Consider the following 111,313-nt stretch of genomic DNA (forward strand, 5'->3'; position numbering starts at 1 on the left):
CGATGTCGTCGCCCGCAACCGCTCCACCGGCCCCGAACAAGCTCAAGCGCATCGTCGCCGCGTCCCTCATCGGCACCACCATCGAGTGGTACGACTTCTTCCTCTACGGCTCCGCCGCCGCGCTTGTCTTCAACAAGCTGTTCTTTCCGGAATCCGACCCGCTGGTCGGCACGCTGCTGTCGTTTCTGACGTACGCCGTCGGGTTCGCCGCGCGGCCGCTGGGCGCGCTGGTGTTCGGGCACTACGGGGACCGGCTCGGGCGCAAGAAGCTGCTGGTGCTGAGCCTGCTGATGATGGGCGGGGCGACGTTCGCCATCGGGCTGCTGCCCACGCACGCCGCCATCGGCAGTGCCGCGCCGGTGCTGCTCACCGTGCTGCGGCTGGTCCAGGGCTTCGCACTGGGCGGCGAGTGGGGCGGCGCCGTGCTGCTGGTGTCCGAGCACGGCGACGCGCGGAGCCGGGGGTTCTGGGCCTCGTGGCCGCAGACCGGCGCACCGGCGGGGCAGTTGCTGGCGACCGCTGTGCTGTCGGTGCTGACCGCCGTGCTGTCGGACTCGGCGTTCATCGCATGGGGCTGGCGGATCCCGTTCCTGCTGTCCGGGGCGCTGGTGATCGTCGGATTGTGGATTCGTCTCTCTGTCGATGAATCGCCGGTGTTCAAGCAGGCACTGCAGCGGGCCGGGGCCCGTAAGGCGGAGGCCGGCGCCGAGCGGATGCCGGTCGTGGCGGTCCTGCGCCACCATTGGCGCGACGTGCTGGTCGCGATGGGTGCGCGCATGGCGGAGAACATCAGCTACTACATGATCACCGCGTTCATCCTCGTGTACGCCACCACCTCGGCCGGGGTGTCGAAGCAGACCGCGCTCAACGCGGTGCTCATCGCCTCGGCGATCCACTTCGCTGTCATCCCGGCGTGGGGTGCGCTGTCCGACCGGCTCGGGCGGCGTCCGGTGTATCTGATCGGTGCGGTCGGGGTGGGGGCCTGGATGTTCCCGTTCTTCGCCCTCATCGACACCGGCGGATTCGCCAACCTGCTGCTGGCGGTGACCGTGGGTCTGGTGCTCCACGGAGCGATGTACGCCCCGCAGGCCGCGTTCTTCTCCGAGATGTTCGCGACCCGGATGCGCTACTCCGGTGCCTCCATCGGCGCCCAGTTCGCCTCGGTCGCGGCGGGTGCGCCCGCGCCGCTGATCGCCACGGCGCTGCTGTCGCACTACGGCAGCTCCACCCCGATCGCGCTGTACGTCATCGCGGCGAGTCTGCTGACGGTCGTCGCCGTGGCGGCCGCCAAGGAGACCCGCCACCGGGACCTCGCGGACGTGACCCCCTCCGGCGGGGAGGAAGGGGCCGCCGAGGCCCCGGCCAAGCAGGACGCGCGCACCGCCTGATCCCGGTCCGCCACCGCCCCGGCCCCCGTACGCACCCGCGTACGGGGGTCAGGTCTGCGCGGGGGGCCCTGTGGTCCCCGACAGGCGGTGCAGGCGCAGGGCGAGCTGGATCTCCAGGGCCCGGGCCGGGCTCTGCCAGTCGTCGCCCAGGAGGCGGCCGACGCGCTCCAGCCGCTGGGCGACCGTGTTGACGTGGACGTGGAGCTCGTCCTTGGTGCGGGCCGGGCTCATCCCGCAGGCGAAATAGGCGTCGAGGGTGCGCAGCAGCTCGGTACCGCGCCGTTCGTCGTAGGCGACGACCTGGCCGATGGTGCGGTCGACGAAGCCGGCGATGTCCCGCTCCCCCGCGAGCAGCAGGCCCAGGAAGCCGAAGTCCTCGGCGGCGGAGCCGTCACCGGCGCGGCCGAGGAGACGGAGGGCGTCGAGGCAGCGGCAGGCTTCCGCGTAGGCCTCCGCCACGGTGTCGGGGCGGGCCGTGAGCCGCTCGACGGGCGCGGACGCGCCCACGGTGACCGGCTCGCGGACGGCCGTTCCCAGCTGGCGGGCGGTGCGGCGGGCCAGGTCGGTGGCGGTGTCCCCGGGGGCGACGGGCAGCAGCAGGACGGTGCCGCCGTCGCGTGCGGCGGCGAGGCCCTGCCGGGTCGCCGCCAGGTGTGAGGCGGCGGCCCACAGCCGTCTGCGGGCGTCGGCCTCCTGGTCGGCGTCGGCGGTGCCGCGCTCCAGACGGGCGGCGAGCACCACGTGGGTGACGTCGAGGTCGGCGTGCAGCCGGACGGCGCGCTCGCGCAGCAGGCGCGGATCGCGGTCACGGGCGTCGAGCAGGTCGTCGAGCAGTTCGCCGCGGACGCGCTGTTCGGCCTCGGCGGCGGAGCGGCGGGCGAGCAGCAGCAGCGAGGTCACCATGGCCGCGCGCTCCAGGGTGCGCTGGTCGACGGGGTCGAGGTCCGGCTGGCCGCGCAGGACGAGCGCGCCAAGGAGTTCGTCCCCGGCGGTCACGGCGGCGATCCAGTCCTCGCGGTGCCGTACCGCGTGGCCCTCCTCCCGCGAGGACTCCAGGGCACGGGCCGGCGCCGCGGCGGCCTCGGTGAACTCGACCGTGCCGTCCAGGACCTGGGAGACGGCGGCGGCCACGTCGTGCACCCCGCCGCCGCGCAGGACCAGCTCGGCCAGCCGGTCGTGGACGTCCGAGGCGCGTTCGATGACCGCGCTGCGGTCCTTGATGATCTCGTTGGCACGCTCCAGGCCGGCCAGGGCCGAACGGGTCTCCGCCAGCAGGTTGGCGGTGTCGATGGCGGCCGCGGCGAGGGCGGCGAAGGAACCGAGCAGGGCGATCTGCTCCCGTTCGAAGACCCTGGCCCGCCGGTCCGCGGCGAACAGGACACCGATGACGTGGTGCCCGAGCATCAGGGGCACCCCGAGGATGGCGACGAGGCCCTCGTCCCGTACGCCGGTGTCGATGGTGTGGGTGTGCTGGAAGCGGTCGTCGCGGAAATAGTCGTCCGTGACGTAGGGACGGGCGGTCTGGGCGACCAGGCCGCCCAGGCCTTCGCCCATGCCGAGGCGCAGCTGCTGGAAGCGGGCGGCGACCGAACCCTCGGTGACCCGCATATAGGTGTCGCCCCTGGCCGGGTCGTTCAGGCTGAGGTAGGCGACGTCGGTGCCGAGCAGTGAGCGGGCTCGCTGCACGATCGCCTGGAGCACGGCGTCCAGGTCGCGCAGTCCGGCGAGATCGTGGGCGGTCTCGAACAGCGCCGACAGCTCGGCCTCCCGGCGCCGCCGCCCCTCCAGTTCGGACCGGACGCGCAGGGCGAGCAGCTTGGCCTGTTCGAGGTCGGCGATGTGCCCGGCCGGCAGTCCCTCGGCGCGGGCGAGCAGGACGGGCTGCTCGTAGGCCTCGGCGGGGGCGCCGCGGGCCAGCAGCTCGAGGAACGGCGCCTCGGCGCCGCCGGAGGCGGGACGGGCCTCGGGGCGGGCCCGGCCCGGCGCTTCGGCAGCGGGGGCGGAACGCTCGGCGGACTGCACGTGATCGCGGGACATGCTCACAGGATTCCTCATCCCGCGGCCGCCCCGTCAGGCCTGTGGAAAACTCTGCCGGCCGACGGTCGGCCGCTTGCGGCCGATGCCTCAGTGCGCGGTCCAGCCGCCGTCCAGGACCAGTGAGGTGCCGGTCACGAAGGCCGCCCGCGGGCCGCACAGATAGGCCACGGCCTCGGCGACGTCCTCCGGTTCGATGAGCCGCTTGACCGCGCTGTCCTGCAGCAGCACCTCGGAGAGCACGCGTTCCTCGGTGATGCCGTGCGCGCGGGCCTGGTCGGCGATCTGCCGCTCGACGAGCGGGGTGCGCACATAGGCGGGGTTCACACAGTTGGAGGTGACGCCGTGGGGCGCGCCCTCGAGGGCGGTGGTCTTGGACAGGCCCTCCAGCCCGTGTTTGGCGGCCACATATGCGGACTTGTAGGCGGAGGCGCGCAGACCGTGCACCGAGGACACGTTGACGATGCGACCCCAGCCCTGCCCGTACATATGGGGCAGGGCGCCCCGGATGAGTCGGAAGGGTGCCTCCAGCATCACGGTGAGCACGGTGTGGAAGACGTCGGGCGGGAACTCCTCGATGGGGCGGACCAGCTGCAGCCCGGCGTTGTTGACCAGCACGTCGGTGCCGGCGCCGGCAAGCTCGGCGGCGTCCAGATCGGTCAGGTCCAGCACGTGCGGCTCGACGGTGCCTTTGAGGTCCCGGGCCGTCTCGGCGAGCGCCTCCAGGCCCGTGGCGTCCCGGTCGACGGCTCTGACCTTGGCCCCGGCGGCCGCGAGCCGCAGTGCGCAGGCGCGGCCGATGCCGCCGGCGGCACCGGTGACGAGAGCGGTACGGCCGCCGAGGTCGAGGGAGGTGGCGTGGGGGGCCGGAAGGGCGCGGGGCACGGTCATGGATCGACCCTAGGCAGGACCCCTGCGGCGACCCATGTGGTCAGGCCCTACAGTTCAGCCGCTTCCAGTGGGGTCGAACCATGTGGGTGCGTCCGACAGCGCCTGCTTGATCCGGAAGCGCGCGAAGTCGTTGAGCTCCGGCAGCGCGTCCACGGCGAACCAGCCGACGTCCAGCGACTCGTCGTCGTTGACCCGCGCCTCGCCCCCGACGGCACGGCAGCGGAAGGTGATGTCCATGTACTGGCAGATGTCCCCGTTGCCGTACGTCACGGGTTCCAGCGCCTGCACCAGCACGACCCGTTCGACGGCACAGCGCACCGCGGTCTCCTCCTCGACCTCCCGCACCGCACAGGCCGCAGGCTGCTCCCCCGGGTCGGGGATGCCACCGATCACCGACCACTTGCGGGTATCCGACCGCCGGTTCAGCAGCACCCGGCCCTCGTCGTCGAAGACGAGCGCGGTGACCCCGGGCAGCCACAGCAGCTGATGACCGGCGCAGGCTCGCAGCGTGCGGATGAAGTCAGGAGTAGCCATGGAACGACCCTAACCGGCGCCGCACCACGCTCCCCCGCACGTCGGAGGGCGGGAGGCCTACGCGTCGCCGGCACGTCGTGCGCGTGCCCCCGCGACGGCGGCCCAGCCCAGGCCGCCCGCGGCGACGAGGACCAGGGCGATCTCCGGGAGCACGCCGAGCCGAGTGGCGGGCGTCTGGGAGGAGCGCAGCGGCACCTCCTGCACCAGCGAGCCGGGGACGAACATGCCGGTCCGCTGCGTGATCTCCCCGTCGGGCATGATGATCGCGCTGACCCCGCTGGTCACCGGCACGGTGACGGCACGGCTGTGCTCCACGGCGCGGACCCGGGACATGGCGAGCTGCTGGTAGGTCATCTCGCTGCGGCCGAAGGTGGCGTTGTTGCTGGGTACCGAGATCAGCTCGGCGCCGGCCGTGACCGTGTCGCGCACCGCCCAGTCGAAGGCGGCCTCGTAGCAGGTCACCAGGCCGATCCCGGCACCGTTCATGCGGAACACGCCGGGCTCGCCGCCCCGGCTGAAGTCCTGGCGGACCATCGCGGTCCAGTTCTCGTTGATCGCGCCCACCAACGAGCGCAGCGGAAGGTACTCGCCGAAGGGCTGGACCTGCCGTTTGTCGTAGGTGTCGACGGGGCCCTTCACCGGGTCCCAGAGGATCTGCTCGTTGAGCAGTTTCCCGTCCCTGGCGACCACGCCGCCGACCGAGATCGGCGCGTCGATGGCCTTGGCCGCCTTGTCGATGACGGCGCGCGCGTCCGGGTTGACGAAGGGGTCGATGTCGGAGGAGTTCTCGGGCCAGAGCACGATGTCCGGCTGCTCGGCCTTCCCGGCGGCCACCCGCGCCGCCAGACGCTCCGTCTCGCGCGCGTGGTGGTCGAGGACGGCACGCCGCTGGGAGTTGAAGTCGAGACCCAGGCGGGGCACGTTGCCCTGGATCGCGGCGACGGTCACGGTGCCGTTCTCGGCCTTGTCGCCGACCAGAGGCCGGGCCGCGAGTGCCGCGACCATCGGTACGGCGACGCTCAGGACGCCCACGACGGCCGCCGCCCGGCGCAGGTTTCCGCTGCGGCGCGCCTGCACGGTGAGCCGGACGACCTCGTAGAGGCCGAAGCCGCACAGCACGACGGCGAAGCCGAGCACCGGGGTGCCGCCGAGCGCGGCGAGCGGCAGGAAGACCCCGTCCGCCTGACCGAACGCGATCTTGCCCCAGGGGAAGCCGCTGAACGGTACGCGCGCGCGTGCCGCCTCGCCGGCGATCCACAGGGCCGCCGCCCACACCGGCCACCCGGGCAGCTTCGACACCACGGTGACACCGGCCCCGACCAGCGCGACGAAGACCGCCTCGATCACCACCAGGGCGATCCACGGGCCGGCGCCCACCTCCACACCGGTCCACACCAGCAGCGGCAGCAGGAAGCCGAGACCGAAGAGGTAGCCGAGACCGAGTCCCGCCTTCCAGCTCCGGCCGCGCAGCACCCAGCCGAGGACGGCGAAGGCGGGCACGGCCAGCCACCACAGGGTGCGCGGCGGGAAGCTGACGTAGAGGAGCAGGCCCGAGAGCGCGGCTGCGGCGGCCGGGAGGAGGCGCAGGAGCCGGCTGCCCCGCGCGGTGGGCGCGGTCTGCGGCGGCATCCGGTCCGACTCGCCGACGGAGGTTGCGGTGACGGTCACTCCGGGAGTCTACGGCGCGTGACCTGGCGGCCGACAGCACGGGCGTGCGGACCGGAGGGCGGCCGGAGGGTGCCGCACCCCCTCTTCCGGCTCTTCCTGGCGGGTGAGGAGCCGTATCGTTTCCGCGCGACTTGTCCTGCACATCCCCAAACCGGCCACCAGCGGTTACGGTGTGCCGGTGCCCCGGTCGTGCGGCGCGTCGTGTGCCGGCGCCCGGGGTCGTCACAGGTCGGGGGCGACGCGGGTGCGGGGTGCGGGGTGGGTTCCACAGGGATGGCTTCCGCCGGTCCGGATGCGGACGGCGAAAGACGGACGGGTCCGGACGCGGCGGCTGTCGCGGTGCTGGGTGCCTGTGCGGCCTGGTCTCTGATCACGGCGGCGGCCCAGGGCGGCCGCCCGGAGGGCATGCTGCTCGCGGTCCTCGCCGTGGCCGCGGGCTATGCGGCGGGCCGGATCGGCGGGGCGCTGTTGCCGGTGGCCGCGCCCTGCGCCGCGGCCCTGGCCGGCATTGGATTGATGGTGACGGTCCCGCATCTCGCACCAGGCCCGCAGATCGCGGGGCCGCTTGGGCACGTGGGTGCGACGACGGCCGTGGTGACCTTGTCGGTGGGCGCCGCGTGCTGTGCGGCCTGCGCGGCCGCCACGCCGGCGGCCCGGTTGGCGCTGCGCCTGCTGGCGGCGGGCGTCGTGGTGACCGCGGCCGTGCTGGGATCGGCCGCCGGGTGCGTCGCGGGCTCGGTGGTGCTGCTGTGTTCCCTCGCCGTGGGCCGCGTACGGCGCCGCGTTCCCGTACTCGCCGCGCTGGGTACCGCAGCCGCAGGGGCCGCGGGGCTCGCCTGGGCGATGGCCTGGAACGCCGTGCCGGAGGGCCTCGCTGCGTCGCTGGAGGGCCGGCTGACCGCGCACCGCGTGGGGCTGTGGCGGGACGCGCTCGGCATGGTCCGGGAGCACGCGGCCCTGGGCGTGGGGCCGGGGCGCTTCGGGGAGCTCAGCGCGACCTCGGTGCAGTCTCCGGCGTCCGACGGCAAACCCCACTCCGCGCCGCTCCAGCTGGCGGCTGAGCAGGGTGTGGTCGGGGTGGCTCTGCTGGCGCTGGCCTTCGGCTGGCTGCTCTACGCCCTGTGGCGCAGCCCGCGTGCCACGCCGGTGGTCCTGACCGCGGGCACGGCTCTGACAGGTCTCGCCGCGATCGCCTCGGTGGGCAACGCCCTCAGCTTCACCGCGGTGTCCGTGGGCGGCGGCCTGCTCGCGGGCCTGGCAACATCCCGCCCCTTCCCCGACCACCCGACCCGCGGCACACACCCGAACAAGGACAGCCCAGTCTCGTGACACGCGTAGCCGCGCGGAGCACGTTGGCCGGGCGTCTTGCCCGTCCACCGGACCGGCGCCGGTCACGGACGACCGCCGCAGCCGTCACCGCGCGGAAGCAGAACGGCCCGCGCTCTCACGCTGCCCGGAGCGGTGAGTCACCGCGGCAGTAGCAGGTTAAGCGTTCCCCGCCGTGCGGAGACGTGAGACACCGAGGCTTCCAGGCAGCTAGCACCCGGTACAGCCGGGGCCGCGCTGAGCGGCCCGTCCCATTGGCGTCGGCCACCTGCCAAAGCCGCATCCGCGCGGTGATCGGTCCGCCCTGCGAGCCTCGCGCGCCACCGGGGCGGGGAGCGCCGGCTGTTCCACCGCGGCCCAGGAAGGGGGCACCGCGTGGGCTGCGGGTCAGTGCTTCGTGCCCGGTGTGCGGGGGCGGAGGCGGTCGCGGATGACGGTGACCGCCGCTTCCGCGTCGTCCACGGTGACCGTGAAGGTGTGGCCGTCCCAGAGCCGCAGGACGACGCCCTCACCGCGGCGTACGACGACCGCCGTGCCCTTCTCGGGCCGCCAGCGGTAACCCCAGCCGCCCCAGTGACGGGGCGTGACATGCGGAGCGAAGTCCGCGCCGGCGACGTGCGACAGGGGGATACGGCGGCGCGGCACACCGATGTGCCCGCAGCGCACCTCGAGATGGTCCTCGTCGACCCGCAGCGCCACATGGACGAAGGCGAGCGTGCCGAACAGGACGAGCAGACCGGCGGCGATGCAGCCGACGACGGCCATGGCCAGCGGCGCGACACCGCTCGTCCACGCGGAGTCGACGGCCAGCACGATGCCGAGCGCCATGCAGGCGGCACCGGTCAGCGCCAGCAGCCACTGGAAGCGATTGGTGGCGCGGCCGGTCCAGACCCCGGTGTAGGGGCGGTGCTCGCCCTGGCGGTGGTCCTTCATGGATTCGAGGTTACTCAGGATTCGCTCGGCTGGTACCGCGTGGCACTGCGTTACTGGGCCGTCCGGGCGGGAGCGAGGGGCTGGAGCAGCCTGCCCTCGGCGTAGGTGAGGGCGGGCCCGGGAAGCGCACCGGCCTCGCGTCCGCTCAGCAGCACCGTCAGCGTGCCGCTCGCCGGCGCCGCGGGGGCGGCCTGTTCACCGAGGCGGCGCAGCGCCTGGGCGGCCACCGCCCCGGCGGACCCGTACAGGGCGAGCGGAGGGTGGCCGGGGCGTTGCACGGCGGCCCGGATGCGCTCGGCGACCAGTTCGTAATGGGTGCAGCCCAGGACGACGGTCGTTACGTCGTCCGGGGTGAATGCGGCCGCCGCCGCGACCGCGGCGTCGATCGCCGTCTCGTCGGCTCGCTCCACGGACTCGGCGAGCCCCGGGCACGGCACCTCGGTGACCTTCACACCGTCGGCGAAGTTCTCGATCAGGTCGCGCTGGTAGGTGCTGCCTGTCGTGGCGGGCGTGGCCCAGATGGCGAGCGGTCCACCGCCGGCCGCGGCCGGTTTGATCGCCGGGACGGTGCCGATGACCGGCAGTGCGGGCTCGAGACGGGCGCGCAGCGCGGTGAGGGCGTGCACCGTGGCCGTGTTGCAGCCCACGATCAGCGCGTCGGGACGGTGCGCGGCCGCCGCCTCGGCGACGGCGAGGGCGCGCTCGGTGAGGTCCTCGGGGGTCCTCGGTCCCCAGGGCATGCCGTCGGGGTCGAGGGAGAGCACCAGGTCGGCGTCGGGGCGGAGACGCCGTACCGCGGCCGTGGCCGCCAGCAGTCCGATTCCGGAGTCCATGAGCGCGATCTTCACCCGGTCACGATAATCGATGAGCCGCTTGGGGGCCGTGCCGTGGGGCACACTGCGCACGTGAGCGCCATTGTGTGGAGTGCCGCCGGATCACTGGCCGCCTGGCTGTGGCTGCTGCTCTGCCAGGGATGGTTCTGGCGTACGGACGTCCGGCTTCCGCCGCTGCGGGACCCGGAGACGTGGCCGAGCGTGTGCGTCGTCGTCCCCGCGCGTGACGAGGCGGCGGTGCTGCCCGCGAGCCTGCCCTCGGTGCTGGCCCAGGACTATCCGGGGCGGGCCGAGGTCTTCCTCGTCGACGACGGCAGCACGGACGGCACCGGAGAGCTCGCGCGGGAACTCGCGCGGCGGCACGGCGGGCTGCCGCTCACGGTGGGTTCCCCCGGGGAGCCGCCCGCCGGCTGGACCGGGAAGCTGTGGGCGGTGCGGCACGGCATCGCCCTGGCGCGTGCGCGTGACCCGGAGTACCTGCTGCTGACGGACGCCGATATCGCGCACGCCCCGGACAGTTTGCGCCGGCTGGTGGCGGCCGCCGGTGCGGGCGGGTTCGACGTGGTGTCGCAGATGGCGCGGTTGCGGGTGGACAGCCGCTGGGAGCGGCTGGTCGTACCGGCCTTCGTCTACTTCTTCGCGCAGCTGTACCCGTTCCGCAGGATCGGGAGGGCGGGGGCCCGGACGGCCGCCGCGGCCGGCGGCTGTGTGCTGCTGCGCACCGAGGCCGCCGCGCGGGCGCGGATCCCGGACGCCATCCGGCACGCCGTCATCGACGACGTGGCGCTCGCCCGCGCGGTGAAGGGCAGCGGCGGACGGATCTGGCTGGGGCTCGCGGACGGGGTGGACAGCGTGCGTCCGTATCCCCGGCTGCACGATCTGTGGCGGATGGTGTCGCGCAGCGCCTACGCACAACTGCGGCACAGCCCGGCGCTGCTGGCCGGTACGGTCGCCGGGCTGATGCTGGTGTACCTGGTGCCGCCGCTGGCGGTGCTGGCGGGCGCGGTGACGGGTAGCGCGGTCGCCGCGCTGCTGGGTGCGGCGGCCTGGCTCGTGATGTCGGGGACGTACGTTCCCATGCTGCGGTACTGCCGGCTGCCGCTGTGGCCGGCTCTTCTGCTGCCGTTCACCGCGTCGCTGTATCTCCTCATGACGGTGGACTCGGCGGTGCAGCACTACCGGGGGCGCGGTGCGGCCTGGAAGGGCCGCACCTACGCCCGGCCTGATGCCGTGCCGGACGAGAGCTGACGGGCCATCACTTGCGGCCCGGGGTCCAGTTCATGCCCCATCCGTAGGCGTGGTCCACGGTGCGCTGCGGGCTCACTCCCCGCTCGGGGACCAGATAGCGGGCCTCGCGCTGGACGACGAGTTCACCGCCGCCGGTGTTGGTGATCAGGGCGAGCGCGCAGACGGTCGAAGGGACGGTGCACTCGTCGAGGGAGAAGTCGATGGCCGCGCCGTGCTGCGGCTGGAGGGTGACCGTGGCGTGCAGGTCGGCGAAGGAGCGGGCGCCCTCGTAGATGGTGACGAAGACGAGGATGCGCCGGAGCAGGTGCTTGTGGTCGAGGTTGACGGTGAGGTTCTCCCCTCTCGCCACGGCGCCGGTGCGGTCGTCGCCGTCCAGGTGGATGAACGGGGGTCGGTGCAGGGCGCCGAAGGCGTTGCCGAGCGCCTGGACGACGCCCTTCCTGCCGTCGGTGAGCTCGTACAGCGCGCACAGGTCGAGGTCGAGGTCGGAGTGCATGGCGACCGGGCGGCCCAGCTTTGCGGCCCATCGCGAGAACTGTTTGCGCACCTGCCAGTTGAGGTTCACGTGCAGGGCGCCCGATGTGCCGCCCTGCTTGGTGAGGGAGACGGAGGGGGCCGACTTGGTGAGCGTCACCTTCGTCAGCCGGACCGGCGGTGGCGGGGCGGCCGGCGGCGCCGCCGGGGGCAGTGGCGCGGTCACGGGGGCCGTGACGGGCGGCGCCGCGGCGGCCGGGGGTGGCGGGGCCGCGTGCTGCGGTTCGTCCACGGTGATGCCGTAGTCGGTGGCGAGGCCTTCGAGCCCGCTGCTGTAGCCCTGGCCGACGGCACGGAACTTCCAGGCACCCTGGCGCCGGTAGAACTCGCCCAGTACGAACGCCGTCTCCGTGGTTGCGCCCGCGCTGTCGAAACGCGCCGCCACGGTGCCGTTGGCGGAGTCCTTGACCTCGATGGACAGATCCGGCACCTGCCCGAAGGAGCCCCCGTCGCAGGAGGCGGCCAGGATCACGGTCTCGATGCCGGGCTCCATGCGCGTGAGGTCGACGAGCAGGGTGTCGGTGACCCGGCCGCCGGCGTCCCGCTTGCCCTCGTGCCGGACGGCGCCGGAGGAGTGGGCGGGCTGGTTGTAGAAGACGAAGTCGCTGTCGGAGCGGACCTTGCCGCCGGCCAGCAGGAGGGCCGAGGCGTCCGCGTCGGGTACGCCGGGGCCGGAGCGCCAGCCCACGTCCACCCGCAGTGCCGTCGTCGGCACCGGTGTGTTCGATCCTTTCGGCATTGACATGTCCGCCCCCATCACGGGTCGCCCGCGCCGGTCAGGTCCCGGCATCCGTCGGTCTTCGTCCGCACAACCTATTCCCCCGCGCGGGGAACGCCCACGGAAACGGACACGGGAAGGGACACGGGAACGGGGCCAACCGCCGGTAACCGCCCCGGAACTCGGCCTTTACACGAAACACACTCAGCAGATTGCCCGTTTTCCCCAAGTTCGCTCGCATTAGGGATCCCCGGTCACGGGGGGCGCAGAAAACAACCCTCTTATCGGTCTCCCCAAAAGCACATCGTGGGCTTAACTTATGTCCCATGACCTCCCCCCGCTCCACTTATGGCGGCGGCTACTACTCCGCCTCCTTCCCGGACACTCCGATCTACGACTCGCTCGTGGCCGAGCGGGGCACCCCGCAGATCGCCCCGATCCGGGTCCCCGCCGCGTACGAGGCGCCGGTCAGTCATCTGCCCGCGCTTCCCTCGGCGTTGCCCGCCCTTCCGGCGGCTCCGTCCCAGCCCGCCTACGGCTATCCGCAGGCGCAGCAGCCCGCTCCGCTCCAGCAGGCACACACCGCGTACATCCCGCAGCAGGCCACCGCGCCGCGCGGCTACCCCGGCCCGCAGCCGCAGCCGCCGCGTCCGGTTCCGCCCGCCGGCTACGAGGCGATGCGTCCCGCGGCTCCCCGGCCGGCCCCCGCGCCGTACCAGGACCCGTACAACAACCAGCAGTACCGCGGGTACTGAATCCGCCCGGGACCGTCGGTGCCGGGTGGCACGATGAGCCCATGGGGAACGCACGTCTGCACTCGATCCACATCCATCCGGTCAAGGCCTTCCGGAGCCTGCCCCTCCGGAAGGTCGTCGTGGAGCCCTGGGGTCCGGCCGGGGACCGGCGCTGGATGCTGGTCGACGACAGGGGAAAGGTCGTCACACAACGGCGACATCCGCGCCTGGCCCTGGCCGCCGCCGAGTTGCTGCCCGGCGGCGGCGTCCGGCTGTCCGCGCCCGGACGGGAGCCGGTGACGGTGGGCGTTCCGGCGCCCGGCTGCACGGTTCATGTTGAGCTCTTCGGCACCAAGGTGGAGGCGGTCCCGGCCGGGGACGACGCCGTGCACGCCTGGTGCAGCGCACTCCTCGGCACCGCGGTACGCCTGGTGCACCTGGACGACCCGGCCACCCGGCGGCCGGTGGATCCCCGGTTCGCGCTGCCCGGCGAGACGGTGTCCTTCGCCGACGGATATCCGCTGCTGCTGACCACGACCGCCTCCCTCGACGGCCTCAACTCCCTGATCGCCGGGGGACGCCACGCGGCCGAGGGCCCGCTGCCGATGAACCGCTTCCGGCCGAACGTGGTGGTGGAGGGCACCGCGCCCTGGCAGGAGGAGAAGTGGACGCGCGTCACCATCGGTGAGGTGGTCTTCCGCGTCGCCAAGCCCAGCGCCCGCTGCGTGGTGACCACAACCGACCAGAAGACGGGCCGGCGCGGGAAGGAGCCGCTGCACGCGCTGGCCGCCCGTCGGCAGCCCGGCGGCGAACTCCTCTTCGGACAGAACTTGGTGCCCCTCTCCCCCGGCACCATCAGGGTCGGCGATCCCGTCGAGGCCGCGTAGGGATCCCGGGCGGGAGCGGGAACCGGTCCCCGGCTTCGTCCGTTGGCCTTTCATGAGAGCTCCATGAGAGAGACCGGCGAGGGGGTGCGGCGGTGCGGGCGATCAGCGGACTCTGGCGCTGGCGGCACAACCCGCTGTGCCGGCGCACCGACCTGGCCGAGTCGTGGACGGCGCTCGCGGCGCTGCTGCTCATGGCCCTCGCCGCCCCGCTGATCGGCCGGCTCGTCGGCGGCGCCGCGCAGGACGCCCTCCAGCAGTCCGTCCGCGCACAGCACAAGGCCCGGCACGTGGTGACGGCCACGGTGGTGCGCGCGCTCGACCCGTCCCCGCCGGACGCCGACCCGGAGTTGCCCGGAGGCGGGGAGCCGTACAGCCGCGTCGTGGCCCACTGGACCGCGCAGGACGGCACCGCGCGGAACGGAACCGTGACGGCCCGTCTCAAGGACCCGCGGCCGGGCGACCGCTTCCGAATATGGACCGACCGTCAGGGACGGACCGTCGCCCGCCCGCTGGACACCGCGACCGCGACGACGCACGCCGTGCTCGCCGGCATCGGCGCCGCCCTGGTGGCCGCGGGCCTGATTGAGGGCGGCAGACGGCTGATCGTCCGGCAGATGGTGCGTGGCCGGTACGCCCGCCTGGACAAGGCGTGGGAGAGGGCGGGACCGGACTGGGGCAGGACCGGAGCCGACAGCTGAACGGCGTTCCCACTCTGGTCAACCCGGTGCCCGCGCGCACGCTACGGTGGTCCGGCCGAACCGATCGGCGCAGCACGGGCGGGAACGAGCCATCAGTACAACGAGGTGGGGGCACAGCTACGCCATGGCACAGGGCACGGTCCAGGTGACGCACACCGGCACATCGAGGTGGCGCCGCCGCACGGGTGAGTACGCATCGCTCGCCGCCGCCCTGGAGGCCGCGGCCGAAGGCGACGTCCTCACCGTCGCCCCCGGCACCTACCGGGAGAACCTCGTCGTCCAGCGGGCGGTGACCCTGCGCGGCCCGGAGGGCTCCCCCGGCTCGGTGCGGATCGCGCCCGCCGACGGCGTTCCGCTGACCGTGCGCGCCTCGGCGGTGGTGCACGACCTGCATGTCGAGGGCCAGGATGCAACCGCCCCCGCCGTGCTGGTCGAGGAAGGCACCCCGGAGCTGCGCGACGTCCGGGTGGTCACCCGGTCCGCAGCGGGCATCGAGGTGCGCGGCGCCGCCCGGCCCACGGTGCGCCGGTGCACGGTCGACAACCCGGCGGGCGTCGGCATCGCCGTACTGGACGGCGGGGGCGGCGTGTTCGAAGACTGCGAGGTGGTCGCCGCGGGGCAGGCGGGCGTCGCGGTACGCGGCGGCGCCCACCCCCGGTTCGAACGCTGCCGGGTGCACCACGCAGCGGGCTCGGGACTGACCGCGACCGGGGAGAACTCCGCCCTGGAGGCGGTGGTTTGCGAGGTCTACGAGGTGCGCGGCAGCGGCGTCCAGGTGACCGGCCGCGCCACCGCGCACCTGACCGACTGCGATGTGCACCGTACGACGGGGGACGGCGTCACGCTCGACACGGACGCGGTGCTGACCCTGGCCGACTGCCGGATCCACGACATCCCGGAGAACGCGGTCGACCTGCGGTCCCGCTCGGTGCTCACCCTGACCCGCACCAGCGTGCGGCACTTCGGCCGCAACGGGCTGTCGGTGTGGGACCCGGGAACGCGCGTCGACGCCAACCAGTGCGAGATCTTCGACAGCACGGGCGACTACCCGGCGGTGTGGGTGAGCGACGGCGCCACCGCCGTACTGGACTCCTGCCGGGTGCACGACGTGCCCGACGCGCTGTTCGTCCTCGACCGGGGCTCCCGCGCGGACGTCGTCGACAGTGATCTGTCGCAGGTGCGCAACACGGCCGTGTCGGTGAGCGACGGCGCCACCGCGCAGCTCGACGACTGCCGGATCCGCGAGGCGGCGACCGGCGCCTGGTTCCGCGACCACGGCAGCGGCGGCACCCTCGACAACTGCACCCTGGACGGCACACAGACCGGCGTGATCGTCACCAAGGGCGCCGACCCGACCGTCGAGCGCTGCACGATCGACTCCCCCGCCGAAGCAGGCGTCTACGTGTCGGCCGGTGGCCGCGGCACCTTCGTGAACTGCCGGGTCACGGGCAGCGGCGGCTACGGCTTCCATGTGATCGACGGCAGCCGCACGACGCTGCGGAAGTGCCGTACGGAGCGCTGCGCGCGCGGCGGTTACGAGTTCGCCGAGGGCGCGGACCCCGGGTCCGGTGCGGGCGGTCCCGTCGTCGAGGACTGCACGAGCGACGAGAGCGGGAGCCTGCGGGCACCCGCGGCACCGGAGCCCGCCGTGCAGACGACGGGCCACTCCACCGGGCTGCTGGGCACGGTGCCCGCCGCCCGGACGGCCGAGCCGGCACCGCCCGCGCCGACGCCCGCCCCCGGGCCGGAGCGGGAGACCCGCACCTCGAAGGCCGTGCTCGGCGAACTCGACGCGCTGGTGGGCCTGGAGAGCGTCAAGCGGGAGGTGCGCGCCCTCACCGACATGATCGAGGTGGGCCGGCGCCGGCAGCAGGCGGGGCTGAAGGCGGCGTCGGTCAAGCGGCACCTGGTGTTCACCGGCTCCCCCGGCACCGGCAAGACCACCGTCGCCCGCCTGTACGGCGAGATCCTCGCCTCGCTCGGGGTGCTGGAGCAGGGGCATCTGGTCGAGGTGTCCCGGGTCGACCTGGTCGGCGAACACATCGGCTCCACGGCGATCCGCACCCAGGAGGCGTTCGAGAAGGCGCGCGGCGGTGTGCTGTTCATCGACGAGGCGTACGCGCTCTCCCCGGAGGACGCAGGGCGGGACTTCGGCAAGGAGGCCATCGACACCCTGGTGAAGCTGATGGAGGACCAGCGGGACGCGGTGGTGGTCATCGTGGCCGGCTACACGGCCGAGATGGAGCGGTTCCTGTCGGTGAACCCGGGCGTCGCGTCGCGCTTCTCGCGGACGATCACCTTCGGCGACTACGGCCCCGACGAGCTGCTGCGGATCGTGCAGCAGCAGGCCGAGGAGCACGAGTACCGGCTGGCGCCGGGCGCCGGTGAGGCCCTGCTGACCTACTTCACCGACATCCCCAAGGGGCCCGCGTTCGGCAACGGGCGCACCGCGCGGCAGACCTTCGAGGCGATGGTCGAGCGGCATGCGAGCCGTGTCGCCCAGCTCGAGGAGCCGACCACCGACGACCTGACCCTGCTCTACGCCGAGGACCTGCCCGCGCTGTCCTGAGCACGGTCGCTCACCGCGAGGGGCCGCCGGACCCCCCGGTGTTCCGGGGAGTCGGCACCTCGGGCCGCAGCCGGGCGAGCAGCGCTCCTCCGCGAACGCCGGATCGGCCTGGTAGTCGGAGTGTCCGAGGATCGGCGCGGGCAGCGGATGGGTTTCGTGCGGCGCCCAGCGCGGTCGCTCACCGCGAGGAGCCGCCCGGCCCCCCGGTGTTCCGGGGAGCCGGCACCTCCGGCCGCAGCCGGGCAAGCAGCCGACGGCGCTCCTCCGCGAACGCCGGGTCGGCCTGGTAGTCGGAGTGTCCGAGGATCGGCGCGGGCAGCGGATGGGCCTCGGTGCGGCCGTAGGCCAGGGGGTCCTGGAGCGCGGGGCGGTCCACGTCGGGGCCGGAGTCGCCGGGCAGCCGCATCGGACCGCCGATGGGGTCGGTGCGCCGGTGGAGGTTGCGCCAGCAGTCGACCTCCTGGTGCAGGAAGCCCAGGGCGTCCGGCCCGAAGTGGGCCGGGAACCAGCGGCCGTACAGCCGCTCCAGCGGGGAGCCGTAGGTCAGCAGGGCGACGCGCCTGCGGGTGGACGGCGTGAGCTGCCAGGCCGCCGCGGCGGCGAGGACACTGCCCTGGGAGTGGCCCGAGATGACCAGCCGGCCGCCGGTGGACCGGGTCCAGGTGGCGATCCGCCAGGTCAGGTCGGGCACCGCGCGCTCGGCGTAGCAGGGCGGCGCGAAGGGGTGCGCGGCCCGCGGCCAGAAGGTGCCGACGTCCCACAGGATGCCGATGGTGCGCCGCGCGGAGGCGTCCTTGTAGGCGCGACGGCCGCAGGCGACGAGGAGTAGGAAGCCGAGCCCGATCAGCCAGGAGCCCAGCGCCTGCGCGGTCTCGGCCGCACCGTGGACGACGGCGTACGACCCCTGTGCCGCCTCTCCCGGCGTCTTGTCGGTGAGGAGGGCGCCGGCCAGGGCGGCGGCTCCCAGCAGCAGGGTCGCGGCGGATGTGACGGCGAGGATGCGCGGGCCGCGGTCGGTGAGGGCGGCCATGGCGCGCACGGAGGCGATACGGCGGGTGCGGCCGGGATCGCCCGTCTCGCCGGGGTACTCGCGTTCCACGGCCGCGCACTCCGCGCGCGCGAGCTGCCAGGCGCGCCGGGCGAGCCAGCCGCAGAGCCCCAGCAGCAGGACGAGCAGCGGCGGGATCGCGGACGCCTGCCAGGTGAGCAGCACCGGCGGGCCGGGCATCGAATGGCCGGTGCCGTCCAGCCAGTCGGACACCCGCTGGGACACGCCGCCGGACATGACCCCGCCGAGCGCGCAGGCGAGCATGGCGACCGCCGGTCCGGCCAGGCCCCGCATCGCGGCGCGCCGGTCGGGGAGGGTGCGGTGCAGAATGTGGGCGACCCCGGCCAGGACGATCACCAGCAGGCCCTGGGCCAGGGCGAGGGCGCCGAAGGTGGCGTCGCCCGGCAGCCGGCCCGCCGACTCCCATCCGGGGCGCTCCCACCCGGCGTACACCATGGTGAGCGCGAGCAGGAGGAGGCCGGTGAGGGGCAGCCACCGCACCAGGCGCCGGTCGAGGCCGCTGTCCAGCCGGCGTTCGCTGCGGCCCCGGCGGCAGACCACCCACACCACGACGCCCGCCCCGACGGCCAGGACCGCCTCCAGGAGCAGGCCGAGGACGTTCAGTACGGCCGGGCCGCCCGGCTCACGGTCGTACCGGGCGGCGGCGGAACCGACGGCGGCGGCGACGGTGAGCAGTCCGGCGGTGGTGTGCGCGGCGCGCAGCCGGGCGACCAGGCGCCGGCCGTACCAGAAGCCGGGTCGGCTCAGCGCGGTGGGGCCGGCGTCCTCCTCGGGCTCGGGGTCGTGGGCCATCGGCTGCTGGGACTCGTACGCGCTCCATGTGCGCAGGGACAGGAACCACAGGAGTCCGGTGAGGGCTGCGGGCACCAGCGCGGCGAGGGCGAGCCGGCGGCCCGGCGGGCTCCACCAGCCGCCGTCGGAGAGCTCCGGCGAGAGGAAGCCCAGCCAGGAGTGCCCTTCGGCGCAGGCGTGGGTGCCCGCGCACTGCCATGCGGCCAGGTCGAGGGCGACCTCGCAGGCGGCCGCCACGAGCAGCACCGTCAGGCTCAGTCCGGCCAGCCGCACCAGCAGCCCGTACAGCCGGACCGTGCGCCTGCGGCCCCGGGCGGTGGGGCGCATCCAGTGGGCGAGGTTGACCACCATGAAGGGGAGCAGCAGCAACCACAACGCGCGCGTGCCGTTCCCGGAGGTGAGGTTGCACCAGACGTAGGCCTCGGGGAGGGGTCCCTGGCGACGGCCGGCGGGCCGGTGTTCCGCGTCGGCGTCGTCGGCGCGGCGGAACACGGCGGCGATGTCGTCACCGGTGATCCGGACCGTGCGCGGATCGTCGAGCATCTTCTCGGGAGTGGTGCCGCCCACCCCGTGCACCAGGAGTTCCAGGGCGGTTCCGGATTCCCCGGGCCGGGTGCCCGGGTCGTCGGACCGCTCGGACCGCTGGTCCGGTCTGTGTCCCTGCGCGCTTTCCACCGATTCAGCACTTCCCCCGTGACGCCCCGTCGGTTCCGCCGTCACAGGATCTCCCGCGCCGGGACGGCTCGCACCTCTCGTCACCGAATCTCCCCGATCTGTGCGACGGGCAAGCACCCTTCCTGTATCTGTGGCATGTGCGCGGCGAGCCACCCGTGGCGCCGTCCGGGACACGGCATGCAAGGATGGGACGTCCGCGCACCGGTACCGGGAGGGGATCCGCTCGTCGCGGCGGGTGCGCGAGGCGTGTCGGACGGCTGTGCGGCGAAAGGACCGGAGCGTACGTGAGCGAGAATCAGAACCTGCTCGCGGAGCAGCGACGCACCCTGATCCTCGACGAGGTCCGGCGCCGGGGCGGCGTCCGGGTCAACGAGCTGACCCGCAAGCTCGGCGTGTCGGACATGACGGTCCGCCGCGACCTCGACGCGCTGGCCCGGCAGGGCGTGCTGGAGAAGGTGCACGGCGGCGCGGTGCCGGTGGTCGAGGCGAGCACGCACGAACCCGGGTTCGAGGCCAAGTCCGGCCTGGAGCTGAGCGCCAAGGAGGACATCGCGCGGGCGGCGGCCGAGCTGGTCCCCCCGGGTGCGGCGATCGCACTGTCCGGCGGTACGACGACGTTCGCGCTGGCGCATCGGCTGGTGGACGTCTCCGATCTGACGGTGGTCACCAACTCGGTGCGGGTGGCCGACGTCTTCCACGCGGCGCAGCGCACCGCCGGGCCCCGGCAGGGCGCGGCAACGGTCGTGCTGACGGGCGGTGTGCGCACCCCGTCCGACTCGCTGGTGGGACCCGTGGCCGACCAGGCGATCGCGGCGCTCCACTTCGATCTGCTGTTCCTCGGGGTGCACGGGATATCGCTCGAGGCGGGCCTGTCGACGCCGAATCTCGCGGAGGCCGAGACCAACCGGCGGCTGGTGCAGTCGGCCCGTCGTGTGGTGGTGGTCGCCGACCACACCAAGTGGGGGACGGTGGGGCTGAGTTCGTTCGCCTCCCTGGACCAGGTCGACACCCTGGTGACGGACTCCGGGCTGCCCGCGGAGGCACGCGCGGACGTGTCGGAGCATCTGCGGCACCTGGTGGTGGCGGGCGAGCCCGAGTTCTCCGCGGAGGCCGCCGAGGTGTGACGGCACCGCGGCGCAACCGTCTCGAACGCCGCCCGCTCATCCGGAAGCCGGCATCCGTCAAGGGGGATACGTCCATGGCCCACCGTCTGCGCCCCGTGGGGGTCGAGTTCGCCGGGACCGCGCCGGTGCGTCTGGTCTTCGGCCGGGAGATGTCCGCCGCGCCGGAGGCGGTCTTCCGCGCGCTGGCCGAGGACGTGACCGGCTGGCCCCGGTGGTTCGGATCGGTCACGCTGGCCCGTCCCCTCGACGGGGGCGCGGGGCGGGAGATCCGCCTGAGGGGCGGAGCCCGGTTCCGCGAGACCGTCCTCGTGGCGCAGGCGCCCGAGGTGTACGCCTACCGCGTCGACGTGACCAACGTGCCCGGTGTCCGTGCCATGGCCGAGGAGTGGCGGCTCGCCCCGGCCGGGGCGGGGACGCGTGTGCGGTGGACGATGGCGGCCGACGGCACGGCGCCGTTCCGGTTGGCGCTCAGGGCCGCCCGGCCGGGGCTGGGGCAGGCCTTCCGCTCCGCGGTGACCTCACTGGACGGCCGGCTCGCGGGATAGTTCCCCGCCGGGCCAGACGCCGGTCCGCAGCAGGGACTCGATCGCAGCCGTGTAGGGGGCGATGTCCAGGCCCTGCCCGGCCAGCCAGGCGTCCGAGTAGTACTTGTCCAGGTACCGGTCCCCCGGATCGCACAGCAGCGTCACCACGCTCCCGCGCCGTCCCTCAGCGACCATCTCCGCGACGAGCTTCAGGGCGCTCCACAGCCCGGTGCCGGTGGAGCCGCCCGCCTTGCGGCCGATGACCCCTTCCAGGGCGCGCACGGCGGCGACGCCGGCCGCGTCGGGCACCTTCATCATCCGGTCGATCGCGCCGGGCACGAAGCTCGGCTCCATCCGGGGCCGTCCGATGCCCTCGATGCGGGAGGCGCTGTCACAGGCGACGTTCCGATTGCCGGTGGTCCAGCCCTGGAAGAAGCACGAGTTCTCCGGGTCGGCGACACAGATGCGGGTGTCGTACTGCATGTAGCGGACGTAGCGTGCCAGGGTCGCCGAGGTGCCCCCGGTGCCGGCGGTGGCGACGATCCACGCCGGTTCCGGGAACCGTTCCGACCGCAGCTGGCGGAAGATCGATTCGGCGATGTTGTTGTTGCCCCGCCAGTCCGTTGCACGTTCGGCGTAGGTGAACTGGTCCATGTAGTGGCCGCCGGTCTCCGCCGCGAGGGCGGCGGAGGCCTCGTACATCGTGCGGGGATCGTCCACGAAGTGGCACTGCCCGCCGTGGAATTCGATCAGGCGGCACTTCTCGGCGCTCGTCGTGCGCGGCATGACCGCGATGAAGGGCACGCCGATCAGCTTCGCGAAGTACGCCTCGGACACGGCCGTCGAGCCGCTGGACGCCTCGATCACGGGGCGGCCCGGACGGATCCAGCCATTGCACAGCCCGTACAGGAAGAGTGAACGGGCCAGCCGGTGCTTGAGGCTGCCGGTCGGGTGGGTGGACTCGTCCTTCAGATAGAGGTCGATGCCCCACCGCTCGGGCAGCGGAAAGAGCAGCAGATGGGTGTCGGCCGAGCGGTTGGCGTCGGCCTGGACCCGGCGCACGGCCTCTTTCAGCCAGCCCCGGTAGGCCGGGTCGCTGTGATCGACGTCGAGGGTGGCGCCGGTCAGGGTTTGTTGGGGAGTGCTCACGACAGGGCTCCTTACGCTGAGCGCCGACGGCGTCCGCGCGGCCGGTATCCCGATCATAAGCATCACGCGCACCACCTCTCACCTGCATAAACAGTCCTTTGGGCAGCTGAAAGACAGCCCTGGGGACGGGGCGCGGGGCGCAGGGGCGCATTCGCCCGAGTGCTTCCCGCGCCCCGGGGAAGGGGGCGCATGTACTGGTGCCGGGCGGCGGGTGGGGGCAGACTGCACCGGCGGGAGCAAGGGCACACTGGATCTGGCAGGAGCCGGCCCGCGGAGCACGGTCCGGCACACCGACGCACACGAGGGGGCGGGTGGCATGGCGGAGCCGGAGTTCACGGCCACGGGCGTGCGGATCGGCAAACGGCTGCGGTCCCTCACCCGGGCCGGTCAGGTCCGGATCAGCGAGGGCCGGCTGGAGTTGCTCACCAGCTACGGCAGCGAGATAGACAGCGCACCGGTGCAGGCGGTGCGCGCGACCCGGCCGTGGTTCGCGCCCGACGACCGGGCGTTGGCGGATCTCAACGGCAACCGGTATCTGCTCACCCTCGGCGACCACGATCCCGCTCCGGGAGAAACCGGGCCGCCGGCCGCCAGCCGTTTCATCGAAGCCGTCCGCCGGGCTTCGGGGCGCGGCGCCTGAGATGTCCGCGAGTTGCGCCGCCTTATCCGCTGCGTCACCCTGGTCTCACGTCACTCTGGGTTTACCGGCGATAACGCTGCGAACCAGCCCGCCGGCCACGACAGCAGGCGGCCGCGTCACGCAGGCGACCTGCTGGATCCGAACTCCGTGTTCTTCCGGACCTCACGTCGGGGAGTCGCAGCCGTGATCAGTCACCCAAGCAGGCACTGCACGGTGGAGCTCCAAGCCCTGCCGTCGCGGATCGGCCAGGTCCGCAGAATCGTATCTGCGCAGTTGCGCTACTGGCATATGGATGCGCTGATAGACCGAGCCTCGCTCGGTGTGACAGAGCTGTTGTCCAACGTCCACCGGCATGCCCAGCCCGACAAGACGTGCACCGTCGAGATGGAGCTGCTGATCGACCGGCTCAAGGTCTCGGTGTACGACCATGATCCGCGCCTTCCTGTCATGGCGAACGCCGGGCCGCTCGCCACGTGTGGGCGGGGGCTGGCGATGGTGGCCGCGATGAGCGAGAGCTGGGGTGCGGTGCCGGACGGGGAGTGCGGCAAGGTCGTGTGGTTCACGCTGCCGGCACCGGGTGAGACGGTGCCGGTGGCGTGGGGGCGGCGGCCCCGGCTCACTGCCGTGGAGCCGGCGGATCCACGGTTCACGGAGGTCGCGCTCGTGGAGCACGGGTTGGACAGCCGCGAACCGGAACGCGCGCCGGCGCGGTTGACTGTGCCGGGCTGAGCAACTCGGTTGCGTGTGGGCGGTGTCGGCGCCGGCGAGTTGCTCCGCGTTGGTGTCGGGCAGGGGTGTTCGCGCTCCCGGCGCGGGCGGGGTGCTCCGCGTTGGTGTCGGGCGGGGGTGTTCGCGCAGCCCGGCACTGGCGGGGTGCCGTCGCGCCCACCCGTGCCGCCCCAGCGGCACGACTGCCCGCGGATCGCAGCAATCGGCAGCGCGAGTGCCTGCGGAGGGCGGCGACCGGCAGCGCGGCCGTGCGTGGATCGCCGCAATCGGTCGCGGAGGGCGGCGACGTGGTCAGCGTGGGGTGTTCTTGGTGGGGTGGCCGAACTGTTCGTCCAGGACGGACAGGCGGCGCCAGTACTCGTCCTCGTCGATCTCACCGGAGGCGAAACGGTGGCCGAGCACGGTGATCGGAGAGTTGTCCTCCACCGTCGGCCGGCCCGGGCCGGGACCGCGGCTGCTGCGCCACACCGTGCGGCGCAGCAGCGCGATGCCGCCGCCGATGACCAGGGCCCAGAACACCGGGAAGAGCAGGATCCACGGGCCGGGGCCGCCGTCGCCGAAGTGCGCCAGGGTCTGCATGACCGTTCAACTCCTCAGGGCGATGTCTCGTCGTTCCTTGTGCGACACCTCCAGAGTCGTCCCGCGAGGGGGGCGCGGTCGTCGTACGGCCGGCGGCGTTGTGCGTACTTCCCGGGGAGTACCGAGGTCAGCCGGCCTGGGTGCTGTCTTTCATCGCGCCCCAGCCGTGCCAGCGTTCGACCTCGACCCAGCCGCTGACCCTGGCACGCTCGCGGTCCGGGTAGGGATGGCCTCTGTAGTGCCGGGCCAGCCGGTCGATGTCGGTGAGGTCCTTGTCGTCGTACAGTTCGGCGATCCGCCCGATCAGGGTGACATGGGTGTACCAGTTGTCAGCGTCCAGCACCGTGAGGGTGACACGGGGATCGCGGCGGACGTGCTTGAGGCGTACCCGCCCCTCGTCGAAGTTGACCAGTGCGCGGCCGTTCTCCCAGAGGTACCAGGTGGGGGCGGAGACGGGCGCGCCGTCGGAGCGCAGCGTGGCCATGACGCAGGGGTTGGGCCTGCGCAGCAGGGCCTCGGCCTCGGGCGGGAGTGGGGGCTTGGACACCAGGGGCTCCTCGGTGTGGTCGATGTGGGGGGTGCTCAGGCAGCGGGTCCGTTGTCGAAACTGGCGTAGTAGGCCGCGGCCATGTCCTCCTCGCCGTGGCCCCAGGCGGCGGCCCGCTCCAGTCGTTCGGCGCTGGCGGCGGCGACGTCCAGGCGGACGCCGTGCTGTTCGCCGGCCCGCACGATCAGTCTGGCGTCCTTGGCCGCGGTCGTCACGGCGAACTGGGCCGGACTGAGCCGCCCCTCGAGGATCAGTCCGGCCTTGGCGCGCAGATATCCCATGTCGAGCGGGCCGCCGGCGATGAGGTCGAAGAAGCCGTCCGGCTCGACGTCCAGGGCCTTGGCCAGGGCGAGGGTCTCCCCGACGGCGGCGGTGGCCGCGACGACCCAGCTGTTGGCGACCAGTTTCAGGCGGGTCGCGCCGGCCGCCGCTGCGTCCTCGCCGGTCCACACCGTGCGGGCGCCCACGGCGTCGAAGACGGGGGTCACCCTCTCCCGGCCCTCGACGGGGCCGGCGGCGAGCACGGTCAGCAGGCCGGCCTCGGCGGGCTGGCGGGTGCCCAGGACCGGGGCGTCGTAGAAGAGCAGGCCGTGCTCACCGGCGAAGCCGGCCAGTTCGGGGACGTCCTCGATCCCCACGGTGGTGGACTGCGCCCAGACGGTTCCGGGCCGCAGGGCGGGGGCGGCCCGGCGCATCGTCTCCAGGGTGGCCGGTCCGTCGTACAGCATGGTCAGTACGACGTCGGCGGACTCGACCGCCTCGGCGGGGGTGCCGGCGATGTGGGCGCCTTCGGCGGCGAGCGGTTCGGCCTTGGCCCGGGTGCGGTTCCAGGCCCGGACGGTGTGACCGGCGCGGGCGAGGTTGCGGGCCATCGCCGCGCCCATGATGCCGGTGCCCAGGACGCTCACGGTGAGCTGGTGGGTCATGAAGTCCGCTTTCTGTGCGTCGGAGATTCGCGCTGTTACGTCAGTGCCCCCAGAGGATCGTCCAGTACCGGCTGCCAGGCGAGTTCCGCCGCGCCGACCAGGCTGTTGTGGTCCAGGGTGCAGGGGAGGATGGGCACACCGCCGCTGCGGCCCCACAGGCTGCGGTCGGCGACGACGGCGCGGAGCCGGTCGGCGTCCGCCTCCAGCAGGGTGCGGTGCAGTCCGCCGAGGATGATCCGGTCGGGGTTGAGGATGTTGACCAGTCCGGCCAGGCCCAAGCCCAGGCGGTCGATGAGGGACTCGGTCGCGGTGCGCACGTCCGGGTCGTGGTACTGCCCGCGGATCAGGTCGTCCGCCTGCTTCAGCAGGGACATCTCGGGGCCCGGTGCCCGCCCCGCCGCGGTCAGGAACGCCAGCGGGTCCGCCTCGACGTCGAGACAGCCCCGGCTGCCGCAGTGGCACGGGCGGCCCTCGGGGTTGACGCCGAGATGGCCCACCTCCAGCGCCAGTCCCGAGCTGCCGGAGTGCAGCCGGCCGTCGAGGACCAGCGCCCCGCCGACACCGCGGTGGCCGGTGGCCACGCACAGCAGGTCGCGGGAGCCGCGCCCGGCGCCGTGCCGGTGTTCGGCAAGGGCGGCGAGGTTGACGTCGTTGGCCGCGAAGGCGGGCACGTCCAGACCGGCCGCGCGCACCTGGTCGGCGAAGATCTCCCGCACCGGGGCGCCCGCGGGCCAGGCCAGGTGCAGGGGGTTGAGGGCGAGCCCTTCCGGTTCGGCCACCGCCGAGGGCACTGCGAGCCCGGCGCCCACGCACCGCCGCCCGGTCTCCCGCAGCAGGTCGGCGCCCGTCGCGACGACGGAACCGAGGACCTTCGCCGGGTCGGGGTCGACGACCTCGCAGCCCGGCGCCGTGGCGACGATGCGGCCGCCGAGCCCGACGAGGGCCGCGCGGAAACCGTCGGCGTGCACCTGTGCGGCGAGCGCCACGGGTCCGTCCTCGGCGACGGAGAGCCGGTGCGACGGGCGTCCCTGGGAACCGGCCGCCGCACCGGGCCGGGCGTCGACCCTGATCAGCCCGAGCGCCTCCAGCTCGGCGGCGACCGCCCCGGCCGTCGCCCGGGTCACGCCCAGCTCGGCGGTGAGCACCGCGCGGGTGGGCGCGCGTCCGGTGTGCACGAGCTCCAGCGCGGGTCCGAGCGCGCCGCGCCCGCGGTCCAGCCGCGTCCTCGAGGTGGTCCCTTCCCCCGTCGGCCGGGGGCCCGCCTTCCCGCTCATGAACGCGAGTCTCCCATGATCCGCGGACGGCGCGGACTACAGACCGCTGACCCGCAGCGTGATGTTCAGCCGCCCGGACAGCCCCAACTCCGGGGGCCCGCTGCCCCCGTGCACCCGGGGAACGCCGTGGTACGCGAGCCGGGACGGCCCGCCGAAGACGAACAGGTCGCCGCTGCGCAGCTCCACGTCCGTCCAGGGACGGGTTCGGGTCGCCGGGTTGCCGAAGCGGAAGACGCAGGTGTCACCAAGGCTGAGCGACACCACGGGCGCCTCCGAGCGCTCGTCGCTGTCGCGGTGCATGCCCATGCGGGCGTCTGCGTCGTAGAAGTTGACCAGGGCGATGTCGTACGCGGTGTCCCGCGCGGTCTCCGCGCCCAGCGCGTCGGTCACCGCGCGGCGGCCCAGTGCGCCGAGCCATGCGGGGAAGGGCTTCACCGGCGCCCCGTCGCCGTCGACGACGGTGCGGGCATAGCCGTACGGATACCAGTGCCGGCCGAGGCACACCTGCCGGGCGGTCATGGTGCCGCCTCCCGGAGTGCGCACGGTGCGCAGCCCGGCGGGCGGCCGGGCCCACCCTCTGCACGACTCCAGCAGCTCCCGCTGCTCCCGCGCGCCGAGCCAGTCCGGCACATGCACCGCGCCCGGCGCGATCTCGGTCCGCCCCCTGGGGAACAGCTCGGCGTCCATGCCTCCCATCCTCCCCTCCCTCCCCGACGGGTGCCGCGCCGGTGCTCGGATAGCCTGGTCGGACGATGAACGACCGTATGACGACGCCGTGGGGCGACCGGGTGCTGGCCCGCTTCCCCGAGGATCCGCGGGACAGGCTGCGTGCCTGGGACGCGTCCGATGAGTATCTCCTCAGGCATCTCGCCGACCGGCAGATCCCGCCGTCCGGGACGGTCGTGGTCGTCGGCGACCGCTGGGGCGCGCTGGTCACGGCGCTGGCGGAGCACCGGCCGACGCAGATCACCGATTCCTGGCTCGGGCAGCAGGCGACCCGCGCCAACCTGGCCCGCAACGCGGCGGAGCCCGGCAGCGTGCGGCTGCTCACCACGCAGGATCCCCCGCCGGAGCGGATCGACGTCCTGCTCGTCCGGGTGCCGAAAAGCCTGGCGCTGCTGGAGGACCAGCTGCTGCGGCTGGCACCCGCGGTGCACGAGGGCACGGTCGTCGTGGGCACCGGCATGGTGAAGGAGATCCACACCTCGACGCTGAACCTGTTCGAGCGGATCCTCGGCCCCACCAGGACCTCGCTCGCCGAGAAGAAGGCGCGGCTGATCCTCTGCACACCTGATCCCGCCGCGGACCGCCCCGCCAACCCCTGGCCGTACCGCTACACGCTCCCCGACGGCATCGGCCCGGTTTCGGGACGGACGGTCGTCAACCACGCCGGGGTGTTCTGCGCGGACCGCCTCGACATCGGCACCCGCTTCTTTCTGCGGCACCTGCCGGCCGGCCGGAACGGCGGCCGGGTAGTGGACCTGGGCTGCGGAAACGGTGTCGTCGGTACGGCGATGGCGCTGGCCGATCCGCGGGCGGAGGTGCTGTTCGTGGACGAGTCCTTCCAGGCGGTGGCGTCGGCGGAGGCCACGTACAAGGCGAACGACGTCCCCGGGCACGCCGAGTTCCGGGTCGGCGACGGCCTGGCGGGCGTACCGGCGGGCAGCGTCGACCTGGTGCTCAACAATCCGCCGTTCCACTCCCACCAGGCCACCACCGACGCCACGGCCTGGCGCATGTTCACGGGCGCCCGCCGCGCCCTGCGCCCGGGTGGCGAGCTGTGGGTGATCGGGAACCGGCATCTGGGGTATCACGTGAAGTTGCGGCGGCTGTTCGGCAACTGCGACGTGGTGGCGAGCGACCCGAAGTTCGTGGTGCTGAGGGCCGTCAAACGCTGACGCCCCGGCGGGTGTTCAGGGGGCGGCGAGTGCGCCGATGACCGCCGCCACCGTCCGGGCCATCGCCTCCCGCCCCACCGTGAGGTAGCTGCGGGAGTCGACCGCCTCGGGGTGGGCGGTGAGGAACTCCCTGATCGCGCCGGTCATGGCGATGTTCAGGGCGGTTCCCACGTTGACCTTGGCGATGCCGCCCGTGACGGCCGCGGCGAGTTCGCCGTCGGGGAGTCCGGAGGAGCCGTGCAGGACGAGGGGCACGTCCAGGGCGGCGGACAGCCGCTTGAGGAGGACGTGGTCGAGGGTGGCGCTGCGGGTGGTCATGGCGTGTGTGGTGCCGATGGCGACGGCCAGCGCGTCCACGCCGGATTCGGCCACGAAGGCGCGGGCCTGGTCGGGGTCGGTGCGGGCCCCGGGGGCGTGGGCGTCCAGCGCGGGCCGGCCGGACTTGCCGCCGATCTCGCCCAGTTCGGCCTCGACCCACAGCCCTTGGGCGTGCGCCCAGTCCGCGGCCGCCCGGGTCGCGGCGAGGTTGTCGGCGTACGGCAGCCACGAGGCGTCGTACATCACGGAGCTGAATCCGGCGTCCGGGGCCTGGCGCAGCAGGGCGTTGCTGCGGACGTGGTCGAGGTGCAGCGCGACGGGGACGGCGGCGCGCTCGGCGGCGGCGACCGCGGCCCGGGCGAGCGGCAGCAGCCGGCCGTGGCGGAACGTGACGGCGTTCTCGCTGACCTGGAGGACGACGGGGGCGTCCACCGACTCGGCACCGGCGATGACGGCCTCGACGTGTTCGAGGGTGATGATGTTGAACGCGGCGACAGCTGAGCGGTTCGCGGTCGCACGGCCGACGAGTTCGCCGGTGGTGGAGAGCGGCACGGTCGTTCCTTTCCGGCGGGTCAAGGGGCGAGGACGACCGAGCGGGTGAGATGGCGGGGCCGGTCCGGGTCCAGGCCGCGGGCGGCCGCGACGGCGACCGCGAGCCGCTGGGCGCGGACGAGTTCGGCGAGCGGGTCGAGGGTGCCCTCGATCCACAGCCCGCCGGTGTCACCGACCTGCGCGGCCAGCCCCTCGGGCGTGTCGCCGAACATCCAGGTCGCGGTGCCGGTGGTGGTGATGCTGATGGGGCCGTGCCGGTACTCCATCGCCGGGTAGGCCTCCGTCCAGGCGAGTGCGGCCTCGCGCATTTTCAGCGCGGCCTCGTTGGCCAGGCCCACGGTCCAGCCGCGGCCCAGGAAGGTGAACTGGGCGCAGTCCACGAGCCCTTCGGGCAGCGGCGTGCCGAGCGCCGTACGCCCGTCCTCGACGGCCCGTTCACCGTGCAGGCCCAGGTGGGCGCGGAGCAGGGTCAGGGCCGTGGTGGCGAACCGGGTCTGCACGACGGAGCGTTCGTCCGCGTAGTCGAGGACGACGGTCTCCTCGGCGAGCGACATCACGGGGGTGGCCGGGTCGGCGGTGAGCGCGGTGGTGTGCGTGCGCCCCTTCAACCGGCCGAGCAGGTCGAGGACTTCGGTCGTGGTGCCGGAGCGGGTGAGGGCGACGACACGGTCGTAGGCGCGGTGGTACGGGAACTCCGATGCCGCGAACGCGTCGGTCTCGCCCTGCCCCGCGCCCTCGCGCAGGGCCGCGACGGCCTGCGCCATGAAGTACGACGTGCCGCAGCCGACCACCGCGACCCGTTCACCCGGCGCCGGAAGCACGGGCGTATGCGCGGGGGCCTGCTCGGCCGCGCGCCGCCAGCACTCGGGCTGGCTGTTCAGTTCGTCTTCGACATGCGTCATGCCGCCCCCCTGATACTGGATGATTGTTCCTGCAAGGTAGTGCGCTTTTCCGAGCAGAATCAAGCATCATGCGCTCAGTTGGGTGCGTTAGGGTCGCCGGAAAAGGCGAGAACGGCCGGGAACGGGAGGGCGGATGTCGCGGGACGCCCGCTGGAAGACGCTGCTGGAGCTGCTCGTCGAGCGCGGCCGGCTGGACGTCGAGGAGGCGGCCGGGGAGCTGGCGGTGTCGGCCGCGACGATCCGTCGCGACTTCGACCAGCTGGCCGAGCAGCAGATGCTGGTGCGCACCCGGGGCGGCGCGGTGGTGCACGGGGTGTCGTACGAGCTGCCGCTGCGCTACAAGTCGGCGCGGCACGCTTCGGAGAAGCAGCGCATCGCCAAGGCGGTGGCGGAGCTTGTCGCACCGGGCGAGGCGGTGGGCCTGACCGGGGGGACGACCACCACGGAGGTGGCGCGGGCGCTCGCCGTACGCGGTGATCTCGCCACCGGGTCGCCCGCGCTGACGGTGGTGACGAACGCGCTGAACATCGCCAACGAACTCGCCGTGCGCCCCCAGTTCAAGATCGTGCTGACGGGCGGGGTGGCCCGGGCCCAGTCCTACGAACTGGTCGGACCGCTCGCGGACGGTGTCCTGAGCCAGATCACCCTCGACGTGGCGGTGCTCGGTGTCGTCGCCTTCGACGCCGCGCACGGGGCCGCGGCCAACGACGAGGCAGAGGCCGCGATCAACCGGCTGCTGTGCGAGCGGGCCGAGCGGGTGATCGTGGCCGCCGACTCCAGCAAGCTGGGCCGCCGGGCGTTCGCCCGGATCTGCGCGGCCGAGTCGGTGGACACGCTGGTCACGGACTCGGCGGCGGACCCGGAGACCGTGCGCCGCTTCGAGGAGGCGGGGCTGCGGGTCACGCTGGCCTGAACGGCTTCGAACCGGACCCGACGACGGTTCCGCCTCTCGATGCACCGGACGGGCCTACGCTGGACGAAGTGGTGCACACGTGACGAAGTGCGCCGCCTGGGAGGCTGCGATGACCGGGACGGCCAAGGAACGGGAGACGTCCGGGAGGCCGCGGTACGTACCCATCGCCGATCACGGGCTGATCGGCGATCTACGCAGCGCGGCGCTGGTGGGGACCGACGGCACCATCGACTGGTACTGCTGCCCGTCCTTCGATTCGCCGAGCGTGTTCGCCGCGCTGCTGGACGCCGAACGGGGCGGCTCCTTCCAGCTGGCGGCGGCCGTGCCGGCCCGCACCAAACAGTTCTACTTCCCCGACACCAACGTGCTGATCACGCGGTTCTTCACCGAGGACGGGATCGGCGAGGTGCAGGACTTCATTCCCATCGACGGCGTGTCCGCCGAGCAGCGTCCGCAACGGCTGATCCGGCGGGTGCTCTGCGTACGCGGGTCCGTGCCGTTCCGGACGCGGGTGGCACCGCGCTTCGGCTACGGCGCCCTGCCGCACACCGTGCGGCTGACCGGCGACAGCGCGATCTTTGCCTCCCCTGATCTGTGCCTCGCACTGACCGCGACCGTCCCGCTGGAGACCGACGGCGGGGACGTACGGGCCGATTTCAAGCTGGCCGAGGGCGAGACCGCGGTGCTCGCTCTGGACCCGTGCGCCGAAGACATGTCGGCGTACCGGTGCGAGTGCGGGGAGGCCGAGAGGGAGTTCAACGCGACGGTGGCGTACTGGAGGCGCTGGCTGTCGTCCTCGCGCTACAAGGGGCGGTGGCGGGAGATGGTGCACCGCTCGGCCCTCACCCTGAAGCTGCTCACCCACGCGCCGACGGGCGCGATCGTGGCCGCGCCGACGACCAGTCTGCCCGAGGAGATCGGCGGAGAACGCAACTGGGACTACCGGTATGTGTGGGTGCGCGACGCCGCGTTCTGCGTCTACGCGCTGCTGCGTCTGGGGTTCAGCGAGGAGGCCAAGGGTTTCATGGGGTTCGTCTCCCGGCACATCAGCCCGGGGGACTGCAAGGCCTCCGGCCCGCTGCAGATCATGTACGGCGTCGACGGCCGCACCGATCTGTCCGAGAGGGAACTGGTTCATCTCGAGGGGCACCAGGGCTCTGCGCCGGTGCGGGTCGGCAACGCGGCGGCCGAGCAGTTGCAGCTCGACATCTACGGGGCGCTGATCGACTCCATCTACCTGTACGACAAGTGGGCCGAGCCCGTCTCCAGCGAGCAGTGGGACCATGTGACAGCGCTGGTGGACTGGGTGTGTGAGAACTGGGACCAGCCCGACGAAGGCATCTGGGAGACGCGTGGGGGGCGGAAGAAGTTCCTGTACTCGCATCTGATGTGCTGGGTGGCGATCGAGCGGGCCATCCGGATGGCGCACCGGCGGGGCCTGCCCGCCGATCTCCCCCGCTGGCGGGCCACCCGGGACACCATCTACCGGCGGATCATGCACCGTGGCTGGTCCGAGTCGCGGCAGGCGTTCGTGCAGCACGAGGACGGGGACGTACTGGACGCGTCGGTCCTGATGATGCCGCTGGCGATGCTCATTGCGCCGACCGATCCCAAGTGGCTGTCCACGCTCGACTCCCTCACCTCGGAGCTGGTGTCGGACTCCTTGGTCTACCGCTATGACCCCAACACCAGTCCTGACGGTGTGCGCGGCGACGAGGGCACGTTCTCCATCTGCTCCTTCTGGTACGTCGAGGCGCTGACGCGGGCCGGCCGGCTCGACGAAGCCCGCCTCGCCTTCGAGAAGATGCTCACCTACGCCAACCATGTCGGCCTCTACGCCGAGGAGATCAGCCACACCGGGGAGCAACAGGGCAATTTCCCTCAGGCGTTCACGCATCTCTCCCTGATCAGCGCCGCGTTCAACCTGGACCGCGCCCTGGGCTGAGACTCAGTGTCCGTGACCGTCGTCGGAGTGCTCCGGCGTGCCGCTCGGCGTCGACTGCTCCGATGTGCCGCTCGGTGTCGACTGCTCCCCCGCCTCGACCGTGAACGCCGCGGTGCGGACGACTCCGTCGTGCTTGAAGTCCAGGAACAGCCGGTACCTGCCGGTGCTGGGCGCGGTGGCCGTGAAGGAGATCTCCGGGCCGGGCTCGGTGGTGCCGTCGCCGGGTTCGCCATGGGGGTGGACGTGCAGGTAGGCGAGGTCTCCGGAACGCAGGGCGACCAGGTGGCCGTAGGCGCCGAGGTAGGGCTGGAGGTCGGTGACCGGCTTGCCGTCACGCGAGACGCTCAGGCTCAGTTCGCTCTCCCGGCCGGGCTGCAGGGACCCGGTCAGTTCGACGTCGTAGCCGTCCACATGGGCGGTGACGGCGGCCGGCGGGAGCTCCTGCGGCCGGTAGGAGCCTGATGCGGCGAGGTCCGCGCCGAGTGTGAGGTTCTCCGCGCCCTTGCGCGCCGGGGTGAAGTCGGCGAAGACCCGGTAGCCGCCGGCCCGGGGGAGGTCGACGGGGATGCTCCAGGTGCCGTCGGCCGCCCGCGTGGGGTGGAGGTGGCGGTAGGTGAGCAGATCACGTGAGGCGACGATCAGATGGAGTTCCTTGTCGTGCTCGCGGCGGTACTCGGTCACGGCCCGACCGCGGTCGTCCCGGACGGTGAAGCGCAGGTCGGCGCGGTGCCCGGCGGCGACGCGCGGCGTCTCCAGGTCGAGGGTGTAACCCCCCTCGGAGATCTGCAGCCCGCCGGCCGCGTGTCCCCCGCCGGCCGCGTGCGCCCCCGCCGCAGGCGGTTCATGCCGCTTCTCATGCTTCGGCGCGGGCTCGGCGACGACCGGGTCGAGCGCTTCGCCGACGCCGTACGCCGTTCCGAACGTGGCGGCCAGGGCGGCGGCGAACGCGGTGATCTTCAGTCCGGTCTTCATGACCGTCTCTCCTCGGAAAAAGGGCCGACGACTCCCTTCGGAGCCGATCCATACAGCTCACCATACCCCCAGGGGGTACCAAGTCAAGCCAGCCACCCGCTTGTCCGAAATACCGTCCCGGGGTATACATGTGGAGCGCGCACCGCATACCCCCGCCCCGTATCTGCGACAGGAGCCCAGCATGACCGTCCCGACAGTCGGCACCGCCGAGGTGGAGCTTGCGATCGGCGGGATGACGTGCGCGTCGTGCGCCGCCCGGATCGAGAAGAAGCTCAACCGGATGGAGGGGGTCACCGCCACCGTCAACTACGCCACCGAGAAGGCACGGGTCAGCTACGGCGGTGAGGTGACCGTCGGCGACCTGATCAGCACGGTGGAGGCCACCGGGTACACGGCCCAGGAACCGGCACCGGCTGAGCCGGGACCGGCCGAGCCGGCCCAGGAACCCGACGAGCTCCGCCCCCTCAGGCAGCGCCTGATCACGGCCGTGGTACTGGCGGTACCGGTCGTGGCGATGGCGATGGTCCCGGCGCTGCAGTTCGAGTACTGGCAGTGGCTCTCCCTGACGCTCGCCGCCCCCGTGGTGACCTACTCCGCCTGGCCGTTCCACAAGGCGGCGTTCACCAACGCGCGGCACGGCGCGGCCACCATGGACACGCTGATCTCAGTGGGTACGTCGGCCGCGTTCCTGTGGTCCTTGTGGGCCCTCTTCCTCGGCACCGCCGGCACTCCCGGTATGACCCACCCCTTCGAGCTGACCATCGCCCGCGCCGACGGCTCCGGGAACATCTATCTGGAGGCCGCCGCGGGAGTGACCGCCTTCATCCTCGCCGGCCGCTACTTCGAGGCACGCGCGAAGCGGAAGGCGGGAGCTGCCCTGCGGGCACTGCTGGAGCTGGGTGCGAAGGACGTCACCGTGCTGCCCGCCGACGGACCCGAGAAGACGATTCCCATCACCGAACTGAAGGCGGGCGACCGCTTCCTGGTGCGCCCCGGCGAGAAGATCGCAACGGACGGAACCGTCGTCGAGGGCTCCTCCGCGGTGGACGCCTCGATGCTGACCGGTGAGTCGGTGCCTGTGGAGGTGGCCGTCGGAGACCCGGTCACCGGAGCCACCGTCAATGTGGGCGGGCGTCTGGTCGTGACGGCCACCCGGGTCGGCGCGGACACCCAACTGGCCCGTATGGCCAAGCTGGTGGAGGACGCACAGAACGGAAAGGCCGCCGCCCAGCGCCTCGCCGACCGCATCTCCGCCGTCTTCGTGCCCGTCGTCATCGCCCTGGCCCTGGGCACCCTGGGCTTCTGGCTCGGCAACGGCGCCGGCCTGACGGCCGCGTTCACCGCCGCCGTGGCGGTCCTGATCATCGCCTGCCCCTGCGCCCTCGGCCTGGCCACCCCCACCGCGCTCATGGTCGGCACCGGACGCGGCGCCCAGCTCGGCATCCTCATCAAGGGCCCGGAGGTCCTGGAGTCCACCCGCCGCGTCGACACGGTGGTCCTCGACAAGACCGGCACGGTGACCACGGGCCGGATGACCTTGCTCGCCGTGCACACCACCGCGGACGAGGCCGAAGTGCTTCGCCTCGCGGGCGCGTTGGAACACGCCTCCGAGCACCCGATCGCACGCGCGGTGGCCGACGGCGCACGGGAGAAGCTGGGCGGGCTGCTGACGCCGGAGGACTTCGCGAACGTCCCCGGGCTGGGTGTCCAGGGCGTCGTCGACGGCCACGCTGTCCTGGTCGGCCGGGCCGGACTGCTGCGGGAGTGGGCCCTGGAAATCCCCGAGGACCTGGCCCGGGCCAGGGAGCGGGCCGAGGAGGCGGGACACACCGCCGTCCTGGTCGGCTGGGACGGGGAGGCGCGCGCGGTGCTGGAGATCGCGGACGCCGTGAAGGAGACCAGCGCCGAGGCCATCAGCAGGCTGCGCGGGCTCGGACTGCGCCCGGTCCTGCTGACCGGGGACAACGAGGCGGTGGCCCGCTCGGTCGCCCGCGAGGTCGGTATCGCGCCGGAGGACGTCATCGCCGAGGTGCTGCCGCAGGACAAGGTGGACGTCGTCAAGCGGCTGCAGTCCGAGGGCCGTTCGGTCGCGATGGTCGGCGACGGGGTCAACGACGCGGCGGCGCTGGCGCAGGCGGACCTGGGCCTGGCCATGGGCACCGGCACGGACGCGGCGATCGAGGCCGGTGACCTGACCCTGGTCCGAGGGGACCTGCGCGCGGCGTCCGACGCCATCCGGCTCGCCCGCCGCACGCTCGGCACCATCCGGTCCAACCTGTTCTGGGCGTTCGCCTACAACGTGGCGGCCCTGCCGCTCGCGGCGGCCGGACTGCTGAACCCCATGATCGCGGGCGCCGCCATGGCGTTCTCCTCGGTCTTCGTGGTCGGCAACTCCCTGCGGCTGCGCACGTTCCGGGCGGCCTGACGCCGGGGTGGGCGGGCCCGCCGGATGGATCATGCGTACCGTGGGCACTTGGTGGTTCCCGCCCCACGGTGCGGGTACGCCACTCGACGATGCCACCGCGGGAGAGACAGATGAGCGAGCCGCCCACCCCCGACCAGGACGTCACCCGTCCGCTCACCAGGCCCGTACCGCCCGCCGACGGACTGCGCAGGGTGGCCTCCGCGGTGCTCAGCGACCTCAGGGCGGTGGACGGTGCCCTGTACGCCGCGGTCGCCGCCACTCCGACGCCGACCCTGGACCGGGCACTGCGCCGCCTCTCCCACGCGGCCGACCACTCCAAGATCTCCTTCGCCATCGCCGGAGCGCTCGCCCTGGCCGGCTCACGGCCGCGCAGGGCGGCGCTCGCCGGGGTCGGCGCGATCGCCGTGGCATCGGCGTCGGCGAACCTGCTGGGCAAACGCCTGGTGCGCAGGAGCCGGCCGGACCGGGAGGCGGCGCGGGTGACCGTGGACCGGCATGTACCGATGCCGACGTCGGCGTCGTTCCCTTCCGGGCATACGGCGTCGGCGGTCGCGTTCGCCACGGCGGTGGGGACGGTGCTGCCCGCGGCGTCGGTGCCGCTGGGGGCGCTGGCGGGAGCGGTCGGATACTCGCGTATCCATACGGGGGTGCACTACCCGGGTGATGTGGCCGCCGGTGCGGTACTGGGCATCGCCAGTGCGGCGACAGCGCTGGCCGTGGCGTCGGCCCGCCTGCCCGCGTCGTACGCGCGGGGGGCGCGGCGGGGGTAAGGAGGTCACCCCAGCCCCGCGCTACACCCGCGCCTGCCCCCCGGACCGCAACCCTCCACCCCGCCCGCCCCCGGCCGCCCCCAGGAACCGGTACCGCCGCTCCGGCCGCCCCGTGGCGCCGTACCGCAGCGACACCTCCACGCTGCCCAGGGTGTGGAAGTACTCCAGGTACCGCCGGGCACTGACCCGCGAAACCCCCGTCAGACCGGCGCACTCGGTCGCCGACAGACTGCCGTCCGCCTCCCGCAGGGTCCGTTCGATCAGCCCCGCGGTCTCCGCGCTCATCCCCTTGGGCAGCACCGGCGACGCGGGCACCGCCGCCCCCGCCAGCACCCGGTCGACGTCCGCCTGCCCACGGACCACCGTGTCGAGCATCCGCCCCCGCTGAACGGCGTACCGCTCGAGCCGCCCCCGCAGGTCCTCGAACTCGAACGGTTTGAGCAGATAGTCGACGACCCCCTGCCGTACCGCGCCGCGCACCGCGTCCGCCTCCCGGGCGGCGCTGATCACCATCACGTCGCAGTCGTGCCCGGCGGTGCGCAGCCGGGGAATGACATCGAGCCCGAACAGATCGGGCAGATAAAGATCGAGCAGCACCAGGTCGGGCCGGAGCCGGTCCACGGCCGCGATGGCTTCCTCACCGCTGCCGGCAACGCCCACAACCCGGAACACGTCGAGACGTTCGACGTAGGCGCGATGCACCCGGGCCACCCGGAAGTCGTCGTCGACCACCAGTACACCGATGGCGTCGACGGCCGCGGGCCCAGGCCCGCCCTGCGCGCTGCTCATCGCTTCCACTCCTCCCTGCCCGACCAACCGCATACCGCGCCGCGCACCGCACCGCCGCAAGCCCCCGGAGCCGCCCATCATGGCCCCCACCTGCGGCAGGGAAAAGAGACCTGCACCACCGACCCACCCGCGCTGACGCAATGACCACAACCTCCATTGGTTCCGCAAGCAGGACAGCCCGCCCGCACGCGGGCACCATGTGGCCCGCGTCAAACTCCCCCCACAGGGCCTGGCGTGATTCCAGACGACCGACCGACAGGTGGTGGCACTCGTGCGCCTGCGCACACCCCTCGCCCTGCTCGGGGCCGCCGTGCTCGTGCTCGTGGGCCCGCCGCTGCTCACGACCGGCAGCGGCTCCGAGAGCGGCACACAGATCCCGGGCCTGCGTTTCATGGTTCCCAACACGCCCGGCGGCGGCTACGACATCACGGCCCGGACTGCCGCGAAGAACGCCGAGGACGCCGGGCTCACCCACTCCGTCGAGGTGTTCAACCTGCCCGGGGCCGGCGGCACGGTGGGCCTGAGCCGGCTGGTGAGCGAGCACGGCAACGGCAAGCTCGCCATGTCCATGGGCCTGGGCGTGGTCGGCGCCGTCCGCTCCAACGACGCCCCGAAGACCCTCGGCGACACCACCCCGATCGCCCGGCTCACCGAGGAGCAGGATGTCGTGGTGGTCGGCAAGGACTCCCCGTACAAGACGATCGACGACCTCATCGGCGCCTGGAAGGAGAACCCCGGCAAGCTCCCGGTCGGCGGCGGCTCCTCCCCCGGCGGGCCCGACCACCTCGCGCCGATGCTGATGGCGCGGGCCGCCGGAATCCCGCCGAAGGAGGTCAACTACATCCCCTTCGACGGCGGCGGCGAACTGCTCGCCTCGATCCTCGGCAACAAGGTCGCCTTCGGTGTGTCCGGCGTCGGCGAGTACCTCGACCAGATCAAGTCCGGTGAGCTGCGGCTGCTCGCGGTCACCGGCCCGAAGCGGGTCGCGGGCCTCGACGCGCCCACACTCCGGGAGGCCGGTTACGACGTGAACTTCACCAACTGGCGCGGGGTCGTCGCCCCGCCCGGGCTGAGCGACGCCGAGCGCGACAAGCTCGTACGTCTGCTGGAGGAGCTGCACGACTCGAAGGAATGGCGGGAGTCGATGAAGCGCAACGGCTGGGACGACGCGTTCCTGACCGGCGAGAAGTTCGGGGCGTTCCTGGACGCCGAGGACGAGCGCGTGGTCTCGGTACTGAAGGAGCTGGGACTGTGACGACATCGACGACGCACAAGAACAGCCCGGACAGCACCCCGCCCCCCGCCACCGAACGGCGCTCCTGGCTCCGCGACCGCTCCGAACTCGGCGTCTGCGTCCTGCTGTTGGCGCTGGGCGTGCTCGTCCTGACCGACGCGCTCACCATGGACGTCGACATCACCCAGCGCGGGCCGGTCGGCCCGAAGACCGTGCCCCTCGTCGTCGGCGCCGGCCTGCTCGTCGTCGCCGCCCTCCTCGCGGTCGACGTGCTGCGCGGCGGCCGGGGCCAGGCCGAGACCGGCGAGGACATCGATCTGTCCGAACCCGCCGACTGGCGCACCGTGCTGCTGCTGACCGGCGTGTTCCTGGGTGCCGCCGTGCTCATCGAGCCGCTGGGTTTCCCCGTCGCGGGCGCACTGCTGTTCTGGGGAGCGGCCTTCGCGCTCGGCAGCCGCGGATTCGACCGTGACCCGCTGATCGCGGCGGTGGTCTCCCTCGTCACCTACGCCGTGTTCAACAACCTGCTCGGAGTGCCGCTGCCCGGCGGTCCGCTGATGGGAGTGCTGTGACGTGAATGCCCTCAACTCCCTTCTGGACGGCTTCGGTACGGCCCTCACCCCGCTCAACCTGCTCTGGGCCGCGGTCGGCGTGCTGCTCGGCACGGCGATCGGCGTGCTGCCCGGCATCGGCCCGGCGATGGCGGTGGCCCTGCTGCTGCCGGTGACGTACGGCCTCGAACCGACCGGCGCGTTCATCATGTTCGCGGGGATCTACTACGGCGCGATGTTCGGTGGTTCTACGACGTCGATCCTGCTGAACACGCCCGGAGAGAGCGCGGCCGTGGTCGCGGCCATGGAGGGCAACCCCATGGCCAAGTCCGGGCGCGGCGCCCAGGCCCTCGCGGCCGCCGCGATCGGGCACTTCGCGGGCGGCATGGTCGGCACGGTGTTGCTGGTCGCGCTCGCCCCGGCGGTCGCCGACCTGGCGGTGGACATCGGCGCGCCGGACTACTTCGCCATCATGGTGCTGGCGTTCATCGCCGTGACGTCCGTGCTCGGGTCGTCCCGGATCCGCGGTCTCGCCTCGCTGCTGATCGGCCTGACGATCGGTCTGGTGGGCCTGGATCAGATGACCGGCCAGCAGCGGCTGACGTTCGGTTCGCTGCAACTCGCGGACGGCGTCGACGTGGTGATCGTCGCGGTGGGGCTGTTTGCCATCGGTGAGGCGCTGTGGGTCGCCGCGCATCTGCGGCGCCGGCCGCCGGACCCGATTCCGGTGGGCCGGCCGTGGCTGGGCCGTGCGGACGTGAAGCGCACCTGGAGGTCCTGGGCGCGCGGCCCGTTCATCGGCTTCCCGTTCGGTGCGATCCCGGCGGGCGGGGCGGAGATCCCGACCTTCCTGTCGTACGTCACCGAGAAGCGGCTGTCCAAGCATCAGGACGAGTGGGGCAAGGGAGCCATCGAGGGCGTCGCGGGTCCGGAGTCGGCCGCTTCGGCCTCGGCGGCGGGCACGCTGGTGTCGATGCTGACCCTGGGGCTGCCGACCACGGCGGTCGCGGCGGTGATGCTGGCCGCGTTCCAGCAGTACGGCATCCAGCCGGGCCCGCTGCTCTTCGAACGCGAACCGGACCTGGTGTGGGGTCTGATCGCCTCGCTGTTCGTCGGCATGGTGCTGCTGCTCGCCCTGAATCTGCCGCTGGCCCCGGTCTGGGCGAAGCTGCTGCGCATTCCGCGGCCGTATCTGTACGCGGGAATCCTGTTCTTCGCGGCGGTGGGCGCCTACGCGGTGGGCGGTGAGGTGATCGATCTGGTGATCCTGCTGATCATCGGTCTGATCGGCTTCGGGATGCGGCGCTACGGGCTGCCGGTGCTGCCCGCCATCATCGGGGTGATTCTCGGCCCGGCCGCCGAACAGCAGCTGCGCCGCGCCCTGCAGATCAGCGACGGCAGTGTCACGGGGCTGGTCAACACGCCGTTCTCGGTGATTGTTTACGCGGTCGTGCTCCTCCTCCTCGCCTGGCCGCTGGTGCGCAAGGCCCTGCCCCGGAAGGCCGCAGGGACCTGATCGAACGCCGGTTTCGACGGTCGGGGCGCGGCTCATCGAAGCCGCGCCCCGACGGCGTACGGAAAGCACGGTGGGAGGACCGGCCGGCTCACACCAGATGGGCGAAGACCACCAGGTTCTCGGTGTAGTCCTTGACGGCGTGGTCGTATTCGCCGGCGCAGGTGATGAGCCGGACCTGGGCGTCGGGCGTGTCGGCGTACACACGCTCGTTGGGGAAGTCGTCCTTGGCGAAGGACTGCGTCTCGTCCACCACGAACGTGGCCTTGCTGCCGTCGGCGCGCAGCACCCGGAAGCGGTCCCCCTCCTCGAGTTCCCCGAGCCGGGCGAACACGGCCGGGGACGTCGGCGTGTCCACATGCCCGGCGATGATCGCCGTACCGCGTTCTCCCGGGGAGACGCCCTTGGCGTACCAGCCGACCAGGTTGGTGTTGTGGGCCGGTGGAGGCTCCAGCCGGCCCTTGCTCCCGATGTCGAGGTCGATGAACGGCGCGTCGACGCCGATGCCGGGGATGAGCAGCCGGGTCGGCTCGGACCTCGGCAGATGCTTCCGGGCCGAGGCGCGGGGCGCAGGCTCGCCCGCGGCCGGGTCGGACGAGGAGGAGGCGGACGGAGCCGCGGAGACCGCGGGGGGCGCCTGCCGTCCGTGGGCGTCGTCGGCGGCATCCTCGCCGCCCATCAGCGTGACGGCCAGCAGCAGGCCGGCCCCGCTCCAGAAGACCGCCGTCATGATGGTGCGCACTCTCCGCCGCAGCGGTGACGGCGGACCGGTTTCGAGGGGCGTGAGGGGAGTGGCCGACATCGGGGGAACCACCTCATTCAGGCACGGCAGCGGATACGGCACGCGAAGGGCCCGGCAGGGCCGATACGACAGGCGAAAGGGCGAGCGGGGCCGTCATGACGCGCGCGGCGCGTACGACGGCCCCGGCCGCTATGTCGCCGGGCATGGCTTTAGGCCACGTGGCCGGTGACCTTCTTGCGGCGCATCGCGTAGGCGCCGGTACCGAGGACCGCGAGGGCGGCCAGACCGCCTGCGGTGACACCGGGCTGGGCGAGTCCGCCACCACCGGTGTGCACGCCGCCACGCGGCTTCTCGTAGTTCCCCTCCTTCTCGTGCTTTCCGCCCCAGGACTCCTCCTTGTCCTTTCCGCTCCAGGAGTCCTCGCTGTGGGAGTCGCCCTTGTCCTTGTAGGTCTCGGGCTTGTCCTTGTAGGTCTCCGGGTCGTACTTCGGGTCCTTGGCGGTGCCCCAGTCCTCCTCCCCGACGGCGGTCAGGGCGCCGCCACCCGTCTTCATTCCGCCGTGCGGCTTGCCGTGCTCGCTGTCCTTGCCGTGCTCGCTGTGCTTGCCGTACTCGCTGTCCTTGCCGTACTCGCTGTCCTTGCCGTGCTCGCTGTACTTGTCGTGCTTGCTCTCCTTGTCGTACTCCTTGTCGTGCTCCTTGCTGTAGGAAGATTTGTCGTGGCCTTCGTCGCCGGTCTGGTCGGCGTAGGCAGCGGGCGCGGCGATGGCGAGTGCCGCCGTGGCCGTTGCGGCCGCGAGCACCATGCGGGCAGAGCGCATCGATCAGTCCTTCCGCGGGAGGTCGGGCAGCTGACTCCGCGTCAGCACGGATGTCCCGTTCTCCGGCATGATCCACGTTTGGTCATGCCGCCCGGTCCCACCATCCGGGGCGTTCACATGGGTTAACCGCCGCCACCCGTACGGCTTCATCGGGCCACACCCACCGCCGTCCCCGCTCTCTCCGCGGCTCCTTGCCCCTGGCCCGGGCGCCGCTTAACCTGACTTTGTGCCGCTAATAAACAAAACCCGTTCGCACAGCGTGGTGCCGGGTACCGACCTCGTCCGCCTCCGTCTCGCCCTGACCGCCTTCTTCGCCCTCGACGGCTTCGTCTTCGCCGGCTGGGTCGTGCGCATCCCCGCCATCAAGGAACAGACCGGCGCCTCCGCGAGCGCCCTGGGCCTCGCTCTGCTCGGCGTCTCCGCCGGGGCCGTCGTCACCATGACGCTGACCGGCCGGCTGTGCCGCCGGTACGGCAGCCACCTGGTCACCGTCGTCTGCGCGGTGGTGCTCTGCCTCAGCGTCGGCCTGCCGCCTCTGACCCATTCCGCCGCCGCGCTCGGCGCCGTGCTCCTGCTGTTCGGCGCGGCCTACGGCGGCATCAACGTCGCCTTCAACAGCGCCGCCGTCGATCTGGTGGCCGCGCTGAGGCGGCCCATCATGCCCAGCTTCCACGCCGCGTTCAGTCTGGGCGGCATGATCGGGGCGGGGCTGGGCGCGCTGGTCGCCGGCTCCGTGTCGCCGACCCGGCATCTGTGGGGGCTCGCCGTCGTCGGCCTGCTGGTGACCGCGGTCGCGGGGCGGGCGCTGATGCGGTGCGAGCCGCTCACCCCGGCGGACGCCGGACGCTCCGAGCCGTCGGCCCCGCGCAGGACGGACCGGCGCACCCGGGCACTGGTGATCGTCTTCGGGCTGATCGCGCTGTGCACCGCCTACGGCGAAGGGGCGCTGGCCGACTGGGGGGCGCTCCATCTCGAGGAGGACCTCGACGCCTCACCGGGCGCCGCGGCCGTCGGGTACTCCCTCTTCGCGCTCGCCATGACGGCCGGGCGTCTCTCCGGTACGACCCTCCTCGAACGGCTGGGCCGCACCCGTACCGTCCTCGCGGGCGGCTCCACGGCCGCGGCCGGAATGCTGCTCGGCGCGCTCGCGCCATCCCTGTGGGCGGCCCTGCTCGGCTATGCGGTCACCGGGCTCGGGCTCGCGAACCTCTTCCCCGTCGCGATCGAACGGGCGGGTGCCCTCGCGGGCCCCAGCGGGGTGGCCACCGCCTCCACCCTGGGCTACGGCGGCATGCTCCTCGGTCCGCCCGCGATCGGGTTCATGGCCGACTGGTTCAGTCTTCCGGCGGCCCTGACCAGCGTGGCGGTGCTGGCCGCGGTCGCCACCGGCATCGGCTTCGCGACCCGCCGCGTGAACACGGGCTGATCCCGTACAGCCGTGACGGCAGCGGCGCGGATCGGGTGGCCGTGCCGGGGTACCCGGGGTCGGCGGGCGCGGATCAGGACGCCGTGCCGGGGTACCCGGGGTCGGCGTCCGCCGGTTCTCCGTCGGCGGGTGCGGATCGGGTGACCGCCCCACGGAGACGGGAGAGACCATGACCGAGCAGCAGCACCCCGGCAAGAAGTATCCGACGCCCCCTCTTCCCTCCCAGCACCAGCCGCATCCCGGCTGGACCGGCCCCATGGACCCGCCGCCGGACCACGGTGAGGACTCGTACCGGGGCACCGGCCGGCTGATGGACCGCAAGGCCGTGATCACGGGCGGGGACTCCGGGATCGGCCGGGCGGTCGCCCTGGCGTTCGCCCGCGAGGGTGCGGACGTGGTTTTCACGTACCTGGAAGGTGAGAAGGACGACGCCGCCGAGACCGCGCGATGGGTGGAGGAGGCCGGCCGGCAGGCCGTGCCCGTCGCGTGCGACGTGCGGGACGAGGAGAACTGCCGGGCACTGATCGACCGCGCGGTGTCGGACTCCGGCCGGATCGACATCCTGGTGAACAACGCGGCGTACCAGATGTCGCAGCCCGACGGCATCGAGGCGATCTCCACCGAGCAGTTCGACCGCGTGATGCGGACCAATCTGTACAGCATGTTCTGGCTGTGCAAGATGGCCCTGCCGCACATGCCGGAGGGCGGCAGCATCATCAACTCGGCGTCCGTGCAGGCCTACAAGCCGAGTCCGCATCTGCTGGACTACGCGACCACGAAGGGCGGCATCGTCACGTTCACCCAGGGGCTGGCGCAGATGGTGATCGGTCGCGGCATCCGGGTCAACGCCGTGGCGCCCGGGCCGGTGTGGACGCCGTTGATCCCGGCGACAATGCCGGACACCCAGGAGTTCGGCAAGCAGGCGCCCATCGGCCGGCCGGCCCAGCCGGCCGAGATGGCGCCCGCCTATGTCTTCCTCGCCTCCCCGGAGGCGTCGTACATCACGGCCGAGATCGTCAACGCGACGGGCGGCACCCCACTGCCGTAGGCCCCGGGCGGGCCGTACGGCAGACTCCTCCGCATGGACACTGCCTGGTTCGTGGACATCCTGGAGGAGGAGGGCCGGCTGCTGGCCGCCGCGTCGGAGGAGGCGGGCACGGCCGCCTCCGTTCCGGCCTGCCCGGGGTGGGAGATACGGGACCTGCTCCGGCACACCGGCGTGGTGCACCGATGGGCCGCGGCCTTCGTGGCCGACGGGCACCTCGCGCCCCGGCCGATGGGTGAGCACCCCGACCTGGACGGCGCCGAACTCGTGGCCTGGTACCGCGCCGCGCACCGCCGGCTGGTGGACACCCTGGCCGGGGCGGCGCCCGACGTGGAGTGCTTCACCTTCCTGCCCGGACCGGCCTCCGCGCTCGCCTTCTGGGCCCGCCGCCAGGCGCACGAGACGGCGGTCCACCGCTTCGACGCGGAATCCGCCCGCGGCGGCACTCCGGCCCCCATCGGCACGGACTTCGCGGTGGACGGCATCGACGAACTGCTGCGCGGCTTCCACGCGCGGCGCAAGAGCCGGGTGCGCAGCGAGAGGCCCCGGGTCCTGAGGGTGCGCACCACCGACGCCGACGCCGTGTGGACCGTACGGCTGTCCGCGCAGCCGCCCGTGACCACACGGGACGCGGCCGAGGACGCGGAATGCGAACTGGCCGGACCGGCCGCGGAGTTGTATCTCGCGTTGTGGAACCGTCTGCCGGTTCCCGCGCAGTCGGGGGATCCGGGACTCGCCGCGCTCTGGCGGGACACGTCCGCCGTCGTCTGACGCCCGCCCGGCCGCTCAGTCCTCCGAGAGCGTCCGGGCCAGCACCGCGCGCTGCAGCGGGAGCACTTCACCGTGCAGCGCGCGCCCCTTGGTGGTGAGCGACACCCGCACTCCCCGGCGGTCCTCCGGACACATCCCGCGCTCCAGCAGGCCGTCCTTCTCCAGTCGGGCGATCAGCCGGGACAGCGCGCTCTGGCTCAGATGAACGCGCTCGGAGATCTCCTGGACCCGGTAGGAGCAGCCACCCGGACCGGGGCTTCGCGCGAGAACGTCCAGGACCTCGAAGTCGCTGGCGCACAGGCGGTGTTCCTGCAACGCGCGATCAATCTCGCACTGCGTGCGCGCATGCAGCGCGAGCACGTCCCGCCACCGATCCACGAGCGCCTGTTCGGCCCGTTCCGCCGCCATGGGCGCACCGTAGCAGAGCACCCGTTTCATTGCATCCAAATTAAATGCGCTTGCATTCCATGCATGCGCATGCAAACCTCTCGGGCATGACCTCTCCGCTCATCACCTCCGCGCCCCACGGGCGCTGGACCCCCCGGCTGTGGGGCACCCTGCTGGTGCTCTGCGCCGCGATGTTCCTGGACGCGCTGGACGTGTCCATGGTCGGTGTCGCCCTGCCGTCGATCGGCGCCGACTTAGGCCTGTCCACCGCGTCGCTGCAGTGGATCGTCAGCGGCTACATCCTGGGCTACGGCGGACTGCTGCTCCTCGGCGGACGGGCGGCCGACCTGCTGGGCCGCCGTCAGGTCTTCCTGGTGGCCCTCGGCGTCTTCGCGGTCGCCTCGCTGCTCGGCGGGCTCGTGGACTCGGGTCCGCTGCTGATCGCCAGCCGGTTCGTGAAGGGACTCAGCGCCGCCTTCACCGCCCCCGCCGGCCTGTCCATCATCACCACCACGTTTCCCGAGGGGCCGCTGCGCAACCGGGCCCTGTCGATCTACACCACCTGCGGCGCCACCGGCTATTCGATGGGCCTGGTCTTCTCCGGGCTGCTCACCGAGGCCAGTTGGCGGCTCACCATGCTGCTGCCCGCGCCCATCGCGCTGATCGCCCTGGTCGCCGGTCTGAAGCTGCTGCCGCGCAGCGCCCGCGAACGCGGCCACGGCGGTTACGACGTCCCCGGCGCGGTGCTCGGCACGGCCTCGATGCTGCTGCTCGTGTTCACCGTGGTGCAGGCGCCCGAGGTGGGCTGGGCCACGGCCCGTACGATGCTGTCCTTCGTGGCCGTCGCCGTCCTGCTCGCCCTCTTCGTGACCGTCGAACGACGCAGCCCGAGCCCGCTGATCCGGCTGGGCGTCCTGCGCTCCGGACCCCAAGTACGCGCACAGCTGGGCGCGTTCACCTTCGTGGGCAGTTATTTCGGCTTCCAGTTCCTCGTCACCCTGTACATGCAGCAACTGCTCGGCTGGTCGGCCCTGCACACCGCGCTGGCCTTCCTGCCGGCGGGCGCGCTGGTGGCGCTGTCGGCGACCAAGGTCGGCGCCGTCATCGACCGGTTCGGCACCGCACGCCTGATCGTGGTGGGCTTCGCCCTGATGGTCGCCGGATACGTCCTGTTCCTGCGCATCGATCTCGACCCGGTCTACGCGGCGGTCATCCTGCCGACCATGCTGCTCGTCGGCTCCGGCTTCGCCCTGACCTTCCCTTCCCTCAACGTCCAGGCCACCAATGGCGTCGACGAGCACGAGCAGGGCATGGTCTCCGGTCTGCTCAACACGTCGGTGCAGGTGGGCGGGGCGGTCTTCCTGGCGGTGGTGACCGCCGTGGTGACCGCCAACTCCTCCGAGAACCCCACCCGGCAGCAGGTCCTCGACAGCTACCGGCCCGGCCTCGTGGTGGTGGCGGTGATCGCCCTGACGGGCCTGCTCATCACCCTCTCGGGGCTGCGCGGCGGCCGCCGGGGCGGGTCCGTGGTCGTGGCCAAGTCCACCGTGCGGGAGACGGAGGCGGAGCGCGTCGGCGCCCGTGACTAGGGGGACCGTCTCCATCGTGTGCCCGGCGGGTTGCTTGCCCGCCGGGCACACGCCTGTTTGACTCCGGGAGTGAGTGACGTCAGGGGGAGCGCATGACGGTGCACGGGGGACGCCGGACCCAGGCCGAACGGGACGCGATCACCGTCGAGATCGGGTACGCGCTGTACAGCGCCACGTTCGCCGCGGCGGTCGTCCTGGGCGCCGTGACGGGTCCGGCGCTGCTCTTCGACCTGCCGGAGATCGTCGAGGCGACGCTGTCGTACGCCGGCCCGGTACTCGCCACGGCCCTGTTCGCCGTCCGCACGGTCACCGTGCTGGTGCGGTTCCGGCGAGCGGTTCAGCCCAGCCAGCCCGGCCGCACCAGCCCCGACTCATAGGCCAGAACGACCAGTTGGGCCCGGTCACGGGCGCCGAGTTTCACCATGGTGCGACTGACATGGGTCTTCGCCGTGAGCGGACTGACGACCAGACGCCGGGCGATCTCCTCGTTGGACAGGCCGATGCCCACCAGCGCCATGACCTCCCGCTCCCGCTCGGTGAGCCCGGCCAGGGCGTCGGCGGCCGCCGGTTCCTTGGAACGGGCCGCGAACTCCGCGATCAGCCGACGTGTCACCCCGGGCGACAGCAACGCGTCACCGCCGACCACCGCCCGCACCGCGCGCAGCAGTTCGCCCGGCTCGGTGTCCTTGACCAGGAAGCCCGAGGCTCCCGAGCGGATGGCCTCGAAGACGTACTCGTCCAGCTCGAAGGTGGTGAGCATGACCACCTTCACCTCCGCGAGTTCCGCGTCCTCCGTCACGCGACGGGTGGCGGCCAGACCGTCGAGCGCGGGCATGCGGATGTCCATCAGCACCACATCGGGCCGCAGTTCGCGGATCAGCCGCACGGCCTCCTCGCCGTCCGCCGCCTCCCCCGCCACCTCGACGTCCGGCTGTGCGTCCAGCAGCGCGCGGAATCCCGCCCGGACCAGTGACTGGTCGTCGGCCAGCAGTACGCGGATCACCGGTCCTCCTTGACCTCGAGCGGCAGTACGGCGAGCACCCGGAACCCGCCGTCGGGGCGCGGACCCGCCTCGATGGTGCCACCCAGCGCGGCGGCCCGCTCCCGCATCCCGGCGAGTCCGTTACCGCCGCCTCCCGCGTCGGCGCCGGTGGCGGGCCCGTCGTCGTCGATGCGCAGCCGCAGCCGTCCCCCGTCCCGCTCGATGCACACGCGGGCCTCCCGCGAGCCCGAGTGCCGTACGACGTTGGTGAGGGCCTCCTGGACGATCCCGGAACGCGGCCAGGTCCACGCCGGGAGGCAGCCGCGACGCCTCCCCCTCGACCGTCACGGTCAGTCCGGCGCTCGCTGCCTGTTCGACCAGTTCGGGCAGCCGGTCCAGACCGGGGGCGGGGGCGCGGGGCGCGGCGCCGGGCGCGCGCAGCGTGCCGAGCACCTGGCGCACCTCCCCGAGCGCCTCCTTGCTCTTGGCCTTGATGGTGCCCAGGGCGGTGCGCGCCTGCTCCGGGTCGCTGTCCAGCAGTGCGAGGCCCACGCCCGCCTGCACGTTGATGACGGAGATGCTGTGCGCCAGCACATCATGCAGTTCCCGGGCGATCCGCAGCCGTTCCTCGTCCGCGCGGCGCCGTGCCGCCTGGGCCCGCTCGGCCCGCTCCCGTGCCCATTGCTCACGGCGGGTCCGGGCCAGTTCGGACACCGCCACGAGCGCCACCAGCCAGGTGGCGATCACGATCTCCTGGGTCCAGGAGGCGGCCCGGTCACCGGAAGGCGGCAGCCAGCGGTACAGGACGTGGGCGATCAGCAGGTGCCCCGTCCACAACGTCGCCATCGCCGCCCATGCCGCATGCCGGTGCCCCGAGACGATGGCGCTGAAGCAGGCCACGACGACGGTGAGGAACACCGGCCCATACGGGTATCCGGCCCCCACATAGAGCAGGACCGCGGCCACCGTGCCGAACACGACGGGCACGGGGTGCCGCTTCCGCCACAGCAGGAGCGCGCCCGCCACGAACAGCAGGACCCGCCCGAAGGGGTCCAGGGCAACCCGCTCGCCCTCCTGCGCGCGGGCCGCGAAGTTGGAGCCGGCCAGCACGAACACCATGACCAGCACGGTGGAACGCCAGGGCCACCGGGGGCGCCGGTTGGTGCCGCTGTCACCGTCGCCGTCGCCTTCGCCTTGGCCAGCCTCGTCGTGCTGGTCGGCCCAGCGGCTCCACCCGGGCGGGCCGTGCCGCCACCACCACGGCGGGCCGGCGCCGGGTCCAGGCTGCTTGTCCATGTCGGCCACGCTAGACGCCGGGCGCCCGGGACGGCGTCCCCCCGGCGTGGTGATCACACGTACTTCCGGCGGAGTACGCGCGACGGTCCTGCCTCTGCGGCGGCGAGCCGACGGGCGGTGCCTCAGATCGCGGGTCCCTGCTGCGGATACACCAGGCCCACCGTGTGCGCGAGCTGCCCCACCACATGACGGAAGAACGTGTCGCGGTCCTCCACGACCCGGTTGAACTGCCCGAACAGCTCGAACCCGATCAGCCCGAACAGCTGGGCCCAGGCCGCGACCGTCGTCACCACCACCTCGGGCGGCAGATCAGGGGCCAGTTCGGCCGCCATCCGTACGGCCTCGGGCTTCAGCTCCGGCGGCAGTGGGGGCTTGGCGAGGCCAAGACCCGCTTGCGCGTCCCGGAGGATGCCGACGATGACGAGGACGGCGCGGGCGGCGGCCGGGACGGTGGTGTCGGGGGCGGTGTAGCCGGGCACCGGCGTGCCGTAGATCAGCGCGTACTCGTGCGGATGCCCGAGCGCCCAGGCGCGGATGCCCTGGCATACGGCAGTCCAGCGCTGGATGGGCCCCGCGTCGGCGGCCGCGTCGCGTGCCGCTTCGGCTGCCTCGCCGAGGGACTCGTAGGCGTCGATGATGAGTGCGGTGAGCAGGTCGTCACGGCTGGGGAAGTAACGGTAGAGGGCGGAGGACGCCATGCCGAGTTCGCGTGCGACGGCCCGCAGGGAGAGCTTGGTGGCGCCTTCCTTCGCCAGCTGTCTGCGGGCCTCTTCCTTGATGGCCGCGGTGACTTCGATCCTGGCCCGGGCGCGGGCGCCGTGTGTGCTGCTCATGGGAGCAGTGTTCCACGAAGCAGAGCACTGCACACAAACGCGAGCGCCGAACACTTTTGCGAGCGGCACACACGGAAGAGAGCAGTGCTCTTGCTTTAGAGCATCGATCTCGGGCAGACTGGGCGGCGACAGCAAGCGAGAGCACCGCTCTCGAAAGAGAGCACCGCTCCCGAAAGGGCACCGCTCCGCTAAGAGAGCACCGCCCACTTTGTGAAGAGAGCAGCGCTCTCGGAGGCGAGCGTCAACCTCAAAGAAGGGCACCGCTCGCGAAGAGAAGCACGACTCTAGGAAGAGAGCACCGCTCCCAGAAGGAAGCGCTGCTCACGACACCGCCACACCCACACCCACGGGAGCCTCCGATGTCCACGCACGTCCAGAAGCCCGGCTGGTTCACCGTCAACGTCCTCAACCGGCTCGTCTCGTGGCTGACCCGCCGCGGGCTCAGCGTCTGGGGCTCCCGCGTCCTCGCCGTCCGCGGCCGCAAGAGCGGCCAGTGGCGGACGACCCCCGTCAACCTGCTCACCATCGACGGCGAGCGGTATCTCGTAGCACCGCGCGGCCACGTCCAGTGGACGCACAACATGCGCGCGGCCGGCGGCGGCGAGCTGCGCCTCGGCAAGAGGGTGGAAGTCTTCACCGCCACAGAGGTGGCCGACGGCGACAAGCCGCCGCTGCTGCGTGCCTACCTCAAGCGGTGGAAGGCGGAGGTCGGGGCCTTCTTCAAGGGGGTCGGCCCCGACTCCTCCGACGACGAACTGCGCCGTATCGCCCCCGACCACCCGGTCTTCCGGATCACGGCCGAGAGCTGACCCCTTCCCGCAGCCAGGGCCCCCGGGCTCCCCCGTGCTCCCCCTGTCACACGGTCAGGAGCCGGCCTCTTCCCCCGCCGGACGCCGGTCCAGTGCCAGCAGGGCGCGGTGGGCCATCGGGTGGGTGCGGACCAGTTCGCCGAGCGTCGTCGAACCCTGCGTGATGTCCTTGAAGGCCTTCCAGGCCGGGCGGAAGCCGGTGAGGACGGCGTGGAACACTCCGGGACGCCGTTCGAACGCGGCCAGCATCCGCTTGCCCACGCTCATCTCCACGCCCAGCCCCGCCTTGACGGCGAAGGCGTAGTTCAGTGCCTGGCGCCGCGTGTCCACGGCGTCGTGGGCCTCGGCGATCCGCACGGCCCACTCCCCCGCCAGCCGGCCCGAGCGCAGCGCGAAGGAGATGCCCTCGCGGGTCCACGGCTCCAGCAGCCCGGCCGCGTCCCCGCACACCAGCACCCGGCCGCGCGACAGCGGCGAGTCGTCGGCACGGCAGCGGGTCAAGTGCCCGGAAGAGATGCTCGGTTCGAACCCGGCGAGGCCGAGCCGCCCGATGAAGTCCTCCAAGTACCGCTTGGTCGCGGCGCCTTCACCGCGCCGCGAGATCACACCGACGGTGAGCGTGTCGTCCTTGGGGAAGACCCAGCCGTAACTGCCCGGCATGGGGCCCCAGTCGATGAGCACCCGCCCCTTCCAGTCCTCGGCGACGGTCTCCGGTACCGGGATCTCCGCCTCCAGGCCCAGGTCGACCTGGTCCACCTTGACCCCGACATGGGCTCCTATCCGGCCGGCGCTGCCGTCCGCGCCGACCACGGCCCGCGCGAGCACCGTCTCGCCGCCCTGCAGGACGACGGCGACCGTGCGCCGGTCCGGCACGGCCGAGCCGTGCTGCTCCACGCGCTGCACGGCGACGCCGGTGCGCAGTTCGGCGCCCGCCTTCTGCGCGTGCTCCACGAGTTGCTGGTCGAACTCGGGGCGGTTGATCAGCCCGAACAGCATCTGGCGGGAACGACGGGTGCGGCTGAAGCGGCCGTTGCTGGAGAACGTCACCGCGTGCACCCGGTCCTTCAGCGGGAGTTCGAAGCCGGGCGGGAGCGAGTCGCGCGAGGGGCCGATGATGCCGCCACCGCACGTTTTGTAGCGTGGCAGCTCCGCCTTCTCCAGCAACAGCACGCGCCGTCCCGCGACCGCCGCCGCGTAGGCGGCGGAGGCCCCCGCGGGTCCCGCGCCCACCACGACGACGTCCCACACCTGCCGAACGTCGTCCGCCGAAGAGTTCTCGCTGCTCACGATGGTCTACTGCTCCCGATCCCGCCGCCTGCCGCTCTGTCCCCCCGCATCCTACGGCGGCGATCGGCTGGGGCCACTGTGGGAGGATCGGCGGCGTAAGTGCCCCGTACACGGGTCCTCACGCACACCGCACGATCATCTCGTACAAAGAAGTACGCAGATGTACAACGTCGCACCCACAAGGAGCGTGCCCATGTCGTCGAATCCGGTCGCCGCGACCGTCGCCTCGCTGATGTCCAGGGCGAAGGAGGAGCTCACCGAGCTGGTGGCCTTCAAGTCGGTGGCGGACTTCGACCAGTTCCCGCGCAGCGAGAGCGAGGGCGCCGCGCGCTGGATCGCCGACGCGCTGACCGCCGAGGGCTTCGAGGACGTGGCGCTGCTGGACACCCCGGACGGCACGCAGTCGGTGTACGGATACCTGCCCGGCCCGGAGGGCGCCAGGACCGTCCTGCTCTACGCGCACTACGACGTGCAGCCGCCGCTCGACGAATCCGGCTGGACGACCCCGCCCTTCGAGCTGACCGAGCGCGACGGCCGCTGGTACGGGCGCGGGACCGCGGACTGCAAGGGCGGCCTGATCATGCACCTGCTGGCCCTGCGCGCGCTCAAGGCCGACGGGGGTGTCCCCGTGCACGTCAAGGTGATCGTGGAGGGCTCCGAGGAGCAGGGCACCGGCGGTCTGGAGCGGTACGCCGAGGAGCACCCCGACCTGCTGACGGCCGACGCCGTCGTGATCGGCGACGCGGGCAACTTCCGCGCCGGCCTGCCGACTGTCACCTCCACACTGCGCGGCATGACGCTCGTCCGGGTGTCCGTCGACACCCTCGAGGGCAATCTGCACTCCGGCCAGTTCGGCGGTGCCGCGCCGGACGCGCTGGCCGCGCTGGTGCGCGTACTGGACTCGCTGCGCGCGGAGGACGGCAGCACCACCGTGGACGGGCTGAACGCTGACAGCGCGTGGGACGGACTGCAGTACGACGACGAGCAGTTCCGCAAGGACGCCAAGGTGCTCGACGGTGTGGAGCTGATCGGTTCCGGCACGGTCGCCGACCGTATCTGGGCGCGTCCGGCGGTCACCGTGCTCGGCATCGACTGCCCGCCGGTGGTCGGTGCCACGCCCTCGGTGCAGGCGAGCGCCCGTGCGCTGATCAGCCTGCGGGTGCCGCCGGGCGTCGACGCGGCGGAGGCGACCACGCTGCTCCGGGCGCACCTGGAGTCGCGTACGCCGTGGGGCGCCCGGGTGAGCACCGAACAGATCGGGCAGGGGCAGGCGTTCCGCGCGGACACCACCAGCCCCGCCTACCGGGCCATGGCCGAGGCGATGGCGGTGGCCTACCCGGGGCAGGAGATGCAGTACGCCGGCCTGGGCGGCTCCATCCCGCTGTGCAACACCCTCGCCGCCCTCTACCCGAAGGCGGAGATCCTGCTCATCGGCCTGAGCGAGCCGGAGGCGCAGATCCACGCGGTGAACGAGAGCGTGTCCCCGGACGAGCTGGAGCGGCTGTCGGTCGCGGAGGCGCTGTTCCTGCGCACCTACGCGTCCGGCGCCAACTGACCTCTGCCCGGGCCGAAGTCCCCGTCCCCGGCGGGGCCGGGGGCTTCGCATCGCGCCTCCTCCGCGCCTCACGCGTGGAAGACCCGACCACCCAATCGCCCGACCACCCGACCACCCGACCGCCCGGTCTCAGCCGACCGGCACTCCGGCCTCCAGATACATCGCCTTGCCGCGTTCGCGTGCCCGCAGTGCCCTGCGCAGCCGTTCGTAGCGGACCGGTGGCAGCAGGTCGGCGGCCTCCGTCTCGGAGACGAAGCGCCAGCCGCGCAGTTCCGGTCCGGGCAGCAGCAGCCGGCCGGCCTCCGCGGAGTCGAGCCGTCCGCCGTCGAAGAGCAGCCGCAGACCCCCGAATCCGGGCGGCGTGGGCGGCTCCCAGTCGACGACCAGCAGCGCGGGCACCTCATCGAGGCGGATCCCGGTCTCCTCGGCCACCTCGCGCATCCCGGCGCGCGCGGGAGCCTCGCCGCGTTCGACGACACCGCCCGGGAACTCCCAGCCCGCCTTGTAGGTCGGGTCGACGAGCAGCACGCGGTCGTGTTCGTCGAAGAGCAGGACCCCGGCGGCGACCGTCTCGGCGGTGGGCTCGGGTGTCTGGACGATGTCGCAGGCGGGAACCGCCCCGCTGCCGACCGCCTCGGCGATCCGCAGGGCGGTGGCGTACGGGGTCAGGGTCGAGCTGTCGACCGGATAGGCGTCGGCGGTGAGCCAGGCGGCGAGGGCCGCCTTGTACGGCTCGATGTGGTCGTACGCCCACTGGCGGACGCGTATTTCGCCGTCGGGGAGGTCCGCGGGGACCTCGCGGGCGGCTATGCGCTCGCGCAGGATCGTTTCCGCCGGAGCGAGCAGGACATGTCTGACGGGTATCCGGCGGGCGGCGAGGCCACCGAAGATCTCGTCGCGGTGCTCCTGACGCAGCAGGGTCATGGGGATCACGAGGGTCCCGCCGAGCTCGGCGAGCATCGCTGCCGCTGTGTCGACCACGAGACGTCGCCAGATCGGGAGGTCCTGGAAGTCGCCGACCTCGGCGAGGCGCTTGGGCGGGAGCAGCCGGTCCAGTGCTCCGCCGATGACCTCGGGGTCGAAGAGCGTGCTGTTCGGGATCAGCTCGATCAGTTCGCGCGCGGTGGTGCTCTTCCCCGCACCGAACGCGCCATTGACCCAGACGATCACGTTTCCCCCTCTTCTGTTGGCCCCCTGTGGCTTGCCCGCTCCACCCTGCCACGGAAACCAGATCCAGTTGAGAAGGCATGAGAGCGGCGCCGGCACCCCTCTCGACAAGGGATGCCGGCGCCGTACGACTCCGCCGCGCGATGGATCAGTCCTGGTCGACGTCCAGGAGCAGGGTGTTGTCCTCGGCCACCGTGCGGTCGAGGGTGCTGAGGGTGTCGTCGACGGCGAGCCCGCCGAGGGTGTCACCCTGCGCGTGCGACGGGGTGACGGCCGCGACGACGAACCCGGTGGCGAGGGAGGCGATGGCCAGCATGCTGCGCTTCTTCATACCCGGCTCAACTGCGGAGACCGCCGCGGGGTCACGCACGGCTCTTCCTCGAGGACCGCGGAGCCTTCCGCCGACGGCCCCCGGCCGCCTCTCACACCCCCGCGACCGCCGTGTCCGCCCTGCTGACCAGTGCCGCCGCGGCGGCGCCCACCAGGCCCGCGTCGGTGCCCATCTGCGCGGGGGCCACCGCGAGACGCTGCACGAAGGACAGGGTGGCGTACTCGGTGAGGGCCTTGCGCAGGGGAGCGAAGAGGATTTCGCCCGCCTTGCCCACGCCGCCGCCGATCACGGCTATGTCGATCTCCACCAGCGTCGCGGCGGCCGCGATACCGGCGGCCAGGGCGCCGGCCGCCCGTTCGAAGGACGCGACGGCCACCGGGTCCCCGGCCCGGGCGGCCGCCGCGACCGCGGCGGCGGAGGTGTCGCCGTCCGGGCCGGGCCGCCAGCCGTTCTCCAGGGCGCGGCGGGCGATGTTGGGCCCGCTCGCGATCCGCTCCACACAGCCGCGCGAGCCGCAGGGGCACAGGTCGCCGTCGAGGTCCACGCTGATGTGTCCGATGTGGCCGGCGTTGCCGGTGGGTCCGGGGTGCAGCCGGCCGCCGAGGACCAGGCCGCCGCCGACCCCGGTGGAGACGACCATGCACAGGGCGTTGTCGTGACCGCGGGCGGCGCCCTGCCAGTGTTCGGCGGCCGTGATCGCCACGCCGTCGCCGATCAGCTCCACGGGCAGGCCACCGGCCGCGTCCCGGACCCGGGCGACCAGCGGGTAGTCGCGCCAGCCGGGCACGTTCACCGGGCTCACCGTGCCCGCGGAGGCGTCCACCGGGCCGGCACTGCCGATGCCGACGGCGCCGGCGCGCTGCCACAGCGGGGAGGCGGTGAGTTCGCCGAGCACCGTCTCGACCGCGCGCATCACGGTCTCGCCGTCCTCGCGGGCGGGCGTCGGCTGCTGGGCGCGAACCAGGATCCGTCCCTGGCGGTCCACCAGAGCCCCGGCGATCTTGGTGCCGCCGATGTCGAGCGCAGCCACGAGGTCGGTGTGCATCGGTGTCGGATCTCCCCGTCAAACATGGAAAAACATCTGAAACCCTGGGAACGACCATGCGCGACCAGGAGGCAACACACGGAGCACGGGCGGCTGTTCCGTCCTGCGTCGATGTCCGGGCCGGAGTGTGCGTGGGACAGTGTCCCCGAGCCTGACAACGTTGTCCAGGCTCTATGCTCGACGCCACATCCTCGTACAAGCCCATGGACCCAACGCATCCCCGTGGCCGACAGGACAGGACACCGCACCGTGCCGGAGACGACCCGCCGCACCGACAGCATCCCAGGGGCCCGTTACGGCAACCGTCCGACGATGAAGGACGTGGCGGCCCGCGCGGGGGTCGGGCTCAAGACGGTCTCCCGGGTGGTCAACGGCGAACCGGGGGTCACTCCCGAGACGGAGCGCCGCGTCCGGGAGGCGATCGAGGCGCTCGGCTTCCGCCGCAACGACAGCGCCCGGGTGCTGCGCAAGGGCCGCACCGCCAGCATCGGCCTGGTGTTGGAGGATCTCGCGGACCCGTTCTACGGGCCGCTGAGCCGGGCGGTGGAGGAGGTGGCCCGCGCCCACGGCGCACTGTTGATCAACGGTTCCAGCGCGGAGGACGCCGACCGCGAGCAGGAACTGGTGCTCGCGCTGTGCGCCCGACGGGTCGACGGACTGGTGGTGATCCCGGCCGGCGACGACCACCGCTATCTGGAGCCGGAGATCAAGGCGGGCGTCGCCACGGTCTTCGTGGACCGCCCGGCCGGGCACATCGACGCGGACACCGTGGTGTCGGACAACTACGGCGGCGCTCGCGACGGGGTGAGCCATCTGATCGCGCACGGACACCGCAGGATCGGCTTCATCGGCGACATGCCCCGTATCCACACCGCGGCCGAGCGTCTGCGCGGCTACCGGACCGCCATGGAGGACGCGGGGATACCGGTGGCGGACTCCTGGATGTCGCTGGGCGTCACCGACCCCGAGCGGGTCTCCCGGGCGGCCCGGGAGATGCTGTCCGGCCCGGAACCGGTCACCGCGATCTTCACGGGCAACAACCGGGTGACGGTCACCGTGATCCGGGTGCTGGCCGAGCACTCCCGGCCGGTCGCCCTCGTCGGCTTCGACGACATCGAGCTGGCCGACCTCCTCAGCCCGGGTGTCACCGTCGTCGCCCAGGACGCGGCCGCGCTCGGCCGGACCGCCGCCGAGCGGCTGTTCCGCCGGCTGGACGGCACCCTGCTCCCCCCGGAGCGCATCGAGCTGCCCACCCGGCTGATCACCCGCGGCTCCGGCGAGCTGCCCCCGTCGGACTGAGCGGGCGGTGCCGGTGGAGGAGGACCGCACCCTGCGGGCGCTGGGTCTGGACGAGGCGCCGCGTGAGCATCCGCTGCTGTACCCGGGCGCCTGGCCGAAGGATTCGGGGCTGCTCGACGGGCCCCGGCTGCTGCCGCTGGACCGTCTGGTGTACGACGACCGCGTCCCGGTGCTGGCGGTCGGTTCCAACGCCTGCCCCGGCCAGTTGCGGCACAAGATGGCCGAGTCCGGGATCGTCACGCCGCTGCCGATGGTGCGCGCCCGGGTGACGGGCGTCGGTATCGGCGTCTCGGCGCACGTCAGCCGCATGGGCTACGTGTCCAACTCGCCGGTCGCCGCCCCGGGAGCGATGCGTGAGCTGTTCGTCCTCTGGCTCGACGCCCGGCAGCTCGCGGTGATCGACGCGAGCGAGGGCGCGCCGCGGCCGGATGGCAACTTCCGGCGCGCCTGGCTTCCCGCACCCGATGTGCGGATCGAGCTCGCCGACGGCTCGGTGCTGCCCGGCGCGTACGCGTACGTCAACCGCCACGGTGTGCTGCACGACGGCACCGGAGTACCGCGCGCCCATCCGGGCCAGCGGCCGCTGCTCACCGAACTGCTCGCGCACGTGCCCCGCCTGCGGGAGCTGTTCGGCACTTCCCCCGAGGAGTTCTCCGCCCGGGCGCGCGCCGACCGGGACCTGTGCGCCCGGGGCACCCGGCTGTTCGCCGAGGAGAAGATGGTGACCGCCTGCGGCCTGGAGCGGTACGTCGGTCTCAGCAGTACGGAAGTCCGGGCACCGGCGCGTCGTTGGCGCCGCCCCTGATGTGGACGTCGTTGACCCAGACATCGGTGTTGCCGCTGTCGTCGTCGGTTCTGGCCCACCAGACGTTGGTCCACTCGCCCTGGCTCTGCCGGCGGCCCAGGTTCTGCTGGCAGTAGAAGTAGTTGGTGCCCGCGTTGAGGACGCCGACCTCGGTGCCCGAGGCGGTGTGGGACGTGGCGGTGCGCCAGACCTCGCAGTTGTACTTGCCGCCGCCGATCGGGTGGCAGACCGGATCCTGCGTGCCGGAACCGCCGTCGCCGTCCGGTGCGCCGTCGTCGTCGGCGGCGGCCCCGCCGGATCCGCCGCGCTCGGGGGTCTTCTCCTCGGCGCCGGTGGCGGCGGGGCTGCCGGTCGGCTCGGCGGTTCCGTCCTGCGCGCCGGGCTTGTCCGGCGGTGCCGTGCTCTTCTCCGTGTCCGCTCCGGGCCCCAGGGGCCGGCCGGCGTCCGTGTCGCCGGACGCGGCGGGGGAGGACGGGCCATCGGTACGGGTGGCGCCGGTGTGCGCGTCACCGCGTGTGCCGTCCGGGGAGTAGACCACGGCGGCCGTGACTCCGGCCGCGGCGACGACGACGGCGACGGCCAGGGCGGCGAGCAGCACGCGAGGCCTGCGGGATCCGGAGGGGGAGCTCATTGGCCGGGTGGGCCTGGAGGAGGGGTCCGGAACCGGATGTGCGGCCACGGCGCCGGGTCCGGGGCCTCCCTCCGCCGGTGGCCCGAAGCCCGGGGGTACCGCGGGGACGGCGAGTTCCGTCTCGGTCCGTCCGGGAGCGGGCGGGGGTGCCGGCAGGCGCAGCGCGGCCGTCGACGCGTCCGCGCCGGTGGCGACGGCCTCCAGGAGCGCGCACGCCTGCGCGGCCTCCGGACGGGCGTCGGGCCGCTTGTCCATCAGTTGCCCGAGGACGGGCGCGAGCGGACCGGCCCGGCGTGACCCGGGCAGCGGCTCGGACACGATGGCGGTAAGCGTGGAGAAGGTCGACGTACGGCGGAAGGGTGAGGCGCCCTCGACGGCCGCGTAGAGCGTGGCGCCCAGGGCCCAGACGTCGGAGGCCGGTCCCGGCACGGCGCCCTGGGCACGTTCGGGCGCCAGGTAGTCGAGGGAGCCGACGATCTCGCCGCTGCGGGTGAGCTGGGTCGCCGCGCCGTCGCCGGGGTCCTCCATGGCGGCGATGCCGAAGTCGGTGAGCACGACCCGGCCCGAGCGGTCGAGCAGGATGTTGGCGGGCTTCACGTCGCGGTGCAGCACGCCGGCCCGGTGGGCGGCGGCCAGCGCGTCCATCACCTTGGCGCCGATCCCGGCGGCCTCGCGCGGATCGAGGGTGCCGCGGTCGCGGAGCACGTCGTCCAGGGACGGCCCGTCGATGAGCTCCATCACGATCAGCGGGCGGCCGTCCTCCTCGGCGATGTCGTGGACGGCGATGACACCGGGGTGGCGCACCCGGGCCGCGGCCCGCGCCTCGCGCTGCATCCGCAGTCCGAGGTCCGCCAGTTCGGGTCCGGCGGCGTCGCTGTAGGTGCGGAGTTCCTTGACCGCCACCTCGCGGCCGAGGACATCGTCCACCGCCTTCCAGACCACGCCCATGCCGCCGCGACCGAGCCTGGCGGTGACCCGGTACCGCCCTGCCAGCACCCGGCCGATCCCGTCCGCCTGTCCGTACTCCCCCGTTGACACCGTCGCCCCGTTCTGTGACCCGCCTACTATGCGTGGCGTACAGCGTAGGGCCTCTCCGGCGGATCATGCCGGGGACGCGGGGTCCGGCACGCCCATCTGCGGCGTTGTCGTCGGTCGCCGACTCCCCCACTCTCGACTTCTCCCCCACTCTCGGCTTCGCTCGAGCGGGGGGACCCCCATGAGCGGGGAGACCCCCATCGCGTCGACTCCCTCCTCCGCCGCGCAGCTGGACGCACCAGGCCCCGGTCACCCGGGTTCCACGGCGCCGCCCCCTTCCCCCGCGCCGAACAGGCCCTAGGGGGAACCGGCGTCCGACGGTGCCGGGGTGTGCTCGGGCACCCAGCGCAACAGGTCGCCGGGCTGGCAGTCGAGGACTTCGCAGAGCGCGGCGAGGGTCGTGAAGCGGACCGCCTTGGCGCGGCCGTTCTTGAGCACCGCGAGGTTGGCCGGTGTGATGCCGACGCGTTCGGCGAGTTCGCCCACGGACATCTTCCGCTTGGCCAGCATCACGTCGATGTCGACGGCGATCGGCATCAGATCACCTCGGCCAGTTCGGCCTGCATCCGCGATGCCTCGACGTCGCGCGCGACGGCCTGGGCGAGCAGCATCCGCAGGACCAGCACGATGAGCGCGATGCCCAGGATCGCCAGCCCGGCCCCGCCGAGCAGGAGCACGATGCCCGGGGCCACGGCCTCGCCCGGCGCCAGGAGCGCTCCGAGCGTGAACACCAGCAGGGCCGCGGCGACGAAGGCGCCGATCACGATGTGCACGTAGCGGAAGGCGGCGTGGGAGAAGACGGTTCCCTGCCGGGCCATCGTCACCAGGCGCCAGACGCAGACGAGGACGGTCTGCGCCGCCATGACGAAGAGGACCACGACGAGCAGGAGCGGGGTGCGGAGGTAGCCGTACTCCGCGTCCAGTCCGTCGAGATCGCTCGCCAGCAGCGGAACCATCACCGTCTGCACGGCCAGTGAACCCGCCAGCAGCATCACGATCACGGCACGCAGCGCGAGCACGGTCAGCCGTCCCATCGCTCCTCCTCCACTCGAACCACGATGGAAATCTATCGAGATTCGATAGGTGAGGCAAATGGGCGGCCGGGACCGGACTACTGGGCGGAGGCCGTCAGGCCGCCCCGGCGGGGTGAGGCGAAGCCCTCCAGGGCGGCACGGGTCAGGCCGGTCGCCCGTGCGACCTCGGCGTCGTCCAGGGCGCCGCAGTTGAGGCCGCGCAGCAGGTAACCGGCGAGGGCCTTGGCGGTGGCCGGCTCGTCCATGACGTCGCCGCTCTCGCGGCCGGCGTACCGGGCGAGGCGGGCGGCGGCCTGTTCGAAGCCCTCGCGGTAGAAGGCGAAGACGGCGGCGTACCGGGTGGGGAGGTGGCCGGGGTGCATGTCCCAGCCCTGGTAGTAGGCGCGGGCGAGGGCGCGGCGGGTGAGACCGTAGTGCAGGCGCCAGGCGTCGTGGACCTGTGCGGTGGGGCCGACGGGCAGGACGTTGGTGGAGCCGTCCGAGAGGCGTACGCCGGTGCCCGCCGCGGCGACCTGCATGACGGCCTTGGCGTGGTCGGCGGCCGGGTGGTCGCTCGCCTGGTGGGCGGCGGAGACGCCGAGGCAGGCGCTGTAGTCGAAGGTCCCGTAGTGCAGGCCGGTGGCGCGTCCGCCGGCGGCCTGGATCATGCGGGCGACGGCGGCGGTGCCGTCGGCGGCGAGGATGGACTGGCTGGTCTCGATCTGGATCTCGAAGCCGATTCGGCCGGGCTCGAGGCCGCGCGCCTTCTCGAACGCGTCGAGGAGCCGGGCCATGGCGGCGACCTGTTCGGGATAGGTGACCTTGGGCAGGGTCAGCACCAGCCCGTCGGGCAGGCTTCCGGCTTCCAGCAGACCGGTGAGGAAAATGTCGAGGGTGCGGACGCCCCGGTCGCGGACGGCGGCCTCCATGCACTTCATGCGGATGCCCGTGTACGGGGCGGCGGTGCCCGCCGCGTACGCCTCGGCGACGAGCCGGGCCGCACGGGCGGCGTGCGCGTCCTCCTCCGCGTCGGGGCGGTTGCCGTAGCCGTCCTCGAAGTCGATGCGCAGGTCCTCGACCGGCTCGCGCTCCAGTTTGGCGCGGACACGTCCGTACACGTCCTCGGCCGGCGCGCCGTCCAGCCCGAGGACGGAGGCGAAGGAGGCGGCGTCCGGGGCGTGTTCGTCGAGTGCGGCGAGGGCCCGGTCGCCCCAGGTACGGAGGGTGTCGGCGGCGAAGGCGTCGGCGGGGACGTACACGGTGTGGACGGGCTGGCGGGTGCCGGGGTCTCCGGGGTAGCGGCGCTCGAGTTCGGCGTCGACCGGTGCGAGCCAGGCCCCGAGCTCCTCGGTGACGGCATCCGCGAGACTCGTCGGCACCCGATCCTGCTGACCGTGACCCATGCGACACCCTCCCGGAATTCCGCGACACGGAATCAACAATCTGTTGAAAGAAGCTATCGGGCGACCTCCTCGCCGGTCAACACCGTCCCGTGATCCGGCCCGCCGCCCTCTAGTCATGTTCACGTCTATCTGCGACCGTTTGTCCGTGCCGACTCATCGCCGTGTCACGCGCCGTCCGGTGCTGAAGGGCGCGCTCGCCGCTTCGGTCGCCCTTCCGCTGTCCAGTACAGCACTGCCCTCCGCTCCCGCCTCCGCGGACGAGCGCCGGGACCGTCCCCTGGACGTCATGTCGTTCAACCTGCGGTTCGCGAGTACCGCCGAGCCGCACAGCTGGGCCGCCCGCAGGCCCGTGATGCGGCGACTGCTGCGCCGTGAGCGCCCGCACGTCATCGGCACCCAGGAGGGCCTGTACCAGCAGCTGCGCGACATCGAGGCCGATCTCGGACCGTCCTACGACTGGATCGGCACCGGACGGGCCGGCGGCAGCCAGGACGAGTTCATGACCGTCTTCTACGACACCCGGCGGCTCGTCCCGCTGGCCTACGACCACTTCTGGCTCTCCGGCACCCCGGACGTGATCGCATCGAACACCTGGGGCGGCGCTTCCATCCGTATGGTCACCTGGGTCCGCTTCCGCGACCTGCGCCAGGGCGGCCGGGAGTGCTACGTCCTCAACACCCATCTCGACAACGCGAGCCAGTACGCCCGGGAGCGGGCCGGCGCCCTCATCGCCGAGCGCGTCGGGGCGCTGGCCCGTTCGCTGCCGGTCGTGGTGACGGGTGACTTCAACGTCGCCGCGCACGGCAACCCCGTGTACGACACGCTGCTCGACGCCGGGCTGGTCGACACCTGGGACGCGGCCGCCGAACGCGGGAAGGCGTACGGGACATTCCACGGATACCGGCCGCCGGTGCCGGACGGTCCGCGCATCGACTGGATCCTGGTCACCCCCGGCGTCACGGTGCACCGGGCGTCCATCAACACCTTCGCGGTGGACGGCCGCTTCCCGAGCGACCATCTCCCGGTCCAGGCGGCGCTGACCGTGTGACACACCGAGGCCCCCGCGACCGGAGCTTGAGTTCTAGCGGTCGCGGGGGCCTCGGACGGACGGAGGGGTGATCAGCCCTTGCGGGACTTGATCTCCTCGGTCAGCTGCGGGACGACGTCGAACAGGTCACCGACGATGCCGTAGTCGACCAGGTCGAAGATCGGGGCCTCGGCGTCCTTGTTGACGGCCACGATGGTCTTCGAGGTCTGCATACCGGCGCGGTGCTGGATCGCGCCGGAGATGCCGGAGGCGATGTACAGCTGCGGCGAGACCGACTTGCCGGTCTGGCCGACCTGGTTGGTGTGCGGGTACCAGCCGGCGTCGACGGCGGCACGCGAGGCACCGACGGCCGCGCCGAGCGAGTCGGCGAGGGCCTCGATGATCGCGAAGTTTTCCGCGCCGTTGACACCGCGGCCGCCGGAGACCACGATCGCGGCCTCGGTCAGCTCGGGACGGCCGGTCGACTCGCGCGGCGTACGACCGGTGACCTTGGTGCCGGTCGCCTGGGCGGAGAAGGTGACGCTCAGGGGCTCGACCGCGCCGGCGGCCGGGGCGGCCTCCACGGCGGCCGAGTTCGGCTTGACCGTGATGACCGGCGTGCCCTTGGAGACACGGGACTTGGTGGTGTAGCTCGCGGCGAACACCGACTGCGTGGCCACCGGGCCCTCGTCGCCGGCCTCCAGGTCGACGGCGTCGGTGATGATGCCGGAGCCCAGGCGCAGCGCCAGACGGGCGGCGATCTCCTTGCCCTCGGCGGAGGAGGACACCAGCACGGCGGCCGGTGAGACGGCCTCGTGGGCGGCCTGGAGGGCGTCCACCTTCGGCACGACGAGGTAGCCGGCGTACTCGGGGGCCTCGTGGGTGAGGACCTTGACCGCGCCGTGCTCGGCGAGCGTGGCGGCGGTGTCGGAGGCGCCGTTGCCCAGCGCGACGGCGACCGGGTCGCCGATGCGGCGGGCCAGGGTCAGCAGCTCCAGGGTCGGCTTGCGGACGGCACCGTCCACGTGGTCGACGTAGACGAGAACTTCAGCCATGGGACTTCTTCTCTCCTGCTTGCGAAGTGTGCGGGGGCGGGACGCGAGTCGAGCTCTTGGCTCAGATGAACTTCTGGCTCGCGAGGAACTCGGCGAGCTGCTTGCCGCCCTCGCCCTCGTCCTTGACGATCGTGCCCGCGGTGCGGGCCGGACGCTCGGCCGCCGACTCGACGACCGTGTAGGCGTTCTCCAGGCCGACCTCGTCCTCGTCGATGTCGAGGTCGGACAGGTCCCAGGACTGAACCGGCTTCTTCTTGGCCGCCATGATGCCCTTGAAGGACGGGTAGCGGGCCTCGCCCGACTGGTCGGTGACCGACACGACCGCGGGGAGGGAGGCCTCGACCTGCTCGGAGGCGGCGTCGCCGTCACGACGGCCCTTGACCGTGCCGTCCTCGACGGACACCTCGGACAGCAGGGTCACCTGCGGCACGCCCAGACGCTCCGCCAGCAGGGCAGGTACGACGCCCATGGTGCCGTCCGTGGAGGCCATGCCGGAGATGACGAGGTCGTAGCCGGCCTTCTCGATGGCCTTGGCGAGGACCAGGGAGGTGCCGATGGCGTCGGTGCCGTGCAGGTCGTCGTCCTCGACGTGGATGGCCTTGTCGGCGCCCATGGACAGCGCCTTGCGCAGCGCGTCCTTGGCGTCCTCCGGGCCCACCGTCAGCACGGTGATCTCCACGTCGTCGTCGGAATCCTCCGAGATCTGCAGCGCCTGCTCGACCGCGTACTCGTCCAGCTCGGAGAGCAGACCGTCCACATCGTCACGGTCGACGGTCAGGTCATCGGCGAAGTGCCGGTCGCCAGTGGCGTCGGGCACGTACTTCACAGTGACAACGATCCTCAAGCTCACGCCGGCTCTCCTACTGCATCGTCATTTCTGGCTGCCTGCCTACAGGCAGCATAGGCGCCTGAAGCGGGCGATCCCGGTCGGGGCGACCCACGCTCCGAACGAAATATTACTCGTCAGTACACCCAGTTCTTTCCTGCTAAGCAAGCGCTTTGAACTGTGACCTTCGCAACGCAGCGTAACCGGAACTCGACGGGTCCGCGACCAGGAAGGAGCCCGGCTCAGTCGCGCAGACCGTTGAAGCGTCCCTGGTGGTAGAGGAGCGGACGGCCCTGGCCGGACGGGTCGCCCAGCAGGACCTCGGCGATCACGATCCGGTGGTCGCCGGCGGGCACCCGCGCCACCACCTTGCACACCATCCAGGCCGGCACATCGTCCAGGACGGGCACGCCCTCGGGTCCCTCCCGCCAGGCGGTGGCCGGGCCGAAGCGGTCGGCGCCGCGGCGCGCGAAGGTAGCCGCCAGCTCCTGCTGGTGCTCCCCGAGGACATGCACGCCGACGTGCTCGCTCGTCGCGATCACGGGCCAGCTGGAGCCGCCCGTGCCGACCCCGAACGACAGCATCGGGGGCTCGGCGGAGACGGAGGCGAGGGAGGTGGCGGTGAAGCCGACCGGCCCCCGGCGACCGCGCGCGGTGATCACCGCGACGCCCGCCGCATGCTTGCGGAAGACGGAGCGCAACAGCTCGGGCGAGGCGGGCCGGGCGGTGCCGAGGTCGGACGGGGCCGTCATGAAACTGTCCTTCTGCGGGAGACGACGAGCGGGTTCGCGGCTGCTCACCGGCCCGGTCGGCGCACGCGCGCGGCGCGGGCGGCCGCCGGACGGCCGGGTACCCGCCGGAGGCGAAGGAGTTCCCGAGGCATGGAGTCAGGCTGACGACGGGTGGCATGCACAGTCAAGTCGGTCCGGTGATGTGGGAGATCCCTCACCGTGGTCCCCAAGGCCCTCACACCGCCTCCCCGAGCGCGGCGATGACATCCGCCTTGCGCGGCTGTCCGGCGGCGCGCCGTACGACCCGGCCGGCCGCGTCGAGGACCAGCACGGTCGGCGTGCGGATGATTCCGAGGCGGCGCACAAGGTCCAGCCGGGCCTCGGCGTCGATCTCCACGTGGGTCACGCCGGGCACCAGGCCGGCCACCTCGCCGAGTACACGGCGGGTCGCCCGGCAGGGTGCGCAGAAGGCACTGGAGAACTGCACCAGGGTGGCACGCTCCCCCAACCGGGCACCCAGCTCGCCGCCCAGTTCCGTCTGCGGCGCACTCGCCCCGGCTCGTCCCGCTCCGTCCGGACCTCGCACTCGACCTCTCCCGCCATGGCTGTCCTGTCAGCCGTTTCAAGTGTCCGGAGGGCCTCCCGCATTCCCGGTGGGCGCACAAAGATCGAGGTGGGCCGGGGGCGGACGTGACGAGAATCTCGCCGCCGACGGGCGCCGGGGCTGGTTCACCAGCCGTTCTTGGGGCACCATCTGCGACAAGCCGTAAAACCTACGGCTGCGTAACTTCGACTGGGAGTCCCCTTCCCAGGCAGAGAAGGAAGGGTCCTTACCCGCCCATGGCAGAACTCGTCTACCGGCCCGTCGTCGGTTTCGCCCGCACCCTGTTCAAGCTGTGGGACCTCAAGATCGACTGCCAGGGTTCGGAGAACATCCCGCGCACGGGCGGCGCCGTGCTGGTGAGCAATCACATCAGCTATCTGGACTTCGTCTTCAACGGCCTGGCGGCCCTTCCTCAGAAGCGGCTCGTGCGCTTCATGGCGAAGGAGTCGGTCTTCCGTCACCGCATCTCCGGGCCGCTGATGCGCGGCATGAAGCACATCCCGGTGGACCGTGCGCAGGGCGAGGCGGCGTACGAGCACGCGCTGGGGTCGCTGCGGTCGGGTGAGATCGTCGGCGTCTTCCCGGAGGCCACCATCTCGCAGTCGTTCACGCTGAAGAGCTTCAAGTCCGGCGCCGCGCGCCTGGCGCAGGAAGCGGGCGTACCCCTGATCCCGATGGCCGTGTGGGGCACTCAGCGACTGTGGACCAAGGGCCACCCGCGCAACTTCCGACGCAGCCACACGCCCGTCACCATCCGCGTGGGCGAGGCGCTGGAGGCGTCCAAGGACAAGTACGCCGGGGCGATCACCCGCCAGCTGCGCGAGCGGGTGCAGGAGCTCCTGGAGGCGGCGCAGCGCGCATACCCGGTGCGGCCCAAGGGCCCGGACGACACCTGGTGGATGCCGGCCCACCTCGGGGGCACGGCCCCGACCCCGGAGCAGGTCCGCCGGGCCGAGGCGCACTGACCCGTTCCGCCGCCGGCCCGTCGGCGCCGGTCAGGCCGCAGGGTGGACCGTGACGCGTGCCCCGGGGCTGAACTTCTCCAGCAGACCGGCGAGTTCGGCGGCCGCCGTCTCCACCTCGGGGACCGGCATCGGTGCCATGCCCTCCAGCGTCAGCCGCGCATGCGGCGAGCCGCGCGGCCGTCTCGCGAATACGCGGAGAGGTCCGGCGTTGGCTGGATCAGCTGCATGTCGGCAGAGCATAGAGATGCGGCCGACCGGCAGTCAATGCATTGCCGGTCGACCGCACTTTTATACAGTCAGGCCCAGCGGGCCATCTCCTCCTTGAGCGCCGCGACGAATGTGTCCACGTCGTCCTCGGTGGTGTCGAAGGAGCACATCCAGCGGACATCGCCCGCCGCCTCGTCCCAGAAGTAGAAGCGGAACCGCTTTTGCAGGCGCTCGCCCACCTCGCGCGGCAGCCGCGCGAAGACGGCGTTGGACTGCACCGGGTAGAGGATCTCCACCCCGTGCACGGCGCGCACGCCCTCGGCCAGCCGCTGCGCCATCTCGTTGGCGTGCCGGGCGTTGCGCAGCCACAGGTCCCGGGCCAGCAGGGCCTCCAGCTGCACCGACACGAAGCGCATCTTGGACGCGAGCTGCATGGACAGCTTGCGCAGGTGCTTCATGTGCCGGATGCCGTCCGGGTTCAGGACGACGACGGCCTCGCCGAAGAGGGCGCCGTTCTTTGTGCCGCCCAGCGAGAGCAGGTCGACCCCGGCCGCGTTGGTGAAGGTGCGCAGCGGCACGTTCAGCGTGGCGGCGGCGTTGGCCAGCCGGGAACCGTCGACGTGCACCTTCATGCCGTGCGCGTGGGCGTGCTCGCAGATGGCGCGGATCTCGTCGGGCGTGTAGACCGTGCCCAGCTCGGTGGCCTGGGCCAGGGAGACCACCTGCGGCATCGCGCGGTGCTCGTCGTCCCAGCCGTAGGCCTGCCGGTCGATCAGCTCCGGGGTCAGTTTGCCGTCCGGGGTGGGCACGGTGAGCAGCTTGATCCCGCCGACCCGCTCCGGCGCCCCGCCCTCGTCCACGTTGATGTGGGCGCTCTCGGCGCAGATCACCGCGCCCCAGCGGTCGGTGACGGCCTGGAGCGCCACGACGTTGGCGCCGGTGCCGTTGAACACCGGGAACGCCTCGGCCGTCGGCCCGAAGTGGCTGCGGATCACCTGCTGGAGGTTCTCGGTGTAGGCGTCCTCGCCGTACGCGACCTGGTGCCCGCCGTTGGCCACGGCCAGGGCGGCGAGCACCTCCGGATGGGCCCCGGCATAGTTGTCGCTGGCGAAACCGCGGGCGTCCGGGTCGTGATGACGACGCGCGTCGGTCCTCGGTGGGTTCACGGCTTCTCGGTCAGCCACAGACGCTTTCCATTCACTTCCGCGGCGGGCTTCTCCCAGACACCGACGATGGACTCGGCCAGGTCCTTGACGTCCGTGAAGCCCGCGAACTTCGCGTTGGGGCGGTCGGCGCGCATCGCGTCGTGCACCAACGCCTTGACCACCAGGATCACAGCCGCCGACGTCGGTCCCTGCTCGCCCCCGGCCTTGCGGAAGTAGTCCGCCATGGCCAGCGTCCACGCCTCGGCGGCGGCCTTGGCGGCGGCGTAGGCGGCGTTGCCCGCGGTGGGCTTGCTCGCGCCGGCCGCGCTGATCAGCACGTACCGGCCGCGGTCGCTGCGCTGGAGCGCCTCGTGGAAGGCGAGGCTGGTGTGCTGCACCGTCCGCACCAGCAGCAGTTCCAGGAAGTCCCAGTCGTCCAGGCTGGTCTTGGTGAAGGTCTCGCTGCCGCGCCAGCCGCCGACGAGGTGGACCAGGCCGTCGACCCGGCCGAACTCCTTCTCGGTCCGCGTGGCCCACTCGCGGGTGGAGTCCAGGTCCAGCAGGTCGACCGTGTCCCCGATGACGGTGGCGCCGCCGTGCGCGTAGCGTGCCGCGTCGACCGCTTCCGCCAGACGCTCCGGGTCGTTGTCGGAGCCGACGACCGTCGCCCCCGCCTCGGCCAGCCTCAGCAGTGCCGCCCGTCCCGCGGGTCCTCCCGCGCCGGCGACCGCGATCACCGCACCGTCAAGCGCCCCGTTCCCCATGATGTTCGCCTCCTGAGCAGTGTTGTGAACGAGATCGCTCACGCGGCGACCCGCTCGGCACCGTCCGCCGTGATGCCCTTGGTAGAGGCGATCACATTCTTCAGCTTCTTGGACAGTGCCTCATAGAACATGCTCAGCGGAAACTCGTCCGGAAGCACGTCATCGACGAGTTTGCGCGGCGGCAGCGTCAGGTCGAGGGCGTCGGGGCCCTTGGCCCACTTGGAGCCCGGATGCGGGGAGAGATAGGCGGAGACCAGTTCGTACCCGGCGAACCAGTGCACGAGCTTGGGACGGTCGATGCCCTCGCGGTACAGCGTCTCGATCTCGGCGCACAGCTGGTTGGTGACCTGCGGGGCGCGCTCCCAGTCGATGGAGAGCTTGTTGTCGGTCCAGCGGACGACGTCGTGCTTGTGCAGGTAGGCGAAGAGCAGCTGGCCGCCGAGGCCGTCGTAGTTGCGCGTCCGCTCGCCGGTGACGGGGAAGCGGAACATCCGGTCGAAGAGCACCGCGACCTGGACGTCACGGGCCTGCGGGACACCGTCGCCGGCGAGCTTCACGGCCTCCTTGAAGGCGGTGAGGTCGCAGCGCAGCTCCTCCAGGCCGTACATCCAGAACGGCTGGCGCTGCTTGATCATGAACGGGTCGAACGGCAGGTCGCCGTGGCTGTGGGTGCGGTCGTGGACCATGTCCCAGAGCACGAACGCCTCTTCGCAGCGCTTCTGGTCGTGCACCATGGCGGCGACGTCCTCGGGCAGCTCCAGGCCCAGGATGTCGACGGCGGCCTCGGTGACGCGGCGGAAACGGGCCGCCTCGCGGTCGCAGAAGATGCCGCCCCAGGTGAAGCGCTCGGGGGCCTCGCGTACGGCGATGGTCTCGGGGAAGAGGACCGCGGAGTTGGTGTCGTAGCCCGCGGTGAAGTCCTCGAAGGTGATGCCGCAGAACAGCGGGTTGTCGTAGCGGGTGCGCTCCAGCTCGGCCAGCCAGTCGGGCCAGACCATGCGCAGCACGACCGCCTCGAGATTGCGGTCGGGGTTGCCGTTCTGGGTGTACATCGGGAAGACCACCAGGTGCTGGAGGCCGTCCACGCGGTTCGCGGCGGGCTGGAAGGCCAGCAGCGAGTCGAGGAAGTCGGGCACCTGGAAGCCGCCCTCGGCCCAGCGGGCCAGGTCCTTGGCCAGGGCCTCGTGGTAGGCACGGTCGTGCGGGAGCAGCGGGGAGAGCTCCTCGACGGCACCGATCACGGCCCGCACCGCGCGCTCGGCGTCGGCACGCTCCGGGGCTCCGTCGGCGTCGAAGTCGATGGAACCGTCCTTGGACTGCCAGGGCCGGATCCGCTCCGCGGCATCCTTGAGCACGGGCCATGCCGGGTGCTCGATCACCCTGGTCACCGAAGGAATCTTCCCCCCGGTACCCACCTGCACAAGAATTTCCGTCATGCCCCATCCTCCACGGGAGAACCTCGCGTATGACGACCGTATACACAGAGGGTTTCTCCCAGCAAGGGGCCCCTCGGGAAATTATCCTGCCGCACCCCTGCCTCCACCGCATTTTTTACTGCGGAACACCTGTGTGGACGACGCTGTGTGCAATCGATGTTCAGCCTCTGGACGCGGCGGGCACAGGCGATACGGTCCTTGAGGGCCGTAGGGACGCGGCCCCCCGCCGCCGTCGACGGAAGCGAGTCGGATCTTGAACTTCCTCACCATCGGTCACCGCGGAGTCATGGGTGTCGAGCCCGAGAACACCCTCCGGTCCTTCGTCGCCGCCCAGGAGGCGGGCCTGGACGTCATCGAACTCGATCTGCATCTGAGCAAGGACGGCGCGCTCGTCGTCCTGCACGACACGGAAGTGGACCGCACGACGGACGGCACGGGCCTCGTCGCCGACAAGACACTCGCCGAACTGCGCGCCCTGGACGCGGGGCACGGCGAACGCATCCCCCTCTTCGACGAGGTCCTGGAGGCCGTCCGGGCACCGCTCCAGGCCGAGATCAAGGACGTGCGCGCGGCGCGGGCGCTCGCCGAGGTGATGAACGAGCGGGACCTGGCGGGGCGGGTGGAGGTCGCGTCGTTCCACGACGAGGCGATCACCGAGATCGCGCGGCTGGTGCCCGGGGTGCGCACGGCGCTGGTCGCCAGCCGCTACGGCACCGACGTCGTGGACCGGGCGGTCGCGGCCGGCGCCTCCACCGTCTGTCTCAACATCCGCCGGCTCACCCTGGAGGTCGTGGAGCGGGCGCGGAAGGCGGATCTGGCGGTCCACGGCTGGGTGGTCAACACCCAGGAGCACCTGAGGCTGGTCCGCGCCCTGGAACTCGACGGGGCGACCACCGACTACCCGGAGATCAAACGCACCGGCCGCTTCACCGCGTGACCAGTCCGGTGCGGGCGGCGGTCAGGCCAGCTCCTTCACCAGCAGTTCGAACTGCAGGTCGTCACGCTGCGGGATGCCGAAGCGCTCGTCGCCGTACGGGAAGGGCGTCATCCTCCCCGTACGGCGGTAGCCGCGCCGCTCGTACCAGGCGATCAGGTCCTCCCGCACGGAGATGACCGTCATGTGCATCTCGTCCACGCCCCAGGTCTCGCGGGCGCGGCGCTCCGCCTCCGTGAGGACCGTCCTGCCGAGTCCGGCTCCCTGGAGGGCGGGGCTGACCGCGAACATCCCGAAGTAGGCGTACGCACCGCGGTGTTCGAGCTGGCAGCAGGCGACGATCCGGCCCTCGCGCTCCACCGTGAGCAACCGGCTGTCCGGCGACTTGACGACCTCCAGCACGGCCTCCGGGTCGGTCCGCTGCCCCTGCAGGATGTCCGCCTCGGTGGTCCACCCGGCCCGGCTGGCGTCTCCCCGGTACGCCGAGTCGACCAGCGCTACGAGGGCGTCCACGTCGGCGTCGGTGGCGTCGCGGAAGGTCAGTGCGGTGTCGGTGGCGGATTCCATGGGCGGGTCTCCCGGTTCGTGTGCGCCGCCTGCGGCGTGGCTCGGACGGGGACGAGACTAACCCGGCCGTTACGCTCGGCCGCATGGTGCATGTACTGGGCAGCCGCGTCCTGCTCCGCCCCACCGATCCCGACCGCTCCCGCGCCTTCTACGGCGAACAGCTGGGCCTGGCCGTCCACCGCGAGTTCGGTACGGGCCCCGGGCGCGGCACCGTCTACTTCCTCGGCGGCGGGTTCCTGGAGCTCTCGGGCCGTTCGGACGCCGCTGCGGCCGGGTCGCCGGACGTCCGGCTGTGGCTCCAGGTCGAGGACCTCGCGGCGGCGCACCAGGAGCTGGAGGCCAAGGGGGTCGGCATCGTCCGTCCCCCGGTGCGGGAGCCGTGGGGGCTGATCGAGATGTGGATCGCGGATCCGGACGGGACGCCGATCGTCCTCGTCGAGGTCCCGGCCGACCATCCGCTGCGGTACCGGCCGGGGATCTGACGGCGCCGTTCAGCCGGGGCGGTGTTCCCAGCCGCGGTCGGTGCGGGTCAGTTCGCGAAAACCGCAGCGGGTGAGCTTTTCGAGCATGCTCCGGTCGGTCTCCGGCTCGTAGGCGGCCAGACGGTCCACGCCGCACAGGCGGAGCCAGTCGGCGGCGTGGGCCAGCAGCCGCTCCTCCAGGCCGGTGTCATGGGCGGCGGGCTCGATGTGGAGGTTGCCGACGTCCGCGAGGCCGGCGGCCCGCGTGAGGCGTTCGGGGCGGGCCAGTGCCGTGTCGACCTCGATGAAGCCGCGGGCGCTGCCGTCCGTGTACGCCGTGAAGCGGGTGCCGCACTCCCCCACGGTGCGCAGGAAGGTGACGTCCTCGCCGGGCTCGTCGGGCGGCAGGTCGGCCACGCGGGCCAGGAGGATCACCTCGGTGTCCCCGACATGCCGGAAGCCCGCGGCCTCGTAGACGGCTCGCACATGCGGCCAGTTCCGGGGCAGTCCGTACACGACAGGGGCCGGCAGGGCCCCGTCGGCGTAGCGGACGCGGACGTTCCAGCGGGCGAGCAGGGCCAGACAGGCCCGCATCAGGAGGTGCCCGGCGTCGGCGGCGTCCGGCAGGAACGAGGCCGGCGGGCGGCAGACGAACCAGTCGATCTCCCCGGCGTCCCGGTAGCTTTCGCCGACTTCCGCGTCGGCGCGGTAGCGCAGCAGATGGGCGCCGGCGACGACGTGTCCGCGCAGCTCGGCGACGAGCGTCGCGCGTTCGGCCACCCAGGGGTCCGTGATGAACTCGCCGGGCTGGCGCTCCAGGTCGCCGAGGACGGTGTTCACGGAGACGGAGACGCCGGGGACGACGGCCGCGACATGGGTGTTGACCAGGTCGGTGAGCTGGTCGCGATCGGTGCGGCGGAAGGGACGTACGGCAAGCGCGGGCACGGGGTACCTCCGGGCAGGGTGAAGGAGCCGGGGGCCGCCACGCGGTGCGGTACGGGGCGAGAGTACGGCCGGACCGCGGGCAAGCGCCAGCCGGTTTCGCGCGGGATGGCCGGGGGCGGGGGCCGGCTTTGGTGTGCGGAGGGACGCAAGGAGCGCCATGGAACTGTCCGCACCGTGATCGGCGGGCCCTGCTGAGCCGAGCTGGGCACCACCGACCTCCAGTCGGCCGCACGCTTCTCCACACGGCTGTTCGGCCGCCGCCCCGGGATCAGCAGCAGGAGGCGGGCGGCTGCAGGGTCGCCCGCCTCGGTGACGCACCGGTCGCCGCACGAGCACCGCTGTACCGGGAGTCCCAGCCGGTCGCGTGGAGGGCGGGCACCTTCCCGGGCGCCGGGGCGTTCAACGTCCCGGGTCACCGGGCTGGATGGAGCTGCTGACCCGTGCGCCCCACGGGGCCGTGGCCTTCTGTACCGCCGTGTTCGGCTGGCGCGTGGACCCGTCCCTGCGCCCCGGTGGGGCGTGGATGGCGCTCCAGCCGGTCGCGTGGAGGGCGGGCACCTTCCCGGGCGCCGGGGCGTTCGACGTCCCGGGGTCACCGGGCAGGGGTGAGCTGCTGACCCGTGCGTCCCAGGGGGCCGTGGCCTTCTGTACCGCCGTGTTCGGCTGGCGCGTGGACCCGTCCCTGCGCCCCGCTGGGGCGTGGAGCGCGGACTTCGGCGGCATGGTGAGGATGGACGAGAAGTTCCCGCACGAGGTGCCCGCGCATTGGCGGCCGTACTTCGCCGTCGACGACGTGGACGCCCCCGCGGTGATAGCGCCGGAAGGGGGCGCGGGGCCGGGGGTGCCGTCACACGCGGAGTGCGCCTAGGCGGCCCTCCAGCTGTCCGAGCAGTGCGCCGAGCAGGGCGGCCAACTCGCCGAGTTCCGGGCTGTCCAGACCGGACAGCACGGCGGTCTCGTAGGCCAGCTGCGCGGGCAGGAGGCCGTCGACCATGTCTCGTCCGGCGTCGGTGAGGCGGACGTGGGCGACCCGGCGGTCGCGGGCGTCGCCCCGGCGTTCCACCAGCCCGCGCTCGGTGAGCTGCTTGAGGCGCTTGGTGACGGCGGCGCCCGAGGAGAAGGTCTCCCGGGCCAGCTCGCTCGGGGTCAGTTCGTGGCCGGTGCGGCGCAGCGCGCCGAGCAGGTCGAACTCCGCGCGGGAGAGCCCGGCCCGGCGCAGCGGGGCGTCCTCCGCCTGCTGGAGAAGCGCGGCGCAGCGGTTGATGCGGCCGATGACCTCCATCGGGCCGGTGTCCAGGCCGGGGTGGACGGCCCGCCACTGCCGGACGACCGCGGCGACGGTGTCGCCCCTCCGTCCGGGCGGATTCCCGTCGCCCGGCGAAGGTTCCTCGCCTCTCGCCCGTGGTCCCTCGGTCGCCGTCATGGCCGTGCATCCTCCGTGTGCGTGCCCGTGCCGGGTCCGGGAGCTCGCCCCGGCGTCGTACCGTCTACCGTCGCCGCGAGCGTACGGTGTCCCGCCTGCTCGGCGAGCGCGACCCGCTCCTGCGCCGGGGTGCGCCGCCACCACTCGCCGGACGCGGCGTCGGTGGTTGCGCGCAGTTCGGCCAGGGCCGGTTTGCTGACCTGCTGCGCTCCCCCGAACGCTCCCCGCATACCCCTGTGCGCTCGCGTGCCCGCCGCCGGGGTTGGGCATCCCCTGACCGACCGCCGTACGGATCGAGGGGGAGGTGGGTGTGCACGGACCGGGGTCCTCCGGGTGGCTGCTGGTCGCGCTCTGCGCGGCGACCGGCGTCTACTGTCTGCTGCGGATGCGCAGCTCTGTGGAGGAGCAGCGCCGGGCCGCGGGCGGCGAGGCCCTGATGGGCTTCGGCATGGCCGTGATGGCCGTGCCGGCGACGGTGTTCAGCCCCCCGTCCTGGGCCTGGCCGGCCCACGCCGCGGTGTTCGGAGCGGCCGGGCTGCACGCGCTGTGGGCGGCCCGCACGGGCGCCCGCCATCTGCACCATCTGATGGGCGCCGGGGCGATGGTGTACATGGCCGTGACCATGGCCTTGGCCTCCCCCGGCCACGGGGAGGGACATCCACCCGGGCCCGGCGGCGCGGGCATACCCCTGCTGACCGGGGCCCTGCTGCTCTATTTCGTCGCGTACGTCCTCGTGACGGGCGCGCGTCTGGTGCCGGTGACCGCCCCGGCGGGGAGCGGCCCGGAGCCCGGCTGGGGCGACCGGCCGGAACTGGCGCGGGTCTGCCGGCTGTCCATGGGCATCGCGATGGTGGCGATGCTGCTGACGATATGACGGCCGTCCGGTGGCCGCGCCGGGGCGTTGTCTGCGTCACTTCGGGTCCCGACCTCGTACCCCTGGGCAGCCCGCGCTCATAGGCTGCACACATGATCCTCCCCGCGGTCCTGCTGCTGCTCGGCGTCCTGACCGCTGTCGTGGGTCCCCGGCTGCTCGCCCGGGCCGACTGGCCCGACCGTGAACCGGTGGTGGCGCTGTGGGCGTGGCAGTGCGTGATCGCGGCCGTACTGCTGTGCTGCGCCCTGTCGATGACGTTCAGCGCGGCGGCCGCCTGGCACGCGGTAGGCGGCCAGGTGTTCGCCACCGCACCCAGCGCGGTCGTGGAGGCGTACTCCCTGGGCACGTCGGGACTCTGGGCCAAGACCACCGCGGTGGCACTGGCGTGCGGGGGGCTGTGGAGCGCCGCGATGCTGGTCCGGGAGGTCGTACGGGCTCGCGCGCGGCGGCGGGCCCGCCGGGCTCAGCTGCGGCTGCGCGCACCGCTGTTGCCGGGAGAGGAGCCAGGCACCGACCGGCTGGTGGTCCTGGAGGGCGAGCGGCCCGACGCGTGGTGGCTGCCCGGCACCCCGCCCCGACTGGTCGTCACCACGGCCGCGTTGCGCCGCCTGAAGGGCCGGCAGCTGGACGCCGTCCTCGCCCATGAGCGGGGGCACGCGCGCGCCCGGCACGACTGGCTGCTGCACTGTTCGTCCGCACTGGCGGGAGGCTTCCCGCAGGTGCCGGTGTTCGCGGCGTTCCGCGAGGAGATGCACCGGCTCGTCGAACTCGCCGCCGACGACACGGCGTCCCGCCGCTTCGGCCGGCTGACCACGGCCCTCGCCCTGGTGGAACTCAACGAGCACCGTGGCGTGTTCGGCCCCGGGCCGCACGCGGAAGCGCAGGCCCAGGTTCCGGCCCGGGTGCACCGGCTGCTGACTCCCGCGGACCGGCTGACCGCGGGGCGACGGCTGCGGCTGACCGCCGTCGCGTCGCTGGTACCGGTGGTGCCCCTCCTGGTGGCGTTCGTACCGGGATTGCGGGCACTGGGGTAGTCCGCGGGCCGGGAAGGGGCCGGCGGCGGTGACATGACTGGCCCCGGAAGCCGCCGGTCGACAAGGATCGCCCCATGAGCATCCCCCACACCACATCCCCGCCCAGGCCGCCGCAGCACCGTCCCGCCGTCCTGTACGCCGGAGCGCTGGCCGTGTGTTCGGCACTGCTGCTGGCCCTGGTCGCCGTCGAGTGGAGACCGCTGCTCGGCCTGGACGGCGACATCTCCCGCACCGCCCACCGCTGGGCGGTGGCGGAACCCGGGCTGACCCGGGCCGCCCGCATCCTGACGGACTGGGTCTGGGACCCGTGGACGATGCGGGTGCTGTGCGGTGTGGCGGCGGGACTGCTGGTGTGGCGGTACGCGGACCGGTGGAGCGCGGTGTGGCTGGTGCTGACGGTGGCCGTCGCAACGGCCGTGCAGCAGGGCCTGAAGGCCGCGCTGGGCCGTGCCCGCCCGGTCTGGCCCGACCCGGTCGACTCCGCGCACTACGCGGCCTTCCCCTCGGGCCACGCCATGACCGCGACGGTCGTGTGCGGGCTTCTGCTGTGGCTGCTGCACCATCACGGGATCGACCGCGCCCTGTGGTACGCGGCGCTGGCGGTGGCGGTGGTCTCGGTGACCGGCGTGGGCCTCACCCGCGTCTGGCTGGGCGTCCACTGGCCGACGGACGTCCTGGGCGGCTGGCTGTTCGGCGCCCTGCTGGTGACGGCGGCGGTGGGCATGCACAGGCAGCGTCACCCCTGAACCGCGGCAACCCGCATTCCGTGCGGCGCCTACGGGCCGGGCCCGCCCCGCCCGTAGGCGCCCCGACCGGCGCGTGGGCCTGTCCGGCGGACCAAGTCGGGGGAAAGGGGCGGCGCCGTGCAACCCAGGTGAGCGGGGTCCGGTGCGTTCAGCTGCAAGGCGGAGGGAGTCGACGCGATGGCGGTCCCCCCGCTCGAGCGAAGTCGAGAGTGGGGAGTCGGCGACCGACGACAACGCCGCAGATGGGCGCACCAGACCCAGCGTCCCCGGCATGATCCCGCCGGACAGGCCCTAAGCCAGGCAAAGGCCGTCCGCCTCGGACGATCCCCCGCGTCGCCCGAGGCGGACGGCAGCCCGGACCGGGCCCTGAGGCCCGGTCGGATGCGTTGAGTATAGTTGGCTGGCAGCCAGTCAACGCAGGAGTCCAGCATGTCCCCGCGCAGCGCCCTGGTCAATGAAGAGTTGCGGAGGCGTTCGAAGGAGCGGCTTCTGCACGCCGCCGTCGAGCTGGTCAGCGAGCACGGGTACGAGGCGACGACGCTCGGCGACATCGCCGACCGGGCGGGTTCCGCGCGCGGCCTGGTCTCGTACTACTTCCCGGGAAAACGCCAGCTGGTGCAGTCCGCCGTGCACCGTCTGATGCACCGGACGCTGGAGGAGGCCCTGGAGCGCGAGCCGTGCACGGAGGACGGCCGGGAGCGGATGGCGCGGGCCATCGACGCGGTCCTGGGCCTGGCGCGGGACCGGCCGGTGCTGATGCGCCAGCACATGGCGGGACTGCTGCAGGCCGAGGGATTTGTGCCCTGCCCCGAGCAGCGGCGGCTGGCCGAACTGCTGAGCGACACCGTCGCCCGGCACGGCTCCCGCGATGTCGAGTCCGACTATCCGATGCTGCGCGCCCTGCTGATGGGTGCCGTCTACGCGGCCCTGATGCCGGGGGCGCCGATGCCCGTGCCGGTGCTGCGCGCGGAGTTGTTCAAGCGCTACCGGCTCGACTGGGCCATGGGTGTCCCGCCGGACACCGCGGCGCCCGGCGGGACGTGTGAGAAGGACCGGACGGACATGGCCCGGTTCTTCGCGACGGAGCCGGAGGCTCAGTCGAAGTAGTCCGGCTGCGTCTGGACGTTGAGCTCACGCATGTGGACCCAGCGGGCCGGGTCCGTACGCCGGTCGTCGATCCTCAGGACGTCGAAGCCCTTGGCGATGTCGTTGGAGTAGATGTAGCCGTTGTAGTAGTACGCCGACCAGGATCCGCCGGTGACGATCCGGTCGGTGGTCAGCGGGCCGCGCTCGAAGTAGGCGATCTCCTTCGGCTTGGCGGAGTTGGTGAAGTCCCAGACGGAGACGCCGCCCTGGTACCAGGCCTGGACCATCAGGTCGCGGCCCCGGACGGGGATGATCGAGCCGTTGTGGGCGACGCAGTTCTCGGTGTCCGCCTGGTGGCGCGGGATCTTGAAGTAGCTCCGGAAGACCAGCTTGCTGCGGTCACCCTTGCCGATGATGTCGTAGATGCCGTCCGCGCCGCGGTTCGGGCCGATGTCCGCGTTGCAGGTGGCGGCGCCGCCACCGCCCAACTCGTCGGTGAAGACGACCTTGTCGGCCCCCTGGTTGAAGGTCGCCGAGTGCCAGAACGCGAAGTTGACGTTGTCCTGCACCCGGTCGATCACCCGGGGACGCTCCGGGTTCTTGATGGAGAACAGGATGCCGTCGCCCATGCAGGCACCGGCGGCCAGGTCCTTGGACGGCAGCACGGTGATGTCGTGGCAGCCGGTGGTTTTGGAGACACCCGGGTTGGTGGGCCCGCCCGGGTTGCCGCCGCCGTCCGGGCCCTCACCCGGGAACAGCACCGGGAAGCCGACCAGCGCCGCCTTGTGCGGGGCGTTGCGCGGGACCTTGATGACGGAGATGCCGTCGTGCGGCGGCTGGCAGTCGGGGTAGGCGGCGTTGGGCGAGTACGAGGAGACGTAGATGTAGACGTTCTTGCGCTCGGGCACCAGCGTGTGGGTGTGCGAGCCGCAGGCGGTCTCGACGGCGGCGACGTAGCGCGGGTTGCGCTTGTCGCTGATGTCGAAGACCTTCATGCCCTCCCAGGAGGACTTCTCGGTCGCCGGCTGCGTGGTGCTGTTGCAACTGCTGTCGCTGCGCGAGGAGTCCGTGGACAGGAACAGCAGGTCGCCGGAGACGGAGATGTCGTTCTGCGAGCCGGGGCACAGCACCTGGGCCACGGTCCTGGGCGCCTTGGGGTTGCTGATGTCGAAGATGCGGAAGCCGTCGTAGTTGCCGGCGAAGGCATACCGGCCCTGGAAGGCCAGGTCCGAATTGGTGCCGGGCAGCGCATCCTTGGGGATGTTGGCCACGTGCTTGATGTTGTCCGAGTGGACGACCTCGTCCTGGGCGGGTATCTCGCCGCTCTTGATGGCCTCGCGCGCCTCGGCCTGGTCGCTGCGCGAGACCGCCTTGCCGTCGGCCGGCGAGTCCCCGGGGTCGGGGATCGCCCCGGCCGGCGCGGCGGTGAGCAGCGCGGCCAGCAGACCGCCTGCCACCGCGGCAACTCCCAGCCGTCTGCGCCGGGTTCGGGAATCTCTCAACAGGATCACTGTTTCCTCCCTGGTTCCGTTCACTTCTGAACGGTTTTCGCATGCGCAGTATCGTCTGGACATGCACATACCAACAGGGGGCCGCGCCATCACAAGGACGTTTTTTGATCAGAGTTGCGCGGAAGCGTGCTAGGACGGTCGTCGACACTCACGAGGTGTCCAGCCGCCCTCCCCCAGAGGGGTCCGTACTCCGAGCTACAGGAGGTCCTTGTGCACCACCGCCGTGTGCCACGCCTGTCCGCCGTCGCCGCCGGGCTGACCGCCTGGGCCGTCCTCGGGCTCGTGGGCTGCGACTCGGGCTCGGACGACTCCAAGTCGGCCGCCCGGAGCGGTCCTTCGGTCATCGCTCCCGGGGGACCCGGGGAGGCCAACCGGACCCTGTCGGCCGAGGAGGCCTCGCGGCAGCGGGCGGAGGACGACTCCCCCAACTCCGCCGACGTGACGTACGCGCGGATGATGATCGAGCATCACGCGCAGGCGCTGGAAATGACCGAACTCGTACCCGACCGCGCCGAATCGCCGAAGGTCGTCAAGCTGGCCGAGCGCATCGCCGCCGCCCAGCAGCCGGAGATCAAGGCGATGAAGGGCTGGCTGAAGAGCCACGGCAAGGCGGAGCGGGACCAGGGGCACGGGCACGACCACGCGACGATGCCCGGCATGGCCACGCAGGCCCAGCTCAAGCAGCTGCGCGCGGCCGACGGCAAGGCCTTCGACCAACTGTTCCTCACCCTGATGATCACTCACCACCAGGGGGCGATCACGATGGCCACCGAGGTGAAGGGGCAGGGCAACAACATCGTCGTCGAGGAGATGGCGGACGACGTGGTGGCCCAGCAGACGAGTGAGATCAGCCGGATGCGGGACCTCATGTGACGGCGCGCCGGTCCGGCGGCGGCTCAGCGGCGGGCGTGTCTCGGGGACAGCAGACCCGCGTCGCGCGTCCGTCCGATGAGACGGAGCGCACCGCGCCTGCTGTACCCGGTCTCGGCCATCACCGCCAGCACCGGATCGGTCCCCCGCTCCTGGGCCGCGCGGTACACCCGCGCGGCGAGCCGCCGCTCCTCCGTGCCCCGCGGCCGGGCGGAGCCGTCACGGTGCGCACCCGTACCGGCGTCGTCCCCGGGGTCCGGCCCGGCCTCGGCACCGCAGGCGCGGGCCAGCGGGCCCTCGATCCAGTCGGCCAGCACCGCCAGGTCCTCGAGGGCGAGCGCGGGCCGGGCCTGTACGTCCTCGACGCAGACCCACCCCTCGCACACCATCGCGAGCGCGTCGATCCGGGCCCCGTCGCCGAAGTCCAGCCGCACATGGAGCCAGCGGGTCGCCCGCTCCCCCTCCCGTACTTCCCACGCGGGCCACACGGACACCGCACCCTCCGCCGGAGAGCGATCGGAAAGATGAAGAAAAGATGCCTCGAGCACACACGCAACGTAACCGTGTGATCAGTTTCCCTCCGTAGGAACACGCTCCCCGTCCGGGGGACGGCACCCTGTCAGCGGAGTGCGGACGGTGCCATGCTGGGAGACATGCAGCGATCTCCTGTCGATCCCCAGGGGTGAGGAGTTCCGCCGTGCTGCGTGTCGCCGTGATCGGTTCCGGGCCGAGCGGGTGCTACACCGCCCAGAGCCTGGTCCAGCAGGACCCCGATGTCCGGGTCGACGTCCTGGACCGGCTGCCGTGCCCGTACGGCCTGGTCCGCTACGGCGTGGCGCCGGACCACGAGAAGATCAAGTCCCTGCAGAACAACCTGCGCGCGGTGCTGGAGCACGAGCGGGTCCGTTTCCTCGGCGGGGTGCCGGTCGGGCCGGGCGGCGTGCCGGTCGCGCGGCTGCGGGAGCTGTACCACGCGGTGGTGTACTGCGTGGGGGCCGCCACGGACCGGCGGCTGGGCATCCCGGGTGAGGATCTGCCGGGCAGCTGGTCGGCGACCGAGTTCGTCGCCTGGTACAGCGCGCATCCGGACACGGTCCAGGACGGCTTCCTGCGCGGAGTGCGGTCGGCGGTGGTCATCGGCGTCGGGAACGTCGCCGTGGACGTGACGCGCATGCTGGCCCGGGGCGTGACGGAACTGGCCCCGACCGACATGCCGCACGCGGCCCTGACCGCTCTCGCGGCGAGCGGGGTGAGGCTCGTTCACATGGTGGGCCGGCGGGGTCCGTCCCAGGCCCGGTTCACCACGAAGGAGCTGCGCGAGCTGGGGACGCTGCCGGACACGGCGGTCGCCGTGGATCCGGACGAGTCCGCGCTGGATCCCGCGTACACGGACCCGTCCGCGCTGCCCGCACCCCAGCGCCGCAACGTCGAGGTGCTGCGCGGCTGGGCCGGAGGGCCGGCGGAGCCGGACGCCCGGCGTCTGATCCGTCTGCGCTTCTTCCTCCGCCCGGTCGAGCTGATCGCCCGCGGGGGCAGGGTGGGCGCGGTGCGCTTCGAACGGACGGCGCCGGACGGACACGGCGGGATCACGGGCACCGGGCGGTTCGAGGAGATCGAGGCGCAACTGGTGCTGCGGTCGGTGGGGTATCGCGGGGTGCCGCTGGAAGGACTGCCGTTCGACCCCGCGCGAGGCACGGTGCCGCACCTCGCCGGGCGGGTGCTGCGCGGGGGCGCCGTCGCTCCGGGCGAGTATGTGGCGGGCTGGATCAAGCGGGGCCCGACGGGCGTCATCGGCTCGAACCGGTCCTGCGCCAAGGAGACGGTGACGTCCCTGCTGCGTGACGCGCCCCTCCTCAGGGCCCGCGACCTGCCCGGCGACCCCCTGACGGCGCTGCGGGCCGAGGGAATCGAGCCGGTCGACTGGCACGGCTGGCAGGCCATCGAGCGAGCCGAGGCGCACCTGGGCGCGTCCCTGGGCCGGAGCACAGTGAAACTGCCCGACTGGGAGAACCTGCTCGCAGCGGCACGGGGAGCCGAGGCGTAGCTCCGCCGGCGGCTGGGCGATCTGTCGGCGGTGGAGGGCAAGGGCGCGCCGCGGAGGGTTCGGGCACGGTGGCCCGGCCGGTCCGTGGTCGTCGTGGTCGCCAGGGAGGGGCATACGACGCGCCGGGTCGGTCGCGACGGGGCCCAGCGGGCGGGTGAGGAGAACACACCGAGCTGTTCGACGCCGGTGGGAGCTTCCAGCTTGCCGTCGTCGACCCGGCCCCGGACCGCACCGGGAGACGGTGCCGCCGCCGGCGAGCGTGTCCGTACGGGGACCGATGATCACACACGCCCGAACACGGGCCGGGAGAGTCCGGCGGTTCGGGAGCCACCGACCGGCGGTCTGTGCATCTGGCGTGATGTGAGCCGACCGGCGACGGTCCGGACGGCCGGCCCCGTGGACGCCGTACCGGCCGGTGATCGCGGCGTGGCGGTCAGGCCTCGGTTCGGCGGTTGGCCTGGTGGGTGGCAGCCGTGAGGAGGGTGTCGAGCAGGCCGGGGAACAGGGTCTCCAGGTCGTCGCGGCGCAACGCGTTCATCTTGGCGGTGCCCTCGTAGATCTGCCTGATCACGCCGCTCTCGCGGAGCACCCGGAAGTGGTGCGTGCTGGTGGACTTGGTGACCGGCACGTCGAAGTGCGAGCAGGCCAGCGCGACGCCCTCGGCGGCGAGCTCGCGGACGATCCCCAGACGTACGGGGTCGGAGAGCGCGTGCAGCACGCCCTCCAGCCGGATCTCCTCGCACGTGGGATGCGGCAGATCACGGCTGCTGGGGACGGGCGCGGCGGTCGTCACGGCGGCGGCTCCACATTCGTTCGGGAGGAACCCTCATTGTACGAGAAGCATCGTAGTTTGACACCCGGCGTACTACGATGAGTATCGTACGAGCCGCACCCCTTCCCGACCCTGCCGAATGGAGCCCCACGTGAGCACGCTGTTCGAGCCCTACACCCTGCGCGCCGTGACGATCCCCAACCGCGTGTGGATGCCGCCCATGTGCCAGTACTCGGCCGCACCCGAGGGGCCCGAGGCCGGCGTGCCCGGCGACTGGCACTTCGCGCACTACGCGGCCCGGGCTGCCGGCGGCACCGGCCTGATCGTCGTCGAGGCCACCGCCGTATCACCGGAGGGCCGCATCTCGCCGTACGACCTCGGGATCTGGAACGACACCCAGACCGAGGCCTTCCGCCGCATCACCGGGTTCCTCACCGCGCAGGGCACCGTCCCCGCCATCCAGCTCGCGCACGCCGGGCGCAAGGCGTCGACCGACCGTCCCTGGAAGGGCGGCGCACCGGTCGGGCCGCAGGCCCACGGCTGGCAGCCGGTCGCCCCGAGTCCGCGCGCCTTCGCCGAGGGACACCCGGTGCCCGACGAGCTGACCGTGGACCAGATCCAGGAGATCGTCGCCCGGTTCCGCGCCGCCGCCCGCCGCGCGCTCGCCGCCGGGTTCGAGATCGCCGAGATCCACGGTGCCCACGGCTATCTGATCAACGAGTTTCTCTCCCCGTACTCCAACCATCGCACCGACGCCTACGGCGGCTCGTACGAGAACCGGACGCGTTTCGCGCTCGAAGTGGTCGACGCCGTGCGCGAGGAGTGGCCGGACGACAAGCCGCTGTTCTTCCGCATCTCGGCCACGGACTGGGTGGAGGAGTCCGGCTGGACTGCCGACGACACCGTCCGCTTCGCCTCCGAACTGCACGCCCACGGCATCGACCTGCTCGACGTCTCCACGGGCGGCAACGCCTCCGACGCCCGCATCCCGACCGGGCCCGGCTACCAGGTTCCGTTCGCCGCGCGGGTGCGCAGCGAGACGCCGATGCCCGTCGCCGCCGTCGGTCTGATCACCGAAGTCGAGCAGGCGGAGAAGATCCTGGCCAACGGCGAGGCGGACGCGGTGCTTCTCGGCCGCGAGCTGCTCCGCAACCCCTCGTGGGCCCGGCACGCCGCACGCGAGCTGGGCGGCACGGTCCATGTGCCGGACCAGTACCACCGTTCCGTCTGAGACGCCCGCCCTCCCCGCGGTCAGGCACCGCCCACGCGCGAGCGCACCTCCCCCGTCAGCTCCCGCCGGTAACCGGCGTACGCGGCCCGCAGCGCCTCGCCCGGCCAGTCGGCGGGCAGCAGGACGGCAGGCAGCACCGGGTCGGCGAGCAGATGGCGCACGACGGCCGCGAACGCGGTCAGCCGGTCGGCGGGCCGGTCGGCGCGGTCGATGTGGCCGAGAAGCGCCCGCGCCGTACCGGCCCAGGCGTCCAGCGGCCACAGGTTCGCGGCGAGCTCGCCGGCGGGCCGGGCGGGGCGGGCCGTGCAGCGCTCGGCCACCTCGTCGAGACCGGCGGGCAGACGGCGCTCCAGGTTGGCGGGACGCAGCCACACGCCCTCGCGGAGCTCGGCCAGCCGGAGTGCGGCGAGCCGGGTGCGCAGGTCGGCCCGTTCCGCGGGGCCCCGGCCCGTCGCGGTGATCACCACCAGCTCCCAGTCGCCGTCCCACGCGCGCGTGCGCGGCCGCAGGGACTCGTCCTGGCGGCGCTGACGGTCCAGCAGCCGGTCGCTGAGGCGGTAGCCGGCGTCCGTGCGCCGCAGATCACCGGCGGCGACCATCCGGCTGAGCGCCGCGCGGAGCGTGGACCCGCCGATGCCGAAGCCCTGCACCAGCTGCCCGAGTTCCTTCGCCGAAAGCTCCGGCGGGTGGATGCCGAGCAGCAGACTCAGCACGACCGACCGCGCGGAGAGCGGACGCAGCAGGGGTTCTTCCGATGCCGCCGGTTCGTTCCTCCGCATGGGGCCGTACTCTACGTCGCCGATCATGTTGCATGATTGCTGCGGTCGCAGAAATAGTGCAACACTCGGGCATGGACACCACACTCGCGGACCAGCGGCAGCAGAACGGTGGCACCCCTGACGCCGGCCACCACCTCACGTACGACGTCACGCACGACGTCACCAATCAGCCTCCGCCCCTGACCCCCTACGACGCCTCCGACGACACCGCCCTGCTGGAGGGCCTGCGGCGGGAGGGCGCCGGCTGGGCCGAGGAGGATCTGCGGCGGCTCGGCCGACTGGCCGGCAGCGCGCAGGTGCAGGAATGGAGTGAACAGGCCAACCGCCACGAGCCCGAGCTGCGCACCCACGACCGCTATGGGCACCGGATCGACGAGGTGGAGTTCCACCCGAGCTGGCACCACCTGATGCGTACTGCCGTCGCCGAGGGTCTGGCCGGCGCGCCCTGGGCGGACGACCGGCCCGGCGCGCACGTCGCGCGCACCGCGGGCGGGCTGGTGTGGGGGCACACGGACGCGGGACACGGCTGCCCGACGTCCATGACGTACGCGGCGGTGCCCGCCCTGCGCCGCCAGCCTGACCTGGCGGCGGTGTACGAGCCGCTGCTGACCAGCCGTGAGTACGAGCCGGGCCTGAGCGTGCCGGCCGGCAAGCGCGGGCTGCTGGCGGGCATGGGGATGACCGAGAAGCAGGGCGGTTCCGACGTCCGGACCAACACCACCACGGCGGCACCGACCGCCGAGCCCGGTGTCTACACCCTGCGCGGGCACAAGTGGTTCACCTCGGCGCCGATGTGCGACGTGTTCCTGGTGCTGGCGCAGGCCCCGGACGGGCTGTCGTGCTTCCTGGTGCCGCGCGTCCTGCCCGACGGCACCCGCAACACGTTCCGCATCCAGCGGCTGAAGGAGAAGCTGGGCAACCGCTCCAACGCCTCGTCCGAGCCCGAGTTCGACGGCACGGTCGCCTGGCTGGTCGGCCCGGAGGGTCAGGGTGTGAAGACCATCATCGAGATGGTCAACTGCACCCGGCTGGACTGCGTGATGATGTCGGCGGCGCTGATGCGCAAGACCCTCGTGGAGGCGGGCCACCATGTGCGCCACCGCAGCGCGTTCGGGGCGCGGCTGGTGGACCAGCCGCTGATGCGCAACGTTCTGGCCGATCTGGCGCTGGAGTCCGAGGCCGCCACGGCCCTCACCCTGCGGCTGGCCGGGGCGGCGGACCGCGCGGTGCGCGGGGACGCCGGGGAGGCCGCCTTCCGCCGGATCGCGACGGCGGCGGGGAAGTACTGGGTCACCAAGCGCGGCCCGGCCTTCACCGCCGAGGCCCTGGAGTGCCTGGGCGGCAACGGCTACGTCGAGGAGTCGGGGATGCCCCGGCACTACCGCGAGGCCCCGCTGCTGTCGATCTGGGAGGGCTCGGGGAACGTCAACGCCCTCGACGTACTGCGCGCACTCGGCCGGGAACCGGCCACCGCGCAGGCGCTCTTCGACGAACTCGCCCTGACGCGCGGAGCGGACGCCCGGCTGGACGCGGCGGTGGCCGGGCTGAAGGACCAGCTGGCGCAGGGGTCGCAGGCGAACGCTCGGCGGCTGGTGGAGCGGATCGCGCTGACACTTCAGGGCTCCCTCCTCGTACGGCACGCCCCGTCCGCGGTCGCCGACGCCTTCTGCGCGACCCGGCTGGGCGGCGACTGGGGGCACGCCTTCGGCACGCTGCCCTCGACGGCCGGAGTGGACGCGATCGTCGAGCGCGCGCTGCCGGGCGGCGCCTGACACGTCATCAAGCCACCGTGCGCACAGTTCGCGCACCGTCGCGCCTGCTCCCTGCTGCCCGCGCTGACGGCGCTCGGCGACGCCGGAGCGGCACCGGTGGCCGTACGGATGAACGGCATGCCGGGGGAACTCCGGCTGCGGGACGTGCCGGAGGCGTCCGCGCTGCGTCTTCTCGCCGCGGCGGACCTGCGTGCTCTTCTGCCCAGTGCGAGCGTTTTGGCGGCGGCGGAGGCCCTGTGGGCGGTGGAGGGGGACCCGGAAGCGGTCCTGCCCGTCCTGCTCGCCGCGCTGGAGGACCCCAGGGGCCGTGCCCGCAGGGCGGCGGCCGAGGCGCTGGGGCGGCTGGGCCCGGCGGGCCGGCCCGGGCTGCCCGGGCTGCGGTGGCTCACCCGGTCCGCGGACCGGTGGGAGCAGACGTCCGCCGCGCAGGCCCTGTGGCGGGTCGCCGGAGAGCCAGCGACCGCGGTGGAGGTACTGAGCGCGGCCTGGCCCCAGAACCCGCACACCCGCCATCCGACCACCGCACTGACGGTGCGGGTTGGCCCGGCGGGCCGGGCCGGCCTGCCCGCGCTGCGGCGACTCACCCGGGCCGCGGACCTGTGGGAACGGACATCCGCCGCACAGGCCCTGTGGCGGGTCGCAGGAGAACCGGAGACCGGGGTGGAGGTACTGAGCGCGGCCTGGGCCGAGAACCCGCACACCCGCCATCCGACCGCCGCACTGACGGTGCGGCTGGGCCCGGCGGGGACGCCCCTGCACGGCCTGCTGCGGATGTGCCGGCAGGCGCTTGCTCACGCGCAGGCGCAGGCGCCGCCGCACTGCGCCGACCTGCGGTGCAGGGCGATCCGGAGGTGACTGTCAGTGGTGGGGTGCACACTGACCCGTGTCTGGAATCAGGACGTCGAGGACGACGTCGCGGAGGTGATCGGCATGACCGAGGTACTGCTCGCCGTGGGCACCCGCAAGGGTCTGTTCATCGGGCGCCGGCGGGGTGGCGCCTGGGAGTTCGACGAAAGTCCCTATTTCAACGCGCAGGCCGTGTACTCGGTCGCGATCGACACCCGTGGGACGAGCCCCCGGCTGCTCGCCGGCGGTGACAGTGCGCACTGGGGTCCCTCGGTGTTCCACTCCGACGACCTCGGCCGCAGCTGGACCGAACCGGCTCGGCCGGCCGTCAAGTTCCCCCAGGACACGGGGGCTTCGCTGGAGCGGGTCTGGCAGCTGCACCCGGCCGCGGCCGAACCCGATGTGGTGTACGCGGGTACCGAGCCGGCCGCGCTCTACCGGTCGGAGGACCGCGGAGAGTCGTTCGAGCTGGTCCGGCCGCTGTGGGAGCACCCCACCCGTGCGAAGTGGGTGCCGGGCGGCGGCGGTGAGGGTCTGCACACCGTGCTCACCGACGAGCGCGACGCCCGGGCGGTGACGGTGGCCGTCTCCACGGCGGGCGTGTTCCGCACCCTGGACGGCGGCGCGAGCTGGGCCCCGTCCAACTCCGGGGTGTCCGCGGTGTTTCTGCCGGACCCGAACCCGGAGTTCGGGCAGTGCGTGCACAAGGTCGCCCGCGACGCGGCGGACCCGGACCGGCTGTACTTGCAGAACCACTGGGGGGTGTACCGCAGCGACGACGCGGGCGGGCGCTGGACGGACATCGGCGAGGGGCTGCCGTCGACGTTCGGCTTCGCGGTGGTGGCCCATCCCCACCGCGGTGACACCGCCTATGTGTTCCCCATCAACGCCGACTCCGACCGGGTGCCGGCCGGTCGGCGCTGCCGGGTCTTCCGGACGGCGGACGCCGGCAGAAGCTGGGAGCCGCTCGCGGCGGGGCTGCCGCAGGACGATCACTACGGCACGGTGCTGCGCGACGCGATGTGCCACGACGGCGAGGACCCGGCCGGGATCTACATCGGCAACCGCAACGGCGAGGTGTACGCGTCGGACGACGACGGCGACCATTGGCGGCAGTTGGCGGCACATCTGCCGGATGTGCTGTGCGTGCGCGCCGCGGTCGTCGGATGAACCGGAGGACGATCCCGCCGGGTCCCGGCCTCTGGTTGATCTCCACCGCCGTCGCGGCAGTAGGGTGACGCCCGTGGCACCACGACCCTTGAACGAAATCGTCGAAGCAGGCTGGGCCAAGGCCCTGGAACCGGTGGCCGGACGGGTCTCCGCGATGGGGGACTTCCTGCGCGCGGAGATCGCCGCGGGGCGCACCTACCTCCCGGCCGGAGCGAACGTCCTGCGGGCCTTCCAGCAGCCGTTCGACGAGGTACGCGTCCTGATCGTCGGTCAGGACCCGTACCCGACGCCGGGGCACGCGGTGGGGCTGTCGTTCTCCGTCGCGCCCGAGGTGCGGCCGCTGCCCGGCAGCCTCATCAACATCTTCCGGGAGCTGAACACCGACCTTGGCCTGCCCCAGCCGTCGAACGGCGATCTCACGCCGTGGACGGAGCAGGGGGTGCTGCTGCTCAACAGGGCGCTGACGACGGCCCCGCGCAAGCCGGGCGCCCACCGCGGCAAGGGCTGGGAGGAGGTCACCGAGCAGGCGATACGAGCGCTGGCCGGGCGCGGCAAACCGCTCGTCTCCATTCTGTGGGGGCGTGACGCCCGCAACTGCCGTCCGCTGCTGGGGAATCTGCCCGCGGTCGAGTCGGCGCATCCCTCCCCCATGTCCGCCGACCGCGGGTTCTTCGGCTCGCGCCCGTTCAGCCGGGCCAACGACCTGCTGATCCGTCAGGGCGGCCAGCCGGTGGACTGGCGCCTGCCGTGACCGGCACCGGCTTCCTCGCCGTGGACTCCGGAGGCTCCGGTCTGCGGGTCGTCGTCGGGGCCGGCGGACGCGGTCCGCTGGCCCGGGCCGCGTCCAAGGAGCCGGTGCCCACCGGGAGCCGGGGCATCGACCCGGGGTACTTCCTGGAACAACTGGTGCCGATGGCACGCGCGTTGTGCTCCGAGGCGGGGGTCGGCCGGCTGGACACGGCCGTCGTCGGCGCGGCCGGGCTGGCCAGTCTGGGGGACGCGCTGCGCGCGGAGCTGCCGGGCGCGCTCTCCCGGGAACTGGGTGTGCGGCGGCTGGCGTTGGCCGCCGACGCCGTCACCGCCTATGTGGGTGCCCTCGGGCCCCGGCCCGGAGCGGTGATCGCCGCAGGCACCGGCCTCATCGCGATCGGCACCGATCTGACGGGCTGGCGCCGGGCGGACGGCTGGGGTCATCTGCTCGGCGACTGCGGCGGCGGCGCCTGGATCGGACGGGCGGGTCTGGAGGCGGCGCTGCGCGCCCATGACGGGCGCCAGGGCGGCTCCGCCCGGCTGCTGGAGAGCGCGGAGCAGATGTTCGGGCCGGTGACCGGGCTGCCGGGCCTGGTGTATCCCCGCAGCGACCGGCCGGCCGTGCTCGCCTCGTTCGCGCCGCGGGTCGGCGAGTGCGCGGCCGGCGGCGACCCTGTCGCCGTGGACATCCTGCGCGCGGCGGCCCAGCACATGGCCGACTCGGCGGCGGCGGTCTGTCCGGCCGAGGGCGAGCCGGCGGTCGCTCTCACCGGCGGCCTGTTCGGGATGGGGACCACGCTGCTGGGTCTCGTGGACGAGGAGCTGGCGAAGCGGCTGCCGTCGGCGCGGCGGATCACGGCAGAGGGGGATCCGCTGCACGGGGCGGTGCGCATGGCGGAGGCTCTCACCACCGACTCCTTCACTCTCCCGCGTGCGGAAAAGCTACTGAGCGTGACGAGCACGACCGGTGAGAACGCCACCCGCGCAACCGACACCCGTACGTAACTCTCCAGACAAAACCGGACGGATACCGCTCACCTGCCCCCTCCCCGAACAGGGGAGCCCAGGAAGCCACTAACATGCCGCAACATGAGCACCCCCACTGGGCCCGCGTCCGGCCTGCCAGTACGAATGCCGCGCCCCCGCCAGCCCGGACGGCACCGCCGTCCCGAACCCCTGGTGGCTCCCGAGGACGCGCCCGCGCTCGTCCTCGCCGTGCCTGGTACGCCCAGTAGTGCCACCCGCTCGCTCGCCGACGAGGTCATCAGCATCGCCCGTTCCGAGCTGCCCGGTCTGGACGCCCGGATCGGCTATCTGGACGGCGACGACGAGTTTCCCTCGCTGACGTCCGTCCTCGCGCACGCGGCCGAGGAGCGCACCGCCCGCTTCGAGCAGGCCCGTGCCGCCGGCATGGACATCAAGGAGTCCGACGGCCCCGTCGCCGTCGTCGTACCCCTGCTCGCCGGCCCGGACAGCTCGCTGCTGCGCCAGGTGCGCCAGGCCGTGATGGACAGTCGGGTCGCCGCCGAGCTGACCGATGTGCTGGGCCCGCACCCGCTGCTCGCGGAGGGGCTGCACGTCCGGCTGTCGGAGGCGGGGCTGGCCCGCGCCGACCGTGCCCGGCTGTTCACCGTGGCGACCGCCGCGGACGGCATCATCCTCGCTTCCGTGGGCGGCGACGAGGCGGTGCAGGCGGCCGGGATCACCGGCATGCTGCTCGCCGCGCGCCTCGCCGTGCCGGTGATGGCGGCCGCTCTGGACCAGGAGGGTTCCATCGCCTCCGTGGCCGAGCAGCTGCGCGGCTCCGGTTCGCAGCAGCTGGCGCTGGCGCCGTATCTGATCGGCCCGGAGATCGACGCGAGCCTGATCGAGGAGGCCGCGAAGGAGGCGGGCTGCTCCGCCGCCGAGGCGCTCGGCCCGTACCCGGCGATCGGCAAGCTGGCGCTGGCCAAGTACACGACCGCGCTGGGCATCGCCCCGCAGCAGGCGCAGAGCACCCCGGCCCACTGAGGCGACGGGTCCACGCAGGACGCCGAAAGAGCCCGCTCCGGAATTCCGGGGCGGGCCCTTTCGGCGTGACCGGGCGCCGGTCAGCCCATGACGACACAGGACGCGGCGGGCACCGGGACGGAGCCGGCGCGCCGCGGCACGCCCGTGTCCGGGTCGAGGGAGAACCAGGTCACGTCGCCGGAGCGCTCGTTCGCGACGTACAGAACCCCCTCGGAAACGGTGATCGCGCGGGGCCAGCGGCCGCCGCAGGGCACGGTGGTGAGCGGAGTCAGCGCCCTGCCGCCCGCCTCGACCGCGAACACGGAGAGGACGTCCTCGCCGCGGGTCGCGGTCCACACGAAGCGGCCGTCGGGCGAGACGGCCACACCGGAGGGATACGCGTCGCCGGCCGGGGTGCCGGGCAGGACCGGGATCTCGGCGAGCGGCTTCAGCAGGCCCTCGGCGGCGTCCCAGCGGCAGACGACGAGCGAGGGGCTGAGCTCGTTGAGGACGTACGCACCGGCACCGTCCGGATGGAAGGCCAGGTGGCGCGGTCCCGAGCCCGGACGCAGGGCGATCTCCCGGTGCGGCACGAGAGCGCCGTCCGTCAGGGTGCACACCCGTACCGAGTCGGTGCCGAGGTCGACGCCGACCGCCCAGCGGCCGCTGGGGTCGGGCTGCACCTGGTGCATGTGCGGGCCCTGCTGGCGCTGTGGATGAGGGCCGGAGCCGCTGTGCCGGAGCACCCCGGAGACGGCGCGTGCGAGAGAGCCGTCAGGACGCACCGGTACGACGCTGACGCTGCCGGATCCGTAGTTCGCGGTGAGGACGTGACCGTCGAAGAGGCTGAGGTGGGTCGGCCCGCTGCCGTCCACCGGGACCGCGGGCCCGGCCGGTTCCGGTCCGCTCCCGGTCACCCGGAACGCGGCCACGGCGCCCTCGGCGGTCTCGCTGACCGCGTACAGCATGCGGCCGTCGGGCGACAGGGTCAGCCAGGACGGATCGGATACGGCGTCCACGCCGCCCAGGACGGTCAGCGCACCGCTGCCCGGGGCGACGGCCGCGGTGACGATGCCCCGGCCGCCCGCGGACGTGAACGATCCGATGAACGCCCGCCGCCTGCCGTCCGCCACCACGGTCCCCTCTCGTCCGATGCCGACCCGGGGTGACGGTAGCAGTCGATCAGACAAGGTCTAGACCAGCGGTGGCCGTGGATCGTTCCGCGCGTCTTGTGCGGATCAGGCGCCGACCAGCGGGGAGCCGGAGGATGCCCGCAGCGGCGCGGCGAGTTCGCCGAGGGCCCGCTCCAGCCCGTGGAGGTGGGCCAGGGCGGGTTCCGCGGCGGCCGGGGCCGTCCGTACCGCGACGTCCCGGCCGCCGGTGAGCGCCGCCACCGCGGCCTCCACCCGCCAGCAGGCGGCGGTCAGCCGGACGTCCTGCGAGGCCTCCGGGTCGGCGGCGACGGCGACGAGCCCGCGGATCTCCCGGGCGCATTCGTCCAGCAGGGCGAGCACCCGGCGGGCGCGCCGCTTGCGGCCGAGCATGGGGTTCAGCGGGTGCACCAGGGGGGCGACCGAGAGGCGCACCCGGGCGAGCAGCTCTTCCAGCTCCGTCACCAGCGGTGCCGGATCGGCGCCCGGGGTCCCGGCCAGCCGCGCGGCGGCCTCGGCGGTGCACGCGTGGACGCAGCGCAGGGCCCGCTGGATCCAGACGTCGGTGATGCTGTGCGTGGTCACGGGCAGGACGAACGCCACCGCGAGCACGGCGCCGAGCGCGCCGACGCCGGTCTCCACGAGCCGCAGCGCCAGCAGACCGGGGGACAGCACGCCCAGCAGGCCGTACAGCATGGCGGCGAGCACCGTCACCCAGAGCATCATCCAGGTGTAGGACACGGCGGCGGTGTAGAAGATGCCGAACACGGAGACGGCGACGACCAGGGCCGTGAGCGGCCCCTCCCCGTGGGCGGGGACGGCGAGGAACAGCGCGAGAGCGATGCCGAGGACCGTGCCCAGCACCCGCCGGAAACCGCGTACCAGGGTCTCGCCGCGCGAGGTGGTGTTGACGAACACCCACCAGGTGGCGGCGACGGCCCAGTACCAGCGCTGCCCGGACACCAGCTGGCCCACGACCAGGGCGAATCCCGCGCCGGCGGTCGCCTGGACCGCCTGGCGGGTGGTCACCCGGGCGAGCCCGGTGCCGGGGGGCGGCGCCGGTACGGCGGCCGGGGGCAGCCGGCGTTCGTAGCACCACAGTCCGAAGCGCACCGCGGCCGCGGCGAGCACGGACAGCAGGACGGAGGCGTACAGCTCGGGAAGCTGGGCCGGGCGCGGGTGCAGGAACTGCGCCATGAAGTACGTCATGAACGCGAACACCCCGAGGCTGTGTCCGCGGGGGCCCCAGCGCCGGGAGTACACGCCCAGCCCGACGACGGCGAGGAAGGTGAGGTCCCGTGCCACCGGCTGGTCGTGCAGCACGGCCGCGGCCGCGAGCACCGGCAGACCGGCGGCAGGCAGCAGCGCGGTGGTGACCGCCTGTCCGCGGACCGTGGCATCGGTGACAGTGAACAGGGCGATCAGCGCGGCCAGCCCGCCAATAATGGCACCGGTGAGCGAGTGTCCGGCCAGGCCGCAGACGACGACGGCCAGACCGACGCCGAGCACGGCCCGCGCCGCGAAGCGCAGCCGCGTCCGGCCCGGGTCCGGAGCCATGAACACCCTCTTCAGCACGTATCGCCCCCTGGGATTTCCGATGGTGTGCACCGTGGCATGAAAAAGGCGCCGCGGAGTCCGCAGCGCCATCGACGTATCCATATCAGCATGTCCACCACCAGTGGCTCAACCGACTGGTTCCGAAGTGGGCCATTGGTACATTACTGACGGCACTCCTACGGCCATCGACGTGCCAATGGCCGAGACGGGAACCCGGGACCTCATGGCGGTGGACGAGCTCGACACCCGCATCCTGCGGTTGCTGCTGGAGCGGCCGCGCACCAGCGTGCGCGAGTACGCCCGGATTCTCGGGGTCGCCCGCGGCACCCTGCAGGCCCGTCTGGACCGGATGGAGCGGGAGGGCGTGATCACCGGCACCGGGCCGGTGCTCTCCCCCGCCGCACTGGGCCACCCCGTGCTCGCGTTCGTGCACATCCAGGTGACCCAGGGGCATCTGGACGAGGTGGGTGAGGCGCTCGCCGCGGTACCGGAGATCGTCGAGGCGTTCTCCATCACCGGCGGCGGCGATCTGCTGACCCGGGTCGTGGCGCGCGACAACGCCCATCTGGAGGACGTCATCCAAAAGCTGATCAGTCTGCCCGGCGTGGTCCGCACCCGCAGTGAGGTGGCGCTGCGCGAGCGCGTCCCGCACCGGCTGCTGCCGCTGGTGGAGTCGATCGGCCGGACGTCGCGGAAGTGAGCCCTGTCATCCTGGACCCCATGAGCACGCTCGGCACCCTCTCGGTCATCTTCGATCTCGACGGAACGCTCGTGGACAGCGAGCCGAACTACTACGAGGCCGGGCGGCAGACCCTCGCCGAGTACGGGGTTCCGGACTTCTCCTGGGCGGAGCACGAGCGCTACGTCGGGATCAGCACGCGGGAGACGATCACCGACTGGAGGCGGCGTTACGGCCTGTCCGCCCCGGTCGACGAACTCCTCGCGGTCAAGAACGGCCACTATCTGAGGCTGGCCGGCGCCTCGACCCGGGTGTTCCCGGAGATGCGGGCGTTCGTAAAGCTGCTGGCGGCCGAGGGCGTCCCGATGGCCGTGGCCTCCGGTTCCTCGCCCGAGGCGATCGGGGCGATCCTGGCCGGCACGGGCCTGGACGCGTATCTGCGCACCGTCGTCTCGGCCGACGAGGTGACGCACGGAAAGCCGGCCCCCGATGTCTTCCTGGAGGCGGCCCGCCGGCTCGGCGCGGACCCGGCCGGCTGTGTGGTCGTCGAGGACGCCGCCCCGGGCGCCGCGGCCGCGCATGCGGCCGGCATGCACTGCATCGCCGTCCCGTACGTCACCGCGCAGGCCGACGCCCCCGAGTTCGCCACCGCGGGTCTGCTGCTGCCGGGCGGGCAGGCGGAGTTCACGGCGCGGGCCGCGCACGCCTGGCTCGCGGAGACCCGCCGGCGCTCCTGAAGAGCGCCCCCCGGTGTGTGATCTTGAGCACGTCCGCCTACGCGCCGCCGGGGTTCACTGCGTGCCGCCGGCACGGTCCCGTTCGCCCGGGTCCGGACGGCGGACCCCTTCCGGGGCGGGAAGCGCGCTGGTCACAGGCCTGCGGTCCACGGCGAACCCCGGTCGGGCGGGCCGCGCCGACGGGGGCATCGGTGACGCGGAAGGCCGCCCACGCGTTCCGCAGCGACCGAAAATTCTTTCCCGGACGGTGATTGTCTCGCGCCTCACGTCCGTACTCCCTGCTGTTGGGCCGTTCATATCCCAGGAGGCACGATGCGCATCTCGCGCAGCACGGCAGGAACCGCGTTCGTGGGCGGAGCCATGATCCTCACCCTCACCGCGCTCGCCTATCCCACCATGCTGGGCGTACAGAACACATCGACCAAGCCGGACCGGGTGGTGGCCAACACGAACTATGGCCCGCTCACCGAGGCGGACCGCGACTTCGTGGTGAAGGTGCGCGCGGCCGGACTGTGGGAGCACCCGCTGGGACTGCTGGCGATGGAGCGGGGGACGACGCCCGAGATGAAGGAGGCCGGCGAGCATCTGGTCGTGGGCCACGGCCGCCTCGACGCGTCCTGCCGCAAGATCTCCGTGGAGCTGGGCATCACCTTGCCGAACGTGGCGTCTCCCCAGCAGCAGGGGTTCGTGGAGACGGTGAAGGCCACCAATGGCAAGGAGTTCGACTCCACGGCGGTGAACATCATGCGCGTGACGCACGGGCAGATCTTCCCGGCCATCGCCAACATCCGGGCCAACACCAGGAACACCCTGGTGCGGCAGCTGGCCGACCAGGCCAACGACACGGTGCTCGACCACATCACGGTGCTGGAGAAGACGGGCATGGTCAACCATGAGCAGGTCAACTTCCAGCAGACCAGCCCGCCCAAGATGCCGGGGGAGGCGGTGACGCCGCCGGCGCCACAGCCGGGTGCGCCGGTCCTCGCGCTGGAGATCCCCAAGGAGTTGCAGGACCTCAACACGGCCTCGCCGGCACCGTCACCGTCCTCGACGGTCAAGTAGGGGGGCGGACCGTCCGGTCACGACCCGCGGCGGGGCCTGCCCCGCCGCGGGTTCTTCGTCGTGCCCCCGGTACCCGACCGGCGGCCGCGGCCGGCGGACCCGCCGGCGGGCTGCCGGCTCCGGGTGCCGCTCCCGTCGCTCCGCCCGCGCTTCTTCTCCTGCGCCGGCTGCTGTGCCCGGCCGCGGGTGCTGTTGACGGTCCGGCCGCGGACGATCCCGATGAAGTCCTCCACCCGGTCCGTGGTCGCCGCCTCGGGCCAGGACAGGGCCACGCTCGACTGGGGAGCCGCTTCGAGCGGCCGGTGGGTGAGGTCCTTGCGGTGGTGCAGCCGGGCGAGCGACAGCGGTACGACGAGGACGCCGATCCCGGCCGCGACCAGCTCGACGGCGTCGGCGGTGGTGGCGGGACGTTCCAGGGCAGGCCGTCCGGGCAGGCTCTCCCAGGAGAGGACGTCGTCGAGGGGGTGCAGCACGATGTCGTCGGCGAGGTCCTCGGGGGACACCGTGTCGGCAGCCGTGACGAGGTGGTCCTTCGGCACCACGACGACCGTCTGCTCGGTGTAGAGGGGGATGGCGCTGAACACCGTACGGTCGACGGGCAGCCGGACGAGGCCCGCGTCGGCCTCCCCGCCCAGCAGCAGCCCCTGCGCCGCGTCGGCGGGCACCTGGGTGAGGGTCAGCGGGACGCCGGGCAGCCGCTCGTTCCAGACGCGCACCCATTTGTCGGGCATCACGCCGGGCACGTACACGAGCCGGAACGAGGGGGACACTTCCGAGGCTGTCACCTGGCCAGGTTACCGGCCGTGGTCGGGGGCGGTGCGCACGCTCGATACCCTGGACGCCATGACGCAGCACCGGAGCACCCAGACGATGAAGCCCGCGACCGCGGCGAAGAAGCTGGGTGTGTACCTCGAGGCCACCCCCGCCGACTTCCGGGAGGGTGCCGTCTCACGCGCCGAACTCAACGCGCTCCAGGCGGATCCGCCGCAGTGGCTGCGGGATCTGCGGCGTGACGGGCCGCACCCCCGCCCGGTGGTCGCGGCGAAGCTGGGCGTGTCCATCGCCGGTCTCGCGCGCGGCGGAGTCACCGAGCCCCTCACCACCGAGCAGATCGAGGCGCTGAAGCAGGAGCGCCCCGAGTGGCTGGAGCGGGAACGCGCCACCCAGGCCGAGGTCCGCAAGGAGGCGGCACGCATCAAGAAGCGCGACCAGGAGCGCGCGGAACGCGGCAACTGACCCGGGTACGCCGCCGAACACCCTGGTGCGCGGGCGTACACCCACCCCCGGCCGGATCTCCCGGCCGGGGGTGTTCTCGTCTCCCCGGGCATACGGCATCTCCCCAGGCATACGGCGTCCACCCTCGGCGGCCGAAAACGCCAGCCCACGCCACCCCTTCCGGCGGATAGAAATATCTATCAACATGGCCGTACCGCACGCGCCCCGCAGCGGCGCGGCCGACCGCGCCCGGGGTGGGACATGCACAGCCTGATGTGGAAGCAAGCCGTCGAATGGCTGGCCGCGGCGGCCACCGATCCCCAGGAGTGCAAGCGCGAGTGGGACCACGGCAAGGGGACGGCGCTGCTCGCCGCGGGCCGCTACTGGGACGTACTCAGCGTGCCCGACCGGCTCGGACTGCTCGCCCTCGACATCCTGTGGCGCGATCCCCTGAAGGCGCCCGGACCGACGCTGGTGGACGTCACGGCGCGGAGGGTGGGGTTCTTCCTGCCGCCCGACCCGGTCAGTGAGTGGGTGGGGTTCGGGGTGCGGCACGTCGGCCGCGGGTCCTGGGTCGCCGTCCCGCCGCCGTACCGGCCCGCCGGCCGGCTCGAGTGGCTTGTCCCGCCGGACGGTACCGGCACCCTGCACGCGCCCGCTCCGCTCGAACTGGCCCTGCGCCGGGCGACCGGCACGCTCGCCGTGCTGGCGCCGGTCAGCGCGGAGCCCGCGGGGCCGGACTGCTGGTGACGTCGTCGCGGGTGCCCTCGGCGGGCGGGCGCAGCACGGGAACGCGAAAGGGTACGGGCAGCACCGTGGCGCGTTCACTCGCCGTCGCGGCGGCGAAGGAGGCCCACAGGCCGTCGCGGTGCTCGGGGACCGTATGACCCCTGGCCCGCCACTCCGCGACGAGCGTGGCGTAAATGGGCGTGTGCCCCGCGTACCCGCTGGTGAGTTCGGCGTACGTCCGGCGTGCGGCGTCGTGCCCGAGAAGGCGCCGCGCCGTCCCAGTACTGTCCATGCCGGAGCAACGCGCCGTCGTGCGCCGGTGGTACGCCGTGGACTCCGGGTCCGCCCGGTCGGGTGAGGCCGTCACCCGACCGGGCGCATGTGCCGAGGCGGCTCACCCCCGATGGCCGTGTTCCGGATCAGGACCCCCAACCGGAACCGCGCGCGGTGACCGGGCACGGCCGTGCGCACGGCTGAGGGCCTCCTCGAGGCGGGCGGCGGGGTGTCAGCGTTCGAGGCCGCTGTCCTCCACCGGTTCCAGCGTCTCCGCGGCCGGCGTCGTGCTCCGTGCGGGCAGGGCGTCGGCCGCCGCCGTGCGGCTGCGCGCCAGGCGCAGTGCGACGGGCTCGGTGAAACGGGCCGTGAGCGGACCGAGGACGACCAGGACCAGGACGTACGCCGTGGCCAGCGGACCGAGGTCCGGCTCGACACCGGCGGTGACTGCCAGCCCGGCGATGACGATGGAGAACTCGCCGCGGGCGACCAGAGTGCCGCCCGCGCGCCAGCGGCCCTTGGGGGAGATCCCGGCCCGGCGGGCCGCCCAGTAGCCGGTGGCGATCTTCGTCAGCGCGGTGACGACGGCGAGCCCCAGAGCGGGCAGGATCACCGGCGGGATCGACTGGGGATCGGTGTGCAGGCCGAAGAAGACGAAGAACACCGCGGCGAACAGGTCCCGCAGCGGCGCCAGCAGGTTGTGCGCGCCCTCGGCGACCTCCCCGGACAGGGCGATGCCCACCAGGAACGCGCCCACCGCCGCCGACACCTGCAACTGCTGGGCGAGTCCCGCGACCAGCAGGGTGAGGCCCAGCACGACCAGCAGCAGCTTCTCAGGATCATCGCTGGAGACGAAGCGGGAGATCACCCGGCCGTGGCGGACGGCGACGAACAGCACCAGCCCGGCGACCCCCAGCGCGACGGCCAGCGTGACGCTGCCCGTGGCGAGGCTCACGCCGGCCACCAGGGCGGTGATGATCGGCAGGTAGACGGCCATCGCCAGGTCCTCGAGCACCAGGATGCTGAGGATGACCGGGGTCTCCCGGTTGCCGAGCCGTCCGAGGTCCCCGAGCACTTTGGCGATGACGCCGGAGGAGGAGATCCAGGTGACGCCGGCCAGGACCACGGCGGCGACCGGGCCCCAGCCGAGGAGCAGGGCCAGGGCGGCGCCGGGCAGGGCGTTGAGCGCCATGTCCACGAGGCCGGCCGGGTACTGGGTCTTGAGGTTGGAGACGAGGTCGCTGGCCGTGTACTCCAGGCCGAGCATCAGCAGCAGGAGGATCACGCCGATCTCGGCGCCGATCGCGACGAACTCCTCGCTCGCGCCGAGCGGCAGCAGGCCACCCTCGCCGAATGCGAGGCCGGCCAGCAGATAGAGGGGGATGGGGGAGAACTGAAGACGTCCGGCGAGTCGTCCCAGCAGGCCGAGCCCGAGGATGATCGCGCCGAATTCGATCAGGAAGACCGCGGAAGAGTGCACGCGCTCACTCCCGCCCGAGAATCTCGGCGGCGGCCTCGATGCCCTCGCGGGTGCCGATCACGATCAGGGTGTCCCCGCCGGCCAGCCGGAAGTCCGGCGCGGGCGACGGGATCGCCTCCGCGCGCCGCAGCACGGCCACGATCGACGCGCCGGTGTCGGTGCGCAAGCGGGTCTCGCCCAGCAGCCGGCCGTTCCAGTGGGAGACGGAGGACAGTTCGATGCGCTCGGCGACCAGCCCCAGGTCGGTGGTGTGCAGCAGGTTGGGACTGTGGTGGGCGGGCATCAGGGCGTCGATGAGCGCTGCCGACTCGGCGACCGTCAGACGCAGCGACCGGGCGCAGGCGTCCGGGTCGTCCGAGCGGTAGACGTTGACTGTGCGGGCACCGTCGCGGTGCGCGATCACGGACAGGTGCTCGTGCTCACGCGTGGTGAGGTCGTATTTCACACCGATGCCCGGCAGCGGCGTCGCGCTCATCCGTGGAGCAGGCACAGCCCGTCCCCTTCCAGATTCTTCTGATGTCGTCGGTCAGGGGTGCCCGGCCCGTCGTCGCACGACGATGGTGGTGCGCCCCCAGGGGGCAATGGTGCCATCCCGCCAATCGGCCGGAACATGGGTGTCGTCACGGATGGACACGGCCCTGAGCGGGGGAAAGGATGCCGGGGGAGTCTTCTCGCCCGTTGGACGACTGCCGTCCACGCTCCGGGGTTACGACGCGTATCTGCCGTCCGCGGTGGGTACTCGTGTGCACGCCCGGCGACGGGAGTGTGCAGTGGACGACACGGTGATCGTTGGCGTGGACGGTTCGCCGTCCAGCCTCGCCGCGGTCGATGTCGCGGCCCGTGAGGCACAGATGCGCGGCGCACGACTGCGGCTCGTGCACGCCTTCAGCCGCCACGCCGACCTGGATCCGATGATCCACGGGGTGCTGGCGCAGGCGGAGGAGCGCGCGCACCACCTCGCGCCGGGACTGGAGATCACCCGGACCGTGGCGGCCGGTGAAACGCTGACGGTGCTGCGAGCCGAGTCGCGGCACGCGGTGCTGACGGTGGTCGGCGGGCGGGGCCGCACCGGGTTCGGGGGTCTGCTGCTGGGCTCGACGGTGGGGCAGCTGGCGGCGCACGGGCACGGTCCGCTGATGGTGGTGCGCGGCCGGGAGGATCCGCGGGGGCCTCTCCTGCTCGCCGTGGACGGTTCGCCGGCCGGAAAAGCCGCCGTGGCCTTCGCCTTCGCCGAGGCCGCGCTGCGCGGGGCTCCGCTGGTCGCGATGCACGTGTGGAACACCTGGAGCGAGACGACGCCGTACGAGGGTCCGGCCGACCCGTTGAACGTGGTGGTGGATCTGGACCGGCTCGAGGAGCGGCACCGCCGGCTGCTCGAGGAGGCGGTGGCCCCCGAGCGGGCCGCTCATCCCGGGGTCGCCGTGGAGCTGCGTCTGGAGCGGGCCCGGGTACGTCACGCGCTGCTGGAGGCGACCCGGGAGTCCCAGCTTGTGGTGACGGGTACTCGCGGGCACGGCGGCTTCACCGGGATGCTGCTCGGTTCGGTCAGCCAGGCCCTGCTGTACCACGCCGACTGCCCGGTCACCGTAGTCCGGCCGGAACCCGGGTCCTCCTGACGGTGCCGGGGACCGGTGGTCGCGCGGTCCGGGTCAGCCGGGGAAGCGGTTCGGGTCAGCCGAGGAAGCTGAGTCGTACCCGGCGCTCGGGGTTGTCCTTGTTGGTGTCGACCAGGCAGACCGACTGCCAGGTGCCCAGTTCCAGCCGGCCGTTCACCACCGGGAGCGTGGCGTGCGGTGGTACGAAGGCGGGCACGACGTGGTCGCGGCCGTGGCCGGGGCTGCCGTGACGGTGCTGCCAGCGGTCGTCGGCGGGGAGCAGGGTGTGCAGGGCCGACAGGAGGTCGTCGTCGCTTCCGGCGCCGGTCTCGATGACGGCGATCCCGGCGGTGGCGTGCGGCACGAAGACGTTCAGCAGGCCGTCGCGGCCGGCCGCCGCCTCCCGCAGGAAGGACTCGCAGTCGCCGGTGAGGTCGACGACCCTCTCGCCGGAGCCGGTGGCGATGTTCAGGACTCGGGTGGTGAAGGCATCGGACATGCCCTCCATCCTGGCCGACGCGGCGGGCTTGGTGCGGGAGCGTGCGGGGAAGATCCATGGGCGCCGCACTGTTGGTCGAAACGTGAACGACATGCGCGAGGTCGAGGTGGTCGTCATAGGCGCCGGGCAGGCAGGGCTGGCCGGCGCCTATCACCTGCGGCGGACCGGGTTCGAGCCGGACCGCGACTTCGTGGTGCTGGACCACTCCCCAGGCCCCGGCGGTGCCTGGCAGTTCCGGTGGCCCTCACTGACGTACGGCAAGGTGCACGGGACGCACGCGCTGCCCGGCATGGAGCTCGCGGGTGCCGACCCCGCGCGGGCCTCGTCCGAGGTGATCAGTGAGTACTTCGCCCGCTACGAGCGGACGTTCGGCCTGGGGGTACGGCGCCCGGTGGACGTGCGGGCCGTGCGCGAGGGGCCCGGTGGGCGGCTGCTGGTGGAGAGCTCGGACGGCACCTGGGCGACGCGGGCGCTGATCAACGCCACCGGCACCTGGGACCGGCCCTTCTGGCCTCGCTGTCCGGGTCAGGAGAGGTTCCGGGGACGGCAGTTGCACACCGCGCGGTATCCCGGGCCCGAGGCGTTCGCCGGGCAGCGGGTGGTCGTGGTGGGCGGCGGTGCCTCGGGCACCCAGCATCTGCTGGAGATCGCCCCGTACGCGGCGGACACGACATGGGTGACCCGGCGGCCCCCGGTCTTCCGTGAAGGACCCTTCGACGAGGAGGCGGGGCGGGCGGCCGTGGCACTCGTCGAGGAGCGGGTGCGGCAGGGGCTGCCGCCGCGCAGTGTGGTCTCGGTGACCGGGCTGCCGCTCAACGACGCGGTCCGGCAGGGCCTCGCGGACGGCGTGCTCGACCGCCGGCCCCTGTTCGACCGGATGACACCGGACGGTGTGGAGTGGGCGGACGGCCGGCGGGTGGAGGCCGATGTCATCCTCTGGGCGACCGGTTTCCGGCCAGCGGTCGGCCATCTCGCGCCGCTGCGGCTGCGGGAGCCCGGGGGCGGGATCCGGGTGGAGGGCACCCGGGCGGTCGCCGACCCGCGGATCCACCTGGTCGGATACGGCCCCTCGGCCAGCACCATCGGGGCCAACCGGGCGGGACGCGCGGCGGTACGGGAGATCAGGCGGCTGCTGGCGCAGGAGGAGCCGGCCGCGGCGTGACGCCCGGGGCCGGCCGGGTCATGTCCGCGCCGGTTCGCCGGACTTCTCCCGCTGGGCTTCGACCTCGGCGACGTTGCGCTGGTGTTCCGCCAAGTCGGCGGTGAAGCGGGTGTCGCCGGGCCTCACCGTGACGAAGTACAGCCAGTCGCCCGGTGTGGGATTGATCGCGGCGCGCACGGCGTCCTCGCCGGGGCTGTCGATCGGGGTCGGAGGCAGGCCCATGCGCTGGTAGGAGTTGTAGGGGCTGTCGACCTGGGTGTCGGCGTCCGTGGCGCCCGGCGTCGAGCGGCCCAGGGCGTAATTGACGGTCGAGTCCATCTGGAGCGGCATCCCGCGCTCCAGGCGGTTGAAGATCACCCGGGCGATCTTGCCCATGTCGGCCTTGGTGGCGGCCTCCGCCTGGACGATGCTCGCGACCGTGACCGCCTGATAGACGTTCATCGCGTTGCGCTGCGCACCGGCGGCGATCGGGGCTCCGTTGAACTTCTTGTTGGCCGTGTCGACCATCCGTGACAGGAGCCGTTGCGGGGTCGGCTTGTCCTCCAGTGGATAGGTGGCCGGGAAGAGGTAGCCCTCGGGATTGCCCTCGGCCTCGTTCGGCAGTTTCAGGTCCGCCTTGGCGACGGACTTCTTCGTGGTGCCCGCCGGGAGGTCGAGGGTCTTGTCGATGGCGGAGTACACCTGGCCCGCCCGCCAGCCTTCCGGGATCACCAGGGTCGTGGGACGGGCCTCGTCGTCGCCCTTCATGATCAGCAGCGGCACCGCCACGGCGGTGCCGGCCACGAGGGCCCCGAGCGTCGCGAGGGCGAATCGGCCCCGGCGCGTCAGTCGGATGGTGCTCCGTGACGGAGTGTTCGTCTGCATGCGGGCACGGTAACCCGCATACCGTCGCAAACCCGGCATATCTTCATCTTGTCGGCTCCAGTTGGGCGTCCCGGCGTACAAGGGCCGCATAGCGCCCGTCCCGCTCCAGCAGTTCCTCGTGCGTGCCGCGTTCCGCCACCCGGCCGGAGTCGAGGACCACGATCTGGCCGGCGCTCCGGATGGTGGACAGCCGATGGGCGATGGTGAGGGTGGTCCGGTTGGCCGACAGCGCGTCGATGGCCTGCTGGACGGCGGCCTCCGTCCGGGTGTCCAGGGCGCTGGTCGCCTCGTCGAGCACGAGGACCGGCGGGTCGCGCAGAATGGTCCGGGCGATCGCCAGGCGCTGCTTCTCACCGCCGGAGAACCGGTGGCCGCGTTCGCCGACCACGGTGTCGTACCCGTCGGGCAGGGCCGCGATGTGGTCGTGGATCTGGGCCGCCCGCGCCGCCGCGTGCAGTTCCTCGTCGGTTGCCCCGGGCTTGGCGAAGCGCAGGTTGTCCGCGACCGTGGCGTGGAAGAGGTAGGTCTCCTGGGAGACGACGCCGACCGCGCGGGCCAGCGTGTCGAAGTCGAGGTCGCGCACGTCGACCCCGTCGAGGGTGACCCGGCCGCCCGTGACGTCGTACAGCCGCGGCACGAGATGGCCCAGGGTGGACTTGCCGGCGCCGGTCGGGCCGACGACGGCGAGGCTGCCGCCCGGGGGGACGGTGACGTCGATGCCGTCGAGAACGGGGCCGCTCTTGTCGTCGTAGCGGAAAGAGACGTTCTCGAAGCGGACCTCGCCCTTGATCCGGTCGAGATGCACCGGGTCCGCGCGTTCGGTGATGTCGACCGGAAGGTCCAGGTACTCGAAGATGCGCTGGAAGAGCGCGAGCGAGGTCTGGATCTGGACGCCGGTGGACAGCAGGCTCACGGCCGGGCGGAAGAGGCCCTGCTGGAGCGAGACGAACGCGACGATCGTGCCGATGGAGACCTCGGGGCCGCCCGTCTGCAGGGCGATTCCGGCGGTCCAGTAGATGACGGCCGGCATGGCGGCCATGACGATCGTGATGACGGCCATCCGCCAGCGGCCGGCCATGTTGGACCGCACCTCGAGGTCCACCAGACGCTCGGACTCGTGGGCGAACGCGCCGGTCAGGGAATCGGAGCGGCCCATGGTGCGGCCGAGCAGGATGCCGCTGACGGAAAGGGACTCGGTGACGGTGGCGGCCATCGCGGCCATCTGCTTCTGGCGCCGGGTGGTGATCCTCTTGCGCTCGTCGCCGACACGGCGGCTGATCCAGACGAACACCGGCAGCAGGACCAGCGTCACCACGGTCAGCCGCCAGTCGAGCGCGAGCATGGCGACGACGGTCGCGACCACGCTGGTGAGGTTGGAGACCAGGGAGGTCGCCGTGGAGGTCACGGTCGCCTGCATGCCGCCGATGTCGTTGGCGATGCGGGACTGGACCTCACCCGTGCGGGTGCGGGTGAAGAAGGCGAGCGACATGCGCTGGAGCCGTCCGTAGACGGCGGTGCGCAGATCGTGCATGACGCGCTGGCCGACGGTCGTCGAGATCAGGGTCTGCAGGACGCCGAAGACGCTGGTGAGGACCGCGCTGAGGATCATGCCGAGTGCGAGCAGGCTGAGCAGCCCGGTGCGCCCCTCGGGGATCGCCACGTCGAGGATCGCCTTCAGCAGGAAGGGGGTGGCGACCGAGACCAGCGACGCGGCCGCGACGAGCAGGCCGACGATCGCCAGGCGGCCCCGGTAGGGGCGGAAGAGCCTCAGAATGCGCCGCACCTGCCGGGGCTGCTCGTCGGCACCGGCGGGCGGGGTCCAGTCGGGTTCGTGGTCGGGGTGCATGGTCTCCTTACGGGTGCGGGTCGGGCGTCCCAGGGTGGTGCCCCGGGTGGCCCCAGGTGGCAGAGCCGCACCCATTGTTACCTGTACTCACAATGAGCGGCATCCTGATAACGTTCCCGCATGACCGCCTCCGATCCCGACGGCCTGCTGGCCGAGCAGCTGCTCCGGCTCACCCGCCGGGTGCACCGCATCCAGAAGCGTCATCTGGAGCGGCGCGGACTCGGGATCACACCCGCCCAGTCGCGGCTGCTGCGCACGCTCGCGCACTACGGCTCGCCGCCCCGCATGGCCGATCTGGCCGAGCGGCTGGAGGTGGTGCCCCGGGCGGTGACCACCCTGGTCGACGGGCTGGAGGCGAACGGCAAGGTGCGGCGGGTGCCGGATCCGGCCAACCGGCGGGTGATCCGGATCGAGCTCACCGACGACGGACGCGCGGCGCTACGGGAGCTGCGCGCGGCGCGCAGGACGGCGGCCGAGGAGATCCTGGCCCCGCTGGGGAACGAACAGCGCGAGACGCTGGGCGAGTTGCTGAACGCCCTGATCGACGGGACGGTCTCCCCGCGTGACGTGTCCTCCTGACGCGTGCGAGGTGACGGCCGCCCACCGGGCGCTGGTTCTGTGCGGTGACATGCAAAACCGGTTGCCCCGCCGAGCGTGGCGGCGTCAACGTGTCCGGACGGCCGGGTCACCCTCGGTGATGCCGAGCTGTCGCGGATAACCGCCGAGCGGGTCCGGGCGCATGTGGCCCTGGTCAACCAGGAGCACCACGTCTTCGTGGGCTCCCTGCGCGACAATCTGCGGCTCGCCCGGACGAACGCCGAGGACGCCGAGCTGTGGGCGGCGCTCGGCTCGGTGGACGCGGACGGCTGGGCGCGTGCGCTCGACGAGGGGCTCGACACCGAGGTCGGCTCGGGCGGGTTCGGGCTCACCCCGGCGCAGGCCCAGCAGATCGCGCTGGCCCGGCTGGTGCTCGCCGATCCGCACACCCTGGTGCTGGACGAGGCGACCTCGCTGCTCGACCCGCGTGCGGCACGTCATCTGGAGCGCTCGCCGGCCCGGGTGCTGGACGGCCGGACGGTCGTCGCGATCGCCCACCGCCTGCACACCGCCCACGACGCGGACGTCATCGCCGTCGTGGAGAACGGGCGCATCAGCGAGCTGGGCAGTCACGAGAACTGGTCGCCGCGGACGGCGCTTACGCGGCACTGTGGCGGTCCTGGCACGGGTGAACCCGCACCGCTGAGCGGCCCGCACCGGTTCCCACCCTCTTCCCACCCTCCCTCCGGGCTGCGGGAACCGGTGCGCGGGCCCGGTGCGGGGCGTGGCGTTGCGTGGTGGGGAGCTGCGGTGGAAGGCTGGAGTCAGGCACCGGCTCGGGGAGCGCCCGGATCCTCATGGACCGGGGGACGGGTGGCGTCGGCGCCCGTGCAGACGGCCCGGCGCGGGCCACGGCGGCACCGGGCCCGTCCCCATCCTCTGGAGGTAGCCGTGAACAGCGCCGACGGTTGGGGAGACGATGTCTACCAGCCCGACGCGTCCGAGATCCAGGACGACGCCGGACTGCTCGACGGCGAGGACACTCTGGAGAACAACGGTGTCTCCGACCCCCTCGACCGGGGCTGGTCCCCTCCGGAGCGGCCCTGGGCCGTGGAGCACTACGGCGTGACGGCGGCCGAGCGCCATGGGGGCGAGGCGCTGGACCAGCGGCTGGCCGAGGAGATGTCCGATCCCTTTCCGTCCGACGGCGACGGGCTCGGGGATTCCTCGGGCACCGACGGGGAACTCCTGGACAACGAGGTCGGCGCCGTACGCTCCGGCCGGCT

Annotated in this window: 108 protein-coding genes and 5 pseudogenes (1 of these 113 cut by a window edge); 56 read left to right on the forward strand and 57 right to left on the reverse strand. The window is 72.5% G+C overall.

The features are described from left to right. Positions 1 to 2: 2 nt before the first annotated feature. Positions 3 to 1,388 carry an MFS transporter gene (locus AB0L56_RS19615; protein WP_361023509.1) on the forward strand — a complete coding sequence of 462 codons (1,386 nt, stop codon included), beginning with the start codon at positions 3 to 5 and terminating at the stop codon, positions 1,386 to 1,388. A 48-nt stretch (positions 1,389 to 1,436) separates the two neighbouring features. On the opposite strand, the gene AB0L56_RS19620 is transcribed toward AB0L56_RS19615, so the two are convergent. From AB0L56_RS19620 to lnt, 4 genes are all read right to left on the reverse strand, one after another. Beyond that, positions 1,437 to 3,425 carry a GAF domain-containing protein gene (locus tag AB0L56_RS19620; RefSeq protein WP_365424853.1) on the reverse strand — a complete coding sequence of 663 codons (1,989 nt, stop codon included), beginning with the start codon at positions 3,423 to 3,425 and terminating at the stop codon, positions 1,437 to 1,439. A gap of 87 nt (positions 3,426 to 3,512) precedes the next feature. Next, positions 3,513 to 4,313, reverse strand: coding sequence for a 3-hydroxybutyrate dehydrogenase (locus AB0L56_RS19625; RefSeq protein ID WP_361023515.1), 801 nt, complete (start codon positions 4,311 to 4,313; stop codon positions 3,513 to 3,515). 54 nt (positions 4,314 to 4,367) lie between these two features. Further along, positions 4,368 to 4,847: an NUDIX domain-containing protein gene (locus tag AB0L56_RS19630; protein ID WP_361023518.1), complete on the reverse strand. Its 480-nt coding sequence runs from the start codon at positions 4,845 to 4,847 to the stop codon at positions 4,368 to 4,370. Positions 4,848 to 4,904: 57 nt separating this feature from the next. Continuing rightward, entirely contained in the window at positions 4,905 to 6,515 is a 1,611-nt protein-coding gene (gene lnt, locus AB0L56_RS19635; protein WP_365424856.1) for an apolipoprotein N-acyltransferase, read from the reverse strand. A gap of 273 nt (positions 6,516 to 6,788) precedes the next feature. Here lnt and AB0L56_RS19640 point away from each other — a divergent pair, with 273 nt between their 5' ends. Continuing rightward, complete coding sequence (locus tag AB0L56_RS19640) at positions 6,789 to 7,844, forward strand: O-antigen ligase family protein (protein WP_365424858.1); 1,056 nt, start codon at positions 6,789 to 6,791, stop codon at positions 7,842 to 7,844. Positions 7,845 to 8,228: 384 nt separating this feature from the next. On the opposite strand, the gene AB0L56_RS19645 is transcribed toward AB0L56_RS19640, so the two are convergent. Together AB0L56_RS19645 and AB0L56_RS19650 are read right to left on the reverse strand one after the other, a co-directional pair. Further along, positions 8,229 to 8,774 carry a hypothetical protein gene (locus AB0L56_RS19645; protein WP_361023526.1) on the reverse strand — a complete coding sequence of 182 codons (546 nt, stop codon included), beginning with the start codon at positions 8,772 to 8,774 and terminating at the stop codon, positions 8,229 to 8,231. A 50-nt stretch (positions 8,775 to 8,824) separates the two neighbouring features. After that, entirely contained in the window at positions 8,825 to 9,622 is a 798-nt protein-coding gene (locus AB0L56_RS19650; RefSeq protein ID WP_365425091.1) for an aspartate/glutamate racemase family protein, read from the reverse strand. A 39-nt stretch (positions 9,623 to 9,661) separates the two neighbouring features. Here AB0L56_RS19650 and AB0L56_RS19655 point away from each other — a divergent pair, with 39 nt between their 5' ends. Further along, positions 9,662 to 10,855, forward strand: coding sequence for a glycosyltransferase (locus AB0L56_RS19655; protein ID WP_365424860.1), 1,194 nt, complete (start codon positions 9,662 to 9,664; stop codon positions 10,853 to 10,855). Positions 10,856 to 10,862: 7 nt separating this feature from the next. Here the strand turns inward: AB0L56_RS19655 and AB0L56_RS19660 are convergent, their stop codons facing one another. After that, entirely contained in the window at positions 10,863 to 12,128 is a 1,266-nt protein-coding gene (locus AB0L56_RS19660; protein WP_365425093.1) for a TerD family protein, read from the reverse strand. 305 nt (positions 12,129 to 12,433) lie between these two features. Between AB0L56_RS19660 and AB0L56_RS19665 the strand changes: the two genes are divergently transcribed. The 4 genes from AB0L56_RS19665 (at position 12,434) to AB0L56_RS19680 (ending at position 16,995) form a co-directional block, all read left to right on the forward strand. Further along, positions 12,434 to 12,862: a DUF6643 family protein gene (locus tag AB0L56_RS19665; RefSeq protein ID WP_190163458.1), complete on the forward strand. Its 429-nt coding sequence runs from the start codon at positions 12,434 to 12,436 to the stop codon at positions 12,860 to 12,862. A gap of 41 nt (positions 12,863 to 12,903) precedes the next feature. Further along, entirely contained in the window at positions 12,904 to 13,728 is an 825-nt protein-coding gene (locus tag AB0L56_RS19670) for an MOSC N-terminal beta barrel domain-containing protein (protein ID WP_365424862.1), read from the forward strand. A gap of 92 nt (positions 13,729 to 13,820) precedes the next feature. Continuing rightward, the gene (locus AB0L56_RS19675) at positions 13,821 to 14,426 is read left to right on the forward strand and encodes a hypothetical protein (RefSeq protein WP_361023535.1); all 606 of its coding nucleotides are present in this window, start codon (positions 13,821 to 13,823) and stop codon (positions 14,424 to 14,426) included. A gap of 124 nt (positions 14,427 to 14,550) precedes the next feature. Next, entirely contained in the window at positions 14,551 to 16,995 is a 2,445-nt protein-coding gene (locus AB0L56_RS19680; RefSeq protein WP_365424864.1) for a right-handed parallel beta-helix repeat-containing protein, read from the forward strand. 178 nt (positions 16,996 to 17,173) lie between these two features. Here AB0L56_RS19680 and AB0L56_RS19685 read toward each other — a convergent pair whose 3' ends face one another. Further along, on the reverse strand, positions 17,174 to 19,399 hold the full coding sequence (locus AB0L56_RS19685) for a hypothetical protein (protein ID WP_365425095.1): 2,226 nt from the start codon (positions 19,397 to 19,399) through the stop codon (positions 17,174 to 17,176). A 416-nt stretch (positions 19,400 to 19,815) separates the two neighbouring features. Here AB0L56_RS19685 and AB0L56_RS19690 point away from each other — a divergent pair, with 416 nt between their 5' ends. Next, on the forward strand, positions 19,816 to 20,655 hold the full coding sequence (locus tag AB0L56_RS19690) for a DeoR/GlpR family DNA-binding transcription regulator (RefSeq protein ID WP_365424866.1): 840 nt from the start codon (positions 19,816 to 19,818) through the stop codon (positions 20,653 to 20,655). Between the two features lie 74 nt (positions 20,656 to 20,729). After that, on the forward strand, positions 20,730 to 21,200 hold the full coding sequence (locus AB0L56_RS19695) for an SRPBCC family protein (protein WP_365424868.1): 471 nt from the start codon (positions 20,730 to 20,732) through the stop codon (positions 21,198 to 21,200). Here AB0L56_RS19695 and AB0L56_RS19700 read toward each other — a convergent pair. Then, a complete protein-coding gene (locus tag AB0L56_RS19700) occupies positions 21,174 to 22,328 on the reverse strand; it encodes a PLP-dependent cysteine synthase family protein (RefSeq protein WP_365424870.1) in 1,155 nt (384 codons plus the stop codon). The two genes, AB0L56_RS19695 and AB0L56_RS19700, sit on opposite strands and share 27 nt — an antisense overlap. A 316-nt stretch (positions 22,329 to 22,644) precedes the next feature. On the opposite strand from AB0L56_RS19700, the gene AB0L56_RS19705 reads away from it, so the two are divergent. Continuing rightward, complete coding sequence (locus AB0L56_RS19705; RefSeq protein ID WP_365424872.1) at positions 22,645 to 22,968, forward strand: hypothetical protein; 324 nt, start codon at positions 22,645 to 22,647, stop codon at positions 22,966 to 22,968. A gap of 183 nt (positions 22,969 to 23,151) precedes the next feature. After that, complete coding sequence (locus tag AB0L56_RS19710) at positions 23,152 to 23,697, forward strand: ATP-binding protein (protein ID WP_365424874.1); 546 nt, start codon at positions 23,152 to 23,154, stop codon at positions 23,695 to 23,697. A 291-nt stretch (positions 23,698 to 23,988) separates the two neighbouring features. On the opposite strand, the gene AB0L56_RS19715 is transcribed toward AB0L56_RS19710, so the two are convergent. The 5 genes from AB0L56_RS19715 to AB0L56_RS19735 all read right to left on the reverse strand — a co-directional run bounded on the left by AB0L56_RS19715 (position 23,989) and on the right by AB0L56_RS19735 (position 27,710). Then, positions 23,989 to 24,276 (reverse strand): SHOCT domain-containing protein, encoded by a 288-nt coding sequence (locus AB0L56_RS19715; RefSeq protein WP_365424876.1) that lies wholly within the window; start codon positions 24,274 to 24,276, stop codon positions 23,989 to 23,991. A 127-nt stretch (positions 24,277 to 24,403) separates the two neighbouring features. Beyond that, positions 24,404 to 24,823 carry a PPOX class F420-dependent oxidoreductase gene (locus AB0L56_RS19720; protein WP_365424878.1) on the reverse strand — a complete coding sequence of 140 codons (420 nt, stop codon included), beginning with the start codon at positions 24,821 to 24,823 and terminating at the stop codon, positions 24,404 to 24,406. A gap of 35 nt (positions 24,824 to 24,858) precedes the next feature. Next, positions 24,859 to 25,749, reverse strand: a complete 891-nt coding sequence (locus tag AB0L56_RS19725; protein WP_365424880.1) for an NAD(P)-dependent oxidoreductase — start codon at positions 25,747 to 25,749, stop codon at positions 24,859 to 24,861. A gap of 35 nt (positions 25,750 to 25,784) precedes the next feature. Beyond that, entirely contained in the window at positions 25,785 to 27,023 is a 1,239-nt protein-coding gene (locus AB0L56_RS19730; RefSeq protein ID WP_365424882.1) for an ROK family protein, read from the reverse strand. Between the two features lie 36 nt (positions 27,024 to 27,059). Next, the gene (locus AB0L56_RS19735; protein WP_365424884.1) at positions 27,060 to 27,710 is read right to left on the reverse strand and encodes an alpha-ketoglutarate-dependent dioxygenase AlkB; all 651 of its coding nucleotides are present in this window, start codon (positions 27,708 to 27,710) and stop codon (positions 27,060 to 27,062) included. A 77-nt stretch (positions 27,711 to 27,787) separates the two neighbouring features. On the opposite strand from AB0L56_RS19735, the gene AB0L56_RS19740 reads away from it, so the two are divergent. Continuing rightward, entirely contained in the window at positions 27,788 to 28,921 is a 1,134-nt protein-coding gene (locus AB0L56_RS19740) for a methyltransferase (protein WP_365425097.1), read from the forward strand. A gap of 15 nt (positions 28,922 to 28,936) precedes the next feature. Here AB0L56_RS19740 and AB0L56_RS19745 read toward each other — a convergent pair whose 3' ends face one another. Then, entirely contained in the window at positions 28,937 to 29,791 is an 855-nt protein-coding gene (locus AB0L56_RS19745) for a class II fructose-bisphosphate aldolase (RefSeq protein ID WP_365424886.1), read from the reverse strand. 20 nt (positions 29,792 to 29,811) lie between these two features. Continuing rightward, positions 29,812 to 30,693 (reverse strand): sugar isomerase, encoded by an 882-nt coding sequence (locus AB0L56_RS19750; protein ID WP_365424888.1) that lies wholly within the window; start codon positions 30,691 to 30,693, stop codon positions 29,812 to 29,814. Positions 30,694 to 30,826: 133 nt separating this feature from the next. On the opposite strand from AB0L56_RS19750, the gene AB0L56_RS19755 reads away from it, so the two are divergent. Both AB0L56_RS19755 and AB0L56_RS19760 read left to right on the forward strand, forming a co-directional pair. After that, positions 30,827 to 31,606, forward strand: a complete 780-nt coding sequence (locus AB0L56_RS19755) for a DeoR/GlpR family DNA-binding transcription regulator (RefSeq protein ID WP_365424890.1) — start codon at positions 30,827 to 30,829, stop codon at positions 31,604 to 31,606. A 109-nt stretch (positions 31,607 to 31,715) separates the two neighbouring features. After that, positions 31,716 to 33,551: a glycoside hydrolase family 15 protein gene (locus AB0L56_RS19760; protein WP_365424892.1), complete on the forward strand. Its 1,836-nt coding sequence runs from the start codon at positions 31,716 to 31,718 to the stop codon at positions 33,549 to 33,551. Positions 33,552 to 33,554: 3 nt separating this feature from the next. Here the strand turns inward: AB0L56_RS19760 and AB0L56_RS19765 are convergent, their stop codons facing one another. Then, positions 33,555 to 34,523 (reverse strand): hypothetical protein, encoded by a 969-nt coding sequence (locus AB0L56_RS19765; RefSeq protein ID WP_365424894.1) that lies wholly within the window; start codon positions 34,521 to 34,523, stop codon positions 33,555 to 33,557. A gap of 181 nt (positions 34,524 to 34,704) precedes the next feature. On the opposite strand from AB0L56_RS19765, the gene AB0L56_RS19770 reads away from it, so the two are divergent. After that, positions 34,705 to 36,948, forward strand: a complete 2,244-nt coding sequence (locus AB0L56_RS19770) for a heavy metal translocating P-type ATPase (protein WP_365424896.1) — start codon at positions 34,705 to 34,707, stop codon at positions 36,946 to 36,948. A 110-nt stretch (positions 36,949 to 37,058) separates the two neighbouring features. Then, a complete protein-coding gene (locus tag AB0L56_RS19775; RefSeq protein WP_365424898.1) occupies positions 37,059 to 37,718 on the forward strand; it encodes a phosphatase PAP2 family protein in 660 nt (219 codons plus the stop codon). Positions 37,719 to 37,739: 21 nt separating this feature from the next. Here AB0L56_RS19775 and AB0L56_RS19780 read toward each other — a convergent pair whose 3' ends face one another. Continuing rightward, a complete protein-coding gene (locus AB0L56_RS19780) occupies positions 37,740 to 38,507 on the reverse strand; it encodes a response regulator (protein WP_365424900.1) in 768 nt (255 codons plus the stop codon). 271 nt (positions 38,508 to 38,778) lie between these two features. Here AB0L56_RS19780 and AB0L56_RS19785 point away from each other — a divergent pair, with 271 nt between their 5' ends. From AB0L56_RS19785 to AB0L56_RS19795, 3 genes are read left to right on the forward strand one after another with little or no spacing between them, the layout of a single operon-like run. After that, positions 38,779 to 39,762, forward strand: a complete 984-nt coding sequence (locus AB0L56_RS19785; RefSeq protein ID WP_361024262.1) for a tripartite tricarboxylate transporter substrate binding protein — start codon at positions 38,779 to 38,781, stop codon at positions 39,760 to 39,762. Further along, positions 39,759 to 40,313 (forward strand): tripartite tricarboxylate transporter TctB family protein, encoded by a 555-nt coding sequence (locus tag AB0L56_RS19790; protein WP_365424902.1) that lies wholly within the window; start codon positions 39,759 to 39,761, stop codon positions 40,311 to 40,313. The genes AB0L56_RS19785 and AB0L56_RS19790 overlap by 4 nt, the downstream gene beginning before the upstream one ends. Position 40,314: 1 nt before the next feature. Then, positions 40,315 to 41,808, forward strand: a complete 1,494-nt coding sequence (locus AB0L56_RS19795; protein WP_361023593.1) for a tripartite tricarboxylate transporter permease — start codon at positions 40,315 to 40,317, stop codon at positions 41,806 to 41,808. Positions 41,809 to 41,896: 88 nt separating this feature from the next. Here AB0L56_RS19795 and AB0L56_RS19800 read toward each other — a convergent pair whose 3' ends face one another. Both AB0L56_RS19800 and AB0L56_RS19805 read right to left on the reverse strand, forming a co-directional pair. Next, a complete protein-coding gene (locus AB0L56_RS19800; RefSeq protein ID WP_361024265.1) occupies positions 41,897 to 42,535 on the reverse strand; it encodes a class F sortase in 639 nt (212 codons plus the stop codon). A gap of 221 nt (positions 42,536 to 42,756) precedes the next feature. After that, positions 42,757 to 43,368, reverse strand: coding sequence for a hypothetical protein (locus AB0L56_RS19805; RefSeq protein ID WP_365424903.1), 612 nt, complete (start codon positions 43,366 to 43,368; stop codon positions 42,757 to 42,759). 262 nt (positions 43,369 to 43,630) lie between these two features. Here AB0L56_RS19805 and AB0L56_RS19810 point away from each other — a divergent pair, with 262 nt between their 5' ends. The 3 genes from AB0L56_RS19810 (at position 43,631) to AB0L56_RS19820 (ending at position 46,610) form a co-directional block, all read left to right on the forward strand. Further along, the gene (locus AB0L56_RS19810; RefSeq protein WP_365424905.1) at positions 43,631 to 44,794 is read left to right on the forward strand and encodes an MFS transporter; all 1,164 of its coding nucleotides are present in this window, start codon (positions 43,631 to 43,633) and stop codon (positions 44,792 to 44,794) included. A gap of 169 nt (positions 44,795 to 44,963) precedes the next feature. Beyond that, the gene (locus tag AB0L56_RS19815; protein WP_365424907.1) at positions 44,964 to 45,842 is read left to right on the forward strand and encodes an SDR family oxidoreductase; all 879 of its coding nucleotides are present in this window, start codon (positions 44,964 to 44,966) and stop codon (positions 45,840 to 45,842) included. Positions 45,843 to 45,875: 33 nt separating this feature from the next. Next, positions 45,876 to 46,610, forward strand: a complete 735-nt coding sequence (locus tag AB0L56_RS19820) for a maleylpyruvate isomerase family mycothiol-dependent enzyme (RefSeq protein WP_365424909.1) — start codon at positions 45,876 to 45,878, stop codon at positions 46,608 to 46,610. Positions 46,611 to 46,625: 15 nt separating this feature from the next. Here the strand turns inward: AB0L56_RS19820 and AB0L56_RS19825 are convergent, their stop codons facing one another. Then, the gene (locus AB0L56_RS19825; RefSeq protein WP_365424911.1) at positions 46,626 to 47,018 is read right to left on the reverse strand and encodes a MarR family transcriptional regulator; all 393 of its coding nucleotides are present in this window, start codon (positions 47,016 to 47,018) and stop codon (positions 46,626 to 46,628) included. 86 nt (positions 47,019 to 47,104) lie between these two features. Here AB0L56_RS19825 and AB0L56_RS19830 point away from each other — a divergent pair, with 86 nt between their 5' ends. Beyond that, positions 47,105 to 48,586, forward strand: coding sequence for an MFS transporter (locus tag AB0L56_RS19830; RefSeq protein WP_365424913.1), 1,482 nt, complete (start codon positions 47,105 to 47,107; stop codon positions 48,584 to 48,586). A gap of 92 nt (positions 48,587 to 48,678) precedes the next feature. Continuing rightward, positions 48,679 to 48,963 (forward strand): DUF6332 family protein, encoded by a 285-nt coding sequence (locus tag AB0L56_RS19835; RefSeq protein WP_365424915.1) that lies wholly within the window; start codon positions 48,679 to 48,681, stop codon positions 48,961 to 48,963. Here AB0L56_RS19835 and AB0L56_RS19840 read toward each other — a convergent pair. The 3 genes and pseudogenes from AB0L56_RS19840 to AB0L56_RS19850 form a co-directional block, all read right to left on the reverse strand. Continuing rightward, on the reverse strand, positions 48,924 to 49,589 hold the full coding sequence (locus tag AB0L56_RS19840) for a response regulator transcription factor (protein WP_361023613.1): 666 nt from the start codon (positions 49,587 to 49,589) through the stop codon (positions 48,924 to 48,926). The genes AB0L56_RS19835 and AB0L56_RS19840 overlap by 40 nt on opposite strands. Continuing rightward, positions 49,586 to 50,864 (reverse strand): annotated as a pseudogene (locus AB0L56_RS19845) (sensor histidine kinase). The gene AB0L56_RS19840 and the pseudogene AB0L56_RS19845 overlap by 4 nt, the downstream one beginning before the upstream one ends. 122 nt (positions 50,865 to 50,986) lie before the next feature. Continuing rightward, positions 50,987 to 51,697, reverse strand: a complete 711-nt coding sequence (locus tag AB0L56_RS19850; protein ID WP_365424917.1) for a TetR/AcrR family transcriptional regulator — start codon at positions 51,695 to 51,697, stop codon at positions 50,987 to 50,989. Positions 51,698 to 52,056: 359 nt separating this feature from the next. Here AB0L56_RS19850 and AB0L56_RS19855 point away from each other — a divergent pair, with 359 nt between their 5' ends. Beyond that, positions 52,057 to 52,506 (forward strand): nitroreductase family deazaflavin-dependent oxidoreductase, encoded by a 450-nt coding sequence (locus AB0L56_RS19855; RefSeq protein ID WP_365424919.1) that lies wholly within the window; start codon positions 52,057 to 52,059, stop codon positions 52,504 to 52,506. Positions 52,507 to 52,560: 54 nt separating this feature from the next. Here AB0L56_RS19855 and AB0L56_RS19860 read toward each other — a convergent pair whose 3' ends face one another. Then, positions 52,561 to 53,793, reverse strand: a complete 1,233-nt coding sequence (locus AB0L56_RS19860; RefSeq protein ID WP_365424921.1) for a geranylgeranyl reductase family protein — start codon at positions 53,791 to 53,793, stop codon at positions 52,561 to 52,563. Positions 53,794 to 53,986: 193 nt separating this feature from the next. On the opposite strand from AB0L56_RS19860, the gene AB0L56_RS19865 reads away from it, so the two are divergent. Further along, positions 53,987 to 55,348, forward strand: coding sequence for a dipeptidase (locus tag AB0L56_RS19865; protein ID WP_365424923.1), 1,362 nt, complete (start codon positions 53,987 to 53,989; stop codon positions 55,346 to 55,348). 129 nt (positions 55,349 to 55,477) lie between these two features. On the opposite strand, the gene AB0L56_RS19870 is transcribed toward AB0L56_RS19865, so the two are convergent. The 3 genes from AB0L56_RS19870 to AB0L56_RS19880 all read right to left on the reverse strand — a co-directional run bounded on the left by AB0L56_RS19870 (position 55,478) and on the right by AB0L56_RS19880 (position 57,891). Further along, on the reverse strand, positions 55,478 to 56,518 hold the full coding sequence (locus AB0L56_RS19870) for an NUDIX domain-containing protein (protein WP_361023630.1): 1,041 nt from the start codon (positions 56,516 to 56,518) through the stop codon (positions 55,478 to 55,480). A gap of 145 nt (positions 56,519 to 56,663) precedes the next feature. Then, entirely contained in the window at positions 56,664 to 56,846 is a 183-nt protein-coding gene (locus AB0L56_RS19875) for a hypothetical protein (RefSeq protein WP_361023633.1), read from the reverse strand. Positions 56,847 to 56,937: 91 nt separating this feature from the next. Next, positions 56,938 to 57,891: an ROK family protein gene (locus AB0L56_RS19880; protein ID WP_365424926.1), complete on the reverse strand. Its 954-nt coding sequence runs from the start codon at positions 57,889 to 57,891 to the stop codon at positions 56,938 to 56,940. A 222-nt stretch (positions 57,892 to 58,113) separates the two neighbouring features. Between AB0L56_RS19880 and AB0L56_RS19885 the strand changes: the two genes are divergently transcribed. Further along, a complete protein-coding gene (locus AB0L56_RS19885) occupies positions 58,114 to 59,190 on the forward strand; it encodes a LacI family DNA-binding transcriptional regulator (RefSeq protein WP_365424928.1) in 1,077 nt (358 codons plus the stop codon). Between the two features lie 7 nt (positions 59,191 to 59,197). After that, on the forward strand, positions 59,198 to 59,995 hold the full coding sequence (locus AB0L56_RS19890) for a hypothetical protein (protein WP_365424930.1): 798 nt from the start codon (positions 59,198 to 59,200) through the stop codon (positions 59,993 to 59,995). Here AB0L56_RS19890 and AB0L56_RS19895 read toward each other — a convergent pair. The 4 genes from AB0L56_RS19895 to AB0L56_RS19910 form a co-directional block, all read right to left on the reverse strand. Beyond that, a complete protein-coding gene (locus tag AB0L56_RS19895; RefSeq protein ID WP_365424932.1) occupies positions 59,946 to 61,664 on the reverse strand; it encodes a protein kinase in 1,719 nt (572 codons plus the stop codon). The genes AB0L56_RS19890 and AB0L56_RS19895 overlap by 50 nt on opposite strands. Before the next feature lie 294 nt (positions 61,665 to 61,958). Next, positions 61,959 to 62,198: a helix-turn-helix transcriptional regulator gene (locus tag AB0L56_RS19900; RefSeq protein WP_361023648.1), complete on the reverse strand. Its 240-nt coding sequence runs from the start codon at positions 62,196 to 62,198 to the stop codon at positions 61,959 to 61,961. Then, complete coding sequence (locus tag AB0L56_RS19905) at positions 62,198 to 62,695, reverse strand: DUF2975 domain-containing protein (protein ID WP_361023651.1); 498 nt, start codon at positions 62,693 to 62,695, stop codon at positions 62,198 to 62,200. The genes AB0L56_RS19900 and AB0L56_RS19905 overlap by 1 nt, the downstream gene beginning before the upstream one ends. Positions 62,696 to 62,772: 77 nt before the next feature. Then, complete coding sequence (locus AB0L56_RS19910; protein WP_365424935.1) at positions 62,773 to 64,077, reverse strand: aldolase/citrate lyase family protein; 1,305 nt, start codon at positions 64,075 to 64,077, stop codon at positions 62,773 to 62,775. A gap of 145 nt (positions 64,078 to 64,222) precedes the next feature. On the opposite strand from AB0L56_RS19910, the gene AB0L56_RS19915 reads away from it, so the two are divergent. Then, a complete protein-coding gene (locus AB0L56_RS19915; RefSeq protein ID WP_365424937.1) occupies positions 64,223 to 65,125 on the forward strand; it encodes an endonuclease/exonuclease/phosphatase family protein in 903 nt (300 codons plus the stop codon). A 71-nt stretch (positions 65,126 to 65,196) separates the two neighbouring features. Here AB0L56_RS19915 and AB0L56_RS19920 read toward each other — a convergent pair whose 3' ends face one another. The 4 genes from AB0L56_RS19920 to AB0L56_RS19935 all read right to left on the reverse strand — a co-directional run bounded on the left by AB0L56_RS19920 (position 65,197) and on the right by AB0L56_RS19935 (position 68,248). Next, positions 65,197 to 66,159, reverse strand: coding sequence for an electron transfer flavoprotein subunit alpha/FixB family protein (locus AB0L56_RS19920; protein WP_365424939.1), 963 nt, complete (start codon positions 66,157 to 66,159; stop codon positions 65,197 to 65,199). 61 nt (positions 66,160 to 66,220) lie between these two features. Further along, positions 66,221 to 67,009, reverse strand: a complete 789-nt coding sequence (locus AB0L56_RS19925) for an electron transfer flavoprotein subunit beta/FixA family protein (protein ID WP_365424941.1) — start codon at positions 67,007 to 67,009, stop codon at positions 66,221 to 66,223. Positions 67,010 to 67,227: 218 nt separating this feature from the next. After that, a complete protein-coding gene (locus tag AB0L56_RS19930; protein WP_361023662.1) occupies positions 67,228 to 67,737 on the reverse strand; it encodes a flavin reductase family protein in 510 nt (169 codons plus the stop codon). A gap of 214 nt (positions 67,738 to 67,951) precedes the next feature. Next, positions 67,952 to 68,248 carry a thioredoxin family protein gene (locus AB0L56_RS19935; RefSeq protein WP_365425100.1) on the reverse strand — a complete coding sequence of 99 codons (297 nt, stop codon included), beginning with the start codon at positions 68,246 to 68,248 and terminating at the stop codon, positions 67,952 to 67,954. Positions 68,249 to 68,556: 308 nt separating this feature from the next. On the opposite strand from AB0L56_RS19935, the gene AB0L56_RS19940 reads away from it, so the two are divergent. Continuing rightward, on the forward strand, positions 68,557 to 69,285 hold the full coding sequence (locus AB0L56_RS19940; RefSeq protein ID WP_361023665.1) for a lysophospholipid acyltransferase family protein: 729 nt from the start codon (positions 68,557 to 68,559) through the stop codon (positions 69,283 to 69,285). 30 nt (positions 69,286 to 69,315) lie between these two features. Here AB0L56_RS19940 and AB0L56_RS19945 read toward each other — a convergent pair. From AB0L56_RS19945 to AB0L56_RS19960, 4 genes and pseudogenes are all read right to left on the reverse strand, one after another. Beyond that, a pseudogene (locus AB0L56_RS19945) lies at positions 69,316 to 69,432 on the reverse strand (cytoplasmic protein); the annotation flags it as partial. Between the two features lie 149 nt (positions 69,433 to 69,581). After that, positions 69,582 to 70,658 (reverse strand): low specificity L-threonine aldolase, encoded by a 1,077-nt coding sequence (locus AB0L56_RS19950; protein WP_365424944.1) that lies wholly within the window; start codon positions 70,656 to 70,658, stop codon positions 69,582 to 69,584. After that, entirely contained in the window at positions 70,655 to 71,401 is a 747-nt protein-coding gene (locus tag AB0L56_RS19955; protein ID WP_361024271.1) for an SDR family NAD(P)-dependent oxidoreductase, read from the reverse strand. Before AB0L56_RS19955 ends, AB0L56_RS19950 begins: the two co-directional genes overlap by 4 nt. A gap of 38 nt (positions 71,402 to 71,439) precedes the next feature. Then, the gene (locus AB0L56_RS19960; protein ID WP_365424946.1) at positions 71,440 to 72,837 is read right to left on the reverse strand and encodes a DUF6421 family protein; all 1,398 of its coding nucleotides are present in this window, start codon (positions 72,835 to 72,837) and stop codon (positions 71,440 to 71,442) included. A gap of 253 nt (positions 72,838 to 73,090) precedes the next feature. Between AB0L56_RS19960 and AB0L56_RS19965 the strand changes: the two genes are divergently transcribed. Continuing rightward, positions 73,091 to 73,774, forward strand: a complete 684-nt coding sequence (locus AB0L56_RS19965) for a glycerophosphodiester phosphodiesterase family protein (RefSeq protein ID WP_361023675.1) — start codon at positions 73,091 to 73,093, stop codon at positions 73,772 to 73,774. A 21-nt stretch (positions 73,775 to 73,795) separates the two neighbouring features. Here AB0L56_RS19965 and AB0L56_RS19970 read toward each other — a convergent pair whose 3' ends face one another. Further along, positions 73,796 to 74,338, reverse strand: coding sequence for an N-acetyltransferase (locus tag AB0L56_RS19970; RefSeq protein WP_365424948.1), 543 nt, complete (start codon positions 74,336 to 74,338; stop codon positions 73,796 to 73,798). Positions 74,339 to 74,421: 83 nt separating this feature from the next. Between AB0L56_RS19970 and AB0L56_RS19975 the strand changes: the two genes are divergently transcribed. Continuing rightward, positions 74,422 to 74,820, forward strand: coding sequence for a VOC family protein (locus AB0L56_RS19975; RefSeq protein WP_361023681.1), 399 nt, complete (start codon positions 74,422 to 74,424; stop codon positions 74,818 to 74,820). Between the two features lie 9 nt (positions 74,821 to 74,829). Here the strand turns inward: AB0L56_RS19975 and AB0L56_RS19980 are convergent, their stop codons facing one another. Then, on the reverse strand, positions 74,830 to 75,744 hold the full coding sequence (locus AB0L56_RS19980) for an N-acetyltransferase (protein WP_365424950.1): 915 nt from the start codon (positions 75,742 to 75,744) through the stop codon (positions 74,830 to 74,832). 201 nt (positions 75,745 to 75,945) lie between these two features. On the opposite strand from AB0L56_RS19980, the pseudogene AB0L56_RS19985 reads away from it, so the two are divergent. Next, positions 75,946 to 76,552, forward strand: a pseudogene (locus AB0L56_RS19985) (VOC family protein); the annotation flags it as partial. A gap of 39 nt (positions 76,553 to 76,591) precedes the next feature. On the opposite strand, the gene AB0L56_RS19990 reads toward AB0L56_RS19985, so the two are convergent. Next, positions 76,592 to 77,167 (reverse strand): MarR family transcriptional regulator, encoded by a 576-nt coding sequence (locus tag AB0L56_RS19990; RefSeq protein WP_361023687.1) that lies wholly within the window; start codon positions 77,165 to 77,167, stop codon positions 76,592 to 76,594. After that, positions 77,167 to 77,355, reverse strand: a pseudogene (locus tag AB0L56_RS19995) (FUSC family protein); the annotation flags it as partial. The pseudogene AB0L56_RS19995 and the gene AB0L56_RS19990, both read right to left, overlap by 1 nt. 122 nt (positions 77,356 to 77,477) lie before the next feature. Between AB0L56_RS19995 and AB0L56_RS20000 the strand changes: the two are divergent. The 4 genes from AB0L56_RS20000 (at position 77,478) to AB0L56_RS20015 (ending at position 80,928) form a co-directional block, all read left to right on the forward strand. Beyond that, entirely contained in the window at positions 77,478 to 78,041 is a 564-nt protein-coding gene (locus tag AB0L56_RS20000) for a DUF5134 domain-containing protein (RefSeq protein WP_365424953.1), read from the forward strand. Between the two features lie 92 nt (positions 78,042 to 78,133). Beyond that, complete coding sequence (locus AB0L56_RS20005; RefSeq protein ID WP_365424955.1) at positions 78,134 to 79,075, forward strand: M56 family metallopeptidase; 942 nt, start codon at positions 78,134 to 78,136, stop codon at positions 79,073 to 79,075. Between the two features lie 74 nt (positions 79,076 to 79,149). After that, complete coding sequence (locus AB0L56_RS20010; RefSeq protein ID WP_365424957.1) at positions 79,150 to 79,821, forward strand: phosphatase PAP2 family protein; 672 nt, start codon at positions 79,150 to 79,152, stop codon at positions 79,819 to 79,821. Between the two features lie 429 nt (positions 79,822 to 80,250). After that, positions 80,251 to 80,928: a helix-turn-helix domain-containing protein gene (locus tag AB0L56_RS20015; protein WP_365424959.1), complete on the forward strand. Its 678-nt coding sequence runs from the start codon at positions 80,251 to 80,253 to the stop codon at positions 80,926 to 80,928. On the opposite strand, the gene AB0L56_RS20020 is transcribed toward AB0L56_RS20015, so the two are convergent. Beyond that, positions 80,916 to 82,418, reverse strand: coding sequence for a hypothetical protein (locus tag AB0L56_RS20020; RefSeq protein WP_361023702.1), 1,503 nt, complete (start codon positions 82,416 to 82,418; stop codon positions 80,916 to 80,918). The genes AB0L56_RS20015 and AB0L56_RS20020 overlap by 13 nt on opposite strands. Positions 82,419 to 82,628: 210 nt before the next feature. Between AB0L56_RS20020 and AB0L56_RS20025 the strand changes: the two genes are divergently transcribed. Then, positions 82,629 to 83,291, forward strand: coding sequence for a DUF305 domain-containing protein (locus AB0L56_RS20025; protein WP_365424962.1), 663 nt, complete (start codon positions 82,629 to 82,631; stop codon positions 83,289 to 83,291). Between the two features lie 23 nt (positions 83,292 to 83,314). On the opposite strand, the gene AB0L56_RS20030 is transcribed toward AB0L56_RS20025, so the two are convergent. Continuing rightward, a complete protein-coding gene (locus tag AB0L56_RS20030; RefSeq protein ID WP_361023708.1) occupies positions 83,315 to 83,782 on the reverse strand; it encodes a DUF6214 family protein in 468 nt (155 codons plus the stop codon). A 203-nt stretch (positions 83,783 to 83,985) separates the two neighbouring features. Here AB0L56_RS20030 and AB0L56_RS20035 point away from each other — a divergent pair, with 203 nt between their 5' ends. Next, positions 83,986 to 85,332, forward strand: coding sequence for an FAD-dependent oxidoreductase (locus AB0L56_RS20035; protein WP_365424964.1), 1,347 nt, complete (start codon positions 83,986 to 83,988; stop codon positions 85,330 to 85,332). A gap of 433 nt (positions 85,333 to 85,765) precedes the next feature. On the opposite strand, the gene AB0L56_RS20040 is transcribed toward AB0L56_RS20035, so the two are convergent. After that, positions 85,766 to 86,125 (reverse strand): helix-turn-helix transcriptional regulator, encoded by a 360-nt coding sequence (locus tag AB0L56_RS20040; RefSeq protein ID WP_361023712.1) that lies wholly within the window; start codon positions 86,123 to 86,125, stop codon positions 85,766 to 85,768. A gap of 130 nt (positions 86,126 to 86,255) precedes the next feature. Between AB0L56_RS20040 and AB0L56_RS20045 the strand changes: the two genes are divergently transcribed. Next, positions 86,256 to 87,335 carry an NADH:flavin oxidoreductase/NADH oxidase gene (locus AB0L56_RS20045; RefSeq protein WP_365424967.1) on the forward strand — a complete coding sequence of 360 codons (1,080 nt, stop codon included), beginning with the start codon at positions 86,256 to 86,258 and terminating at the stop codon, positions 87,333 to 87,335. Positions 87,336 to 87,355: 20 nt separating this feature from the next. Here the strand turns inward: AB0L56_RS20045 and AB0L56_RS20050 are convergent, their stop codons facing one another. Continuing rightward, a complete protein-coding gene (locus AB0L56_RS20050; RefSeq protein ID WP_365424969.1) occupies positions 87,356 to 88,114 on the reverse strand; it encodes a PaaX family transcriptional regulator C-terminal domain-containing protein in 759 nt (252 codons plus the stop codon). Between the two features lie 71 nt (positions 88,115 to 88,185). Here AB0L56_RS20050 and AB0L56_RS20055 point away from each other — a divergent pair, with 71 nt between their 5' ends. The 6 genes from AB0L56_RS20055 (at position 88,186) to AB0L56_RS20080 (ending at position 94,662) form a co-directional block, all read left to right on the forward strand. Next, the gene (locus AB0L56_RS20055) at positions 88,186 to 89,886 is read left to right on the forward strand and encodes a DNA alkylation response protein (RefSeq protein ID WP_365424971.1); all 1,701 of its coding nucleotides are present in this window, start codon (positions 88,186 to 88,188) and stop codon (positions 89,884 to 89,886) included. Between the two features lie 96 nt (positions 89,887 to 89,982). Next, positions 89,983 to 90,741, forward strand: a complete 759-nt coding sequence (locus AB0L56_RS20060; RefSeq protein ID WP_365424973.1) for a HEAT repeat domain-containing protein — start codon at positions 89,983 to 89,985, stop codon at positions 90,739 to 90,741. A gap of 6 nt (positions 90,742 to 90,747) precedes the next feature. After that, entirely contained in the window at positions 90,748 to 91,902 is a 1,155-nt protein-coding gene (locus tag AB0L56_RS20065) for an exo-alpha-sialidase (RefSeq protein WP_365424975.1), read from the forward strand. Positions 91,903 to 91,975: 73 nt separating this feature from the next. Continuing rightward, the gene (locus tag AB0L56_RS20070; protein ID WP_361023732.1) at positions 91,976 to 92,653 is read left to right on the forward strand and encodes a uracil-DNA glycosylase; all 678 of its coding nucleotides are present in this window, start codon (positions 91,976 to 91,978) and stop codon (positions 92,651 to 92,653) included. After that, positions 92,650 to 93,657 (forward strand): BadF/BadG/BcrA/BcrD ATPase family protein, encoded by a 1,008-nt coding sequence (locus tag AB0L56_RS20075; protein ID WP_361023735.1) that lies wholly within the window; start codon positions 92,650 to 92,652, stop codon positions 93,655 to 93,657. Before AB0L56_RS20070 ends, AB0L56_RS20075 begins: the two co-directional genes overlap by 4 nt. Positions 93,658 to 93,741: 84 nt before the next feature. After that, positions 93,742 to 94,662, forward strand: coding sequence for a hypothetical protein (locus tag AB0L56_RS20080; protein ID WP_365424978.1), 921 nt, complete (start codon positions 93,742 to 93,744; stop codon positions 94,660 to 94,662). 80 nt (positions 94,663 to 94,742) lie between these two features. On the opposite strand, the gene AB0L56_RS20085 is transcribed toward AB0L56_RS20080, so the two are convergent. Then, complete coding sequence (locus AB0L56_RS20085) at positions 94,743 to 95,774, reverse strand: lactonase family protein (protein WP_365424979.1); 1,032 nt, start codon at positions 95,772 to 95,774, stop codon at positions 94,743 to 94,745. Between the two features lie 105 nt (positions 95,775 to 95,879). After that, the gene (locus tag AB0L56_RS20090) at positions 95,880 to 97,367 is read right to left on the reverse strand and encodes an FUSC family protein (RefSeq protein WP_365424981.1); all 1,488 of its coding nucleotides are present in this window, start codon (positions 97,365 to 97,367) and stop codon (positions 95,880 to 95,882) included. A gap of 205 nt (positions 97,368 to 97,572) precedes the next feature. Between AB0L56_RS20090 and AB0L56_RS20095 the strand changes: the two genes are divergently transcribed. From AB0L56_RS20095 to AB0L56_RS20105, 3 genes are all read left to right on the forward strand, one after another. Continuing rightward, complete coding sequence (locus AB0L56_RS20095) at positions 97,573 to 98,049, forward strand: Lrp/AsnC family transcriptional regulator (RefSeq protein ID WP_365425102.1); 477 nt, start codon at positions 97,573 to 97,575, stop codon at positions 98,047 to 98,049. A gap of 20 nt (positions 98,050 to 98,069) precedes the next feature. Beyond that, on the forward strand, positions 98,070 to 98,765 hold the full coding sequence (locus tag AB0L56_RS20100) for an HAD family phosphatase (protein WP_365424983.1): 696 nt from the start codon (positions 98,070 to 98,072) through the stop codon (positions 98,763 to 98,765). Positions 98,766 to 99,077: 312 nt separating this feature from the next. After that, positions 99,078 to 99,827 carry a DUF4142 domain-containing protein gene (locus AB0L56_RS20105; RefSeq protein ID WP_365424985.1) on the forward strand — a complete coding sequence of 250 codons (750 nt, stop codon included), beginning with the start codon at positions 99,078 to 99,080 and terminating at the stop codon, positions 99,825 to 99,827. Positions 99,828 to 99,844: 17 nt separating this feature from the next. On the opposite strand, the gene AB0L56_RS20110 is transcribed toward AB0L56_RS20105, so the two are convergent. Next, positions 99,845 to 100,612, reverse strand: coding sequence for a LysR family transcriptional regulator substrate-binding protein (locus tag AB0L56_RS20110; RefSeq protein WP_365424987.1), 768 nt, complete (start codon positions 100,610 to 100,612; stop codon positions 99,845 to 99,847). A 58-nt stretch (positions 100,613 to 100,670) separates the two neighbouring features. Between AB0L56_RS20110 and AB0L56_RS20115 the strand changes: the two genes are divergently transcribed. Both AB0L56_RS20115 and AB0L56_RS20120 read left to right on the forward strand, forming a co-directional pair. Further along, a complete protein-coding gene (locus AB0L56_RS20115; RefSeq protein ID WP_365424989.1) occupies positions 100,671 to 101,063 on the forward strand; it encodes a DUF5997 family protein in 393 nt (130 codons plus the stop codon). Between the two features lie 240 nt (positions 101,064 to 101,303). Further along, positions 101,304 to 101,792 carry a hypothetical protein gene (locus AB0L56_RS20120; protein WP_365424991.1) on the forward strand — a complete coding sequence of 163 codons (489 nt, stop codon included), beginning with the start codon at positions 101,304 to 101,306 and terminating at the stop codon, positions 101,790 to 101,792. Here the strand turns inward: AB0L56_RS20120 and AB0L56_RS20125 are convergent. The 3 genes from AB0L56_RS20125 to AB0L56_RS20135 form a co-directional block, all read right to left on the reverse strand. Next, positions 101,758 to 102,063 (reverse strand): hypothetical protein, encoded by a 306-nt coding sequence (locus AB0L56_RS20125; RefSeq protein WP_365424993.1) that lies wholly within the window; start codon positions 102,061 to 102,063, stop codon positions 101,758 to 101,760. The genes AB0L56_RS20120 and AB0L56_RS20125 overlap by 35 nt on opposite strands. Positions 102,064 to 102,276: 213 nt before the next feature. Further along, complete coding sequence (locus AB0L56_RS20130) at positions 102,277 to 103,524, reverse strand: cation:proton antiporter (protein WP_365424995.1); 1,248 nt, start codon at positions 103,522 to 103,524, stop codon at positions 102,277 to 102,279. Positions 103,525 to 103,528: 4 nt separating this feature from the next. Next, positions 103,529 to 103,999, reverse strand: coding sequence for a TrkA C-terminal domain-containing protein (locus tag AB0L56_RS20135; RefSeq protein ID WP_361023768.1), 471 nt, complete (start codon positions 103,997 to 103,999; stop codon positions 103,529 to 103,531). Between the two features lie 295 nt (positions 104,000 to 104,294). On the opposite strand from AB0L56_RS20135, the gene AB0L56_RS20140 reads away from it, so the two are divergent. Then, a complete protein-coding gene (locus AB0L56_RS20140) occupies positions 104,295 to 105,140 on the forward strand; it encodes a universal stress protein (protein WP_365424997.1) in 846 nt (281 codons plus the stop codon). A gap of 55 nt (positions 105,141 to 105,195) precedes the next feature. Here the strand turns inward: AB0L56_RS20140 and AB0L56_RS20145 are convergent, their stop codons facing one another. Continuing rightward, complete coding sequence (locus tag AB0L56_RS20145; RefSeq protein WP_365424999.1) at positions 105,196 to 105,618, reverse strand: secondary thiamine-phosphate synthase enzyme YjbQ; 423 nt, start codon at positions 105,616 to 105,618, stop codon at positions 105,196 to 105,198. An 82-nt stretch (positions 105,619 to 105,700) separates the two neighbouring features. On the opposite strand from AB0L56_RS20145, the gene AB0L56_RS20150 reads away from it, so the two are divergent. Continuing rightward, the gene (locus AB0L56_RS20150; protein ID WP_365425104.1) at positions 105,701 to 106,780 is read left to right on the forward strand and encodes an NAD(P)-binding domain-containing protein; all 1,080 of its coding nucleotides are present in this window, start codon (positions 105,701 to 105,703) and stop codon (positions 106,778 to 106,780) included. An 18-nt stretch (positions 106,781 to 106,798) separates the two neighbouring features. Here the strand turns inward: AB0L56_RS20150 and mltG are convergent, their stop codons facing one another. Then, positions 106,799 to 107,644, reverse strand: coding sequence for an endolytic transglycosylase MltG (gene mltG, locus AB0L56_RS20155; protein WP_365425001.1), 846 nt, complete (start codon positions 107,642 to 107,644; stop codon positions 106,799 to 106,801). 43 nt (positions 107,645 to 107,687) lie between these two features. Beyond that, positions 107,688 to 109,490 carry an ABC transporter ATP-binding protein gene (locus tag AB0L56_RS20160; protein WP_361023780.1) on the reverse strand — a complete coding sequence of 601 codons (1,803 nt, stop codon included), beginning with the start codon at positions 109,488 to 109,490 and terminating at the stop codon, positions 107,688 to 107,690. A gap of 120 nt (positions 109,491 to 109,610) precedes the next feature. Here AB0L56_RS20160 and AB0L56_RS20165 point away from each other — a divergent pair, with 120 nt between their 5' ends. From AB0L56_RS20165 to AB0L56_RS20175, 3 genes and pseudogenes are all read left to right on the forward strand, one after another. Beyond that, positions 109,611 to 110,069: a MarR family transcriptional regulator gene (locus AB0L56_RS20165; protein ID WP_365425003.1), complete on the forward strand. Its 459-nt coding sequence runs from the start codon at positions 109,611 to 109,613 to the stop codon at positions 110,067 to 110,069. Between the two features lie 96 nt (positions 110,070 to 110,165). After that, positions 110,166 to 110,719: pseudogene (locus tag AB0L56_RS20170) on the forward strand (ABC transporter ATP-binding protein); the annotation flags it as partial. Positions 110,720 to 110,978: 259 nt separating this feature from the next. Further along, positions 110,979 to 111,313 carry the 5' portion of a DUF5709 domain-containing protein gene (locus AB0L56_RS20175; RefSeq protein WP_365425005.1) on the forward strand. The gene runs 136 nt beyond the window's last position, so 335 of the gene's 471 nt are visible here — the first part of the coding sequence; the start codon lies at positions 110,979 to 110,981; its stop codon lies off the right edge, out of view.

Origin of the sequence: Streptomyces sp. NPDC052079 (assembly GCF_040680275.1) — a bacterium.
GTDB lineage: Bacteria > Actinomycetota > Actinomycetes > Streptomycetales > Streptomycetaceae > Streptomyces.

Excerpts from the sequence above, each read along its gene's own strand:
- AB0L56_RS19615 (WP_361023509.1), top strand. The coding sequence starts at position 3 with ATGTCGTCGCCCGCAACCGCTCCACCGGCCCCGAACAAGCTCAAGCGC.
- AB0L56_RS19620 (WP_365424853.1), bottom strand. The coding sequence starts at position 3,425 with ATGTCCCGCGATCACGTGCAGTCCGCCGAGCGTTCCGCCCCCGCTGCC.
- AB0L56_RS19625 (WP_361023515.1), bottom strand. The coding sequence starts at position 4,313 with ATGACCGTGCCCCGCGCCCTTCCGGCCCCCCACGCCACCTCCCTCGAC.
- AB0L56_RS19630 (WP_361023518.1), bottom strand. The coding sequence starts at position 4,847 with ATGGCTACTCCTGACTTCATCCGCACGCTGCGAGCCTGCGCCGGTCAT.
- AB0L56_RS19640 (WP_365424858.1), top strand. The coding sequence starts at position 6,789 with ATGGCTTCCGCCGGTCCGGATGCGGACGGCGAAAGACGGACGGGTCCG.
- AB0L56_RS19645 (WP_361023526.1), bottom strand. The coding sequence starts at position 8,774 with ATGAAGGACCACCGCCAGGGCGAGCACCGCCCCTACACCGGGGTCTGG.
- AB0L56_RS19660 (WP_365425093.1), bottom strand. The coding sequence starts at position 12,128 with ATGCCGAAAGGATCGAACACACCGGTGCCGACGACGGCACTGCGGGTG.
- AB0L56_RS19665 (WP_190163458.1), top strand. The coding sequence starts at position 12,434 with ATGACCTCCCCCCGCTCCACTTATGGCGGCGGCTACTACTCCGCCTCC.
- AB0L56_RS19670 (WP_365424862.1), top strand. The coding sequence starts at position 12,904 with ATGGGGAACGCACGTCTGCACTCGATCCACATCCATCCGGTCAAGGCC.
- AB0L56_RS19680 (WP_365424864.1), top strand. The coding sequence starts at position 14,551 with ATGGCACAGGGCACGGTCCAGGTGACGCACACCGGCACATCGAGGTGG.
- AB0L56_RS19685 (WP_365425095.1), bottom strand. The coding sequence starts at position 19,399 with ATGCTCGACGATCCGCGCACGGTCCGGATCACCGGTGACGACATCGCC.
- AB0L56_RS19695 (WP_365424868.1), top strand. The coding sequence starts at position 20,730 with ATGGCCCACCGTCTGCGCCCCGTGGGGGTCGAGTTCGCCGGGACCGCG.
- AB0L56_RS19705 (WP_365424872.1), top strand. The coding sequence starts at position 22,645 with ATGGCGGAGCCGGAGTTCACGGCCACGGGCGTGCGGATCGGCAAACGG.
- AB0L56_RS19715 (WP_365424876.1), bottom strand. The coding sequence starts at position 24,276 with ATGCAGACCCTGGCGCACTTCGGCGACGGCGGCCCCGGCCCGTGGATC.
- AB0L56_RS19725 (WP_365424880.1), bottom strand. The coding sequence starts at position 25,749 with ATGACCCACCAGCTCACCGTGAGCGTCCTGGGCACCGGCATCATGGGC.
- AB0L56_RS19730 (WP_365424882.1), bottom strand. The coding sequence starts at position 27,023 with ATGAGCGGGAAGGCGGGCCCCCGGCCGACGGGGGAAGGGACCACCTCG.
- AB0L56_RS19735 (WP_365424884.1), bottom strand. The coding sequence starts at position 27,710 with ATGGACGCCGAGCTGTTCCCCAGGGGGCGGACCGAGATCGCGCCGGGC.
- AB0L56_RS19740 (WP_365425097.1), top strand. The coding sequence starts at position 27,788 with ATGACGACGCCGTGGGGCGACCGGGTGCTGGCCCGCTTCCCCGAGGAT.
- AB0L56_RS19750 (WP_365424888.1), bottom strand. The coding sequence starts at position 30,693 with ATGACGCATGTCGAAGACGAACTGAACAGCCAGCCCGAGTGCTGGCGG.
- AB0L56_RS19755 (WP_365424890.1), top strand. The coding sequence starts at position 30,827 with ATGTCGCGGGACGCCCGCTGGAAGACGCTGCTGGAGCTGCTCGTCGAG.
- AB0L56_RS19760 (WP_365424892.1), top strand. The coding sequence starts at position 31,716 with ATGACCGGGACGGCCAAGGAACGGGAGACGTCCGGGAGGCCGCGGTAC.
- AB0L56_RS19765 (WP_365424894.1), bottom strand. The coding sequence starts at position 34,523 with ATGAAGACCGGACTGAAGATCACCGCGTTCGCCGCCGCCCTGGCCGCC.
- AB0L56_RS19770 (WP_365424896.1), top strand. The coding sequence starts at position 34,705 with ATGACCGTCCCGACAGTCGGCACCGCCGAGGTGGAGCTTGCGATCGGC.
- AB0L56_RS19775 (WP_365424898.1), top strand. The coding sequence starts at position 37,059 with ATGAGCGAGCCGCCCACCCCCGACCAGGACGTCACCCGTCCGCTCACC.
- AB0L56_RS19780 (WP_365424900.1), bottom strand. The coding sequence starts at position 38,507 with ATGAGCAGCGCGCAGGGCGGGCCTGGGCCCGCGGCCGTCGACGCCATC.
- AB0L56_RS19800 (WP_361024265.1), bottom strand. The coding sequence starts at position 42,535 with ATGACGGCGGTCTTCTGGAGCGGGGCCGGCCTGCTGCTGGCCGTCACG.
- AB0L56_RS19805 (WP_365424903.1), bottom strand. The coding sequence starts at position 43,368 with ATGCGCTCTGCCCGCATGGTGCTCGCGGCCGCAACGGCCACGGCGGCA.
- AB0L56_RS19815 (WP_365424907.1), top strand. The coding sequence starts at position 44,964 with ATGACCGAGCAGCAGCACCCCGGCAAGAAGTATCCGACGCCCCCTCTT.
- AB0L56_RS19820 (WP_365424909.1), top strand. The coding sequence starts at position 45,876 with ATGGACACTGCCTGGTTCGTGGACATCCTGGAGGAGGAGGGCCGGCTG.
- AB0L56_RS19825 (WP_365424911.1), bottom strand. The coding sequence starts at position 47,018 with ATGGCGGCGGAACGGGCCGAACAGGCGCTCGTGGATCGGTGGCGGGAC.
- AB0L56_RS19830 (WP_365424913.1), top strand. The coding sequence starts at position 47,105 with ATGACCTCTCCGCTCATCACCTCCGCGCCCCACGGGCGCTGGACCCCC.
- AB0L56_RS19835 (WP_365424915.1), top strand. The coding sequence starts at position 48,679 with ATGACGGTGCACGGGGGACGCCGGACCCAGGCCGAACGGGACGCGATC.
- AB0L56_RS19850 (WP_365424917.1), bottom strand. The coding sequence starts at position 51,697 with ATGAGCAGCACACACGGCGCCCGCGCCCGGGCCAGGATCGAAGTCACC.
- AB0L56_RS19855 (WP_365424919.1), top strand. The coding sequence starts at position 52,057 with ATGTCCACGCACGTCCAGAAGCCCGGCTGGTTCACCGTCAACGTCCTC.
- AB0L56_RS19865 (WP_365424923.1), top strand. The coding sequence starts at position 53,987 with ATGTCGTCGAATCCGGTCGCCGCGACCGTCGCCTCGCTGATGTCCAGG.
- AB0L56_RS19875 (WP_361023633.1), bottom strand. The coding sequence starts at position 56,846 with ATGAAGAAGCGCAGCATGCTGGCCATCGCCTCCCTCGCCACCGGGTTC.
- AB0L56_RS19880 (WP_365424926.1), bottom strand. The coding sequence starts at position 57,891 with ATGCACACCGACCTCGTGGCTGCGCTCGACATCGGCGGCACCAAGATC.
- AB0L56_RS19900 (WP_361023648.1), bottom strand. The coding sequence starts at position 62,198 with ATGCCGATCGCCGTCGACATCGACGTGATGCTGGCCAAGCGGAAGATG.
- AB0L56_RS19905 (WP_361023651.1), bottom strand. The coding sequence starts at position 62,695 with ATGGGACGGCTGACCGTGCTCGCGCTGCGTGCCGTGATCGTGATGCTG.
- AB0L56_RS19910 (WP_365424935.1), bottom strand. The coding sequence starts at position 64,077 with ATGGGTCACGGTCAGCAGGATCGGGTGCCGACGAGTCTCGCGGATGCC.
- AB0L56_RS19920 (WP_365424939.1), bottom strand. The coding sequence starts at position 66,159 with ATGGCTGAAGTTCTCGTCTACGTCGACCACGTGGACGGTGCCGTCCGC.
- AB0L56_RS19930 (WP_361023662.1), bottom strand. The coding sequence starts at position 67,737 with ATGACGGCCCCGTCCGACCTCGGCACCGCCCGGCCCGCCTCGCCCGAG.
- AB0L56_RS19940 (WP_361023665.1), top strand. The coding sequence starts at position 68,557 with ATGGCAGAACTCGTCTACCGGCCCGTCGTCGGTTTCGCCCGCACCCTG.
- AB0L56_RS19955 (WP_361024271.1), bottom strand. The coding sequence starts at position 71,401 with ATGGGGAACGGGGCGCTTGACGGTGCGGTGATCGCGGTCGCCGGCGCG.
- AB0L56_RS19960 (WP_365424946.1), bottom strand. The coding sequence starts at position 72,837 with ATGACGGAAATTCTTGTGCAGGTGGGTACCGGGGGGAAGATTCCTTCG.
- AB0L56_RS19970 (WP_365424948.1), bottom strand. The coding sequence starts at position 74,338 with ATGGAATCCGCCACCGACACCGCACTGACCTTCCGCGACGCCACCGAC.
- AB0L56_RS19975 (WP_361023681.1), top strand. The coding sequence starts at position 74,422 with ATGGTGCATGTACTGGGCAGCCGCGTCCTGCTCCGCCCCACCGATCCC.
- AB0L56_RS19990 (WP_361023687.1), bottom strand. The coding sequence starts at position 77,167 with ATGACGGCGACCGAGGGACCACGGGCGAGAGGCGAGGAACCTTCGCCG.
- AB0L56_RS20005 (WP_365424955.1), top strand. The coding sequence starts at position 78,134 with ATGATCCTCCCCGCGGTCCTGCTGCTGCTCGGCGTCCTGACCGCTGTC.
- AB0L56_RS20010 (WP_365424957.1), top strand. The coding sequence starts at position 79,150 with ATGAGCATCCCCCACACCACATCCCCGCCCAGGCCGCCGCAGCACCGT.
- AB0L56_RS20015 (WP_365424959.1), top strand. The coding sequence starts at position 80,251 with ATGTCCCCGCGCAGCGCCCTGGTCAATGAAGAGTTGCGGAGGCGTTCG.
- AB0L56_RS20050 (WP_365424969.1), bottom strand. The coding sequence starts at position 88,114 with ATGCGGAGGAACGAACCGGCGGCATCGGAAGAACCCCTGCTGCGTCCG.
- AB0L56_RS20055 (WP_365424971.1), top strand. The coding sequence starts at position 88,186 with ATGGACACCACACTCGCGGACCAGCGGCAGCAGAACGGTGGCACCCCT.
- AB0L56_RS20080 (WP_365424978.1), top strand. The coding sequence starts at position 93,742 with ATGAGCACCCCCACTGGGCCCGCGTCCGGCCTGCCAGTACGAATGCCG.
- AB0L56_RS20095 (WP_365425102.1), top strand. The coding sequence starts at position 97,573 with ATGGCGGTGGACGAGCTCGACACCCGCATCCTGCGGTTGCTGCTGGAG.
- AB0L56_RS20100 (WP_365424983.1), top strand. The coding sequence starts at position 98,070 with ATGAGCACGCTCGGCACCCTCTCGGTCATCTTCGATCTCGACGGAACG.
- AB0L56_RS20105 (WP_365424985.1), top strand. The coding sequence starts at position 99,078 with ATGCGCATCTCGCGCAGCACGGCAGGAACCGCGTTCGTGGGCGGAGCC.
- AB0L56_RS20115 (WP_365424989.1), top strand. The coding sequence starts at position 100,671 with ATGACGCAGCACCGGAGCACCCAGACGATGAAGCCCGCGACCGCGGCG.
- AB0L56_RS20120 (WP_365424991.1), top strand. The coding sequence starts at position 101,304 with ATGCACAGCCTGATGTGGAAGCAAGCCGTCGAATGGCTGGCCGCGGCG.
- AB0L56_RS20125 (WP_365424993.1), bottom strand. The coding sequence starts at position 102,063 with ATGGACAGTACTGGGACGGCGCGGCGCCTTCTCGGGCACGACGCCGCA.
- AB0L56_RS20135 (WP_361023768.1), bottom strand. The coding sequence starts at position 103,999 with ATGAGCGCGACGCCGCTGCCGGGCATCGGTGTGAAATACGACCTCACC.
- AB0L56_RS20145 (WP_365424999.1), bottom strand. The coding sequence starts at position 105,618 with ATGTCCGATGCCTTCACCACCCGAGTCCTGAACATCGCCACCGGCTCC.
- mltG (WP_365425001.1), bottom strand. The coding sequence starts at position 107,644 with ATGCAGACGAACACTCCGTCACGGAGCACCATCCGACTGACGCGCCGG.
- AB0L56_RS20160 (WP_361023780.1), bottom strand. The coding sequence starts at position 109,490 with ATGCACCCCGACCACGAACCCGACTGGACCCCGCCCGCCGGTGCCGAC.
- AB0L56_RS20165 (WP_365425003.1), top strand. The coding sequence starts at position 109,611 with ATGACCGCCTCCGATCCCGACGGCCTGCTGGCCGAGCAGCTGCTCCGG.